General features: G+C 67.7%; 104 protein-coding genes, 3 tRNA genes and 1 other RNA gene (2 of these 108 running past the window's edge). 69 read left to right on the forward strand and 39 right to left on the reverse strand.

From position 1 onward, the window contains the following. The 5 genes from ACX1D1_RS08685 to ACX1D1_RS08705 all read left to right on the forward strand — a co-directional run. Positions 1-452, forward strand: the 3' portion of a protein-coding gene (locus ACX1D1_RS08685) for a carbohydrate ABC transporter permease (RefSeq protein WP_220490943.1). Its footprint begins 505 nt before the window's first position; the window shows 452 of its 957 coding nt (coding positions 506-957); its start codon lies beyond the left edge, outside the window; it ends in the stop codon at positions 450-452. Between the two features lie 3 nt (positions 453-455). Further along, on the forward strand, positions 456-1322 hold the full coding sequence (locus ACX1D1_RS08690) for a carbohydrate ABC transporter permease (protein ID WP_459054309.1): 867 nt from the start codon (positions 456-458) through the stop codon (positions 1320-1322). Between the two features lie 155 nt (positions 1323-1477). Then, positions 1478-3235 (forward strand): 2-isopropylmalate synthase, encoded by a 1758-nt coding sequence (gene leuA, locus ACX1D1_RS08695; RefSeq protein ID WP_182782935.1) that lies wholly within the window; start codon positions 1478-1480, stop codon positions 3233-3235. Beyond that, a complete protein-coding gene (locus ACX1D1_RS08700; protein ID WP_459054310.1) occupies positions 3214-5796 on the forward strand; it encodes a DEAD/DEAH box helicase in 2583 nt (860 codons plus the stop codon). Before leuA ends, ACX1D1_RS08700 begins: the two co-directional genes overlap by 22 nt. A 70-nt stretch (positions 5797-5866) precedes the next feature. Then, positions 5867-6826 carry an acyl-CoA thioesterase gene (locus ACX1D1_RS08705; protein WP_182782933.1) on the forward strand — a complete coding sequence of 320 codons (960 nt, stop codon included), beginning with the start codon at positions 5867-5869 and terminating at the stop codon, positions 6824-6826. A 5-nt stretch (positions 6827-6831) separates the two neighbouring features. Here the strand turns inward: ACX1D1_RS08705 and ACX1D1_RS08710 are convergent, their stop codons facing one another. Next, positions 6832-7500: an isoprenyl transferase gene (locus tag ACX1D1_RS08710; protein WP_459056564.1), complete on the reverse strand. Its 669-nt coding sequence runs from the start codon at positions 7498-7500 to the stop codon at positions 6832-6834. Positions 7501-7627: 127 nt separating this feature from the next. Here ACX1D1_RS08710 and recO point away from each other — a divergent pair, with 127 nt between their 5' ends. Continuing rightward, a complete protein-coding gene (gene recO / locus ACX1D1_RS08715) occupies positions 7628-8350 on the forward strand; it encodes a DNA repair protein RecO (RefSeq protein WP_182782932.1) in 723 nt (240 codons plus the stop codon). Here recO and ACX1D1_RS08720 read toward each other — a convergent pair. Genes ACX1D1_RS08720 through ACX1D1_RS08735 form a run of 4 tightly spaced genes read right to left on the reverse strand, consistent with a single transcriptional unit; the run spans position 8347 to position 11401 of the window. Further along, a complete protein-coding gene (locus tag ACX1D1_RS08720; RefSeq protein ID WP_182782931.1) occupies positions 8347-8748 on the reverse strand; it encodes a Fur family transcriptional regulator in 402 nt (133 codons plus the stop codon). The genes recO and ACX1D1_RS08720 overlap by 4 nt on opposite strands. Continuing rightward, entirely contained in the window at positions 8735-9721 is a 987-nt protein-coding gene (locus ACX1D1_RS08725) for a metal ABC transporter permease (RefSeq protein WP_182783112.1), read from the reverse strand. Before ACX1D1_RS08725 ends, ACX1D1_RS08720 begins: the two co-directional genes overlap by 14 nt. After that, positions 9721-10473: a metal ABC transporter ATP-binding protein gene (locus tag ACX1D1_RS08730; protein ID WP_459054311.1), complete on the reverse strand. Its 753-nt coding sequence runs from the start codon at positions 10471-10473 to the stop codon at positions 9721-9723. Before ACX1D1_RS08730 ends, ACX1D1_RS08725 begins: the two co-directional genes overlap by 1 nt. Next, positions 10460-11401 (reverse strand): metal ABC transporter substrate-binding protein, encoded by a 942-nt coding sequence (locus ACX1D1_RS08735; RefSeq protein ID WP_255422207.1) that lies wholly within the window; start codon positions 11399-11401, stop codon positions 10460-10462. The genes ACX1D1_RS08730 and ACX1D1_RS08735 overlap by 14 nt, the downstream gene beginning before the upstream one ends. Before the next feature lie 175 nt (positions 11402-11576). On the opposite strand from ACX1D1_RS08735, the gene ACX1D1_RS08740 reads away from it, so the two are divergent. The 13 genes from ACX1D1_RS08740 (at position 11577) to ACX1D1_RS08800 (ending at position 26377) form a co-directional block, all read left to right on the forward strand. Next, positions 11577-12893: an ABC transporter substrate-binding protein gene (locus tag ACX1D1_RS08740; protein WP_459054312.1), complete on the forward strand. Its 1317-nt coding sequence runs from the start codon at positions 11577-11579 to the stop codon at positions 12891-12893. Between the two features lie 81 nt (positions 12894-12974). After that, on the forward strand, positions 12975-13967 hold the full coding sequence (locus tag ACX1D1_RS08745; RefSeq protein ID WP_459054313.1) for a carbohydrate ABC transporter permease: 993 nt from the start codon (positions 12975-12977) through the stop codon (positions 13965-13967). Further along, a complete protein-coding gene (locus ACX1D1_RS08750) occupies positions 13964-14869 on the forward strand; it encodes a carbohydrate ABC transporter permease (protein WP_459054314.1) in 906 nt (301 codons plus the stop codon). Before ACX1D1_RS08745 ends, ACX1D1_RS08750 begins: the two co-directional genes overlap by 4 nt. Positions 14870-14922: 53 nt before the next feature. Further along, entirely contained in the window at positions 14923-15225 is a 303-nt protein-coding gene (locus ACX1D1_RS08755) for an antibiotic biosynthesis monooxygenase family protein (protein WP_459054315.1), read from the forward strand. 37 nt (positions 15226-15262) lie between these two features. After that, the gene (locus ACX1D1_RS08760; protein ID WP_182799672.1) at positions 15263-17407 is read left to right on the forward strand and encodes an alpha-galactosidase; all 2145 of its coding nucleotides are present in this window, start codon (positions 15263-15265) and stop codon (positions 17405-17407) included. A 1-nt stretch (position 17408) separates the two neighbouring features. After that, a complete protein-coding gene (locus tag ACX1D1_RS08765; protein ID WP_459054316.1) occupies positions 17409-18485 on the forward strand; it encodes an ROK family transcriptional regulator in 1077 nt (358 codons plus the stop codon). A gap of 46 nt (positions 18486-18531) precedes the next feature. Further along, positions 18532-19677, forward strand: coding sequence for a tRNA dihydrouridine synthase DusB (gene dusB / locus ACX1D1_RS08770; protein WP_459054317.1), 1146 nt, complete (start codon positions 18532-18534; stop codon positions 19675-19677). A 2-nt stretch (positions 19678-19679) separates the two neighbouring features. After that, on the forward strand, positions 19680-19919 hold the full coding sequence (locus tag ACX1D1_RS08775) for a hypothetical protein (protein WP_182782921.1): 240 nt from the start codon (positions 19680-19682) through the stop codon (positions 19917-19919). 85 nt (positions 19920-20004) lie between these two features. Continuing rightward, entirely contained in the window at positions 20005-21291 is a 1287-nt protein-coding gene (locus ACX1D1_RS08780; RefSeq protein ID WP_459054318.1) for a citrate synthase, read from the forward strand. A gap of 63 nt (positions 21292-21354) precedes the next feature. Then, complete coding sequence (locus ACX1D1_RS08785; protein WP_459056565.1) at positions 21355-22419, forward strand: HD domain-containing protein; 1065 nt, start codon at positions 21355-21357, stop codon at positions 22417-22419. A gap of 24 nt (positions 22420-22443) precedes the next feature. Further along, positions 22444-24276 carry a DNA primase gene (gene dnaG / locus ACX1D1_RS08790; protein WP_182782919.1) on the forward strand — a complete coding sequence of 611 codons (1833 nt, stop codon included), beginning with the start codon at positions 22444-22446 and terminating at the stop codon, positions 24274-24276. 116 nt (positions 24277-24392) lie between these two features. Beyond that, complete coding sequence (locus ACX1D1_RS08795) at positions 24393-24755, forward strand: DUF485 domain-containing protein (protein ID WP_182782918.1); 363 nt, start codon at positions 24393-24395, stop codon at positions 24753-24755. After that, positions 24752-26377 (forward strand): monocarboxylic acid transporter, encoded by a 1626-nt coding sequence (locus tag ACX1D1_RS08800; protein WP_220490941.1) that lies wholly within the window; start codon positions 24752-24754, stop codon positions 26375-26377. The genes ACX1D1_RS08795 and ACX1D1_RS08800 overlap by 4 nt, the downstream gene beginning before the upstream one ends. Here the strand turns inward: ACX1D1_RS08800 and ACX1D1_RS08805 are convergent. Continuing rightward, a complete protein-coding gene (locus ACX1D1_RS08805) occupies positions 26283-27182 on the reverse strand; it encodes a sigma-70 family RNA polymerase sigma factor (protein WP_182782917.1) in 900 nt (299 codons plus the stop codon). The two genes, ACX1D1_RS08800 and ACX1D1_RS08805, sit on opposite strands and share 95 nt — an antisense overlap. Positions 27183-27287: 105 nt before the next feature. Here ACX1D1_RS08805 and ACX1D1_RS08810 point away from each other — a divergent pair, with 105 nt between their 5' ends. Next, positions 27288-27779 carry a hypothetical protein gene (locus ACX1D1_RS08810; protein WP_459054319.1) on the forward strand — a complete coding sequence of 164 codons (492 nt, stop codon included), beginning with the start codon at positions 27288-27290 and terminating at the stop codon, positions 27777-27779. A gap of 83 nt (positions 27780-27862) precedes the next feature. Next, positions 27863-27938: transfer RNA gene (locus ACX1D1_RS08815), tRNA-Asn, on the forward strand. Between the two features lie 99 nt (positions 27939-28037). On the opposite strand, the gene ACX1D1_RS08820 is transcribed toward ACX1D1_RS08815, so the two are convergent. Beyond that, positions 28038-29432 carry an alpha,alpha-trehalose-phosphate synthase (UDP-forming) gene (locus tag ACX1D1_RS08820; RefSeq protein WP_459054320.1) on the reverse strand — a complete coding sequence of 465 codons (1395 nt, stop codon included), beginning with the start codon at positions 29430-29432 and terminating at the stop codon, positions 28038-28040. 68 nt (positions 29433-29500) lie between these two features. Here ACX1D1_RS08820 and otsB point away from each other — a divergent pair, with 68 nt between their 5' ends. Then, the gene (gene otsB / locus ACX1D1_RS08825) at positions 29501-30328 is read left to right on the forward strand and encodes a trehalose-phosphatase (RefSeq protein WP_459054321.1); all 828 of its coding nucleotides are present in this window, start codon (positions 29501-29503) and stop codon (positions 30326-30328) included. Between the two features lie 22 nt (positions 30329-30350). On the opposite strand, the gene ACX1D1_RS08830 is transcribed toward otsB, so the two are convergent. Beyond that, positions 30351-30424: transfer RNA gene (locus ACX1D1_RS08830), tRNA-Ile, on the reverse strand. Between the two features lie 39 nt (positions 30425-30463). Further along, complete coding sequence (locus tag ACX1D1_RS08835; RefSeq protein WP_459054322.1) at positions 30464-31342, reverse strand: hypothetical protein; 879 nt, start codon at positions 31340-31342, stop codon at positions 30464-30466. A 127-nt stretch (positions 31343-31469) separates the two neighbouring features. On the opposite strand from ACX1D1_RS08835, the gene ACX1D1_RS08840 reads away from it, so the two are divergent. From ACX1D1_RS08840 to ACX1D1_RS08860, 5 genes are read left to right on the forward strand one after another with little or no spacing between them, the layout of a single operon-like run. After that, positions 31470-32534 carry an AAA family ATPase gene (locus ACX1D1_RS08840; protein ID WP_182782912.1) on the forward strand — a complete coding sequence of 355 codons (1065 nt, stop codon included), beginning with the start codon at positions 31470-31472 and terminating at the stop codon, positions 32532-32534. Positions 32535-32543: 9 nt separating this feature from the next. Then, positions 32544-33623, forward strand: coding sequence for a DUF58 domain-containing protein (locus ACX1D1_RS08845; RefSeq protein ID WP_182782911.1), 1080 nt, complete (start codon positions 32544-32546; stop codon positions 33621-33623). Then, a complete protein-coding gene (locus tag ACX1D1_RS08850; RefSeq protein WP_182782910.1) occupies positions 33624-34583 on the forward strand; it encodes a VWA domain-containing protein in 960 nt (319 codons plus the stop codon). Then, positions 34580-35536 carry a VWA domain-containing protein gene (locus tag ACX1D1_RS08855; RefSeq protein WP_182782909.1) on the forward strand — a complete coding sequence of 319 codons (957 nt, stop codon included), beginning with the start codon at positions 34580-34582 and terminating at the stop codon, positions 35534-35536. Before ACX1D1_RS08850 ends, ACX1D1_RS08855 begins: the two co-directional genes overlap by 4 nt. Continuing rightward, the gene (locus ACX1D1_RS08860) at positions 35533-36219 is read left to right on the forward strand and encodes a YggS family pyridoxal phosphate-dependent enzyme (protein WP_182782908.1); all 687 of its coding nucleotides are present in this window, start codon (positions 35533-35535) and stop codon (positions 36217-36219) included. The genes ACX1D1_RS08855 and ACX1D1_RS08860 overlap by 4 nt, the downstream gene beginning before the upstream one ends. Here ACX1D1_RS08860 and ACX1D1_RS08865 read toward each other — a convergent pair. After that, positions 36213-38048: an alpha/beta hydrolase family protein gene (locus ACX1D1_RS08865; protein ID WP_459054323.1), complete on the reverse strand. Its 1836-nt coding sequence runs from the start codon at positions 38046-38048 to the stop codon at positions 36213-36215. The genes ACX1D1_RS08860 and ACX1D1_RS08865 overlap by 7 nt on opposite strands. 134 nt (positions 38049-38182) lie before the next feature. Here ACX1D1_RS08865 and ACX1D1_RS08870 point away from each other — a divergent pair, with 134 nt between their 5' ends. Beyond that, on the forward strand, positions 38183-38707 hold the full coding sequence (locus ACX1D1_RS08870) for a DUF3145 domain-containing protein (protein WP_182782906.1): 525 nt from the start codon (positions 38183-38185) through the stop codon (positions 38705-38707). Positions 38708-38720: 13 nt separating this feature from the next. On the opposite strand, the gene ACX1D1_RS08875 is transcribed toward ACX1D1_RS08870, so the two are convergent. The 5 genes from ACX1D1_RS08875 to ACX1D1_RS08895 form a co-directional block, all read right to left on the reverse strand. Next, positions 38721-39977, reverse strand: coding sequence for a beta-ketoacyl-[acyl-carrier-protein] synthase family protein (locus ACX1D1_RS08875; protein WP_182782905.1), 1257 nt, complete (start codon positions 39975-39977; stop codon positions 38721-38723). 70 nt (positions 39978-40047) lie between these two features. Beyond that, complete coding sequence (locus ACX1D1_RS08880) at positions 40048-40293, reverse strand: acyl carrier protein (protein ID WP_182782904.1); 246 nt, start codon at positions 40291-40293, stop codon at positions 40048-40050. Positions 40294-40337: 44 nt separating this feature from the next. Next, positions 40338-41327, reverse strand: a complete 990-nt coding sequence (locus ACX1D1_RS08885) for a beta-ketoacyl-ACP synthase III (RefSeq protein WP_182782903.1) — start codon at positions 41325-41327, stop codon at positions 40338-40340. Between the two features lie 7 nt (positions 41328-41334). Then, complete coding sequence (locus ACX1D1_RS08890; RefSeq protein ID WP_459054325.1) at positions 41335-42270, reverse strand: ACP S-malonyltransferase; 936 nt, start codon at positions 42268-42270, stop codon at positions 41335-41337. Between the two features lie 100 nt (positions 42271-42370). Beyond that, positions 42371-43462 (reverse strand): PucR family transcriptional regulator, encoded by a 1092-nt coding sequence (locus ACX1D1_RS08895; RefSeq protein ID WP_459056566.1) that lies wholly within the window; start codon positions 43460-43462, stop codon positions 42371-42373. A 147-nt stretch (positions 43463-43609) separates the two neighbouring features. Here ACX1D1_RS08895 and cobF point away from each other — a divergent pair, with 147 nt between their 5' ends. The 3 genes from cobF (at position 43610) to ACX1D1_RS08910 (ending at position 46866) form a co-directional block, all read left to right on the forward strand. After that, the gene (gene cobF / locus ACX1D1_RS08900) at positions 43610-44347 is read left to right on the forward strand and encodes a precorrin-6A synthase (deacetylating) (RefSeq protein ID WP_459054326.1); all 738 of its coding nucleotides are present in this window, start codon (positions 43610-43612) and stop codon (positions 44345-44347) included. 90 nt (positions 44348-44437) lie between these two features. Then, on the forward strand, positions 44438-45844 hold the full coding sequence (locus ACX1D1_RS08905; RefSeq protein ID WP_459054327.1) for an alanine/glycine:cation symporter family protein: 1407 nt from the start codon (positions 44438-44440) through the stop codon (positions 45842-45844). Positions 45845-45849: 5 nt separating this feature from the next. Next, on the forward strand, positions 45850-46866 hold the full coding sequence (locus tag ACX1D1_RS08910) for a PHP domain-containing protein (RefSeq protein WP_370585738.1): 1017 nt from the start codon (positions 45850-45852) through the stop codon (positions 46864-46866). A gap of 183 nt (positions 46867-47049) precedes the next feature. Here the strand turns inward: ACX1D1_RS08910 and ACX1D1_RS08915 are convergent, their stop codons facing one another. After that, positions 47050-49833 carry a helix-turn-helix transcriptional regulator gene (locus ACX1D1_RS08915; RefSeq protein WP_459056567.1) on the reverse strand — a complete coding sequence of 928 codons (2784 nt, stop codon included), beginning with the start codon at positions 49831-49833 and terminating at the stop codon, positions 47050-47052. Positions 49834-50022: 189 nt separating this feature from the next. Between ACX1D1_RS08915 and aceE the strand changes: the two genes are divergently transcribed. The 3 genes from aceE to ACX1D1_RS08930 all read left to right on the forward strand — a co-directional run bounded on the left by aceE (position 50023) and on the right by ACX1D1_RS08930 (position 55520). Next, a complete protein-coding gene (gene aceE, locus ACX1D1_RS08920) occupies positions 50023-52815 on the forward strand; it encodes a pyruvate dehydrogenase (acetyl-transferring), homodimeric type (protein WP_182799685.1) in 2793 nt (930 codons plus the stop codon). 102 nt (positions 52816-52917) lie between these two features. Next, positions 52918-53313 (forward strand): DUF3052 domain-containing protein, encoded by a 396-nt coding sequence (locus ACX1D1_RS08925; RefSeq protein WP_182783108.1) that lies wholly within the window; start codon positions 52918-52920, stop codon positions 53311-53313. Further along, the gene (locus ACX1D1_RS08930) at positions 53310-55520 is read left to right on the forward strand and encodes a 6-phosphofructokinase (RefSeq protein ID WP_182782896.1); all 2211 of its coding nucleotides are present in this window, start codon (positions 53310-53312) and stop codon (positions 55518-55520) included. Before ACX1D1_RS08925 ends, ACX1D1_RS08930 begins: the two co-directional genes overlap by 4 nt. 21 nt (positions 55521-55541) lie before the next feature. Here the strand turns inward: ACX1D1_RS08930 and ACX1D1_RS08935 are convergent, their stop codons facing one another. The 3 genes from ACX1D1_RS08935 to ACX1D1_RS08945 form a co-directional block, all read right to left on the reverse strand. Then, positions 55542-56240 carry a hypothetical protein gene (locus tag ACX1D1_RS08935; RefSeq protein WP_459054328.1) on the reverse strand — a complete coding sequence of 233 codons (699 nt, stop codon included), beginning with the start codon at positions 56238-56240 and terminating at the stop codon, positions 55542-55544. Between the two features lie 183 nt (positions 56241-56423). After that, positions 56424-56500, reverse strand: a tRNA-Val gene (locus tag ACX1D1_RS08940). A 78-nt stretch (positions 56501-56578) separates the two neighbouring features. Next, positions 56579-57034: a GatB/YqeY domain-containing protein gene (locus ACX1D1_RS08945; RefSeq protein WP_182782894.1), complete on the reverse strand. Its 456-nt coding sequence runs from the start codon at positions 57032-57034 to the stop codon at positions 56579-56581. A 73-nt stretch (positions 57035-57107) separates the two neighbouring features. Here ACX1D1_RS08945 and prfB point away from each other — a divergent pair, with 73 nt between their 5' ends. The 14 genes from prfB to secA all read left to right on the forward strand — a co-directional run bounded on the left by prfB (position 57108) and on the right by secA (position 72140). Further along, positions 57108-58220 carry a peptide chain release factor 2 gene (gene prfB, locus ACX1D1_RS08950; protein WP_182782893.1) on the forward strand — a complete coding sequence of 371 codons (1113 nt, stop codon included), beginning with the start codon at positions 57108-57110 and terminating at the stop codon, positions 58218-58220. A gap of 269 nt (positions 58221-58489) precedes the next feature. After that, the gene (gene ftsE / locus ACX1D1_RS08955) at positions 58490-59176 is read left to right on the forward strand and encodes a cell division ATP-binding protein FtsE (protein WP_182782892.1); all 687 of its coding nucleotides are present in this window, start codon (positions 58490-58492) and stop codon (positions 59174-59176) included. Between the two features lie 12 nt (positions 59177-59188). After that, entirely contained in the window at positions 59189-60091 is a 903-nt protein-coding gene (gene ftsX, locus ACX1D1_RS08960; RefSeq protein ID WP_220489258.1) for a permease-like cell division protein FtsX, read from the forward strand. Between the two features lie 21 nt (positions 60092-60112). Further along, entirely contained in the window at positions 60113-61555 is a 1443-nt protein-coding gene (locus ACX1D1_RS08965; RefSeq protein WP_459054329.1) for a M23 family metallopeptidase, read from the forward strand. 19 nt (positions 61556-61574) lie between these two features. Beyond that, entirely contained in the window at positions 61575-62057 is a 483-nt protein-coding gene (smpB, locus tag ACX1D1_RS08970) for an SsrA-binding protein SmpB (protein ID WP_182782890.1), read from the forward strand. A 64-nt stretch (positions 62058-62121) separates the two neighbouring features. Beyond that, positions 62122-62715: a DUF1707 and DUF4870 domain-containing protein gene (locus ACX1D1_RS08975; RefSeq protein WP_182782889.1), complete on the forward strand. Its 594-nt coding sequence runs from the start codon at positions 62122-62124 to the stop codon at positions 62713-62715. Between the two features lie 14 nt (positions 62716-62729). Next, positions 62730-63097: a transfer-messenger RNA gene (gene ssrA, locus ACX1D1_RS08980) on the forward strand. A 143-nt stretch (positions 63098-63240) separates the two neighbouring features. Further along, positions 63241-63801 (forward strand): YqgE/AlgH family protein, encoded by a 561-nt coding sequence (locus ACX1D1_RS08985; RefSeq protein WP_255422242.1) that lies wholly within the window; start codon positions 63241-63243, stop codon positions 63799-63801. Between the two features lie 109 nt (positions 63802-63910). Continuing rightward, positions 63911-64549 (forward strand): MtrAB system response regulator MtrA, encoded by a 639-nt coding sequence (mtrA, locus tag ACX1D1_RS08990; RefSeq protein WP_459056568.1) that lies wholly within the window; start codon positions 63911-63913, stop codon positions 64547-64549. Between the two features lie 85 nt (positions 64550-64634). Beyond that, positions 64635-66092: an MtrAB system histidine kinase MtrB gene (gene mtrB / locus ACX1D1_RS08995; protein WP_459056569.1), complete on the forward strand. Its 1458-nt coding sequence runs from the start codon at positions 64635-64637 to the stop codon at positions 66090-66092. Next, on the forward strand, positions 66089-67780 hold the full coding sequence (locus ACX1D1_RS09000; protein ID WP_459054330.1) for an LpqB family beta-propeller domain-containing protein: 1692 nt from the start codon (positions 66089-66091) through the stop codon (positions 67778-67780). Before mtrB ends, ACX1D1_RS09000 begins: the two co-directional genes overlap by 4 nt. Positions 67781-67841: 61 nt before the next feature. After that, positions 67842-68468, forward strand: coding sequence for a ComF family protein (locus tag ACX1D1_RS09005; protein ID WP_459054331.1), 627 nt, complete (start codon positions 67842-67844; stop codon positions 68466-68468). Between the two features lie 167 nt (positions 68469-68635). Further along, the gene (gene hpf / locus ACX1D1_RS09010; RefSeq protein ID WP_182782876.1) at positions 68636-69244 is read left to right on the forward strand and encodes a ribosome hibernation-promoting factor, HPF/YfiA family; all 609 of its coding nucleotides are present in this window, start codon (positions 68636-68638) and stop codon (positions 69242-69244) included. Between the two features lie 133 nt (positions 69245-69377). Beyond that, positions 69378-72140, forward strand: a complete 2763-nt coding sequence (gene secA, locus ACX1D1_RS09015) for a preprotein translocase subunit SecA (protein WP_459054332.1) — start codon at positions 69378-69380, stop codon at positions 72138-72140. A gap of 79 nt (positions 72141-72219) precedes the next feature. Here the strand turns inward: secA and ACX1D1_RS09020 are convergent, their stop codons facing one another. The 3 genes from ACX1D1_RS09020 to ACX1D1_RS09030 form a co-directional block, all read right to left on the reverse strand. Continuing rightward, on the reverse strand, positions 72220-72618 hold the full coding sequence (locus tag ACX1D1_RS09020; RefSeq protein WP_459054334.1) for an Rv3235 family protein: 399 nt from the start codon (positions 72616-72618) through the stop codon (positions 72220-72222). 148 nt (positions 72619-72766) lie between these two features. Next, entirely contained in the window at positions 72767-74035 is a 1269-nt protein-coding gene (locus tag ACX1D1_RS09025) for a hypothetical protein (protein WP_182799726.1), read from the reverse strand. Beyond that, the gene (locus ACX1D1_RS09030; protein WP_182782872.1) at positions 74032-74364 is read right to left on the reverse strand and encodes a hypothetical protein; all 333 of its coding nucleotides are present in this window, start codon (positions 74362-74364) and stop codon (positions 74032-74034) included. Before ACX1D1_RS09030 ends, ACX1D1_RS09025 begins: the two co-directional genes overlap by 4 nt. Before the next feature lie 52 nt (positions 74365-74416). Between ACX1D1_RS09030 and ACX1D1_RS09035 the strand changes: the two genes are divergently transcribed. Beyond that, positions 74417-74887 carry a DUF6912 family protein gene (locus tag ACX1D1_RS09035; RefSeq protein ID WP_459054335.1) on the forward strand — a complete coding sequence of 157 codons (471 nt, stop codon included), beginning with the start codon at positions 74417-74419 and terminating at the stop codon, positions 74885-74887. A gap of 18 nt (positions 74888-74905) precedes the next feature. Then, the gene (gene ku / locus ACX1D1_RS09040; RefSeq protein WP_459054336.1) at positions 74906-75703 is read left to right on the forward strand and encodes a non-homologous end joining protein Ku; all 798 of its coding nucleotides are present in this window, start codon (positions 74906-74908) and stop codon (positions 75701-75703) included. Between the two features lie 5 nt (positions 75704-75708). On the opposite strand, the gene ACX1D1_RS09045 is transcribed toward ku, so the two are convergent. Continuing rightward, complete coding sequence (locus tag ACX1D1_RS09045; RefSeq protein ID WP_459054337.1) at positions 75709-76179, reverse strand: DUF2505 domain-containing protein; 471 nt, start codon at positions 76177-76179, stop codon at positions 75709-75711. A gap of 105 nt (positions 76180-76284) precedes the next feature. On the opposite strand from ACX1D1_RS09045, the gene ACX1D1_RS09050 reads away from it, so the two are divergent. Further along, on the forward strand, positions 76285-77073 hold the full coding sequence (locus ACX1D1_RS09050; RefSeq protein ID WP_459056570.1) for a PHP domain-containing protein: 789 nt from the start codon (positions 76285-76287) through the stop codon (positions 77071-77073). Positions 77074-77128: 55 nt separating this feature from the next. After that, positions 77129-78223, forward strand: a complete 1095-nt coding sequence (trpS, locus tag ACX1D1_RS09055) for a tryptophan--tRNA ligase (RefSeq protein WP_459054338.1) — start codon at positions 77129-77131, stop codon at positions 78221-78223. A gap of 3 nt (positions 78224-78226) precedes the next feature. Here the strand turns inward: trpS and ACX1D1_RS09060 are convergent, their stop codons facing one another. From ACX1D1_RS09060 to ligD, 4 genes are all read right to left on the reverse strand, one after another. Beyond that, positions 78227-79657, reverse strand: a complete 1431-nt coding sequence (locus ACX1D1_RS09060; RefSeq protein WP_459056571.1) for a DEAD/DEAH box helicase — start codon at positions 79655-79657, stop codon at positions 78227-78229. Positions 79658-79749: 92 nt separating this feature from the next. Next, the gene (locus tag ACX1D1_RS09065; protein ID WP_182782866.1) at positions 79750-79974 is read right to left on the reverse strand and encodes a DUF3107 domain-containing protein; all 225 of its coding nucleotides are present in this window, start codon (positions 79972-79974) and stop codon (positions 79750-79752) included. A gap of 29 nt (positions 79975-80003) precedes the next feature. After that, a complete protein-coding gene (locus tag ACX1D1_RS09070) occupies positions 80004-80675 on the reverse strand; it encodes a PP2C family protein-serine/threonine phosphatase (RefSeq protein ID WP_459054339.1) in 672 nt (223 codons plus the stop codon). 154 nt (positions 80676-80829) lie between these two features. Next, positions 80830-81771, reverse strand: a complete 942-nt coding sequence (ligD, locus tag ACX1D1_RS09075) for a non-homologous end-joining DNA ligase (RefSeq protein WP_182782864.1) — start codon at positions 81769-81771, stop codon at positions 80830-80832. Between the two features lie 79 nt (positions 81772-81850). On the opposite strand from ligD, the gene ACX1D1_RS09080 reads away from it, so the two are divergent. The 3 genes from ACX1D1_RS09080 to nudC are packed head-to-tail and all read left to right on the forward strand — an operon-like array spanning position 81851 to position 88949. Next, positions 81851-84946: a PD-(D/E)XK nuclease family protein gene (locus tag ACX1D1_RS09080; protein ID WP_459054340.1), complete on the forward strand. Its 3096-nt coding sequence runs from the start codon at positions 81851-81853 to the stop codon at positions 84944-84946. Further along, complete coding sequence (locus ACX1D1_RS09085; RefSeq protein WP_459054341.1) at positions 84943-88122, forward strand: ATP-dependent DNA helicase; 3180 nt, start codon at positions 84943-84945, stop codon at positions 88120-88122. The genes ACX1D1_RS09080 and ACX1D1_RS09085 overlap by 4 nt, the downstream gene beginning before the upstream one ends. Then, complete coding sequence (gene nudC / locus ACX1D1_RS09090) at positions 88119-88949, forward strand: NAD(+) diphosphatase (RefSeq protein ID WP_459054342.1); 831 nt, start codon at positions 88119-88121, stop codon at positions 88947-88949. The genes ACX1D1_RS09085 and nudC overlap by 4 nt, the downstream gene beginning before the upstream one ends. Here nudC and ACX1D1_RS09095 read toward each other — a convergent pair. After that, positions 88936-89136, reverse strand: a complete 201-nt coding sequence (locus tag ACX1D1_RS09095; protein WP_182782860.1) for a DUF7455 domain-containing protein — start codon at positions 89134-89136, stop codon at positions 88936-88938. The genes nudC and ACX1D1_RS09095 overlap by 14 nt on opposite strands. 88 nt (positions 89137-89224) lie before the next feature. Here ACX1D1_RS09095 and ACX1D1_RS09100 point away from each other — a divergent pair, with 88 nt between their 5' ends. Further along, positions 89225-91303, forward strand: coding sequence for a DNA gyrase/topoisomerase IV subunit B (locus ACX1D1_RS09100; RefSeq protein WP_459054343.1), 2079 nt, complete (start codon positions 89225-89227; stop codon positions 91301-91303). A 30-nt stretch (positions 91304-91333) separates the two neighbouring features. Here ACX1D1_RS09100 and ACX1D1_RS09105 read toward each other — a convergent pair whose 3' ends face one another. The 4 genes from ACX1D1_RS09105 to ACX1D1_RS09120 are packed head-to-tail and all read right to left on the reverse strand — an operon-like array spanning position 91334 to position 95911. Further along, positions 91334-91984 (reverse strand): LutC/YkgG family protein, encoded by a 651-nt coding sequence (locus tag ACX1D1_RS09105; protein WP_459054344.1) that lies wholly within the window; start codon positions 91982-91984, stop codon positions 91334-91336. Beyond that, positions 91981-93453 carry a lactate utilization protein B gene (locus ACX1D1_RS09110; protein WP_459054345.1) on the reverse strand — a complete coding sequence of 491 codons (1473 nt, stop codon included), beginning with the start codon at positions 93451-93453 and terminating at the stop codon, positions 91981-91983. The genes ACX1D1_RS09105 and ACX1D1_RS09110 overlap by 4 nt, the downstream gene beginning before the upstream one ends. Then, positions 93450-94202, reverse strand: a complete 753-nt coding sequence (locus ACX1D1_RS09115; protein WP_182799735.1) for a (Fe-S)-binding protein — start codon at positions 94200-94202, stop codon at positions 93450-93452. The genes ACX1D1_RS09110 and ACX1D1_RS09115 overlap by 4 nt, the downstream gene beginning before the upstream one ends. A 14-nt stretch (positions 94203-94216) precedes the next feature. Next, positions 94217-95911 carry an L-lactate permease gene (locus ACX1D1_RS09120; protein ID WP_459054346.1) on the reverse strand — a complete coding sequence of 565 codons (1695 nt, stop codon included), beginning with the start codon at positions 95909-95911 and terminating at the stop codon, positions 94217-94219. A 106-nt stretch (positions 95912-96017) separates the two neighbouring features. On the opposite strand from ACX1D1_RS09120, the gene ACX1D1_RS09125 reads away from it, so the two are divergent. Next, the gene (locus ACX1D1_RS09125) at positions 96018-96710 is read left to right on the forward strand and encodes a FadR/GntR family transcriptional regulator (protein ID WP_459054347.1); all 693 of its coding nucleotides are present in this window, start codon (positions 96018-96020) and stop codon (positions 96708-96710) included. Position 96711: 1 nt separating this feature from the next. Here ACX1D1_RS09125 and ACX1D1_RS09130 read toward each other — a convergent pair whose 3' ends face one another. Genes ACX1D1_RS09130 through ACX1D1_RS09140 form a run of 3 tightly spaced genes read right to left on the reverse strand, consistent with a single transcriptional unit; the run spans position 96712 to position 100734 of the window. Next, positions 96712-97203, reverse strand: a complete 492-nt coding sequence (locus ACX1D1_RS09130; RefSeq protein ID WP_182799738.1) for a beta-class carbonic anhydrase — start codon at positions 97201-97203, stop codon at positions 96712-96714. 35 nt (positions 97204-97238) lie between these two features. Further along, on the reverse strand, positions 97239-99680 hold the full coding sequence (locus tag ACX1D1_RS09135) for a DNA gyrase/topoisomerase IV subunit A (RefSeq protein WP_459054348.1): 2442 nt from the start codon (positions 99678-99680) through the stop codon (positions 97239-97241). A gap of 25 nt (positions 99681-99705) precedes the next feature. Further along, on the reverse strand, positions 99706-100734 hold the full coding sequence (locus ACX1D1_RS09140; protein WP_459054349.1) for an App1 family protein phosphatidate phosphatase: 1029 nt from the start codon (positions 100732-100734) through the stop codon (positions 99706-99708). Between the two features lie 36 nt (positions 100735-100770). Between ACX1D1_RS09140 and ACX1D1_RS09145 the strand changes: the two genes are divergently transcribed. The 4 genes from ACX1D1_RS09145 to ACX1D1_RS09160 are packed head-to-tail and all read left to right on the forward strand — an operon-like array spanning position 100771 to position 104339. After that, on the forward strand, positions 100771-101334 hold the full coding sequence (locus ACX1D1_RS09145) for a DUF5998 family protein (protein ID WP_370586093.1): 564 nt from the start codon (positions 100771-100773) through the stop codon (positions 101332-101334). Beyond that, positions 101334-102455 carry an alkaline phosphatase family protein gene (locus ACX1D1_RS09150; protein WP_459054350.1) on the forward strand — a complete coding sequence of 374 codons (1122 nt, stop codon included), beginning with the start codon at positions 101334-101336 and terminating at the stop codon, positions 102453-102455. The genes ACX1D1_RS09145 and ACX1D1_RS09150 overlap by 1 nt, the downstream gene beginning before the upstream one ends. Then, positions 102452-103696, forward strand: coding sequence for a glycosyltransferase (locus ACX1D1_RS09155; protein WP_459054351.1), 1245 nt, complete (start codon positions 102452-102454; stop codon positions 103694-103696). Before ACX1D1_RS09150 ends, ACX1D1_RS09155 begins: the two co-directional genes overlap by 4 nt. Then, positions 103689-104339 carry a thymidine kinase gene (locus ACX1D1_RS09160; RefSeq protein ID WP_182782848.1) on the forward strand — a complete coding sequence of 217 codons (651 nt, stop codon included), beginning with the start codon at positions 103689-103691 and terminating at the stop codon, positions 104337-104339. The genes ACX1D1_RS09155 and ACX1D1_RS09160 overlap by 8 nt, the downstream gene beginning before the upstream one ends. 18 nt (positions 104340-104357) lie before the next feature. Here ACX1D1_RS09160 and sepH read toward each other — a convergent pair whose 3' ends face one another. After that, positions 104358-105269: a septation protein SepH gene (sepH, locus tag ACX1D1_RS09165; RefSeq protein ID WP_370586094.1), complete on the reverse strand. Its 912-nt coding sequence runs from the start codon at positions 105267-105269 to the stop codon at positions 104358-104360. Positions 105270-105417: 148 nt separating this feature from the next. On the opposite strand from sepH, the gene ACX1D1_RS09170 reads away from it, so the two are divergent. Next, positions 105418-105714, forward strand: a complete 297-nt coding sequence (locus tag ACX1D1_RS09170) for a DUF4193 domain-containing protein (protein WP_182782846.1) — start codon at positions 105418-105420, stop codon at positions 105712-105714. Positions 105715-105744: 30 nt separating this feature from the next. Here ACX1D1_RS09170 and ACX1D1_RS09175 read toward each other — a convergent pair whose 3' ends face one another. Then, positions 105745-106038: a DUF4235 domain-containing protein gene (locus ACX1D1_RS09175; RefSeq protein WP_182782845.1), complete on the reverse strand. Its 294-nt coding sequence runs from the start codon at positions 106036-106038 to the stop codon at positions 105745-105747. A gap of 60 nt (positions 106039-106098) precedes the next feature. Here ACX1D1_RS09175 and ACX1D1_RS09180 point away from each other — a divergent pair, with 60 nt between their 5' ends. Genes ACX1D1_RS09180 through ACX1D1_RS09195 form a run of 4 tightly spaced genes read left to right on the forward strand, consistent with a single transcriptional unit; the run spans position 106099 to position 108060 of the window. Next, entirely contained in the window at positions 106099-106548 is a 450-nt protein-coding gene (locus ACX1D1_RS09180; RefSeq protein ID WP_459054352.1) for a DUF3093 domain-containing protein, read from the forward strand. Between the two features lie 11 nt (positions 106549-106559). Beyond that, positions 106560-106988: a dUTP diphosphatase gene (dut, locus tag ACX1D1_RS09185; protein WP_182783101.1), complete on the forward strand. Its 429-nt coding sequence runs from the start codon at positions 106560-106562 to the stop codon at positions 106986-106988. Positions 106989-106997: 9 nt separating this feature from the next. Next, positions 106998-107690: a DUF3710 domain-containing protein gene (locus tag ACX1D1_RS09190; protein WP_370585734.1), complete on the forward strand. Its 693-nt coding sequence runs from the start codon at positions 106998-107000 to the stop codon at positions 107688-107690. 4 nt (positions 107691-107694) lie between these two features. Continuing rightward, a complete protein-coding gene (locus tag ACX1D1_RS09195; RefSeq protein WP_459054353.1) occupies positions 107695-108060 on the forward strand; it encodes an OB-fold nucleic acid binding domain-containing protein in 366 nt (121 codons plus the stop codon). Here the strand turns inward: ACX1D1_RS09195 and ACX1D1_RS09200 are convergent. Then, on the reverse strand, positions 108048-108719 hold the full coding sequence (locus ACX1D1_RS09200; RefSeq protein WP_182782842.1) for a potassium channel family protein: 672 nt from the start codon (positions 108717-108719) through the stop codon (positions 108048-108050). The genes ACX1D1_RS09195 and ACX1D1_RS09200 overlap by 13 nt on opposite strands. A gap of 7 nt (positions 108720-108726) precedes the next feature. Further along, positions 108727-109374: a potassium channel family protein gene (locus ACX1D1_RS09205; RefSeq protein ID WP_459056572.1), complete on the reverse strand. Its 648-nt coding sequence runs from the start codon at positions 109372-109374 to the stop codon at positions 108727-108729. A gap of 113 nt (positions 109375-109487) precedes the next feature. Between ACX1D1_RS09205 and ACX1D1_RS09210 the strand changes: the two genes are divergently transcribed. From ACX1D1_RS09210 to ACX1D1_RS09220, 3 genes are all read left to right on the forward strand, one after another. Beyond that, positions 109488-111479, forward strand: a complete 1992-nt coding sequence (locus ACX1D1_RS09210) for an APC family permease (RefSeq protein ID WP_459054354.1) — start codon at positions 109488-109490, stop codon at positions 111477-111479. Beyond that, complete coding sequence (locus ACX1D1_RS09215) at positions 111476-112630, forward strand: class I SAM-dependent RNA methyltransferase (protein WP_459054355.1); 1155 nt, start codon at positions 111476-111478, stop codon at positions 112628-112630. The genes ACX1D1_RS09210 and ACX1D1_RS09215 overlap by 4 nt, the downstream gene beginning before the upstream one ends. A gap of 86 nt (positions 112631-112716) precedes the next feature. Beyond that, on the forward strand, positions 112717-115343 hold the 5' portion of the coding sequence (locus tag ACX1D1_RS09220) for an aconitate hydratase (RefSeq protein ID WP_459054356.1). The gene runs 193 nt beyond the window's last position; only the first 2627 of its 2820 coding nucleotides appear in the window; its start codon is at positions 112717-112719; its stop codon lies off the right edge, out of view.

Raw genomic sequence — 115343 nt, forward strand, 5'->3', positions numbered from 1 at the left:
TCGAGACGGCCCGGGCCTGGACGAAGGACCCCACCAGCGCCTTCTGGGTCGCGGTGTTCGTGGCCATCTACGTGTCCCTCCCTTTCACGACCTACACGATCCTGGCCGGCCTCCAGGCCATCCCCGACGACGTGCTCGAGGCCGCGCACATGGACGGGACCAACAAGCTGCAGCGCTACGGGTTCATCGTGCTGCCCCTGCTGAGGCCCGCCATCGCGGTGGCGGCGCTGATCAACATCATCAACGTGTTCAACTCGCTGCCCATCCTTCGCCTGCTGCAGGAAACCCCCGGCTTCCATACCGGGCACATCACCACGACGCTCATGTTCGAGTACCAGCGCGCGCTCGGTCCAGGGGTGTCGTCGGCGCTGTCGGTGCTGAACTTCGTGTTCTGCCTCGTCATCATCGCCATCTACCTGATCGTCGTGCAGCCCACGAAGGAGGTGGCCTGAGCCATGGCCAACGTGAGAGAGCAACGCGCCGTCCGGGGCGGCATCAACAAGCCGCCAAGCCCCTGGTTCATCGCCGCCGGGTCACTGGTCATCGTGGCCTTCTTCGGCTTCCCCTACGCGCTGATGTTCATCAGCTCCCTGAAGACCCGCCTCGAGATCACCAACATCCCCCCTGACTACTTTCCGTCCACGCCACGCTGGGACAACTACCTCACCGTATGGGCCTCAGAGGTGGACCCGGCCTCATCGCTGCTGGCCACCGCGGTGATCTCGCTGGGCGCCACCCTGCTGGTGCTTCTGGTGGCCACCCCGGCCGCGTACTACGTGGCCCGGTTCCGGTTCCCGGGTCGCATGGTCTTCCTCCTCCTGGTGCTCTGCACCCAGATGCTGCAGCCGACGGTGCTGGCGGTGGGCCTGTTCCAGCAGTTCAAGGGGTGGCAGAGCTACGCGGTGTGGGCCGCGCTGATCCTCATCAACGCCGCCTTCAACCTGTCCTTCGCGATCTGGATCATGCAGGCGTTCTTCGCCTCGGTCCCGAAGCAGATCGACGAGGCCGCTCTGATCGACGGGCTTGGCCGCCTGCAGACGATGTTCCGCATCTCGCTTCCGCTCGTCTGGCCGGGCATCGTCACGGCGATCGTGTTCGTGTTCGTCAATACCTGGAACGAGTTCTCGGCCGCTTTCATCCTCGTCCAGCAGACGAACCTGCAGCCGCTGACGGTGTCGATGCCGCGGTTCCTGGGGCTCTACATCAAGGACTGGCAGTACCTGTTCACGGTGGCCATGATCGCGATCGTCCCGGTGGTGATTCTCTTCAGCTTCATCGAGAGGCGGCTCATCGGTGGACTCACGGCAGGTTCCGTCAAGTAGTGGCAAGCTTCGCCGACGGTGCTACAGTGGCCGACGTGGCACGGCATACCCTCCTCCTTGGCTGCCGCAGCGGGGCCCAGAATCTCTGAGCCAGATCCCCTCGCTGCGGTGCTTGTACGCGTCTGGCGCACCGATACAGCCCAGGAGATACTCAGATGAACGCTTTCACCACCCGCCCGCAGCCCACACCCGTGCAGCAGCCCACCCCGATGCCGGTGCACCGCTACACGCCCTTCATCCCCGTAGACGTGCCGGATCGCACGTGGCCCTCCAAGCGCATCGAGAAGGCACCTCGCTGGCTGTCCACTGATCTGCGTGACGGTAACCAGGCCCTGATCGACCCGATGACCCCGTCGCGGAAGATGCGCATGTTCGAGCTGCTGGTCGACATCGGTTACAAGGAGATCGAGGTGGGGTTCCCGTCCGCCTCCCAGACGGACTTCGACTTCGTGAGGCAGCTGATCGAGGGAAACAAGATCCCCGACGACGTCACGATCTCGGTCCTGACCCAGGCCCGCGAGGACCTGATCAGCCGCACGGCAGAGTCGCTGGTCGGCGCCCAGCGCGGCACGATCCACATGTACAACGCCACCGCCGAGCTGTTCCGCAAGGTGGTGTTCCGCATTTCCGAGCAGGAGTGCGTCCAGCTGGCCACCCGCGGCACCGAGCTGGTGATGAAGTACGCGGACAAGCATCTGCGCGATGTGGAGTTCGGCTACCAGTACTCGCCGGAGATCTTCACCCAGACGCCCACGGACTTCGCCATCGAGGTGTGCAACGCGGTCAGCGATGTGTGGCAGCCGGGGGAGGGGCGCGAGATCATCTTCAACCTGCCCGCCACCGTCGAGCGCTCCACGCCGAACACGTACGCAGACCAGATCGAGTACTTCATCCGCAACATCCGCGACCGTCAGCACGTGGCTGTCTCCCTGCACCCGCACAACGACCGCGGCACCGCTGTCGCGGCCTCCGAGCTGGGGCAGATGGCCGGGGCGGACCGGGTCGAGGGATGCCTGTTCGGGCACGGCGAGCGCACCGGCAACGTGGACCTGGTGACGCTGGCCCTCAACCTGTACACCCAGGGCGTGGACCCGCAGGTGGACATCTCGGACATCGATCACATCCGCCGCACGGTGGAGTACTGCACCGGCCTGCCGGTGCACCCCCGCCACCCCTACGCCGGTGATCTGGTCTACACGGCGTTCTCCGGATCGCACCAGGACGCCATCAAGAAGGGCCTGGAGCACCTGGAGGCCGAGGCCGCCCGCCAGGGCAAGCTGGTCGACGAGATCGACTGGGAGGCCCCGTACCTGCCGATCGACCCCCACGACGTGGGCCGCACCTACGAGGCAGTCATCCGGGTCAACTCGCAGTCCGGCAAGGGGGGCATGGCCTACCTGATGAAGAACGAGTACAAGATGGACCTGCCGCGCCGGCTGCAGATCGAGTTCTCGCGCGTGGTGCAGGCCCACACAGACACCTCCGGCGGTGAGGTCACCCCGGCCCAGATGTTTGCCATCTTTGAGCGCGAGTACCTGAGCGACGGTCCGTGGCGCTTGGACTCGGCCGGCTCCACCTCCAGCAACGGGCAGTTCCACGTCCGGGCCGTCATCGACGGCCCCACGCGCAAGAACGTCGAGGTCGACGGCGAGGGCAACGGTCCCGTCTCCGCGTTCGTCGACGCGCTGGTCCAGGCCGGCGCCCACGTGCGGGTGCTGGATTACACCGAGCATGCGCTTGATGCCGGCGGCGACGCCAAGGCCGCAGCCTACGTCGAGTGCGAGGTGGGTGAGGGCGACGACGCCACGGTCCTGTGGGGCGTGGGCGTGGACCCCAGCATCACCAGCGCCTCCATGAAGGCCATCCTGAGCGCCCTGAACCGCGCGGCGGCGTGGGTCATGGCCCCCGCCTGATCGGCGAGGGTTTGCTGAAGCTCACCGATCCCGTCGCCACCGATCCCGATTCCCTCTACGAGCGGTTCACGTCCTGGGCCGAAGGGCAGGGCCTCTCGCTCTACCCCCATCAGGACGAAGCCGCCATCGAGCTGTTCACCGGCAACAATCTGATCCTGTCCACGCCGACGGGTTCGGGGAAGTCGATGGTGGCGCTGGCGGGGCACTTCGCGGCGTTGGCGACGGATCGGGTGAGCTTCTACACCGCACCCATCAAGGCCCTGGTGAGTGAGAAGTTCTTCGCGCTGTGTCAGGTCTTCGGCGCGGACAACGTCGGCATGGTCACCGGTGACGCCTCAGTCAACGCGGACGCCCCCATCATCTGCTGCACGGCCGAGGTGCTGGCCAACATCGCGCTCCGCGAGGGGCGGGCCGCCGACGTCGGCCTCGTCATTGCCGACGAGTTCCACTTCTACTCCGAGCCGGACCGGGGCTGGGCGTGGCAGGTGCCGTTGCTGGAGCTCCCCCAGGCCCAGTTCCTCCTGATGAGCGCCACCCTGGGCGACCTCACCGCGCTCGCGGAGGACCTCACGCGCCGCACGGGCCGCGCCACGAGCCTGATCAGCGACGCGGAGCGGCCGGTGCCGCTGCTGTTCGAATGGTCCATGACCCCGCTCCAGGAGCGGGTTGTGGACCTCATCCAGGAGCAGAAGGCGCCGGTCTACGTCGTTCACTTCACGCAGGCCGACGCGCTGGAGCGCGCCCAGTCGCTGCTCTCGCTCAACCTGATTACCAAGCACGACGGCGCCCGGATCGCCGAGGAGATCGGGGCGTTCAGGTTCGGGCCCGGCTTCGGCAAGATCCTGTCCGGACTGGTGCGCCGCGGGATCGGCGTGCACCACGCGGGCATGCTGCCGAAGTACCGGCGCCTCGTCGAACAGCTGGCTCAGACCGGGCTGCTCAAGGTCATCTGCGGTACCGACACACTCGGCGTGGGCATCAACGTCCCCATCCGCACCGTGCTGTTCACCGGGCTCGCCAAGTACGACGGCACGCGGGTGCGGCGCCTGCGCTCGCGCGAGTTCCACCAGATCGCGGGCCGCGCGGGCCGCGCCGGCTTTGACACGGTGGGTTTCGTGGTGGTGCAGGCCCCGGAGCACGTGATCGAGAACGAGCGCGCGTTGGCCAAGGCCGGCGACGATCCCAAGGCCAGGCGCAAGGTGGTGCGCCGCAAGCCGCCCGAGGGATTCGTCGCCTGGAGCGAGGACACCTTCGACAAGATCGTGGTCGCCGAGCCGGAGCAGCTGGTGTCGCGGATGCAGGTCACCCATTCCACGGTGCTCAACATCGCGCAGCGACCAGGCAGCGGTGCACAGTCCATGCGTGCGCTGATCGAGGCGTCGCACGAGCCGTCCGGCCGGAAGCGCGAGCTCACGCGGCGAGCCCTGGCCCTGACCCAGGCGCTTCTGCGCTCGGGCGTGCTGGTGAAGCTCAGCGCCCCGGATCCGGATGGCCGGTGGTGCGCCATGTCCGAGGGCGTCGGGGACGATTTCGCTCTCAACCAGCCCCTCGCCCCGTTCGCGGTGGCGTCGCTGGCGCTGCTGGACCCGGACTCACCCACCCACCACCTCGACGTCGTCTCCATCATCGAGGCGGTGCTGGAGGACCCGTTCCAGGTGCTGCTGGCTCAGCGGTTCGTGGCCCGCGGCGAGGCGGTGGCGCAGATGAAGGCAGACGGGGTGGAGTACGACGAGCGGATGGAGCGCCTCGAGGAGATCACCTGGCCCAAGCCCCTCGACGAGCTCCTCCAGCACGCCATGGGCATCTACGCCCAGTCGCACCCCTGGGTGGAGGCCTCCAAGCTGTCACCCAAGACCGTCGTGCGCGACATGTGGGAGCGGGCGATGAGCTTCAACCAGGCCGTGTCCTTCTACAAGCTCCAGCGCAGCGAGGGCGGACTGCTGCGCTACCTGTCGGACGCGTACCGGGCGCTGCGCCACACCGTCCCGGACGAGCATCGCACCGAGCAGTTCGACGACCTGGTCGAGTGGCTGGGGGAGACGGTCCGCCAGACCGACTCGTCCCTGCTCGACGAGTGGGAGGCCCTGACGGATCCGGACAAGGTGGCTGCGGCCGTCGCAGCCGCGGCGCTGGGGGCACCCCCGCCGCCACCGAGGCCGGTGACCGGCAACGAGCGCGCCTTCACCGCCATGATCCGCACCGCGATGTTCCGTCGCGTCGAACTCGCGGCCCGCGACGACATCGCCGCCCTGGCTGCCATGGACGCCGAAGCCTCTGTCATGGTCGATCCGCCGCTCGGGATCCTGATGGACGCCGACGCCTGGGACGAGGCCCTGGGGGAGTACTGGGACGAGCATGAGGACCTGCTCACCGACGGCGACGCCCGCGGCCCGGGGCTCTTCCGGATCGAGAAGGGGCGCGAGCGCTGGACGGTGCTCCAGGTGATTCACGATCCTCAGGGCAACCATGACTGGATGATCCGCGCCGAGGCGGATCTGGTGGCCAGCGATGCTGCTGGGTCCGCAGTGGTCCGCGCGGTTGCGTTCCAGCGCCTGGACTGATCGCCGCCCCAATCCTTCCCCTCAGCTACGCTGCGCGCATCACCTCGCCCATCACGGAAGGCGTGTCTGCATGCCCGGCACTCAGCGCGGCGTCACACTGCGATTCCTCGCCGAACCCATGGACGCCAACGTCCGTGGGCTGATGAGCGCAGGCAAGGTGCTCGAGTGGATCGACAAGGCCGGCTACGCCGCAGCCGTCGGGTGGGCCGGCACCTATGCGGTGACCGGCTACGTCGGCAACATCCACTTCACGCGCCCCATCCACGTTGGCGACCTCGTGGTGGTCCAGGCCCGCGTCGTACTCACGGGCAGGACGTCGCTCCAGGTGGTCTGCACCGTCTCCAGCGGCGACCCGCGTTCGTCGGCGCGGGTGCTCAATACCCAGTGCGTCCTGCAGTTCGTCGCCATGGAGGACGGCAAACCGGTCCCTGTTCCCCCCTTCGAGCCGCGAGACGAGTGGGAGCGGGGCCAGCACGATCGGGCGCTGGAGATCAACGTGGCGCGCCGGGCCATCGAAGAGGAGATGGGGGGCCAGGAGTACGACGTCGAGACCGGGTCCTGCCGCGAGACCCTGCGCTTCCTGGCAGCGCCGACCGATGTCAACTGGGGCGGCAAGGTGCACGGCGGCTACGTCATGAACTGGATCGACCAGGCGGCCCAGGTGGTGGCCGAACGCTGGCACGCCGGACCGGTGGCCTCCGTCTTCGCCGGTGGCGTGCGGTTCTACCGCCCCATGTTCATCGGGGATCTCGTCGAAGTCACCGCGCGGCTGCTCCACACCGGCACCACCAGCATGCACATCTCCGTGCACGTCAGCTCGGGAGATCCCCGGACGAGGGACCTCAGGGAGACCACGCACTGCACCATCGTCTACTGCGGAGTCGATGAGAAGGGCCGGAAGCGACCCGTGCCTCCGTGGCAGCCGGTGCTGCCCGGCGACGTGGCCCTGGAGACCCATGCACGCGCCATGATCGACATCCGCCGGAAGCTGCTCCGGCCTGTGCCGAAGGAACTGCCGCCGGACCTCTGAGAGGCTCAGGCTGAGCCGAAGCGCCGCTCCCGGGATGAGTACTGCTCGACGGCGGCCCACAGGTCGCGGCGGTCGAAATCCGGCCACAGCCTGTCCAGGAAGATGAACTCCGCGTACGCGGACTGCCACAGCAGGAAGTTCGAGGTGCGCTGCTCGCCGGAGGAGCGCACGAAGAGGTCGACGTCGGGGATCTCGGGCTCGTCGAGGAACCGTGCGAACCGCTCCTCGGTGAGTCGGTCGGGGTCCAACTTGCCTGCCCGGGCCAGACGAGCGATCTCGCGGGCCGCGTCGACGATCTCGGCCCGGCCGCCGTAGTTGACGCAGAACTGCAGGGTCAGGGTGTCGTTGTGTCGGCTCATCTCCTCGGCCACTTCGAGTTCCTTGATCACCGATCCCCACAACCTCGGACGGCGGCCGGCCCAGCGGATACGCACCCCGAGGTCGTTGAGTTCGTCCCGGCGGCGGTTGATGACGTCGCGGTTGAAGCCCATCAGCCATCGCACCTCGTCAGGGGAGCGCTTCCAGTTCTCCGTGGAGAACGCGTACGCCGACAGGTAGGGGATGCCCAGTTCGACCGCGCCGTGGATGACATCCAGCAGCGAGGCCTCGCCGCGGGCGTGCCCCTCCGTGCGCTTGAGCCCCCGCTGCTTGGCCCACCTTCCGTTGCCGTCCATCACGATCGCGACGTGTCTGGGGAGGGCCGCCCGGGGGATCTCCGGAGCTCTCGCTCCGCTGGGGTGCGGGGTGGGGCGGCGGCGGGGCATGGGCACGCTCCGACACTACCCGCCTACACTCGATGCTGTGCCGACCTATCGCGACCAAGCGGTGGTGCTGCGGACGCATCAGCTGGGCGAGGCGGACCGCATCATCACGCTGCTGACCCGCACCCACGGCAAAGTCCGCGCCGTGGCCAAGGGGGTGCGCAAGACCTCCAGCAAGTTCGGCGGCCGGTTGGAGCCGTTCCATCACGTCGACATCCAGTTCGCGGAGGGGCGAGGCTCGCTGGAGGTGGTCACCCAGGTGGAGGCACTCCACTCGAGCAGGCTCGCCGCCGACTACTCGCGCTTTACCGCCGCGGAGGTGCTGGTCGAGACGGCGGACCGCCTCGTCGCGGAGGAGCACAGCCCCGCCCTTCAACAGTTCCGCCTCCTGCTCGGCGCGCTGCTCGCGCTCGAGGCGGGTGAGCGCCCCGCGCCGCTGGTGGTGGACTCCTACCTGCTGCGGGCGCTGGCGGTGGCCGGGTACGCCGTGTCGACGAGGAGCTGTGCCGGCTGCGGGAGCGTGGACGTGCGCTGGTTCTCACCCGTGGGCGGCGGGGCGGTCTGCACCGGATGCCGCGCCTCGGGGGCCGGCCAGCTGGACCAGGCGGCCGCCACGCACCTCGGCTCCCTGCTCAGCGGGGACTGGGCGGTGGCCCAGGCCACTGATCTCGCCACTGCCAAGCGGGTCGACGGCATGGTGGTCGCCTACGCCACGTGGCACCTGGACCAGGCGCTCCGATCGCTTCCCTACTTCGAACGCTAGCCCGCGGAACAGGTGCGGCAGAGACCGAAGACCTCCACGTCGTGCACCACCTCGGTGAAGCCATTGGCCTGCGCGACGCGCGCTGCCCACTCCTCCACCTCGCGGGCGGCGATCTCGATCGAATAACCGCAGGACCGGCACACGAGGTGGTGGTGGTGACCAGACGAACACCGTCGGTAGGTCGCCTCGCCATCCGGGGTCCGCAGCACATCCACCTCGCCGGCCTCGGCCATGGCCTGCAGTGCCCGGTACACGGTGGCCAGCCCCACCTTGGCGCCCACCTCCCGAAGTTGGTCGTGGAGTTGTTGGGCGGTGCGGAACTCCTCACCGCCCTCCAGGAGGTCCCGGACGGCGGCGCGCTGCCAGGTGTGGCGCGTGGTGGGTTTAGTGCTCGTCATAGTGATCCCCATGGAGGGCGTGACGGTGGCCGTCGTGGACGTAGTCCAGGTGGTCGCCGTGCTGGATCACCTTCACCCCAGGCGTGTGCGCGAACGAGTCGTCGTGCGCCTCGGCCTGGCGATAGGTGTGGGAGTGGCCGTGATCCTCGACGTAGGGGATGAACCTGGCGGAGCGACGGGTCCACCGGCCGAACACCCAGGACAACCCCAGCAGCAGAATGGCGGTGACGACGATGGTGGCGCCGGTTGCGGTGTCCAGGTAGAAGGAGCCGATGGTGCCGCCGACCGCGGCCACAACTCCAACACCCATGGCGCCGAAGAATGAGGTGGTGAAGCCGATGAAGATCTGCTGCGATGTGGCCACCGGGATCACCATGAGCGCACTGATCAGCAGCAGTCCCACCGTGCGCATGGAGACGGTCACCGTGATGGCAGCCAGGACCACCACGAGGAGGTTGAGGGCCTTGACCCTGATGCCCAGGACCCTCGAATAGTCCTCGTCGACGGAGACGGCGAACAGTCTCGGCGCGAGCCCGATGGTCAGGGCCAGAATGATCACGGCGAGGGCGACGATGAGGGCGATGTCACCCTCGCTCACCGAGGTCAGTGAGCCGAAGAGGAACGCAGACAGTCCTCCCGCGCCCTGGCCCGCGACACCGGCCATCAACACACCCGAGGCGAGGCCGCCGTAGAACAGGATGGCCAGGCCCAGGTCTCCCGAGGCCTTCCCATGCTGGCGCAACAACTCGACGGTGACAGCTCCCGCCACGGCGGTGACCACTGCGACGGGCAGTGGCGCCCACCCCGTCATGAGCGCCAGGCCGACACCCATGATCGCCACGTGCCCCAGGCCATCGCCGAGCAGGCTCATCCGCCGCTGGACGATGAAGGTCCCGATGGCGGGGGCGATCAGGCCGCTGAGCAGCGCGGCGAGGAGGGCGCGTTGCATGAACGGCAGGCTGAGGATCTCGATCACGTGAAAGCTCCTGCAATCGGGTCGGACAGACCCACGACGGACGGCATGGTCACGTCCGGGTCGCACTCATGGGCCCCGGTGGGCTCGGCTTCGACGACCAGACCGTCGCAGAGTGTGATCGAGCGGTGCAGGACCGTGCCCATCGGCCCGAGTTCGTGGAGCACCACCAGCAGGGCCAACCCCTCGTCGCCCAGGCGTGACAGCAGTTCTGCGATTCCCTGCTGGCTGTGCAGGTCGACTCCGGCAAGCGGCTCGTCCATCACAAGAAGGTCCGGGTGGGTGGCGAGGGCGCGGGCGATCAGCACCCGTTGCTTCTGCCCACCGGACAGGGCGCTGAAGGGCCAGCGGGCGCGAGCGCTCAACCCGACCAGGTCCAACGCTCGGTGCAGCGCGTCGCGGTCCTGCCTGCCCAGCCATTGGAACGGGCGACGGTGGGCCAGCCTCCCGGAGGCCGCCACTTCCCACACAGTCGCGTTTGCGACCGCCACGGAGGAATGTTGAGGCACGTACCCGATCCGGGACCAGTCACGGAACGTCTCCAGGGACTGCCCGAACAAGTCCACCGTGCCCTCCTGGTGGGGGACCAGGCCAAGCAATGCGCGGATCAGCGTCGACTTGCCTGAGCCGTTGCCACCCAACAGGGCAACGGCCTCGCCCGCCGCAACCGAGATCGACACGTCCCGGAGGACCGGCATGCCGCCCAGTGAGACGAAGAGTCCCTCGGCGTGGAGCGGATCAGCTGCAGTCATTGGCGGTGGAGAGTGCGGAGAGGTTGGCGCGCATGATCGAAGGGTAGTCCGTGCCGGGGGACTGGTCGGTGATCCCCTCCAGCGGATCGAGCACGGCTGTTTCGAGCCCGAGGTCCTCGGCAATTGAGGTCGCCACCGCGTCGGAGGTGAGCGTTTCGAAGAAGATCGTCGTGACGCCGTGGGCGCTGGCCTCGTCCTGGATCTCCTTGATCCGCGCCGGCGAGGGTTCATCGTCGGGGCTCACCCCGGAGATGCCGATCTCGGTCAGCTCGTAGCGGTTGGCCAGATAGTGGAATGCGGCGTGCGTGGTGATGAACTCGCGTCGGGCGCACTCATCGAGTCCGGCGGCGAGCTCGGTGTCCAGGACGCCGAGCGCAGACACGCTCTCGGCGGTACCGGCAGAATAGTCACCAGCGTGTTCGGGATCGATCTCGGCCAGCTGCGCGCCCAGCTCCTCCACGAGCGCGGCCATGCGGGTGGGATCCTGCCAGAAATGGGGATCGAACTCGCCATGGTCGTGTCCGTCATCGGCGGTGTGCTCCTCCTCCTCAGCGCCGTGGACATGCTCCTCGGCCACGGGAAGCAGATCGACCACCGTCGCCGCATCGAGGACCCGCTCAGCACCCGACTGCTCGATCGCATCGTCGACCGCGGGCTGGAACCCGGAGAGATACACCACGAGATCCGCATCGGCCAGGGAGGCGATCTGCTGCGGCGTGAGCTCGAGATCGTGCGCCTCCGCTCCCGGGGTGGCGAGTGTCGTCACTGATCCGTGTTCGCCCAGGACGGAGGAGGCCGCCCACTCGAGTGGGTAGAAGGCCGCTACCACGTGAGGCGCGGGCTGATCGGACGCGGGGGAGGATCCGCAGGCGGCGAGGAGCAGAACCGCAGCGGCGCTGACGCCGACGAGTCGAGACATGTGAGACATGAGAACCATTATCAATTAGACAAGCATGGGCGTCAAACCCGACGGTCACGATTTGATAACTCCCTGACGAAAGTAATGCGCTGCGGGTGTCGACGGTGGCAATATCTCGACAGGAGCGCGCTTGACAACGATCGTCAGGCGATGAGTCAACTCCCACGCAAAGGAGCGATCTGTCATGCGGAAAAAGATTTCCTTGATTTCCGGCCTCGCGGCCCTGAGTCTTCTCGCCACCGGATGCCTCGGCGGCGGATCCACCCCTGAGGCCTCGGAGGCCGAGGGTGAAGAGACCGCCAAGGAGACCATCCAGGTCATGTACGCCTTCTCGGGCGATCAGTCGACGGCCTTCCAGTCGGACATGGACACCTGGGGCGAAGAGAACGGCATCACGTTCGACTGGATCCAGTCCAACGAGTTCGAGGTGCAGATCAGCTCGAAGGTCCAGTCGGGCAACGCCCCAGACATCGCGATCTTCCCCCAGCCGGGCATCCTCAAGGCGTTGGCCGAGGAGGGGGAGTTGGCCGAGCTGAGCACCCAGGTGGATCTGGACAAGCTCGAGGCGGACATCATCCCTGGATTCCTGGACGCGGCCACCGTCGATGACGTCGTCTACGGCGCGCCGATGGCCATGAACGGCAAGTCCTTCTACTGGTACAACAAGCCGGCGTTCGAGGCAGCCGGGTACGCCGTTCCCGAGACCCACGACGACCTGCTGGCGCTGCTCGAGCAGATCAAGGCCGACGGCGTCGCCCCCCTCTGCTACGGCATGGAGTCCGGATCGGCCACCGGCTGGCCCGCCACCGACTGGATCGAGGACTACGTCCTCCAGACCGGCGGCACGGAGGTCTACGACAAGTGGGTCAGCGGCGAGATCAAGTTCGACAGCCCCGAGATCCGCGAGGCGTTCGCCGTCTACGAGGAGGTCCTCATGACCGAGGGCAACGTCTACGGCGGGATCCAGAACTCCTCGTCCAACGCATTCGCCACCGCGCTGAATCCCATGTTCGACCCGGAGCCGAAGTGCTACCTGGGCAAGCAGGGCAACTTCATCACGCAGCAGGGCTTCTTCCCCGATGAGATCTTCGCCCAGCTCGACACTGTGGTGGGCATGTTCGTGACCCCGAGCGTCTCGGGCGAGAGCCCCGTCCTGGGTGGCGGCGACCTTGCGGCCGCGTTCACCAAGAACGACGCCAATGTCAAGAAGGCCTTGGCCTTCATGACCACCGATCCCGAGTTCGGCGACGCGCAGGTCGGCACCGGCGCATGGCTGTCGCCGCTGAAGACCTTCGACGCGGAGAAGTACCCCAACCAGGTGCTCAAGGACGTGGCCGCCTCCGTTTCCGAGTCGTCCGTCTTCCGCTTCGACGGCTCGGATCAGATGCCCGGCGCCGTCGGCTCCGGCAGCTTCTGGACCGGCATGGTGGACTACACCAGTGGGCGCACAGACCTCGACGCCACGCTGCAGGCCATCGACGCGTCTTGGCCCGCGAGCTAGTCGGCGCCTCTTCCAATCCGCGTCGGCGGTGGCCCGAGGGCACTCGGGTCACCGCCGGCCTCACCACTCAGGAGCAACCCCATGTTTGAAAAGCTCGGCCTCGCGCTCGGCGCGGTCGTGGTGGGTGTGCTGGGTGCGGTGGCGCTCTTCTGGCTGTTGAATAAGGCGTGTGAGCTTCTCCCGAAGAAGTGGGAACTCCGCCTCAAGCCCTATGCGCTGCTGTTGCCGGCCTACGCCGCGATCGGTGTCTTCCTCCTCTACCCCGCCGTAGAGACAATTGCCTCCAGCTTCCGGCGCGGCCGCAACGGCCGGCTGCTGGAGTTCGTCGGCCTCGACAACTACGTCCGCCTCTTCAACGACCCGCGGTTCATCAACACGCTGATCAACAACGTGCTGTGGATCATCGTGGCCCCCGCCGCCATCGTCGCCTTCGGCCTGCTTGTCGCCGTGCTGGTCGACAAGCTCAAGCCCATGGCCGAGAAGTCCGCTAAGTCGATCATCTTCCTGCCGATGGCCATCTCCATGGTGGGCGCCTCGGCCATCTGGAACCTGGTCTACGCCTGGCGCCCCGAGGGATCCTCCCAGGTGGGGCTGCTCAACGCGATCATCGTAGGTCTGGGCGGCTCGCCCCAGACCTGGCTGCAGATAGACGCCTTCAGGTTCAACACCTTCCTGCTCATGGTGGTCTACGTCTGGACCCAGGTGGGCTATTCGATGGTCCTGCTTTCCGCCGCCCTGAAGGGCGTGCCGGAGGACACCATCGAGGCGGGCCGCATCGACGGCGCGTCCGAGGGTGCCATCTTCTGGCGGATCATCCTGCCGCAGGCCTGGCCCACCGTGATCACCGTCTTCATCACCGTGCTCATCGGCGTCATGAAGCTCTTCGACATCGTCTACGCCATGACCAACGGCAACTACAACACCAATGTGCTGGGCAACGCGTTCTACGCGGCGCTGTTCCGCAACGGTGATCCGGGCACCGCCTCGGCCATCGTCGTGATCCTCATCATCGCCATCATCCCGGTCCTGGTGTACCAGGTCCGCCAGTTCAGGCTCCAGGAGGCGAACTCATGACCGTCGCAGCCCCCCCGAAGAAGGTCAAGGTCAAGCGCGGCGAGGAGTCGGCCCGGTCGGTGGGCTCGGGGAAGTTCCTGTGGCTGGTCGAATCGGCCGTCGTGATCCTGTGTCTGCTGTGGCTCATCCCCACCATCGGACTGTTCCTGACGTCCCTGCGCCCGCGCTCCGAGGCCAACAACAGCGGGTGGTGGAACGTGTTCGCCAACCCCACGCAGCTCACGATCGAGAACTACGGCGAGGTCCTGACCACGGGCGCCACCCCGTTCGGTGTCGCGTTCATCAACTCGCTGACCGTAGCCATCCCGGCGACGATCATCCCCATCCTCATCGCCGCGTTCGCCGCTTACGTGTTCACGTTCATGGAGTTCAAGGGCCGTGACGTGCTCTTCATCGTCATCGTCGGCCTCCTCGTGGTGCCCAACTCGGTCTCGTTCGTTCCCTTGTCGATCATCTTCCAGCAGATGGGGATCAACGGTCAGTTCGCGACGGTGTGGCTCGCGCACACCGGCTTCGGCATGCCGCTGGCGGTCTACATCCTGCGCAACTACATGGCCTCCCTTCCGAAGTCGGTGGTGGAGTCGGCGGAGATCGACGGCGCGTCGCACTGGCAGACGTTCTGGCGCCTGATCATCCCGATGTCCACGCCTGCGCTGGCCTCGTTCGCGATCTTCCAGTTCCTCTGGGTCTGGAACGACCTGCTGGTGGCGCTGATCTTCCTCGGCCAGGGTGACAACGCGGTGCTCACCATCGCGCTGGCCGGCCTCCTGGGCACACGCGGCGAGAACTGGCACCTGCTCACCGCAGGCGCCTTCATCACGATGATCCTGCCGCTCGTGGTGTTCTTCGCCCTGCAGCGGTACTTCGTCCGGGGCCTCACCTCGGGCGCCGTCAAGGGCTGACGTCTACCGCGGGCCGGTGTCTCCGACGCCGGCCCGCGGTAGCGTTCACTACCGTGCTCGTCATCACCCGATTCTCCGCCCCAGGTCAGCACTTCGTCGCCGAAGCCCGAACCGTCGTCGACTGGTGGGCCGCGCGCCCCGGCTGCCTGACCATGGAACTGGTCCGCAACCTCGACGATCCAGACCTCTTCGCGCTCGTGAGCCGATGGGCCAGCGTGGGCGAGTACCGACGCTCATTCAACGGCTACGAGGCCAAGATGATCCTCACGCCGCTTCTCTCGCGCGCCGTCGATGAGCCGAGTGCCTACCTACCCGTCGACGAGGTGGGCGACAACCGTCCGCGCGGCACTTACTGAACGCCGCGCGGCACCAACTGAACCCAGGGAGTCCATGATGAACACCCGACTTCTTCTCACCGCCCAGGGTGTCTCGATTGCGGTGATGGTGGCCGAGTCGCGAATGCCCGAGGTCGTGCACTGGGGCCACGAGCTTCAACCCCTCACCACGGACCAGTTCGACTCTCTCGCCCTCGCCAACGTGGTCCAGGTGGGGCCGAACAACCCGGATCTCCCGCCCCGCTTCGGCATCCTGCTCGAGGGGCGCTACGGGTGGGCGGGCCGGCCCGGTCTGGTCGGGTCCCGGGAAGGCCGGGACTGGACCCCCGACTGGGCTGTCACCGACATCCTGGTTGATGGACGCCCTGCAGAGCCGCTGGAACACCTGGGGCCTGCCACCGTCGAGTTCCATGCGCACTCGGCCACGTCGCTGCTCAACCTGACGATCACGCTCGAACTCACACCTGAGGGTCTGGTCCGGTTGCGCGGGGAGTTGACCAACCTCGATGAGGCTCCGTTCGCCGTCGAGGAGCTCACCCTCGCGATGCCCGTGCCCAGCAGGGCATCGGAGCTGTTCGACTTCGCTGGACGCTGGGGCGTGGAGCGGTTCCCTCAGCGGCGAGAGTTCACCGTCGGCCAGCATCGGCGGGAGGGCCGGCACGGGCGGACCGGGGCCGATGCCGCCTACGTCCTGCACGCCGCGACACCCGGACTCGGCTTCCGCGCCGGCGAGGTGTGGTCCGTCCACACGGCCTGGAGCGGGAACCACCTCCACGTCGCGGAGCGGGACTTCATCGGTCATCAGGTCCTCTCCGGCGGGGAACTCCTCCTGCCCGGCGAGGTGGTTCTCGGTGCCGGTGAGAACTACCGGACGCCATGGCTGTTCTTCAACTACGCAGACGGGCTAGACGCCCAGGCCGATCGCTTCCACGCCTGGCTTCGGGCACTGCCCCACGCCCCGTCCGCTGAGAGGCCCGTGACGCTGAACGTCTGGGAGGCCGTCTACTTCGATCACCACGCCACCCGCCTCATCGATCTCGCCGAACGCGCGGCCGCCCTTGGCGTGGAGCGCTACGTGCTCGACGACGGCTGGTTCGGGGCCCGTCGCGACGACCATGCTGGCCTGGGAGACTGGGTGGTCTCGCCCGACGTGTGGCCGGATGGCCTCCACCCGCTCGTCGACCGGGTCAAGAACCTCGGGATGGAGTTCGGGCTGTGGTTCGAGCCCGAGATGATCAACTTGGACTCGGATCTGGCGCGGGCGCATCCCGACTGGATCATGCAGCCCGCCGGACGGCTGCCCGTCGAGGCCCGCCAGCAGCACGTCCTCAACCTGTCGATCGACGGTGCGTGGCGACACGTCTTCTCCCAGATGAGCGCCATCCTGACGGAGTACCGGATCGATTACGTCAAGTGGGACCACAACCGCGATCTCATCGACGCGGGGACGGCGCCGCACGGGGAGCCGGCCGTCCACGCCCACACCGTCGCCTACTACCGGCTGCTCGACACTCTCCGGCACCAGCACCCCGATGTGGAGTTCGAGTCGTGCAGCTCCGGAGGCGCGCGGGTGGACCTGGAAGTGATGCGCCGGGTTGAGCGGGTCTGGGTCTCCGATGTGATCGACCCCCACGAGCGCCAGCGGCTCCTGACATGGACGAGCCAACTGCTTCCTCCGGAGTTTCAGGGCAGTCACATAGCGTCCGGCCGTTCCCACAGCACGGCGCGCTGGCACGATATCGACTTCCGCGCCGCGACCGCCGTTTTCGGCCACCTCGGCATCGAATGGGACCTAGCACAGGCGACCGAGGAGGAGCTCGGGCAGCTGCGGTGGTGGATCGACTGGTACAAGGCCAACCGTGGGGTGCTGCTGGGGGGCCGCCAGGTGCGGGTGGACATGCGGGAGCCCGAGTGCTATTTCAAGGGTGTGGTGACACCCCGCAAGTCCATCTTCTCGTTGTCGGTGCTTGCGGCCAGCCCGGTGGTCAGCCTCGGTGTTCTACAGTTCCCCGGCCTCGACCCCGAGGCCACCTATCGCGTCACCGTCATCGACCGTCAGCTCGTGCCGGCGATCCACATCGTGCCCTGGGAGGCCGCCGAGGCGCCGCTGGTGCTTCCCGGGCATGCACTGATCCACGCCGGCATCCGGGCCCCACAGATGCAGCCGGACACCGCGGTGATATTCGAGCTCGACCGGCTCTGACATGGCGCCGTGGCCCCTCGACCCCACCACCCGCAGCGTCGCGCTGGCCGTCCTGCGGCACGGGCCGATCTCCCGGGCCGAGGTGGCGAGGCTACTGGGTCTGTCATCGGGGTCCCTGACCAGAATCACGAAGCCGCTGATCGAGACCGGTGTCCTTGAGCAGGGCGCTCCGTCGGCGTTCGAGATCGGCCGGCCGCCCCTGCCGCTCAGGATCGTCGATGAGTCGGCCAGATTCCTGGGCATCAAGATCGTCCCCGGTCATGCGTGGGTGGTGGGCACGGGCCTGGCGGGGGAGATGCACCACTCCGAGGAGGTTGACCTGGACACGGCCACTTTGGAGTCGACGGCCCAGGTGTTGGCCGGCGTGGTGCGGCGGTTCCCGGGTGTCTCGGCTGTGGGCGTGTGTCTGCCCGCCTCCGTCGAGCCACACGGGGTTCTCCACGCCACGCGGATGCTCGGCTGGCCCGGCGGCGGGAACCTGGCCGCACGGCTGATCCAGCTCACCGGAGTGGACTGCGCCACCATCAACGACATCGACGGATTGACCCTGTTCCAGCACTGGTTCGGGGCCGGGCGCGGGCTGACGCACTTCGCGGTCGTCACCTTCGGCATGGGCGTGGGATGCGGCGCGGTGGTCGACGACCAGCTGCTTCTCGGCAGGCAGGGGGCAGCCGGCATCCTCGGCCGGCTATGGCTGCCTGACGGGCGCGTGTTCGGTGACGTGTTGTCCGTCGACGCGGTGGCGCAGGCCGCCAGCGGCCTGGCAGGACGGGCCCTGACCTTTGAGGAGGCGCTGACCACGGCCTCCGCCCGGCCGGCCATCGCGGATGCGCGGCGCGCCATGGGGTGGCTGGTGCGCGGGGCGGCTATCGCGTTCGCACCCGAATCGATCCTCATCACGGGCGAGGGGATCGCCCTTCTGGGGGGATCACTGGATGTGGTGCGGGAGATTCTCACCGACGACTGGCGGGAAGACCTGCGCTTCCCGGAACTGGTCCTGTCCGCCCTGGACTTCCACGACTACGCGCGCGGTGCGGCCGTCGCTGCCATCCGGCAGAGGTTCACCTCGCCCGTCTGACGTAGGCTGGGGGGTCGCCGCACCCATCCCAGGAGTCCTGTTGCCCGTGATCCAGCCGCTGCGCCTGCACGCGCCCAGCCGCCACGACGCCGTCGTCGTGGACCTTCCGGTGGTCCTCGCGCCGATGGCCGGGGTGACGAACGCCGCCTACCGGCAGTTGTGCCGCGAACAGGGGGCAGGGCTCTACGTCTGCGAGATGATCACCTCCCGCGGCCTGGTGGTCGGAGACCCGAAGACCCACGCGATGCTTCAGTTCGACCCCGGCGAGACCACGCGGTCGGTCCAGCTCTACGGCGTCGACCCGGGCGTGATGGCGGACGCGGCCAGAATCCTGGCCAAGGATTTCGCCGTCGGCCACATCGACCTCAACTTCGGCTGCCCGGTACCGAAGGTCACCCGCAAGGGTGGCGGGGGCGTGCTCCCGTACAAGAGGGACAGGCTGCGCGCCATCGTGCGCCAGACGGTCCGCGCCGCCGACGAGTTCGGCGTCCCCGTCACCATCAAGACCCGGATCGGCATCGACGGCGAGCATGAGACCTTCCTCGACGCCGGGCGGATCGCCCAGGAAGAGGGGGCTGCCGCCATCGCCCTGCACGGGCGAACCGTGGCGCAGGCCTACTCCGGTGAGGCGGACTGGTCCCGGATCGCCGAGCTGGTGGCGGCCGTCGACATCCCGGTCCTCGGAAACGGGGACATCTGGGAGGCGGAGGACGCGCTGCGGATGATGGACGAGACGGGCTGCGCAGGGGTGGTGGTGGGCCGCGGCTGCCTGGGTCGGCCATGGCTGTTCGGCGACCTGGCCGCGGCCTTCGGCGGCGAGGAACTGCGGCACCGGCCCACGCTGGGTGAGGTGGGAAGGACGCTGACGCGCCACGCCGAGCTGCTCACAGGATACGTCGGCGAGCGGCACGCATTGACGGACCTGCGCAAGCACATGGCCTGGTACTTCAAGGGCTACCCCGTGGGGGAGCTGCGCCGCCGGTTCGCGATGGTCTCGACGCTCGACGAGCTTCGCGACCTCGTATCTCAGCTCGACCACGACGCGGGGTTCCCCGAGACGGAGCTGGGTACTGCCCGTGGGCGGCAAGGGTCGCCACGGGCTCGGGTGGTGGTGCCGTACGGTTGGTACGACGACACCTCCGGGTGTGAGCTGGATCTATCTGACGCCGAGATCGGCGTGAGCGGAGGATGACCGTGGCGGAGCCGCAGGACGAGACGACCAACGAGCCGCGCAAGAAGCTGCCGATCTGGGCGCAGATCGGGCGCGTCGTTGCGCTTCTCGGCGTCCTGGTTCTGTTCGTCAGCGCCTATTTCGTCTCGACCACCACCGGTGTCGAGGCCGGGGAATGGGAGCGGATCGGCAGCAGCGCCTTCGGCATCGCGGTGATGGGGGTCGCGATGCTGTTCCTCGGCCGCGCCCAATCGCGAAAGTAGACCCCAGCGGGGACGGCCGTGACCGCGTCGTTATTCTGAGGCAATCGCTGGCCCCCCCGGGCCGGCCCGGTCCCAGGAGGTCCCCATGGGCGAAACGGCAACGATCATCATCGACGGGGTGAGACACGAACTCCCCGTCGTCACCGGGACAGAGGGCGAGCGGGCGATCGACATCTCGTCGCTGCGCGCTTCCACCGGGCTCATCACGCTCGACGACGGCTACGGCAACACCGGCTCCTGCAAGTCGGCCATCACCTTCATCGACGGGGAGGCGGGGATCCTGCGCTACCGCGGCATCCCGATCGAAGACCTGGCGCAGCGCTCGAGCTTCATCGAGACCGCCGAGCTGTTGATCTTCGGCCGTCTGCCGGACGAGAATGAGCGGGCGGAGTTCCGTCATCTGCTCACCGAGAACGCCGCGCTGCACCGCGACATGCGCAAGCACTTCGACGGGTTTCCCGCCACGGCCCACCCGATGGCCATTCTGTCGGCGATGATCAATGCACTGCAGACCCATGAAGTGCATGAGGCGCAGTTCACGGACGCTCAGCGCTTCAAGTTGGCGGCGGCAGGGCTCATCGCCAAGACCCGCACCATCGCGGCGGCCTCGTACAAGTCCCACATCGGCCAACCCATCGCCTATCCCCGCTACGACATGAACTATGCGGAGAACTTCCTCCACATGATGTTCTCGGTGCCCTATCGGGACTACGAGGCCACGCCCGAGGTGGCGCACGCGCTCAACATGTTCCTCGTCCTCCATGCCGATCACGAGCAGAACTGTTCCACGTCGACGGTGCGCATGGTCGCGTCGGCGGGAGCGAGCATGTTCTCCTCGGTCTCCGCCGGGGTCAACGCCTTGTGGGGCCACCTGCACGGCGGGGCGAACATGGGCGTCATCGAGATGCTCGAGCACCTGCGAGACACCGGGATGAAGCCCCAGGACTACATCAACCGGGTCAAGGATCGCTCGTCCGGGGTCAAGCTGATGGGCTTCGGGCATCGCGTCTACCGCAACTTCGACCCCCGGGCCATCATCCTCAAGGCTGCCGCAGACGAACTGCTCGACAAGATGCACATCACCGATCCGCTGCTCGACATCGCACGCGAGGTTGAGCAGGCAGCGCTGGCCGACGACTACTTCGCCTCGCGTCGGCTGTACCCCAACGTCGACTTCTACTCGGGCATCATCCTGCGCGCCATCGGGATCCCGCTGGACATGTTCACGGTCATGTTCGCCATCGGCCGCACCCCCGGGTGGATCGCGCACTGGAAGGAAGTCTCCGAGAACCCTGCGCAGCGGATCTACCGGCCGCGTCAGGTCTACGTGGGCAACCAGGTCTCCGAGTGGGTGCCGCGGTCCGAGCGCTGAGGTAGGTACGGTTGGGAGACCATGGACACACCGCTACCGCGCACCAGGCTCTGGGCCTCGACCATGCAGGGTCACGGCGAAGGGGTGATCACGGCGCATGCCACGTCATCGGTACGCACGTCCGTCCGTGACCCCCGCCGTCGTGAGCGGCGCGAGGAGTTGGAGCGGCTCACGCTGGTACCCGAGGCGAGCTTCGCCGGTGGAGCCGGCAACCGGGCCCGTCCGGAGGAGCCGGATGAGCTCCGCACGTGCTTCGAACGCGACCGGGACCGCATCGTCCACTCGGCGGCCTTCCGGAGGTTGGCGGGCAAGACCCAGGTGGTGGTCTACCCCACGGATCATCAGCGCACCCGGCTGACCCACGCCCTTGAGGTGGCGCAGGCCGCCGTGGCGATGGCCCGCGGCATCGGGGCCAACGCGACACTTGCCGATGCCATCGCTCTGGGGCATGACTGCGGGCACGGCCCTGGTGGCCACGCGTCCGAGGACGCCTTCGACCAGTTCGTGCCAGGCGGCTACGACCACGGCCCTTGGGGCGCGGACGTGGTGCTGCGCCACCTCAACCTCACGGTGGAGACGTTGGACGGCATCCGCAACCACTCGTGGTCGCGTCCCGCACCGGCCACCCTTGAAGGCGAGATCGTCTCCTGGGCGGACCGGATCGCCTACTGTGCGCACGACCTGGAGGACGCAGTGTCGGCGGGGATTGTCACGCTCAGCGAGGTTCCGGAGGTGGTTCGCGAGGTGGCGGGTGTCACCCGGACCCGGCAGTTGGCCACCTTCATCAACGCCGTCATCGACACCACGGCCCGAACCGGGGTGGTCGGCATGGATCCGGCCAGCGCCGAGGCACTCGGTCAGCTGCGGCGTTTCAACTACGAGCGCATCTATACCCGCCCTGAGTCCGTGGCGCAGTCGCACACCGTGGTGCGGGTCCTGACGGACCTGGTGGAGTACTACCTCGCAGCGCCGTCGACGTTGCCCGAGGAGTTCCGTGGCGACGATCTGCTCCGTGGCGTGGTCACCTATGTGGGCGGTATGACCGACCGGTTCGCCTTCGAGCAGGCGCGCCTCCTCCTCGGCTGGAACCCCGCGCAACTGCCTCGCGGTATCGGCCGCGGGGCCTGAGCAGGCAGCGGGTACAGTGGCCCCGTGGCGGGCCGGATCAATGACGAGGACATCGCGGCCGTCCGTGAGCGCAGCCGGATCGACGACGTGGTGGGCGGCTACGTGGCCCTCCGTAACGCAGGCGGGGGATCGCTGAAGGGGCTGTGTCCCTTCCATGACGAGAAGACGCCCTCCTTCACAGTGACCCCGTCACGCGGCTTCTACTACTGCTTCGGCTGCGGTGAGGGTGGGGACGTGATCACGTTTCTGCAGAAGCAGCAGAACCTCTCCTTCACGGAGGCCATCCAGGTGCTCGCGGACCGGGCGGGGATCGTGCTGAGGATCGAGGACGACGGCGGCCCGGGGCAGGTTCCAGGGCTGAGGAAGCGGATCCTTGAGGCCAACGAGGCCGCGCAGGAGTTCTACGCCGCCCAACTCGAGTCCGCCGAGGCGATCGAGGCACGGCACTTCCTCCACGGCAGAGGGTTCGACCGCGCCGTGGCGCAGCGGTTCCGCATCGGCTACGCGCCCCGGCACGGCGGGGCGCTGCGGCAGACGCTGCACTCCCAGGGGTTCGCGGATGACGTCCTCCACGCTGCGGGGTTGACCAGGCAGGGGGGGAGGGACTTCTTCGTCGGCAGGGTGCTGTGGCCGATCCGGGACTCCGCCCAGGCCGTCCTGGGCTTCGGGGCTCGACGGATCTATGACGACGACCGACTGCCGGCCAAGTACATCAACACCCCGGAGTCGCCGGTCTACAAGAAGTCGCACGTGCTCTACGGGCTGGACCTGGCGCGGCGCGAGATCGGACGAAAGGCCCAGGCAGTCATTGTCGAGGGCTACACCGACGTCATGGCGGCCCACATGGCTGGCGTGGAGACGGCCGTCGCGTCGTGCGGCACCGCCTTCGGCGACGATCATGCGCGTCTTCTCCAGCGTCTGATGGGCACGCAGGACGGGTTGCACGGCGAGGTGATCTTCACCTTCGACGGTGACAAGGCCGGTCAGGCCGCAGCGCTGAAGGTGTTCAAGGGCGACCAGAATTTCATCACCCAGACCTACGTGGCCGTCGAGCCGACGGGTCTGGACCCCTGCGACCTGAGGCTGCAGCAGGGCGATGCCGCGGTGCGCGAGTTGGTGGCGCGCCGGATACCGCTCTACCGCTTCGTGATGTCCAACATCGCCAAGAGCTACGATCTGGACCGCGCCGACGGGCGCCTCGGGGCCGCACGAGAAGGTGCCGAGCTGATCGGTGCGATCCGGGACCAGTCCCTCGTCAACCAGTACCTGCGGGAGCTCGCCGGCGTGCTCGGCATGGATCTCGATGAGGTGCGCAGGGAGGCGTCCAGGGTCCGCCATCGGGGTGCCCCGGCCGAGCAGGTCGCGGCAGAGTCCCCCGAGAGGCGCGCTCCGGATCCGGAATGGCCGAGCCCGGACGACCCGGCGCTGCGCCTCGAGCGCGACACGCTGAAGCTGATGCTGCAGCACCCCACCACGTTCGATGCGGCGTGGAACGCGGTAGAAGCTGAGGACTTCACCCACCCCGGCTATGCGGCTGTGTTCCGGCTGCTCGCCTCGGTGGACTACGGCGATGCCTGGATCGACAGGCTCCGATCCCAGGCGCCCACTGATCTGGTCCGGCAACTGATCGTCGCGCTCATCGTCGAGCCGCTCCTCAGGGAGGCCGACGAGACGTATTCCCTCGCCCACACGGCGCGGCTCCGGCTGGCGCGGGTGAACCGCCAGATCGCCGATCTGAAGTCAAGACTCCAGCGCACCGACCCGGTGAAGGATCCCACTGGCCACCGCGCCCAGTTCGCCCACCTGACGGAGTTGGAGATGCGGCGCAAGGCGCTCCAAGCGGTTGGTTTGGGCTGAAGCGGCGCCACACCCCAGGGGGTACCTGACAAAGCCCGGATTGCATTGTCATGTCGCGTGTGCCTAAAGTCTCTTCATGTCGAGACACTGTTGTCTCATCGACCTTCAGGAGAAGCATGTCCCAAGGCCGCACCGTGGATCCGCTGGATCCAGTCGATTCCAGAGCCGTGTACGTCGAGGTGTCCACGAGCCCCGACTACCTGGAGCTACGTTCCAGTTTCCGTCGGTTCGCATTCCCCATGACCATCGCAGGTGTGGCGTCCTACTTCGTCTACGTCGTCGCGTCCATCTACGCCGTCGATTTCATGTCCTCGCCGTTCCTCGGGATGCGGGGTCTCAACACCGGCATCATGCTGGGGCTCTTCCAGTTCGTCGTGGTGTGGGTCTGGACCGCCATCTACGTCAACTACGCCAATCGCAGGTTGGATCCGCTGTCAGCCCGCATCAAGGAGCGCATTGTGAATGAGGGTGCGGCATGATGAGCCTGCTTGAGACCGCGCAGTACGGCAACCCGCTGATCAACATCGCCGTCTTCGCCATCTTCGTCGCCGCAACACTCGCGGTGGTCATCGTCGTAAGCCGCCAGAAGACCAAGGCGTCGGACTTCTACACCGGCGGGGCTCAGTTCTCCGGGCGCCAGAACGGGCTGGCCATCACTGGTGACTACCTGTCTGCCGCCGCATTCCTGGGCGTCACAGGCGCGATCGCCATCTATGGCTACGACGGACTCCTGTACTCGGTGGGCTTCTTCGTCGCTCTGCTGCTCGCGCTGTATCTGGTCGCGGAGCCGATGCGCAACACCGGCAAGTACACGATGGCAGATGTGCTCAGCTTCCGGATGAACCAGAAGCCGGTGCGCACCGCGGCCGCGACGTCCACCCTTGTGATCTCGTTCGTCTACCTGCTCGCGCAGATGGCTGGCGCCGGTGGCCTCGTCGCGCTGCTGCTGGGTGTGTCTGACAAGAACATGCAGGGCGTCGTGATCGCGCTCGTGGGCCTGCTCATGATCGTCTACGTCCTCATCGGCGGCATGAAGGGCACCACCTGGGTCCAGATGATCAAGGCCGTGCTGCTGGTCAGCGGCGCCGCGGTGATGACGTTCCTGGTGCTGATGGGAGAGGGCTTCAACCTTGATGCCCTGGCGCTCGGCGCTCAACAGGCGGCGCTGGACGCCACCACGGGCAATGGGATCGACCTTCTGCAACCCATGGCGCGCTACGGCGCCACTGAATGGACGAAGCTCTCCTTCCTGTCGCTGTCGATCGCCCTCATCGCCGGGCCGTCGGGGCTCCCACACGTGCTGATGCGCTTCTACACGGTCCCCACCGCGAAGGAGGCCCGCAAGTCCGCCGTGTGGGCCATCATCCTCGTGGGCGTGTTCTTCCTGTTCACGCTCGTTCTCGGCCTAGGCGCGGCCAAGCTCGTGGGACAGCAAGCCATCGTTGCGGCCCCAGGTGGCGCCAACTCCGCGGCGCCGCTACTGGCGCTGACCCTGGGCGGAGAGATCTTCATGGGCGTCATCTCCGGCATCGCCTTCGCCACCATCCTCGCGGTGGTGGCCGGGCTCACGATCACAGCCTCGGCATCGTTCGCCCACGACGTCTACAACTCGATCCTCAAGGACGGCAAGGCCGACCCGGCGCAGGAGGTCCGGGTGGCGCGCTACACGTCCGTTGTGGTGGGGGTGCTGGCCATCCTCGGAGGCATCGTCGCCAACGGGCAGAACATCGCGTTCCTCATCTCGCTGGCGTTCGCGGTGGCTGCCTCGGCCAACCTCCCGTCGATCCTCTACACGCTGTACTGGAAGAGGTTCAACACCCGCGGGTCCGTGTGGTCGATCTACACCGGCCTGATCTCGGCCGTGCTGCTGATCGTCTTCTCGCCCGCCATCTCCGGCTCACCCACCTCCATGTTCGGCGAGAGCGTGGACTTCTCCTGGTTCCCGCTGGACAACCCGGCGCTGGTCAGCGTCCCGATGGCCTTCCTTGCAGGGTGGCTCGGGACGGTCACGTCGAAGCAGCGAGGCGACGAGGAGTTCGCGATCGAGATGGAGGTGCGCTCGATGACCGGCGCCGGGGCTGGTGAGGCGATCTCTCACTGAGGCCGGTGGTGCGATCCCCGTCGAGGAGGGCGCGCGCCTGCTCGATGGCCTCATGCTCCCAGCGGTGGACTGTTGATTGTGAGGCGCCCAGCCTGCGGGCCGTGTCCGCCAGGGTGAGCGCCTCACCGACAACGCCGAACCGGAGCTCCAGCACCCGACGATGTCGCCGACCGAGAAGTCCGAGGAAGTCCAAACCCACCGACTCAACCCTGGCGAAGCTGGCCTCGGTGGCGGGGTCCGCCGCCATGACGTCGTCGAGGCTCACCATTTTCACCATCGCGCGATGCGCGGCCGTGAGCGAGACGCCTGCAGCCTCGGCGGCCGCCGTCATGCCGATGCTGTTGCCGATGGATGCCTGGGTGTCCCGCTCCACTCCCGCGAGCCGAGCGGCCCGGCGGTCCGCGCGGCTGGCGGCGGGGCGCCCGATCCGGTGCCGGGCCCCTTCGGACAGTGCCCTCACCACGAACTCGAAGACGTAGGTGGTGAAGCGCACGGTGCGCGTGTAGTCGTAGCGCTGAATCGCCTCGGCAACGGCGACGCACCCGTCCTGGAACAGATCCTCGGGCGGAAGGTCGTGGGTCGCGGCGATGCGCCTGGCCTGCTGCATGGAGATCTTCAGGCCGACGGCCCAGAACTGCTGCATGGCCTCCCTCCCCAGGCCGACGATCTGGCAGAGTTCGGCGTCTGGTCCGTGCAGCTCAAGAAGGTGCGCGGCATAGAGCCCCGCCTCCACCGCGCGTGCGCAGGCCAGGTCCTGCCCGGGGCCGAACCATGCATCGGGGAGTTGCAGTGCGTTGAAATCCATGGCCACAGCCTCGCTCCCTGGGGCTCCCGACTGCGGCCCCTGATCTGCGTTGTGGACAACTTCATACGGACAACACTTCTTATCCACACGGAGCACAATGGGGTCATGGAACTGTTCAACCGTCTCGACCCTGTCATCCTCGAGGGGCTCAACGAGGCCCTCGGGCACCGTGCCGACGTGCTGGCCCATGGGATGGGGGAGGGGGTGGTGCTGGTTGGCACACGGGCCCACCTTGCCCGACGCGTCGGTGACACGTGGCGGGTGTGGGGCTGGGAGGAGGTCGGCAGCGGCTCCTGGATCGGGGAGGCCGACATGTTCCGCTGGCGCACCGTCGAAGGTGAGAGGTTCGAAGCGCAGCTCACCGATCCGGGCAGGCTGCCTGAGCTGTTCCAGGAGCGCGTGCAGGCCTCCACCGTCGTGCAGAGCGTGGTGGACGGGACCAGGGGCCAGGTGCAGATCGTGGGGCGCAGGAGCCTGGGAGAGAATCCCAAGCTCCACTGGTACGCCGTGCCCGCCGGTGGTGCGGACCTGGAGGATCCCGCCACGCGGGCGGCCGTGGTCGCGGAGACAGACCGCCTTGCCACCGAGTACTTCTGAGGCGCGCGGCGAGCGGCGCGAGGCCGATTCGCACCACCTGGATCGATCTGCTAACGTACTTCAGGCGCGTGGGAAACCACCGTTCCCTGGTAGCTCAATTGGCAGAGCATTCGACTGTTAATCGAAGGGTTACTGGTTCGAGTCCAGTCCGGGGAGCCATGCGAAAGCCGCTCTGACTAGGTTAAACACTAGTCAGGGCGGCTTCTTCGTCGATAGGAGTGCGACATCCGGGCAACGTCCGTGGGCCAGGAAGGGTGCTCAGCTGAGCTCAGCCAGGTCCCCGAGGAATGCTTGGGCCCAATCGTCGATCGTGTGAGTCTCCACCTGCTTCTTCAAGGCGCGCATCCGCCGCTGGCGGGCACGCACCGTGTCCGTGGCCGCCTGCATCAGCGCGGACTTCATCCCGTTGAGGTCGTAGGGGTTGACCAGATAGGCCTGCTTCAGTTCCAGCGCGGCGCCCGCGAACTCGCTCAGCACCAGCGCGCCGCTGGTGTTGGGGTGGCAGGCCACGTACTCCTTCGCCACCAGGTTCATCCCGTCCCGAAGCGGCGTGACCACCATCACGTCAGCGATCCTGTACATGGCCGCCATGGTCGCCCGAGGGTAGCCGGCGTGCCTGTACACGATTGCGGGGCGCCCGACCCCTCCCACCTCCGAGTTGATCCGGCCCACCAGTTGGTCGATGTCGTCTCGCAGGCGCTTGTACTCCTCGACGCGTTCACGCGACGGTGTGGCCACCTGGACGAAGACGACATCCGACGGATCCAGCTTGCCCTCCGCGAACAGCTCGCCCATCGCGCGGACCCGCTGCCGGAGTCCCTTGGTGTAGTCCAACCGGTCCACTCCCAGGAAGACCAGCTTGGGGTGTCCGAGCTCGTCGAGCAGCGTTTCGGCCTCCGCGACCACCTCGGGCGAGGCGGCCAGGTCCGCGAAACCCTGGGTGTCGATCGAGATCGGATAGGCGCGCGCCACACAGCGATGGCCCGACGTCACGCGCACCGTGTCACGCTCAACCCTGTGTGTGGTGAGCCGCCGCACCAGCCGAAGGAAGTTGGCGGCGCCCCCGGGCACCTGGAAACCGATCAGATCAGCCCCGAGCAGTCCCTCGAGGATCTCCTTGCGCCACGGGAGCTGGGAGAAAATCTCCCCGGGCGGGAAGGGGATGTGCAGGAAGAAGCCGATCTTCAGGTCCGGCCGCAGCGCACGGAGCAGTTGCGGGACAAGTTGGAGCTGGTAGTCCTGCACCCACACCGTCGCCCCCTCGGCCGCAGCCTCTGCAGCGGCCTCCGCGAAGCGCTCGTTGACCGTCACATAGGCGTCCCACCACTCCCGGTGGAACTCGGGAAACGCGACGGTGTCGTGATACAGCGGCCACAGCGTGGCGTTGGAGAATCCCTCGTAGTACTCCTCGTGCTCCTCAGCGCTCAGCGGCACCGGCACGATGTCGTAGCCGTCATGGGCAAAGGGTTGAACGGTTTCGTCAGCCGCGCCATGCCACCCGACCCATGCGCCACCCTGTTGCCTCATGACCGGTTCGAGGGCCGTGACGAGACCACCCGGTGAGCTGCGCCAGTCGACGGACCCATCCTCGCCCGTGACCCGGTCCACAGGAAGCCTGTTCGCGACGACGACAAAGCTGGCACGTTCCATCATTGGTTCCTCCTCGACTCGCCCCCACCCTACCGATCCGACACCGCCTCGCCGCGTGGCAGAGTGGGCCCATGACCACCTGGCACGCGAGAACCTCCGCCGCTCACGACTTCCTGGCCGCCGCAGCAGCAGCCCCGGCCTCGGTCCTGGTGGCCCTGGACTTCGACGGCACACTTGCGCCCATCGTCGACGATCCTGAGACCTCGGCGATGCAGCCTGAGGCCGCGGATGCGCTGGCCGGCCTCGGGCCGAAGGTGGGGCAGGTGGCCATCATCACCGGGCGTCCCGTGGCCAAGGTCCGCCAGCTCGGACAGCTCGAGAGACGCGGCGGCCTGGGCGGGGTCATCGTGCTGGGGCAGTACGGGGCCGAACGGTGGGACGCGCGTACAGGCGTCGAGACCCCGCCCGAAACGCCCCAGAGCGTCGCCGTGGCCACGGTGCAGATCGAACGGGCGCTGGCGGATCTCGGACTGCCAGGCGTGCACCTCGAGGACAAGGGGCAGGCGATCGGGATCCACGTGCGTCGTTGCCCGGACCCCACGGCCGCCTTCGCGACGCTGAAGCCCGTCGCCGCGGAGATCGCAGAGGCCAACGGACTGACCCTCGAGCCGGGCAAGCACGTCCTTGAGTTGCGCTCGTCCTCGATGACCAAGGGCGATGCGCTACGCGCACTCATCGAGGAGACCGGAGCCACCGTCGTGGCGATGTGTGGCGACGACCTTGGTGACCTCCCTGCCTTCGATCTGCTGCGGGAGTTGCGCGATGACGGTGTGACCACCTGCATCGTCGTGAGCGGATCCCACGAACTCCCCGCGTTGATCGACCATGCCGACGTGCTGGCGGACGGTCCCGCAGGAGTCGCGGCCTGGCTGGCCGCGTTGTCGCGGCACCTACCCTGATCAGCTTGGCCTGATCCGAACGTGGGGCGAGCGGGGCTCGAACCCGCGACCCGCGGATTATGAGTCCGCTGCACTAACCGGCTGTGCTATCGCCCCTGGGTCGCCCGCCAGCATATCGCGTGCCCGAGGCGAGGTTCAGAGACGAGGGTTCGGCGACGGGTCGCCCGGCCCTGACTCGTTGCCGCTGGGCTGATTCATCGACGGGCTCTGCGTGTAGGGCCCCGGGTCGTTCCCCGGGCTGCCCGACGGGCTCCCACTGCCATCGCCCTGGGACGGCGAGGCGGACTGAGGGCTGCCTGAGCCCGATCCTGAACCTCCGCTGCCCTCACCCATCGACGGGATGGGCTGCGGCGCGTTGACCGGCGGCTGATTCTGGAACAGCAGGATGGCCAGCAGCAGCGCCAGCGCCGTCAGGAGCGCCATGAGCAGGAATGACACCAGCACCGTGATCCACCCCGCGCGATCGGTACGGCCGGGCCAGGGGAGTGGCCACATGCGGGTGGCGCCCCGCTCGGTCCGGCTGATCCAATGAAGCCGGTAGTCCGGCCCCGCCGGCTCGCTGAGCGGCGGGATGCGGGACAGATCGACGGCGCGCAGCACGCGGTCCGCCTCGTGGACCGCCGCCAACGAGCCGTCGAAGGCGAGCGCGACCCACGGGGCCAGCGGGGGGTGCTGCGAAAGCTGAGGGTCGCCGCCCTCTTCCCGGAACCGGACGGACATGCGCCCCTCATGCTGCCCCTCTCCGCCTCGCGCCACCACGGTGTCGATGTGCATGGCGTTGACCTCGCCGGAGAAGCGTGCGCGAGCGGCAGCATCCGTAGCGGCGCCCGCAGACAGCAGAATCAGCAGCACCGAGTCGCCGCCGTCCTCGTGAGCGGCGAAGGCCGTGCCTGCCGGCGTCGCAGTGAGGCACGAATCGAGCCAGAAATCGCCGACCCGGGCGGGATCGTCGTCCCGCAACGGATGATGGCCGGCCTTCGGGGCCGGCGCGGCGGGATCGTCGTGCGTGCTCATCGGTACCATCAAACCACGGTGCGCAAGAACGCTGCGCCACCCGATGCGCCTCCGTGAAGCCATGTGGGTGCTGTGACGGGGGCGCTATCGTTGAGCGCGGGTCACCCGAGCCAGAAGGAGTCACCGCGTGAGCACTACGCCGACGCAACACACGCAGCTGCCCCGCGATGTCGCGGACGCCGCGCGCCTGCTGGGTCAGGCGGTCAGCCAGGTGCAGCGCGTCATCGTCGGCCAGGAACACATGGTCCAGCAGCTGATGGTGGCCCTTCTTGCCAAGGGGCACTGCCTGCTCGAGGGTGTGCCCGGTGTGGCGAAGACACTGGCGGTGCGGTCGTTCGCCACGGTCGTGGGCGGAGACTTCGCCCGAGTTCAGTTCACCCCGGACCTGGTGCCCTCGGACATCGTCGGCACCCGGATCTACTCCGCCAAGTCCGAGAATTTCGAGATCGAGCTCGGTCCCGTGTTCGTCAACTTCGTGCTCGCCGATGAGATCAACCGCGCACCCGCGAAGGTCCAGTCGGCCATGCTCGAGCTGATGGCCGAGAAGCAGGTCTCGATCGGCGGAAAGACGTATCCGGCGCCCAAGCCCTTCATCGTGATCGCCACCCAGAACCCCATCGAGTCCGAAGGCGTCTACCCCCTGCCCGAGGCGCAGCGGGACCGCTTCCTCCTGAAGGTGGACGTGCCCTACCCGCGCGGCAACGAGGAACTGGAGATCCTCCGACGGATGAGCGTCAGCCCGCCTGAGGCGTCGCGTGTGTTGGATCCGAGCCTCGTCCGCCATCTCCAGGACATGGCGTCCAACGTCTTCGTCCACAATCTGGTGGCCGAGTACATCGTCCGTCTCGTCCTCGCCTCCCGCACCCCGGCCGAGTTCGGCATGCCGGACCTCACCGGCGTCATCCAGATCGGCTGCTCGCCGCGTGCCACGCTGGGCCTGGTCGCGGCCGCCCGCGCCCTGGCGCTCATCAACGGCCGCGACTATGTGCTTCCCACCGATGTCCAGGCCGTCGCCAAGGACGTGATGGCCCACCGCATCGTCCTCGGCTTCGACGCGGTCGCCGACAACATCAGCACAGCGGATGTGGTCGACCGGATCCTGGCGATGGTTCCCGCACCCACGCCCGTGTGGAGCGAGCAGCAACGGCAGGTGGCGCACGAGCAGCACGCGCACCAGCCCGGACGCAGCTAGGGAGGGCCCATGGCCCAACCCGGCTTCTCGTTCACCGGCCCACCCCCGCAGGGTCCTCCGCTGCCGCCTCCGGACAAGACCGGCGCTGAGTGGTCCGTCCTCAGGCCACCGGCAGGCCCGACCATCCCGTTGAGCAAGCTCGCCCCGGAGGCTGCGCTGCGCAGACTCGAGCTGACGATCGTGCGCCGGTTGGAGGGGTTCCTGCACGGCGACCACCTTGGGCTCCTGCCGGGCGCCGGGTCGGACACCAACGATGCGCGTGTCTACCAGCCGGGTCAGGACGACGTCCGCAAGATGGACTGGGCCGTGACCGCACGCACCACCGTCCCGCACGTCCGCGACACGATGGCGGACCGTGAGCTCGAGGTGTGGGCGCTCCTCGACGTGACGCCGTCGATGAACTGGGGCACCGAGGGGGTCACCAAACGGGACCTCGGGATCGCGGCCATCGCCACCATCGGCTTCCTCAGCCAGCGGATGGGGGACCGGTTCGGCGGCATGATGATGCTCCCGGACCGGGTCAAGCGGCTGCCCGCCCGCTCCGGCCGCACCGCGCTCTACGGGCTCCTGCGCAAGATGTTGACCGAGCCGATTGTGCCGGACCATGCACCCGGACAGCTTGAGCTGGCCGACGGCATCGAGCAGATGACCCGGTCGCAGCGCCGCCGCGGTATGAGGGTGATCGTCTCCGACTTCCTCACCCCCGGAGACGCCGAGCTAGACCCGGCCGTGCCGCCGCCGTGGGAGCGGGCCGTGCGGCGTCTCGCGGTGCGCAACCAGGTGCTGTGCGTCGAGGTGATCGACAGGCACGAGATGGAGTTCCCGGACGTGGGCGAGATGCTCATCCACGACCCCGAGACCTCGTTCTCCCGCTACGTCAATACCTCCGACGACGCGGCCAGGCGGCGAATGGACGCCGCGACAAAGGCGCAGCGTGAGCGCATCAAGGTGTCGCTGCGCCGCGCCGGAGCCGGCCACATCCAGCTGCGGACCGATCGCGACTGGGTGGCCGACATCGCCCGCTTCGTGCTCAACTACCGCCGGGTGGCAGGCATGCTGCATCAGCCACCCCAGGGGGTGAGCAAGTAGGTGATCCCGGACTTCCAGAACCCCGAGCGGTTGTGGACGCTGGCCCTGCTGCCGGTGCTCATCGTCGTGTACCTCATCCTGCTCCGCCTCAAGGGCCGGATCGCCCTGCGGTTCACCAACACCGGTGTCCTTGCCAGGGTCGTCGGGCATCAGCGCCGGTGGACACGGCACCTGGCAGTCGCAATGTCGCTGGCCTCGCTGGTGGCCCTCGGGCTTGCCTACGCCAACCCGTTGGGCACCGAGCGCCAGCCCCGCGAGCGCGCCACCGTGGTGATGGTCATCGACACGTCCTTATCGATGTCTGCTGAGGACGTGCCGCCGGACAGGCTCACCGCCGCGAAGGAGGCGGCCGTCAGCTTCATCCAGGAGATCCCGGACGCCTACAACGTGGCCGTCGTCGCGATGGACGCCAACCCCTCCATCGTCGTGCCGCCCACCACGGACCGGGGCGTCACCGAGCGTGCGATCAACTCGTTGGAGCTCGCGGATGGAACCGCGATCGGGGAGTCGATCACCTCCGCGCTCCGCGCCGTCGATCAGGCGCCCCCGGGCGACGCCGAGGACGAGCCCGCTCCCGCCATGATCGTGCTGCTCTCGGATGGCACCAACACCGAAGGGCCCCCGGCCGAAGGACCCACCGCCGAGGCGCAGGAACGGGGAGTCCCCATCTTCACCATTGCCTACGGCACGCAGAATGGGTTTGTGGACCTGGACGGGCAGCGAGAGAACGTGGCACCCGACACGGCTGCCCTGAAGGCGATCGCTGACGCGACGGGAGGGCGGGCCGTGGACGCAGACGACGCCGCGTCGCTGGTGGAGGCCTACCGTGACATCGGCTCGGTGGTGGGGTTTGAGGACGTGAAGAAGCCGATCACGGCCCAGTATGCGTTCTTCGCGCTGGGGTTCGCCGTCGTGGCTGCACTCGGCGCGGTCATGATGGCGGCACGGTGGCCACGATGATTCCCCTGGCGCTCGAGTTCATGCTGCCGCAGCGCCTGTGGGCGCTCCTGGTGATCCCCCTGATCGCGGTGCTCTATGTCGTGCTGTCGGGGCGGACCACCCACCGCCCCATGAGCAGCCGGCTGCGTCTGGTCGTGCCCAAGGACGCCGCCTGGAAGCGCCACGGGGCCGTGCTTCTCGCCCTCCTCAGCCTGGGAGCGCTCATCATCGCCTGGGCGGTCCCGAAGGATTATGTGGACAAGCCGCGGGACCGCGCCACCGTGGTGGTCGCCCTTGACGTGTCGTGGTCCATGGAAGCCGAGGACGTCGATCCCAACAGACTTGCCGCCGCTCAGGCTGGGGCCAAGGCGTTCATCGGCTCCCTGCCAGAGCGGTTCAATGTGGCACTTGTGACCTTCGCCGGCACCCCGAATGTCGCGGTGCCGCCCACGATCGACCGCGGCGTGATCGACCGAGCCATCGACGCTGTGGAGCTGGCCCCCTCCACCGCCGTCGGTGAGGGGGTGTACGCGAGCCTCGATGCGCTGAAGCTGGTGCCCCCGGACCCCGATGATCCAGAGGCGGTTGCGCCCGCTGCGATCGTGCTCCTCTCAGATGGTGCCACCAACATCGGCCGCTCCTCCTCGGGCGCCGCGGCGGCGGCAAGCGAGGCCGGGGTGCCCGTCCACACCATCGCGTACGGCACTGACAACGGCTTCGTCGAGCAGGATGGCCAACGCCAACGGGTGGCGGTGGACCACTACGAGCTCTCCGAGATCGCGAGGCTCTCAGGCGGAAAGAAGTACGCGGCTGAGAGCAGCAGCCAGCTGCGCGAGGTGTACGAGGCCATCCGCCAGTCCGTGGGCACCGAGAAGGTCCCCGCGGAGGTTACCGACCGCTACGCCGGATTGGCGATCATCTTCGCCGTCCTCGCGGCCCTGGGCGTCATCTCGTTGGGGGCGCGCTGGCCATGAGCATCGCGGAGCGGCTTGCCTCGGTACGCGCGGAGATCGACGACGCGTGCCGCGCCGCCGGCCGAGATCCAGCCGCCGTGCGGCTGCTTCCCGTGTCGAAGTACCACGGCCCGGATCAGATCCGCGAGGCCCACGCCGTGGGCTACAGCCTGTTCGGGGAGAACAAGGTGCAGGAGTTGGCGGCCAAACACGCGGAGCTGGCGGGTGAGGGAATCGGGTTCGCGGTGATCGGACACGTCCAGACCAACAAGGCCAGGGCCGTGGCGGAACTCGCCGCCGAACTGCATTCGCTCGACTCACTGCGGCTCGCGGAGGCCCTGCAGCGGCGCCTCGAGCAGCTGGGCCACCGCCTCCCGGTGTTGATTCAGGTCAACACCTCCCAGGAGGAGGCGAAGTTCGGCATCGCGTCCGAGGACGCCGTGAACTTCGCGCGTGAGCTGGCCGCATTCGACGCTCTTGAGGCGCGGGGACTGATGACGATGGCGGTCAACAGCCCGGACGTCTCGGCCGTGGCCGCCTGCTTCTCCAGCCTGGTGGAGGCGCAGTCCCGCATCCGTGACGCCGTGGGGGGAGGCTGGGACGAGCTGAGCATGGGCATGTCCAGCGACTTCCGCATCGCCATCGCCCACGGAGCCACCACTGTGCGTCTCGGAACCGCAGTTTTCGGTCCGCGCGGCTACTGAGGCAGGTTCTCGATCTCCAGGCGGGGGACATCCGGGCTCGCGGGCATGCCGAAGATCTGTTCGAGGAACGAGACCTGGGCCTCCAGGGACCGGCGCCTCGCAGCCAAGGTGCGGAATCCGTGGCCCTCACCGTCGAAGACAAGCAGCGCCACCGGTTGCCCGGCGGAGCGCACGGCCTCCGCCATCTCCCTCGCCTGTGTCGGTGGCACCACCTTGTCCTCCGAGCCCTGGAGGATCAGCATGGGGGTGCGCAGGTTCTCAAGGTGGTTGATGGGGGAGCGGTCCTCGTAGACGGACCGTCCCTCAGGCCAGGGGGCCACCAGCCCGTCGAGGTACCGCGACTCGGCCTTGTGCGTGTCGGTGGCCAGCGTTGGGAGGTACCCGATGCCGTAGCGGCTGATCCCGGCGGCGTAGATGTCCGTCGAGACAAGAGACTTCAAGGTGGTGAAACCGCCCGCGCTGCCGCCGGTGATGGCCACGCGATCCGGATCGACGTGTCCCGCCTCCACGAGGGCAAGCACCACCGCCTCCGCATCGGCCACGTCGAGCTCTCCCCATCGTCCACGGAGCCTGTCGCGGTAGACCCTCCCGAAACCCGTCGAGCCCGAATAGTTGACGTCAACGACGGCAAAGCCGCGCGAGACCCAGAAGGCGATGCCCGCGTCGTAGGCGCAGGTGGCCATCGACGTGGGGCCGCCATGGGTGTACACGATCAGCGGTGCCCTCTCGGCCTCCGGCAGGTACAGCCAGGAGTGCACCGGCCCCGCGGGGCCGTCGGCCCAGAACGCGATGGGGGACACGGCAGCAGGCTCGGGACTCGCCGCCCCCGCCACGTGGCTGATCGTTCCGTCGCGCAGGATGGAGACGAGGGTCGCAGGGCGATCCGTCCACTGGGCCACCACGTAGAGCGTCCCGTCCTGGGAGGCCACTGACTCGATGGCGGCCGTGCCCGGAAGCGGGTGGCTGACTTCTCCGGTGACGCTGTCCCACAGGGCCAGCTCGCCGCGGCCCTCGCGGAACACTACCGAGGCGACGACCCGATCCTCCACGACGGCTGCCGGCGGGGGAGTGAGCACCCAGGTGGGACCATCGCAGTCGTGGGCCACGCGCCATGCGGGTCCGCCCACCACCCGCCAGTTCCAGAACCCGGACGTGTCCTCACTGACGGCCAGCACCCCGTCGTCCAGCCACAGGGGGTGCTGCGTCGAGACCCCCGCGCGGCCGGCGACCGGGGCGGCGGCTGCGGTCTGCGTCAGAGGAGCCGACCACACCTCAGAGGTGTCCCAGCTCATGTCGGGATGGTTCCACTGATACCACGCCAGCAGCCCCGAGCGAAGAACCGGCCCGGCGTAGAAGTCTGCCCCCGTCGCGAGCACCCTGCCACCGTCGGGGTCGATTGAGGAGAGGGGGAGTGCGACGATCTCGGTGCGGGGCTCGGGTGAGGCCGAGTGGTCCTCACGCACGGCTACGGCGACGCCGTCCGCGAGGCTCAGGTGGAGGCCCCCGTAGACGAATGCGGTGCCCTGCTCCGTCAGCGGGCGGCGGCCGTCCCCGTCGTCGAACCAGATCTGCCCGGTGCGGTCGTCGCAGTACACCAGTGCGGCGCCGTCGGCCGCGTACGCTCCTCCGCCGTACTCCATCACCCGTGAACGGACCACGGAGTCAGGTGTGAGGTCCGTGACGACGCCCGCCGCCCAGCGACGCACCGTCACCCGGCCGTCCTCGGCGGCGATGGTCGCCAGCCAGTAGATGCCTGCGGCGGTGGCCTGCACCTGCGAGATGGCGTCGGGGACATTCAGCACGGCCTCAAGCGGCATGGGATCACGCATGGGGCCTTGTCTACCATGCCCCCCGCAGCAACCGGGCGTTGCGCGCAGCCTCCATTCGTGGGCACAATAGGCCCACACCTGGGCGGGCCTGATCGCAGGGGAAGGCAATCCGGCCCAACCAGGAGGTACCGACCATGTCTGCTCGTTTCGACACGATCAGTCAGCCCGTCGCGCGGGGGATGGTGTTCATCCACTCCGCGTTGGCTGCGCTGTGCCCGCATGTCGAGTGGGCCGGAGGTGCTGTCCTGGGCACTCGCATGGACCTCGAATGGTCGGAGCAGCCAGCCGAGCCGGGAAGCCGCCGTGCGGAGCTGTCCTGGACAGGTCCAGTCGGCACCGGAGCGGCTCTCGCCAGCGCATTGAGCCGGCTCACCCGGATCAGGTTCGAGGTGACGGAGGAACCCACGCCCGGCAGCGACGGTCAGCGATACTGCTTCACGCCCACCCTGGGCGCCTTCAGTGCCGTGGTGGGCGTACACGGGGACATCCTGGTGCCGGAGGATCGTCTCCGGCACGCCGTGGCCACGGAGGCACTCGGGGGCGAGCCCTTGCTCAAGGCACTCGAATCACTGCTGGGCGTCCCGTGGGACGAGGAACTCGACGTGTTCCGGCACGCCGGCGAGGACGCTCCCGTGCGGTGGCTCCACCAGGTGGTATAGCCACCGCCCAGGATCAGTCGGTGACGTTCTCGTTGGTGACGAGCACGGCCACGTTGTGGCCTCCGAAGCCGAAGCTGTTGTTGATAGCCGCAAGCGGGCCGGAGGGCAGCGCTCGGTTCGAGGTGGCCACGTCGATGCCCAGGTCTGGTTCGATGTTCTCCACATTGATCGTGCCCGGAACCATCCGGTCCCGTAGCGCCAACACGGATGCCACCGTCTCGAGTGCTCCCGCGCCACCGAGCAGATGCCCGGTCATGGACTTGGTGGAGGTCACCACCACGTGGTCCGCCTCAGCACCCAGCGCGGTTCGGATGGAGCCGGCCTCGGTGACGTCACCTTGGGGCGTCGAGGTTCCGTGCGCGTTGACGTGCACGATGTCACGGGCGGTGAGACCCGCTTCCCGAAGCGCCTTGATCATCGCCTGGGACTGACCGTAGCCGTCCGGGTCCGGCTGGACGAGGTCGTGGCTGTCGGCCGTGATGCCGGCGCCGGCGAGGGTGCCGTAGATCCGGGCGCCACGGGCCTTGGCGTGCTCCAGAGTCTCGATCACCATGAGGGCGGCGCCCTCGGCGAGCACGAATCCGTCGCGGTCCACGTCCCACGGGCGCGAGGCGCGCTCCGGCTCGTCGTTGCGCCGAGACAGCGCCTGCATCTGACCGAAGGCTCCGATGGGGAGCGGGTGCACGACGGCCTCTCCGCCCCCGACCAGGACCACATCGGCGCGGCCGAGGCGGATCATGTCGAGACCCAGCGAGATCGCCTCATTGGAGGAAGCGCAGGCCGAGACAGGGGTGTGCACGCCCGCACGGGCGTGGATTTTGAGGCCGAGGTTGGCCGCGGGGGCATTGGCCATCAGCATCGGGATGGTGAACGGCGAGACGCGGCGGACGCCCTTGTCCTTCATCACGTCCCACTGGGAGAGCAGGGAGTGCAGCCCACCGATGCCGGTGGCGGACACGACGCCCAGCCTGTCGGGGTCGACGGGATTATCCTCGCCGAGGCCGAAGCCGGCGTCCGCCCAGGCGGCCAGGCCGGCGATCTGCATGAGTTGGGTGGAGCGGTCGAGTTTGCGCGCCTCGACGCGGTCCAGAACCTCGCTCGGGTCCACGGCCGCCTTGGCAGCGATGCGAGTGGGAAGCTGCTGAGCCCACTCCTCGGTCAGCGCCACCACGCCGGAACGTCCGGCGAGCATCGCAGTCCAGGTGCTGGCGACGTCTCCGCCGAGTGGTGTGGTCGCACCGAGACCGGTGATCACGACTGTGGTGGACATGGGGATCTCCTCGTCACTGCATGGGGGGTCGATGGGGGGCGGCCGGGTGTGCGGCCGCCCCTCGCATGCGTCAGTTGGACGCGCGCTCGATGTAGGCGACAGCGTCGCCGACGGTCTTGAGGTTCTTGGCGTCCTCGTCGGGGATCGAAACGCCGAACTTGTCCTCGCAGGCGTAGATGATCTCGACCATCGACAGCGAGTCGACGCCCAGGTCGTCGACGAAGGACTTGTCCAGCTGGACATCCTCGACTGCGACGCCGGCGATGTCGTTGACGATCTCGGAGAGATCTGAGCGGATTTCTTCAGTGCTAGCCATGGTGTGGCTCCTTCCTAGGTTCTTCTCTTTGGACACTCGTGGGGTCAGGGCAGGATCACGGTCTGGCCGGCGAACACGAGGCCCGCTCCGAAGCCGATGATCAGTGCACTGTCACCACTTTTGGCCTGCCCGGATTCGAGCAGCGCCTCCATCGCCAGCGGAACCGATGCCGCCGACGAATTGCCCATCTGGATGATGTCGCGGGCGACCACGACATCCTCGGGCAGCTTGAGGTGGCGCAACATCGAATCCGTGATCCGGTTGTTGGCCTGGTGGGGGATGAAGCAGTCCAGCTCATCGGCGGTGAGGCCGGAAGCCTCAAGCGTCTCGACGGCCTTCTCGACGATGGCCGTGGTGGCCCACTTGAACACCTCGCGACCCTCCATGTGGATGTAGGGACCTCCGGCGCCGGGCTCGACCCCGCGCCAGTCGTCGACCTCGATCACCTCGTGAGCCTCGGGCTTGGACCCCCAGACGGTGGGGCCGATCGCGGGCACGTCGCTGGGGCCGACGATGACGGCCCCAGCGCCGTCGGAGAAGAGGAAGGCGGTGGAGCGGTCGGTGGTATCGGTGTAGCTGGAGAGCACCTCCACGCCCAGCACCAGTACGTGTCTGGCGGAGCCGGTGCGGACCATGGACTCGGCCAGGCTGACGCCGTAACAGAAGCCGGCGCAAGCCGCCGAGATGTCGAAGGCGGCCGGGGCCGGGAGACCGAGGTCCTTGGCGAGGATCGCGGCAAGCGCCGGGGTCTGCATGAAGTGCGAGATGGTAGCCACGATGACGGCGTCGACGTCCGCGGGCTGCAGCCCGGCGCGCTCGATCGCCTTTCGGGACGCCTCCAGGCCGAGGGTCTCAGCGTCCTCGCCGTCGGCGACCCAGCGACGCTCCTTGATGCCCGTGCGCTGAGTGATCCACTCATCGGTGGAGTCGATCATGGTGCACAACTCGTCGTTGGTCACGACACGACTGCCGCGGGCACCTCCGACGGACATGATGCGGGCATACTCGGCGCCGGTTGAGGACTTGAGGGGCATGTCTGACCTACTCGGACTCGGGGGTGGGCTGGCTGTGGGTGCGGCAGAACTCGCGGGCCTCGTCGAGCTGATCGGGGGTGTTGAGGGCGAACAGCTCAACCCCCTTGAGGTTGCGCTTGGCAATGCCCGTGAGAGTACCGGACGGGGGCAGCTCGAGGAGGCCCGTGACGCCCATGTCGCGCATCGTGTCCATGCACAGGTCCCACCGCACCGGGTTGGCAACCTGCCGGATGATCCGGTCCAACGCTTCACTGCCGCTGGAGACGGCCGCCCCGTCGGCGTTGCTGAGCAGCGGCGTGACGGGGTCGCTGGCGCGCATTCCCTCTGCTTTGGCACGCAGCCGGTCCACCGCGGGAGCCATGTGGACGGTGTGGAACGCCCCGGCCACGCTGAGCGGGATCAGGCGGGCCCGCCGCGGCGGGTTCTCGGACAGGACCTCGAGCTCTTCGACGGTGCCGGCTGCGACGATCTGCCCGGATCCGTTGTTGTTGGCCGGGGTCAGGCCCGCGGCCTCAATCGCCGCGAGGACCTCGTCGCGGTCCCCGCCGATCACGGCGGTCATCGACGTGGGCCGGGCCGCGGACGCCTCCGCCATGGCCAGGCCGCGTTCGCGGACGAGGGCGAGCGCCTCCGTCGGGGAGATCACACCGGCGAGAGCAACGGCGGCCAACTCGCCCACCGAGTGCCCCGCAACCATGCCGACGCCCTCGAAAGAGGGGAGCAGCTCCGCCGCGACAGCCAGGGCGGAGGCCACCAGGAGCGGCTGCGCGACGGCGGTGTCGCGGATGGTCTCGGCATCCGCCTCGGTGCCGTAGTGCGCCAGGTCCAGACCCACCGCCGTCGAGTAGAGGGCAAGGCGCTCCGCGAACGCGGGCTCCGCCAACCAGGGAAGGAGAAAACCGGGGGTCTGGGCACCTTGGCCAGGAGCAACAATCACGAGCACGACAACCACTGTGCCCGTGCGGAGAGTCGGCTGCGGGCGTGAGACTCACGAATTTGCCCACCCGGCCTTTGTGGGAACCCCACAAGCCGGCGATCCGCGCTCAGCCGTTGAGCCTGCCCAACGTGATGGCCATCCGCAGCACATAGGCCTCGCGGGCGTCGGTGGGGTTGTAGCCGGTGGCCTCCTGGATCCGCTTCAGGCGATAGCGCACCGTGTTGGGGTGCACGAACAGGGCCCGTGCGGTGGCCTCCATCGAGGAGCCGCAGTCCAGGAACCCGACGCAGGTCTCCAGGAGCTCCTTGTTGGCGGCCAGCGCCGGGAAGATCTCCGACGCGAGGGTGCGCCGCGCATGCCCGTCGCCGGCGAGGGCGCGCTCGGGGAGGAGGTCCACCGACAACAGCGTCTGTGGCCCCTCCGGCCAGGCCTTCGCAGCCCTGAAACCGGACGCGGCAGCGCGCGCGGACTTCGGAGCCCCCGCCAGTCCGTCCACCGTCGGCCCCACGACCACGGGACCAGCGGCGAAGAAGTCCCGCAGCTTGGAGATCCGCTCGCAGGTGTCGACGGGGTCGCCGACTCCTGCCCCGCCCGCGATAACCACGAGCCGATCGCCCTGCGGGGCCGCCAGCACGTCGAGCGACAACTTCGACGCGGCGCGACGCAGCCCGTCGAGCACGGACGCCTCCTGCGGGGCTCCGCCGATGGCCACCGCCACCTTCGACTCGGTGTTCCAGCCCAGAGTCGAGGCCCGCGACAGCACGGACTCGTCGGTCTCCGCGCGGACCACGGCGTCGACGATGGTGGCCTCGATCCGCGAATCCCAGGCGCCGCGGGCCTCCGCGGCACGGGCGTAGATGGCGGCCGCGGCGAACGCGATCTCGCGGGAGTAGTGCACGATGCCCAGTTGAAGTGCCTGCCGGTCACCCCTGGGGAGAAGGTGCTGGATCTGCTCCTCCACCACCTCGGTGGTGGTGCGGACGAGGTCCACGGTCTGCTGGAGGCTGATCCGGCGCGCCATGGCCCGCGGGGCGGCGTCGAAGATCGACTCCGGGGTGAAAGGCTCGCCCGCGAACCAGGTGACGAAGCCGTCGATGCCGGAGCGGGCCAGGATGCCGATCCAGGAGCGTGACTCGGCGTCCAGCTGGCTGAACCACTCGTGCCGGGCGACGAGGGCGGCCAGTGTCGCGGTGTTCATCTCCGAGGTGGAGGCCTGAAGCCGCTTGATGAGGCCGGCGCGAGCGCGGGCCGACGAGATGAGCGCGGGCGCCGTCCCTGGCCGAAAGTCCATCCCGCCAGCCTAGTGGTGTCCTCCGTCGCTTCACCGGGGCTACGCTGGACAGCCATGGGACGCAAGGTATTCGTGATCGGCATCGGCCCCGGCGGGCTGGGGCAGCTGACGCTGGACGCCGTCGACGCCATGAACCAGGTGGACGTCTTTCTCGTCGGGGATCACAGTGAAGACCAGCCCGAGCTCGTCTGGCTCCGCAGCGAGCTGCTGCGCCGGCATGTGAACAGGCCGCACCGCGTGATCACGGTGCTGGACCCCAAGCGGGAGCACCCGGGGGCGGTGGATACGGGACGGCTCGCCACCTACAGCCACATCCTCTCCGGCCTGCCGACCGACGACGCGGTGGGGTTTCTCGCCTGGGGCGATCCGGGTCTCTACGACTCGATCCTGCGTGTCGTCGACGCACTCCGCGACAGATTGGCGCTCGAAGTCACCGTCATCCCTGGAGTGAGTGCCCTGCAGGTGCTGGCCGCCGCGCATCAGATCGCCCTGAACGCGGGCGCCTCCGTGCACATCACCACGGGGGCCAGGTTGCTCGCGGAGTACCGGCCCGAGCTCGGCGACGTGGTCGTGATGAATGACCCCGCGTTGGCCTGCCGAGGACTGATCGGGGAATTCCCGGACACCGAAGTGTTCTGGGGTGCCTACCTGGGCACCCCAGATCAGGTTCTGGCCAACGGGCCCCTGCGCACCATCGCCGGAGACCTGGCCGAACTGAGGCAGCGGCTCCAGGCCCACCATGGCTGGATCCACGACACGTATCTCCTCCGGCCTTTTCCTGACGCACGTTAACAATGCGTAACAAACGCCGGGCCGGGTCTCACCGTCGACCCCCATCGTTGCTAGGTTGACGCCGTTCGCCGAGATTGAAGGGCTACCGCCATGGAAGAACTGACCACAGTGCTCGAAACAATCGCGGGATTCGTGTGGGGGCCGTTCCTGCTCATTCCGCTGCTCCTGCTCACCGGCCTGTGGCTGACCATCAAGCTGCGCGGCATCCAGTTCCGCACGCTTGGGTCCGCCCTGCGGTTGGCGCTGTGGGAGCGCAAGGACGCTGACGCAGAGGGTGGCGACATCTCCCAGTTCCAGGCCCTCACCACGGCCCTCGCGGCCACTGTCGGGGTCGGAAACATCGTCGGCGTGGCCACCGCCATCTCGATCGGCGGCCCAGGAGCTCTGTTCTGGATGTGGGTCACCGGCCTGGTGGGCATGGCGTCGAAGTACTCGGAGGCCTTCCTGGCGGTGCGCTTCCGCACCGTCGACGCCAAGGGCGAGGCCTCCGGCGGCCCCCAGTACTACCTGAAGAAAGCGCTGCCGGGAACGTGGGGGGTGGCCCTCAGCATCATCTTTGCAGTGTTCGCCGTCCTCGCAAGCTTTGGCATCGGCAACATGACGCAGGGCAATGCTGTCGCGGCCAACGCCCAGAATGCGTTCGGAGTGGACCCGCAGATCACCGCGATCCTGATGGCGATCTTCGTGGGCGTGGTGATCGTCGGTGGTATCAAGAGCATCGGCAACGTGACGGCGGCCCTCGTTCCCTTCATGATCGTCTTCTACATCCTGGGCGCCCTCTACATCCTGATCGTCAACATCGTCGATCTGCCGGGGGCGTTGGCGCTGATCTTCGGACAGGCGTTCACTGGCCAAGGCGTGGCTGGCGGCATGTTCGGCAGCCTCCTGCTCACCGTGCAGATGGGCGTGGCGCGAGGCATCTTCTCCAACGAGTCCGGCATGGGTTCGGCGGCCATCGCCGCTGCCGCCGCCCAGACCACCCACCCCGTGCGTCAGGGTCTGGTGTCCATGACCCAGACCTTCATCGACACGCTCGTGGTCGTGTCGTTCACCGGCCTGGTGCTGGTCACCACGGGTGTGTGGAACGCCGACGCCAGTCCCGCGGTGCTCACCTCGATGGCCTTCAGCCACGGGCTGCCCGGAGAGTGGGGCGGCTACATCGTGGCCATCGGCGTCATCCTCTTCGCCCTCTCCACCATCATCGGCTGGTCCTACTACGGCGACCGCTGCGTCGAGCGGCTGTTCGGAGCACGGGCCACCATGGCCTACCGCATCACCTTCACCATCGTGGTCTACATCGGCGCCACCGTTCCGCTGGGCGTGGTCTGGGCGTTCGCAGACGTGATGAACGGTCTCATGGCACTGCCCAACCTCATCGGCCTGCTCCTGCTCTCCGGCCTCATCGCGCGCGAGACCAGCCATTACCTCAAGAACGATCCGAAGCTCCGGGCGGGTCGCAAGGAAGTCGACGAGTTCATGGTGGATCAGCCCCGCTGATCTCGGTGCCAGTGGACCCGGTCGCGGTGCTGCGCGAGTGCGCGTTCTGGCTGGAGCGTGCACTCGCGGACACGTACCGCATCCGCGCCTACCGTGAGGCCGCCGACGTCGCGGAGGCGATCGACCCCCGCGACCGCCCGGTGACGGAGGCAGGCTGGCGGGAGTTGCCGGGATTCGGTCCCAGGACGGCCTCTGTCGCGGCTGCCGCCCTGTCCGGTCATCTGCCGGAGGCCCTCGCGCGGCTCCGGGAGGAGGGGAGGGCCTCCCTGGATCCGGCAGGTGACACTCTCCGTGCAGTACTTCAGGGCGACCTCCACACACACACCTCCTGGTCCGACGGTGGCTCCCCGCTCGCCGAGATGGCGGCGGTTGCTGAGTCACTGGGTCACGCCTACTTTGCTGTCACCGACCATTCCCCGCGGCTGAGGGTCGCCAACGGACTGAGCCGGGAACGGCTGCTGGCCCAGTGGGACGAGATCGAGCGGGTGCAGAGGCAGCTGTCGATGCGACTCCTGCGTGGGATCGAAGTCGACGTTCTCAAGGACGGCTCGCTTGATCAGGCGGACGACCTGCTGGGTGGGCTGGACATCGTCGTGGCCTCTGTTCATTCCGACCTCCGGGCGGATCCGGCCAGTATGACGATGCGGATGATCGGTGCGATCTCCAATCCGCACACCACAGTGCTGGGGCACTGCACCGGCCGGAAGTTGCGCGCCGATGGGACGTGGCGCGAGCAGTCACGATTTGACGCGGAACTTGTGTTCGCGGCCTGCGCCATGTTCGGAGTGGCCGTCGAGATCAACTCGAGGCCGGAACGCCAGGACCCGCCCGTGGAGCTCCTGGAGATGGCTGTCGAAGCTGGGTGCCTGTTCAGCATCGACTCGGATGCGCACGCCCCGGGCCAACTGGACTTCCTCACCTACGGGGCGGCGAAGGCAGCCGCTGTAGCGATCGATCCGGATCGGATTATCACGACGTGGCCGGTCGACCGGCTGCTGGCACATGCGCGGCGCCACCGCTGACGATGCGGCCGGGACAAGGCTATGGCCCCGTCGTGACTGGTCCCCCCAACCTACCCATCACGACGTGGCCATCTGCTGATAGCAATTCTGCGGCTGCTGAGGGTCGGAATTCCCCAGTGTCCGGTACTGGTCTGACTGATGACGGTACTGGCATTCCTACGGGTTCCACGTGCGTTGGTCGCGTCAGGACCGGGCAGAGTGCAGGAGCGCACGCAGCTCGACACGCGACCCTGCCCCAAGTTTGGCCAGCGTGTTGCGGACGTGGAACTCGACGGTGCGGACCGAGACGAACAGCTCCTGTGCGATCTCCTTGTTGGTCCGGCCGCTCAGAACCAGGCCGGTGATCTCGCGCTCCCTCGCTGTGAGTCTGGCGAGGAGGGCAGAGGTCTCGGATGCGGTCACCGGGGCGGCGCGGGGAGGGGGGCTCAGTGAGGAGAGACGCATCTGGAGCGCCTCCAGTCGCTCAGCCCACGACCGCGCACCCGCCTGCACCAGAAGAGCGGTGGCGGCGCCCAGCTCACCCAGGCATACGCCCGCGTCGTCAGCCCACTCGCCGGTGCCGACGAGGAACTGGGCCCAGTCCTCAGCCAGGACGGCACCCAGCAACTGGAGCCCGCGAGGCGTATCTTCCTCCCGTCGCCGCTGCAACGCCGCATGGGCCAGAGCGAACGACGCCGACGCAGAGGCATGGTCTCGCGACCCTACGGCGAGCAACGCGTCCATGTGGTGATGGAGATACGCCAATGCACCCGGGGCGACGTCGAGCGCAGACACCTGGTCCCTCGCCATCTTCGCCGCTGCGAGATCGTCGATCGCAACGTGGGAACGGACCCGCAGGACTGAGGTGGCCGCCCCCGGGAACTGACCGGTGAGTGGACTGCTCCAGAGCTGGCCGAGGGTCTCGGCCACGGTCCAAGGGTCGCCCTCGGCTGTGGCGGCGAATGCACGCACGACCATCACCGCGCCCATGGCGGAGTTGAAGCCGCGGGGGCCAGCCACTTCGGCCACATGAGCGAGCATCCGTGATCCTTGCTCTTCGCCGCGACAGACAGGGATCAGCGCGGCAATCGCCTGCGCATGGAGAGCGCCCACGTCTCGGAGGTCTTCGAGGGCAATCGTCAGTCCCGGCTCGATGGAGGACTGAGCGGCATCCCACTCGCCACTGAGAAAGCCCAGCCGATGCCGTACCAAGGAGGGCCACAGTTCGTAGCCGGGAGGTGCCGTCGCCATCCGGAGCAGTCGATCAAGCTGGTTCTGAGCAGCCAGGTTGCGCATCGCGCTGAGATCCAGGGAGGCGGCCACCGACAGGGCAGCCGTGTGGGCTGCCGAGTCCGCTGCCAGGTCGGTCAGCGAGGGAGCCTGCAGACCCGGCACCTGCTCCGTCCCAACGGGTGTGGCCCATTTCGCGGCGAACGACAGCCACATCGTCAGCAGCCCGTGGAGGTCGGCCGCCTCCGATGGGTCGGCGTCCGACAGCCCCCTCCGACCACGACCCGCCTCGATCCGGCGCCCCAGTTCGTCGCGCACGGAAGCCATTGCCGCGGGCATGTCGCGCGCGCCGATGGAGGCGCGGCTGCGGCCCAGGAGCTCGAACGAGTGGGCGAGCAGCAGCAGCAGGGTGTCGTCCAGGTCTGCGAGGGGGAGTCCATCGGCCAGGGGTAGCCTCCGCACGCCCACAGCGGTGGCGTCTACTGCGCACTGGAGAACCGAGCGCGCCACTCCTGGGAGCATTGCCCTGATCCGGGGTTCGAGTTGGTTGATGACCCCCGCACGGCGTGCGCGCAGCGCGTAGAGGCACGCCAACGGGAGCTGGGCGTCATCGAGACTGCAGGCCCACATCATGAGCTGCGAAGCGAGTTCGAAGTCACGGACCTGGGCTGCTGCGCGGGCGCTGGCCAGCAACTCGGTGAGCAGGGCGTCATCGCGTGCACCGTCGAGGGCCAACACGCGGTGACGGAGTCCTTCGACGCCGGGCAGCGCATCCGCGAGAGCCCGATGGGTGGCCAGGATGGTGGCTGGCGCCGCGTACGACGCGACGGCGGCGGGCACCTTGGGTCGTTGATCATCGCCGGCCAGCACGCGGGCAGCACGTAGGGCCTGGAGATCTGCGCGTCCGTGGCCAAGATCGCGCATGACCCGGTCCAGCTGGGCTGGGGGGAGCGGACCGCCGAGGGCCAGGGCGAGCACCGCGGCAACGTCGTGCGGGCTCGGGTCCTCTCGCAGCCACCGGGAAATCCTCATCACAACCTCGGCGCTGTCTCTGTCTCCCAGCTCGGCGATGGCAGAGGCAAGGGTGGCGCCTCCGCGGCGGAGGCGAGCCGTCAGTTCGTCCACCAGCCCGGGGTTTCCCCCCGTGGCCTCCATGACGATCCGGAGCTGGCGCGGGTTGAGGGGCGCGAAGAGGATGCTGCGGAAGAAGGCCTGCACCCCGTCCTCGTTGAGCGGCCCAAGCTCGAGATGGCGCCCCCTCTTTCCGACGGTGACGTGTTGGATCATGCGCTCCGCGAACCACCCCGTCGTGGTCCTGCTGGTGGCGACGAAGAGCGCCGGCACCGTGTCCAGCCTCCTGATCACGTGCCAGAACGCCTCCTGGGACGGCTCGTCGAGGTGATGCAGGTCGTCGATGATCATCGCGAAGGGACCGTCGAGCCGCTCGATGAGGTTCACCACACCGATGGCGAAGGTGGGGACCCCTGCGCGGTTGCGCAGATCAATGAGCTCGGGGGCGGTCTCAGGGAGTTGCTCGTCGATCAGCCGGTCGATCGCACCGAAAGGCACATCGCGTTCGGCCTCGAGTAGGAGATGGGTGTAGGTGGGCATTTCAGAGGCGATGGTGCCCGCGAGGCGGGACTTGCCGATCCCCGGCGGGCCCGTGAGGAAGAGAACCTGCGTGCGGCCCTCGCGGACAGCGGCCACCAGGGCGGCGATCTGACGCTGCTCCTCGACGCGACCCACCAGTGGCCCCATCACTCACCCCCTGACTCGCGTTCTACGTTGCGTGTGACTGTCCACGATTCTCCCGCACGCGAGGCTTACGGCGCGGACAAACCCCGGCAATGGCAGCATCAACAGATTGCGAGCCGGGATGGCCGGAGCCGAGAAATGCGTGCAATTGTCGCGCTAGGGTTGGGCATCCGGCATTGGGCCCATCAGCGCATGCCGTCGACTCTTTCATCGAGAGGAACATTCGTGAGCCAGAACGAGGCCGGGCCGATCCTCAACGGTCTACCCACCAATCTGCCAGACATCGACCCCGCAGAGACTGCGGAGTGGCTCGAGTCCCTGGACGGGGTGATCGACGCCGGAGGCCGGAACCGCGCCCGCTACGTGATGCTCAAGTTGCTTGAACGGGCGCGTGAGCGTCACATTGGAGTGCCGTCACTGACGGGCACCGATTACGTCAACACCATCCCGGCCGTGAGCGAACCGGCCTTTCCTGGGGACGAGACGCTGGAACGAGGCATCCGTCGGCTCCTGCGTTGGAACGCTGCCGTGATGGTGCACAGGGCCCAACGCCCCGGGGTGGGCGTTGGCGGTCACATCGCGTCTTACGCCTCGTCCGCGACACTCTACGAAGTGGGCTTCAACCACTTCTTCCGAGGCAAGGACCATCCGGGCGGCGGAGACCAGATCTTCTTCCAGGGCCACGCGTCTCCCGGCATGTATGCCCGCGCATTCCTCGAGGGCCGCCTGGACGAGAACGACATGGACGGCTTCCGCCAGGAACGCTCACACTACGTCGACGGTGAGCTCAGGGCGTTGCCCAGTTATCCGCACCCGCGTCAGTTCGACAGCTTCTGGGAGTTCCCCACGGTGTCGATGGGGCTCGGCCCGCTCAACGCCGTCTATCAGGCCCAGTTCAACAGGTACCTCCATAACCGCGGCATCAAGGACACCTCCCAGCAGAGGGTGTGGGCGTTCCTCGGTGACGGCGAGATGGACGAGGTCGAGTCGCGCGGTGTTCTTCAGTTGGCCGCCAACGACGAGCTGGACAATCTCACCTTCGTCGTCAACTGCAACCTGCAGCGCCTGGACGGGCCGGTGCGTGGCAACGGCAAGATCATGCAGGAGCTGGAGGCGTTCTTCCGCGGGGCCGGCTGGAACGTGATCAAGGTCGTGTGGGGCAGGGGCTGGGACCCGCTGCTGTCCAACGACTCGGAGGGCGCGCTCGTCAACCTGATGAACGCCACCACCGACGGCGACTTCCAGACCTTCAAGGCCAATGACGGCGCATATGTGCGCAAGCACTTCTTCGGCCGGGATCCGCGCACCGCGGCCATGGTCAAGGACTGGTCGGACGAGGAGATCTGGCGCCTCACCCGCGGCGGTCACGACTTCACGAAGGTGTACTCGGCCTACAAGTCGGCTGCTGAGTTCACCGGCGCACCCACCGTGATCCTGGCGCACACCATCAAGGGCTACTTCCTGGGCAAGCACTTCGCGGGTCGCAACGCGACGCACCAGATGAAGAAGCTGGCCCTCGATGACCTCAAGGCCTTCCGCGACCGTGTGGACGTGCCGGTCACCGACGAGCAGCTCGAGGCGGACCCCTACCGCCCGCCCTACATCCATCCCGGGCAGGAGGATCCCCGGATCAAGTACCTGCAGGACCGCCGCCGTGAGCTCGGCGGCTATCTGCCGGACCGCCGTGGGGACAAGAAGTTCATCTCGCTGCCGGCGGAGAAGGCGTACGTCTCGTCGCGCAAGGGCTCCGGCAACCAGCAGGTGGCCACCACCATGGCCTTCGTGAGACTGCTCAAGGACCTCATGCGGGACAAGGAGTTCGCTCCACGGGTGGTCCCGATCATCCCCGACGAGGCACGCACCTTCGGCATGGACGCCTTCTTCCCCACCATCAAGATCTACAACCCGCACGGCCAGAACTACACTCCCGTGGACAATGAGCTGTTCCTCAGCTACCGCGAGTCCAAGACCGGACAGATCCTGCACACGGGCATCAACGAGGCGGGTTCGCTCGGTGCGTTCACGGCTGCCGGTTCGGCGTACTCCACCCATGGTGAGCCGATGGTGCCCATCTACGTGTTCTATTCGATGTTCGGGTTCCAGCGCACCGGCGACGCGATCTGGGCGGCGGCTGATCAGCTGGCCCGCGGCTTCCTGATCGGCGCGACGGCGGGGCGGACAACGCTCACTGGCGAGGGCACCCAGCACATGGACGGACATTCGCCCATCCTGGCGTCCACCAACACTGCGGTGGTCTCCTATGACCCGGCCTACGGCTACGAGATCGCGCACATCGTCAAGGATGGTCTGCGGAGGATGTACGGGGATGATCCGGAGAACATCATCTACTACATGACCGTGTACAACGAGCCCATCGTCCAGCCGGCCGAGCCGGAGGGCGTCGAGGTTGAGGGCATTCTGCGCGGGATGTACCTGTACCGGACCGGTAGCTTCGACGGGTTGGGAGAGGATGCGCGCCGCGCGCAGATCCTCGCCTCGGGGGTGGCTCTGCCATGGGCGCTCGAGGCTCAGGACCTTCTCAAGGCTGACTACGGCATCGTCGCGGACGTGTGGAGTGTCACCTCCTGGGGAGAGCTGCGTCGCGAGGGTCTGCAGCTGGACGAGGAGAGGTTCTCCGATCCCTTCGGCGAGCACGGCCCCACCTGGGTGGAGCAGAAGCTCGGTGGGACCGCCGGTCCGGTGGTGGCCGTCTCCGATTACATGCGCGCCGTCCCTGATCAGATCCGGCAATGGGTCCCTCGCGACTACATGACGCTCGGCGCTGATGGCTTCGGATTCTCGGACACTCGGGCGGCGGCGCGGCGCTATTTCAACATCGACGGACCGTCGATCGCAGTGGCCGTCCTCCAGCGTCTCGCCGTTGCAGGCGAGGTCCCGACGGAGTGGGCCACCGAGGCCGCGGCCAAGTACAGGCTGGACGACGTCACCGCCGGGTCCTCAGGCAACGCTGGTGGAGACGCCTGATCTCAGCTATCGAGGGGGTGTGATGCGAGAACCCTGGTCTTCTGGCAGGCTTGCCCTGTGGACAACGCAGAAGTCAAGGGCCTCGCATCGACCAACGAAGGAGTGACCGGAGCGGAGCTCCTGGGGCTGGAGCCAGGCTTGGTGGTGCAGGAGTTGGGATGGGACGAGGACGTCGACGCGACACTTCGCGACGGCGTGATGGACATCATCGACGGGGAGATGATCGATGAGCCCCTCGAGGCCGTGGACGTCGTGCTGCTCTGGTGGCGTGACGAGGACGGCGACGTCGTCGACGGACTTGTGGACGCGCTCACGGACCTGACCGACTCGGGATACATCTGGCTGCTCACCCCGAAGGTCGGGAGGCCGGGATTCATCGGCCCCAGCTCGGTGGCGGAGGCAGTCACGATTGCGGGCCTGTCTCTGACGAAGACGGCCAACGTGGCGGCCGACTGGCAGGCGACGAAGGTCGTCCGACCCAAGGGCTCACGCAGATGACCGCGCGCATCGGCGTCATGACGTCCGGCGGTGACGCGCAGGGCATGAACGCCGCGGTGCGCGCCATCGTGAGGACCGGCATCCACGAGGGCGCCGAGGTGTTCGCCATCCGCGAAGGATGGCAGGGAGCCATTGAGGGTGGTGCGCAGATCGCGCAACTGGGGTGGAGCGATGTCTCCGGGATCCTGAACAAGGGTGGCACGGTGATCGGCACCGCGCGATCCATGGAGTTCAGGACCCGTGAAGGCCAGCTGACGGCCGCGCAGAACCTCGTCGAGCGGGGAATCGACAGGCTCATCGTCATCGGCGGAGATGGGTCGCTGACCGGGGCGCGCAACCTGTGCGTCGCCTGGCCGACCTACATGGCCGAACTCACCGAGGCGGGCCGGATCAGCCCGGAACAGGCTGAGGCGCATCCCAGACTTCACATCGCGGGCCTCGTGGGATCCATCGACAACGACATGGTCGGCACGGACATGACCATCGGTACGGACTCCGCGCTGCACCGCATCACCGAGGCGATCGACGCGATCAGCTCCACCGCGGAGTCGCACCGCCGCACCTTCATCGTCGAGGTCATGGGTCGGCACTGCGGCTACCTCGCCCTGATGAGCGCGATCGCGGGCGGGGCCGACTACACGTTCCTACCGGAGTCTCCGCCCAGACCGGGGTGGGAGGACAGAATGGTGGAGGTGCTGGCCCGCGGACGCGCCGCCGGACGTCGCGATTCCATCCTGGTGGTCGCGGAGGGGGCGGCGGATCGCGAAGGCGCCCCGATCACGGCGGACCGGATCCAGGCGGTGCTGCGCGAGCGTGCCGGCGAGGAGGCCAGGATCACGATCCTCGGTCACGTGCAGCGCGGGGGTACTCCCTCCGCCTACGACCGCTGGATGGCGACGGCGTGCGGCGTCGAGGCGGTCCGGCGAGTGCTCGAGGCCGATGATGAGAGCGAACCCGTGCTCGTGGGCGTCCGCCGGGACAGCGTCGACGGCACGCCACTTCTCGGCGCCGTTGAAGCCACCCACCGGATCAGCAACTTCATCGCCGAGGGTCAGTACGAATCGGCGGTGACGGCCCGGGGCCACGGCTTCACCACGATGATCGACATCTACCGGATGCTCTCTGAGGCCAGGCCCAGCGTCGCGCCGTCGTCGGAGCCGAAGCGCATCGCCATCATGCACGCCGGCGCCCTCGCGCCCGGCATGAACCAGCTCGCGCGCGTCGCGGTCAGGTCCGGCCTCGATCTCGGCCATGAGATGTTCGCCGTCCAAGGCGGCGTGCCGGGCCTCGTCGGCGGAGACCTCCGCGAGGTGAACTGGTCGGACGTCGAGGGCATGGCGCACACAGGTGGGGCCTCCTTCGGGACGCGGCGCTACGTGGCCCAGGAGCACGAGCTCTACCAGATGGCGCGATCACTGGAGGAGCATCGGATCGACGCGCTCCTGGTGATGGGCGGGTTCCATGCCTACGCGACGGTGGACCTGATGGAGCGTGAGCGTCGTCGCTACCCCGCCTTCAACATCCCGGTCGCCATCCTGCCCGCCAGCATCGACAACAACCTGCCCGGGTGGCCGATGGCCGTCGGCGCCGACACTGCGCTCAACACCGTGGTGAACTCGATCGACATGGTGCGCATGTCCGCCTCGGCGAGCAAGCGGGCCTTCGTCGTTGAGACCATGGGCCGCACGTGCGGCTTTCTCCCTCTGCTCGGTGGCATCGCCGGCGGCGCGGAGAAGGCCTACCTCCCCGAGACCGGGATTTCCCTGGAAGAGCTGTCGACAGACGTGGAAGCGTTGGTCGACGCATTCGAGACGGGGCGCAGCTTCTACCTTGCTGTGATGGGGGAGGAGACGAGTGAGCACTACACCTCGGATGTCCTGGCCAAGGTGTTCGAGGCCGAAGGCCACGGTATGTATTCCGTCCGCAAGGCGGTGATCGGCCACATCCAGCAGGGGGGCAACCCCTCGCCGTTCGATCGCATCAACGCCACCCGTCTCGCCTACCAGGCCCTGGTGAACCTGGATCAGCAGCTGAGGGAGGGCACCTCCACCTATGTGGCGGCGCACAGCCCCACTCCTGGGCTGATGGCGCCGCTCCGGCAGGTGACCGACGCGATGGACTGGGACCTGCAACGGCCCAGCGAGCAGTGGTGGATGAGCCTCCGGCCGGTGTTCGACAAGCTGAGCCGACGCCCCGGTCAGGAGTAGACCTCTGAAATCGGTGCTTCACTAACAGGTGCCGACGACCACGCCGAAGGTCTCCGTGGCCGCGCACTCCATGTCTGCGAGCTGAGCCAGGACGGGTGAGCCCTCGGCGACACTGTCGGGCACGGTGTCGCGGAAGACCAGTGATTGAGCGTCCGCGTCGCGCCGGATGATCGTGAACTCCACCTTCGCCGCAACCGTGTCGCTGGTGCGGGTTCCCGTGAAGGCGCACGAGACACCGCTGGCACCTCCGGTGAGGGGCACATCGACGACCACCGACTCGGCGACACCGGTGAACGCCTGCTGCTGGTCGGTCACGAGATCGCGGCAGGCCTGGGTGAGATCCTCCCCGACGGTGGTCAGGGTGACAGCCTGCACGCGGACGTCTGTGGCCGGCTCGCGCAGGCGCACCAGCCTGCGATCATCCTGCACCACCTCGTCGGCGTACACCTCCCATCCATCCGGGACGGTGAGGCGCACATCGCCCAGGTCCAGTTCAGCGGGGGGAGAGGGGCCCGGGGACGACTCGTCCAGGGAGGGTGACGGCTCCGTCGACGGGCTGGATCCGCCGTCGGAGGACTCCGTGGACGAGGTCGACGCTTCGACCCTGCTCGACGACGGGGAGGGTGCCGGGGACGTGGTGCCGGTGCTCCGGGGGCCGAGAATGAGATAGAGGCCACCGATCAGCACTGTCATCGCGACGCCCAGCGCAGCCAGCGACATCCATGCGAGTCTGGCCCCCTCGTCCTCCGGCGGGGTGGCGACGGCGCGTCGGGCACGGCCGGGATGCGGGTGGCTCCTCGGCGGGTCGGGGAGAGGGCCTCTTCTGGGGGTGGGGGGCGGAGATGGCATCCCTTCGGGGGGCAGGGCGCGCCGACCGGTGTCCATGGTGCCTCCCTCCGGCGGTGGTGGGCGCAGAGGGACTCGAACCCCCGACTCCCTGCTTGTAAGGCAGGTGCTCTAACCAACTGAGCTATGCGCCCGGCGTGGACCAACCCTAGCCAATGGCGGCGAGGCCAGCCACCGTGGAAGTGGGACGCCGACGAAGTGGGTCTCCGCCGTCAGACCAAACGGCTGCGGATGAGGGCAGCGATGGCCTTTCCCTCGGCGCGACCCTCCGCGCGTGACGTGACCGCCTTCACCAGCGCGCCCATCTGCTTGATCGTGGGCGGCTCCGCGAGACGCCCGATCTCCTCGTCCACCAAAGCCGCCAAATCCTGCTCGCTGAGCGGCGCGGGGAGATATCCGGCGATGAATTCAGCCTCCGACTGCTCCCTGGCGGCCAAGTCCGAGCGTCCCGCAGCAGCGTAGGTCTCCGCCGATTCGCGGCGCTTGCGCATCTCCTTGGATACCACCGCCAGTTCTTCCGCATCGCTGAGCTGACGTGCGGTTTCCCCCGCCACCTCCTCGACGCCGATGGCGGCCATCACCATCCGGATGGTGGTCTTGGCCGCCTCATCCTTTGCGCGCAGCGCTGCCGCGAGGTCCTGCTTCAATTGGTCTTTCGTCGCACCCATTCGTCATCCTCTTCTCTGTTGCGCCCCATTGTGTCAGGGCCAGGGAGGCCAACTGCCGGTAGGATGATCGATTGTGGCTCACGATGACCTCTCCCAGCAGCTCTCAGACCTCGGTCGGTCCCTAGCGTCGATCGAGGCGGTCGCGGACATCGAGAAGATCCGTTCCGAGATCGCCTCGCTTGAGGAGGAGGTGGCCGCACCGGACCTGTGGGACGACCAGAGCAACGCACAGCGCGTCACGTCACAGCTCTCATTCAAGCAGGGTGAGGTGGATCGGCTCCTGCGGCTGCGCTCGCGGCTCGACGACGCGGAGATGATGCTCGAACTCGCCGACGAAGAGGGCGACGCCGAGGCCCGGGCAGACCTCGTCACGGAGGTTCGCAAGCTCGCCCTGGACATTTCGTCGCTTGAGGTACGCACCCTGCTCTCCGGTGAGTACGACCCCCGGGATGCGCTCATCACGATCAGGGCTGAGGCCGGGGGAGTCGACGCGGCCGACTTCGCGGAGATGCTCATGCGCATGTACCTGCGCTGGGCGGACCGGCACGGATACCCCACCGAGGTCTACGACACCTCCTACGCGGAGGAGGCCGGACTGAAGTCTGCGACCTTCGCGGTGAAGGCCCCCTACGCGTACGGCACCCTTTCCGTCGAGCAGGGTACCCACCGCCTCGTTCGCATCTCCCCGTTCGACAACCAGGGGCGCCGGCAGACGTCCTTCGCCGGTGTGGAGGTCCTTCCGGTCACGGAGGAGACCGATCACATCGATATTCCCGAGGCCGAACTCCGCATCGACGTCTTCCGGTCATCTGGCCCGGGTGGGCAGTCGGTCAACACCACAGACTCCGCTGTGCGGATCACCCACCTGCCCACTGGCATCGTGGTGAGCTGTCAGAACGAGAAGTCCCAGCTCCAGAACAAGGCCGCGGCCCTGAGGGTGCTGCAGTCGAGGCTGTTGGAGCGGGTCCGGCAGGACCGGGAGAAGGAACTCAACGCGCTCAAGAGCGACGGCGGGAACTCCTGGGGTGCTCAGATGCGCTCCTATGTGATGAACCCTTATCAGATGGTCAAGGACCTTCGCACCGAGCACGAGGTGGGCAACCCGGAGGCTGTCTTCGACGGTGACATCGACGGGTTCATCGACGCCGGTATCCGCTGGCGCAAACGGTCCGAGGTCGAGGCCTAGGAGCCTGCTGAGCAATCATGCCTCGGCTGCGGCGCACCGGATCGGGCGATCTGGCACCCCTCCAGCTGGATATGGACGTCAAGTACACGCACCAGATGTAGTGGTGCCACCTCATCCCGCCCGGCACGTCCTCGCCGGAGACAGCATTGTTCAGCACACTCCTAGCGCCAGCCGCCTGCGTGTCGGGTTAGGCCGACTTGTCCGCGTGATCTAAACTCGCCTTGCGACTGAGAGTTTCTCAGGATCTTCCCCAACCGTCGGAGTGCCGCGTGATCACGTTCGAGGACGTCACCAAGTTCTACCCAGGGCAGGACAGGGCTGCCCTGCGCAACATCAACCTCGAGGTAGGCCGGGGCGAGTTCGTGTTCCTCGTCGGGCAGTCCGGCTCGGGCAAGACCACATTCATCCGTCTGATCCTGCGGGAGTACCGGCCCACCAAGGGCACTCTCTATGTGGCCGGCAAGAATCTCACCACGATGAACCAGTGGAAGGTGCCCGCGCTACGGCGCCAGATCGGGACCGTGTTCCAGGACTTCCGGCTGCTTCCGGGCAAGACGGTCTACGAGAACGTCGCGTTCGCACTGCAGGTGATCGGGAAGCCCGCCCGGGAGATCCGCAGCATCGTGCCAGACACCCTTGAGTTGGTGGGGTTGGCCGGCAAGGCTGACCGGCCCTCCGAGGAACTCTCCGGTGGTGAGCAGCAGCGTGTCGCGATCGCCAGGGCTTTCGTGAACCGGCCCAAGATCCTCATCGCCGACGAGCCCACGGGCAATCTCGATCCCGAGACGTCGGTGGGCATCATGAAGCTCCTCGACCGGATCAACAAGGCCGACACCACCGTGATCATGGCCACCCACGACTCGTCCATCGTCGATCAGATGCGCCGCCGGGTCCTTGAGTTGCGCGACGGTGAGCTCGTGCGTGACCAGGCCAAGGGCGTCTACGGTTCGGCCTAGGCAGGAGAGACAATGCGGCATTCACTACGGGAAACCTGGTCCGGACTCAAGCGCAACCTGGCGATGACCATCGCGGTCATCGTGACAATGGGCGTCTCGCTGTCCCTTCTCGGCGCTGGCGTGTTGACCTCGATGGAGGTGGACCTGGCCAAGCGGAGCCTCTACGACAAGATCGAGATCTCCGTGTTTCTCTGCACCGAGAACACGCAGGGCGGCCGGTGCGAGCCGGGCAAGGGCACCACAGAGGCACAGCGGGAGGAGATTCGTGCCACGCTCGAGGCCAACCCTGAGGTCGGCGCTGTGGTCTACGAGTCCAAGGAGGCCGCGTTCGAGGAGTTCCAGGAGGTCTTCAAGGACTCGCCCGTGGTAGCGTCGCGCACCGCAGAAGACATGCAGGACTCCTTCCGGGTCAGCCTGGTCAACCCGGAGAACTACGCCGGTGTGGTCAGCGAGGCGCAGGGACTTCAGGGCGTGCAGAACGTACAGGATCTCCACACCGTGCTGGAGCCGATGTTCAAGTGGCTCGGCGCCCTCCAATGGGGAACCATCACCATGAGCGTGCTTCTGTTGTTGGCCGCTTCCCTGCAGATCGCCAACACCATCCGGATGGCGGCGTTCACCCGACGGCGCGAGATCGGGATCATGCGCCTTGTCGGGGCATCCAACCTCTACATCCTGCTGCCTTTTCTCTTGGAGTCGTTGGTGGCAGGAGTGATCGGGATCATCCTGGCTGCCGGAGCGTTGACGCTGGGCTACTGGGTGGTCATTGTGCAGAACGCGCAAACCTCAATCACGGCTTTACCCTGGATTGGCTGGGGTGACCTGGTCACTGCCATTCTTGCCATCGCGGCTGTGGGAATAGCCTTGTCTGTCATTCCCACGCTGTTGGCCACCAGAAAGTACCTGCGCGTTTAGCAGCCCAAAGGAGGGACCAGCGTGACCCGGGAACTTCCCGACCTGCCCCACGTCCGACGCCCATTCACCAGGATCACGCGCGGTTTCGCAGCCGCGGTTCTCGCACTGGCGCTCACCGCATCATTGGCGATGCACTCGGCAGCAGACGAGCTCGATGATCGGCAGGCGCAGCTTCGTCAGCAGATGGCCGAGCAGGCCGCTGTGGTGGAGGGCGCCAACGCCCAGCTGGCCTCGGCGGTCCAGGCCCACGAGGCTGCACGCAATGAGTTGTCCTACGCCGAGGCGCAGCTGGCCGAGGCCGAGGCCGCCGAGCGTGCCGCCGCGGAGCTGGACCAGCAGCGCGCAGCCGAACTGAGTGAGGCGGAGGCCGAGCTGGCCCAGGCCAAGGCAGATGTGGCGGCCGCCGTGGCCGCTCTGGAAGCGGTCAACGGCAGGCTGAACGAGGAGATCCTCGTCACGACTCAGACGAGCCACGGCCTCCTCAATCTGGCGATGCTGTTCTCCGACGTAACGGTCGCCAACCTCAACCAGCGCGCCCAACTCGCTGAGACGCTGTTCGACTCATCGGCTCTTGAGCTGGACGAGCTCGAGATGCGCAAGCTGATGCTTGAGGACGCGCAGGCGGCCGCCGACGTCGCTGAGCAGGCCGCGCAGGCTGCCCGGGAGGCGGCCGCGGAACAGCTGGCGGCCAGCGAAGCTGCGGCCGAATCAGCAGCCTCACTACGCGGACAGGTGGCTCGACTGGTCGCCCAGACGAGCACCGCGGAGGCCAACGCCACCTCTCAGCTGGCCGCCGAGGAAGGGCGACAGGCCGCGCTCGCCCAGGAGAACGCCGCTGTGGAGCAGCGGATCAAGGATCGGATCGCCGCGCAGAAGGCGGCCGCGGAGAAGGCCGACAAGCAGGCCGCCGAGAAGGCTGCGGCGGAGAAGGCCGCCCGTGAAGCGGCTGCCCGAGAGGCGGCGGCTAAGCAACAGGCAGCGTCGCGCAGTGCGACCAAGACCACGGCACCCGCCCCCGCCGCAGCCCCGGCACCGGCGCCCGCGAAGACCAGCACCTCCACCGGGTCCGGGTTCATGTTCCCGGTGGCCGCCCGCATCACGTCGAGTTACGGGATGCGGCTGCATCCCGTGCTCGGATACTGGAAGCTGCACGACGGCACAGACTTCGGCGCCTCGTGCGGCACCCCCATCCGCGCCGCTGCCTCCGGGGTGGTCTCGGAGCGCTACTACAACGCCGGCTACGGTAACCGCCTGATGATCGATCACGGGCGGGTGGACGGATACTACGTGACCACCGGGTACAACCACGCGTCGCGCTACATCGTCGGCGTGGGCCAGCGGGTCTCGCGTGGACAGGTGATCGGCTACATCGGCAGCACCGGATACTCCACCGGTTGCCACCTCCACCTCATGGTCTGGCAGAACGGTTCGGTGGTCAATCCGATGGCCCGGTGGTTCGGCTGACCCGTGCCATACTGGTCGAATGCCCAGGGAGATCGGGCGCAAGCTGATTGCGCAGAACAAGAAGGCTCGGCACGATTACCACATCGGTGACGTGTTCGAGGCCGGCCTGGTGCTGACCGGCACCGAGGTCAAGACGCTGCGCGCCGGCCGTGCCACCCTCCTCGATGCGTACGCCACCGTCGATGACAACGGCGAGGCCTGGCTGATCAACGCACACATCCCCGAGTACGAATTCGGCACGTGGCGCAACCACTCGGCGCGGCGGACCCGCAAACTGTTGCTGCACCGCAAGGAGATCGCCAAGATCTCTCGAGAACTCGACGGGTCCGGGAAGACTCTTGTTCCGCTGTCCATCTACTTCAACGACGGGTACGCCAAGGTGGAGATCGCCATCGGCACCGGCAAGAAGGACTGGGACAAGAGGCACACCCTCGCCGAGCGTGACGCCAAGCGTGAGGCCGAGCGGGCGCTGGCCAGCAGGAACCGGTACAACCGGGGGTGAGTCGGGGTCCGGTCAGGGGCCTTCCGGGTGTGCTGAACCCCCACTGGGCACCACACTTGATCCCATGACCGCTTACCCCCAGCACCCCACCACCCACGTCACTGAGGCGGCCCGGGACCGTGCCATCGCCCACCTGCAGGCGTGCTACGCGCAGGGTCAGCTCAACGAGACGGATCTCGACCGGCGGCTCGATCAGGCGTTGGGTGCTCGGGACCGGGCGGAGCTCAACCGATCCCTGGCGGGGCTGGCCCGCATCGCGCCTGCGGCGCTCCGCGCTCCCGCACCTGGAATTCCGGCCCCCGCCGACAACGTCGGTGCCGGGCTTGCGCAACTGTCCGGCCTCTTCACCTCGTTCGTCGGCCCCGCCGTCGTCAAGGCCGTGGCCACGCCGGGCTCGCGGGTGTGGTGGGAGGCGGCGAGGGCACTGAGCCTGCAGGTGACCATGATGGTGGCAGGATTCGCCGCCCTGGTGATCGGCCTGGTCCTCGGGTTCGAGGGCCTGATGGGCCTGGTGTGGCTGGCCTGGTTCGCCGCCACCCTCGCCGCGAGCGTCCGCGCGTTCAACGGGCAGTCCGGCACCGGCCGGTTCGAGAAGGTCCTGTTGGCCCGTCCCCAGCCGCCGCGTGGTCAGCTTCAGCAGACGCGCTATCATGGGTGAGTACAACTCAACAGGGGGGTGACTGGTTTCGACTTGGGACGGTAGTTCCAGGGGAAGCGGGTCGAGGATCCATGCTTATCTCGTAAACGATGCATGGAAACCAATAAGTGCCGAAAACAAGAGCACTCACTTCGTTCTCGCTGCCTGATCAGCGACCGAAGGGTCAGCCCGGACGTGCCTTCCGTCCGGTTCCTGGCCTCATCTAGAAGGCTTGCTGAGCTTCCTGTGTGTCAGGGGTAGCTCGGGACTTTACTGCCACTGGGCTCGTTTGCGACATGCTGACGTGAGTGCAAGAGCCGAGTAAAACGCCTTGTCAGCTGCACCCGGAGAAGCCCTGGTTCATCTCTCGAGGACGCGGGTTCAATTCCCGCCACCTCCACCCCCGTGGGGCCGTCAGTTCGCTGGCGGCCCCTTTCTCCTTGTCAGGGGAGACTCCCGCACCTCCACCCTTCAGGCAATGACGTGCCCTGTTGCGTAGCGCAGGCGGGCACGTCGACGTCTGGCCCCGATAGAGTGGGGCCCGTGATGCACACGGGAGCAGTCGGCGTCGGGCAGCTGCTCATCGCCACGCAGCCTGGTCGAGGTGGCTACTTCGATCGCTCCGTCGTGCTGCTCCTGGAGCACACCGCGGAAGGCAGCCTCGGCGTGTGCCTCAACCGCCTCTCCGAACTTCCGGCAGACAGTATCCAGGAGAGCTTCCGGGACCACCTGACCCCTCCGGCCCGCGTCTTCGAGGGTGGGCCCGTCAACCCCAATGTCGCGATCGTGCTGGGCGAGCCGGCCACAGCTGAAGCCCCACCGCCGGGCTGGGAACGGGTCATCGATGAGATCGGCGTGGTGGATCTCAACTTCCCGCCCGAGCTCATGGAGTCCTCATTCAGTCAGTTGCGCCTCTTCGTGGGCCTGTCCGGATGGGCCGCCGGGCAGTTGGAGAGCGAGTTGATCCGCGGATCCTGGTTCAGGGCCCCGGCGAGACCCGAGGATGTCTTCGGTCACCCGGCTGGGCTCTGGCGTCGGGTCTTGCGCCGGTTGGGCGGGGCCACCGGCCGGTGGTCCACGTGGACGGAAGAGCCGAGCCTCAACTAGTGATGTGCGCGGCTACCATGGACAACCGGCAAGCAAGGAGGCCTGGGTGACCGATGCCAAGGGCAAAGCCCGCATTCTCGTCATCGATGACGACGCGGCGCTTTCGGAGATGCTGCAGATCGTCCTGCGGCAGGAAGGCTTCGACACGGTTCGCTGCAGCACCGGGGAGGTTGCCCTCCAGGAGTTCCGGCAGTCCCGCCCGGACCTGGTACTCCTCGATCTGATGCTGCCCGGTCGCGACGGGGTCGCCGTCTGCCGCGACATCCGCGCCGAATCGGGTGTTCCGATCATCATGTTGACCGCGAAATCAGACACCGCTGACGTGGTCGGTGGGCTTGAGGCCGGCGCAGATGACTACGTGGCGAAACCGTTCAAGTCCAAGGAGCTGATCGCCAGGATCCGCACACGGCTGCGCCGCACCAGCGGCGATGCGGGTGACGACACACTGATGGTCGGAGACCTCACGATTTCGGTGTCGTCCCACGTGGTCCGTCGCGGCGGCACCCCCCTGCCTTTGACGCCGCTGGAGTTCGATCTCCTGCTCGCATTGGCGAAGCGGCCGACGCACGTCTTCACGCGGGAGGCGCTCCTCGACGAGGTATGGGGGTACCGCAACTCGGCAGACACCCGGCTGGTCAACGTGCACGTTCAGCGCCTCCGTGCGAAGGTCGAGCGGGATCCCGAGCGTCCGGAGATCGTCATCACGGTAAGAGGAATCGGATACAGGGCCGGTGAACCGACGCAGTAAGCCCGCGGTGGGAGTCCGCAGGCTCTGGTGGGGGTCGCTGCCGCTCCGAGTGCTCATCTCAACGCTCGGGCTGTCCATCGTCCTCATGTTGCTGGCGGGCATGGTGCTCCTCCAGCAGGCCACCGCCGGGGTCGTAGCAGCGAAGAAGGCGTCCTCGCTGAACGAGGCGGCGGGCGTGTTCGCCTTCATGCAGGCGCAGCTGCGCGGTCCGGAGAATCGCGGCGTGGCCGTTCACGAGTCCCTGAACCGGTTGGCAGATCTCGCAGACGCGCAGGCAGCCCAGTACCGGGTGGTGATCCAGGGGCCCGCCTCGCGCCTGGTCTCCGCTGGAATCCGCCCGGAGTCCGTGCCGGAGCCCCTCATCGCGCAGGTCGAGAACAGCGAGGGGATGTTCGTCACGCCCACCGAGGTGATCTTCACCGATCCAACGGCCGAATCGGAGCCAGGGTGGGCCATCGGAACGGTGCTGCTCGGGGCCAACGGCGAACGCTACCCGGTGTACTACATCTTCCCCATGACCACCGAGACGCAGACACTCAGCGCACTCCAGAGCGCCGTGTCCGGAACGGGCATTGCTCTGGTGGCTGCCCTCGCACTGGTGGCCTACCTCGTCACCAACCAGGTCGTTCGCCCCGTCCGACGCGCGAGTCAGACAGCGCTACGGCTGGCCTCCGGGCAACTGGGGGAGCGGATGGCGGTGCGGGGGACCGACGACCTGGCCAGCCTGGCAAAGTCCATGAACCGTATGGCGGCCCAGTTGCAGCAGCGCATCCGTGAGCTGGAGACGCTCTCAACCCTCCAGCAACGTTTCGTCAGTGACGTCTCGCACGAGCTGCGCACACCCATGACCACCATCAAGATGGCCTCGGACATGATCTACGACTCCCGCTACGCGCTGGACCCGCTGACTGCACGTTCGGCCGAGTTGATGAGTCTCGAGATCGACCGGTTCGACGGCATGCTGGCTGACCTGTTGGAGATTTCCAGGTTCGACGCCGGAGCGGCGGTCCTGACCCTTGACGAAACGGACGTGGGCTCGCTCGTCGAAGCTGAGCTCGCAGCGGCCCGTCGGATGGCCGAGAAAGTGGGTGTCGAACTGGTCTTGGAGCGGCGCAGCGCCGACACCACGGCTTCGGTGGACTCACGCAGAATCCGGCGCATCCTCCGCAATCTCATCACCAACGCCATCGAGCACGCGGAGCAGCAACCAGTTGAGGTGGTGGTGGCCTCGAACGACCAGGCTGTCGCTGTGACGGTGCGGGACCATGGCGTCGGGTTTGCCGCGGAGGACGCGGCGCGGGTGTTCGACCGCTTCTGGCGTGCGGACCCGAGCCGGACGCGCATCGTGGGAGGTTCGGGGTTGGGCCTGGCCATTTCAATGGAGGACGCACGGCTCCACCGTGGATGGCTGACGGCGTGGGGCCGTCCCCACCGCGGGGCCCAGTTCCGCCTGACCCTTCCCCGGGCGCCCGGTCATGAGCTCACGATCTCACCGCTGTCGGTCATCCCCGTCGACGACAAGCCGAAGGAGGTGCACCGGTGAGACTGCTGCTGGCAGCCCTGCTGAGCGTGATTCTCGCCACCGGGTGCACCCACATCCCCACCGCGGGGCCCGTCGAGGAGGTGCCGGTGTCCGCCGAACCCAGGGGGATCGACATCGCGCCGCAACCCCCCGTCGCGGGCATGCTCCCCTCCCGCCTCGTCGACGGCTTCCTCCAGGCGATGGCGTCCCCCGAGGGGGATTACTCGATCGCCAGGCAGTACCTGACCGAGGACGCGGCACAGCGGTGGGAGCCCACCGATGCCGTGGTCTTCGATGGCCTGGTGGTGGGTGGACCCGCCACCGCGACCCTGGACGCCACCCAGCTGGGCACTATCGACGAGCACGGCCGCTATTCCTCTGAGCCCGGCGACCTTGAGCACGACTTCGGGGTGGTCAGCCAGGGCGGGGAGTGGCGCATCGACTCGCCGTTGCCTTCGCTGATGGTGTCGCGCTACATCTTCGAGCGTTACTACGAGCGGGTGCCCCTCTACTTCATGAGCCGCTCCGGAACCCATGTGGTACCAGACCCCATCCACCTGCCCGAGATGCTCGTCACACCCACGGCGGTGGTCGAGGCCCTACTCAACGGGCCGTCGGAGGCTGTTGACCAGGCTGTTACCGACGCCATGCCCAGTGGAATCAGCCTCGCAGATGAGGGCGCCACCATCGAGCAGTCCGGCGTGGTCACGGTCAACCTGGAGGGCCTCTTCGACCGGCTGGGCGACGATGCGCGCAGGAGGCTGGGAGCGCAGCTGTTGTGGTCATTGACTGCCATTCCCCGCGTGACGGGGCTCGTAGTGACAAGCGACGGTGTCCCGTTCACGTTGCCGGGGGCCCGCGCCGACGGGGCTCTCGAGCTGGCCAGCCAGCAGGGGTATCAGATCCTTTCGCGCGCCGCCACCGTCGACCTTTTCGGCATCAGGGAAGGAACACCGGGACGCGTGACCGGCGACAGCCGGTTTGAGCCGTGGGGCACCACGGTCGCCGACGCGGCCGACCTGGCGGTGTCCCTGGACGGCGACACCGCTGCGCTCATCGACGCCACCCGCAGCACACTCTTGATGGGCAGCATGCGCGGCGAGTTCGGGGAGGTTGCGGTGCCCGTCACCAACCTCAGATCGCCACAATTCGTTCTGGGGACTCTCTGGCTGATGGGCGACGACACGGAGGGCGTGCCCAGGCTGTTGACGGTGGACCGCATGGGCTCGGTGACGGAGGTCAAGCTGTCTCTCCCCGTTGGGCGAGAGCTCGAGGACTTCGCGGTGTCGCCCGCCCAGGCCAGGGCGGCCCTCCTGCTGTCCGGGGAGGGGAGCCGGACGATGGGAATCGCCACCGTCGTGCCTGTCGGCGAGGTGGAGGTCGTGGACTGGCGCGCCCTACCGATGATGGCGGCCTCGGGAGACATGGTCGGCGACGTGATGGCGCTCGCCTGGCACGCCGAGACGTCGATCGCGGTGGCCGGCTCCGCCGGGGGAGTGAGGTCGGTGTTCGCGGTCGAGGTCGACGGTTCGCTGGTCGAGGAACTGGGACCCTTCACCGGAGCTGTGGAGGAGCTCACCGCCATGGCCCGCCTCGGTGGTGGTTCGATCGCGCTGCGCACCGACGTCGGGGTCACGTGGCGTTACGAGGCGCGGACCCGATGGACAAGGCTTGCCGAAGGGATCACGGCCATCGCCTACGCGAGCTGAGTGCTCCGTCGACCAGCTGTGGATAACGGGAAATCGGGCGTGTTCGCTCCCATCATGGACCATGACCTCTCTCCTCCACACCGCCGCCGACCTGTTCCTGGGCGCTTCCTGCCCGGGCTGTGGAGGAGCCTGGTTCGGACTCTGCGCCGAATGCCGTACCGCTCTGGAGATTCCGGTCCGCCTGGTGCACCGCGATCTCCCGGTGCCCCTGTATGCCGCGTGCCCCTACCGGCCGATCCTCGCCCATGTGGTGCCCCGATACAAGGATGACGGAGCGCTGCACCTGGACCGTGTGCTTGGGCACCTGCTGGCCCGGGCGGTCAGGGCTGTGGACCCGGAGCCGGGCACCGTCGTGGTGCCGGTGCCGTCGATGTCATCCTCCACCCGGGCACGGGGATACGACCACGCGTACCGCCTGGCGAGGATCGCCGCCCGGGAAATGGGGCTGCCAGCGAAGCGGGTGGCGCGTCGCCTGGCCAGTGGCTCAGACCAGGAGGGGCTGACCCGTCAGGAGCGGGCCGAGAACCTCCACTCCAGCATGGAGGCGCGGCCGATGAACGGAAGCGCCCTTGTCGTCGACGACGTGGTGACCACGGGGGCCTCACTGCGGGAGACCATCCGTTGCCTGAGGGCGGCCGGGGTGCCCGTGGTGGGAGCTGCGGTGGTGGCGGATGCCGACTATCGCTGAATGGTCGGGCAAGTCCATGACAGCGTTGCCCCGGAGGGGTAGCGTTGATTCATGGACGAGCCGCAGGGGAGAGATCACCTGCGGCTCTGTGCATCAGCTTCAGGGACGCTCCCTGGGGTGGTGTTCGAGTCGGGTTCGTCGAGAGCCCCACGACAGACGGAGGAAGCATGGATATCGTCGTCACCGGTCGGCATTGCACGATCAATCCCGAGCTGAAGGAACTGGTCAACGAGCGTTTGGCCGCCGTGGAGCGATTGCAGGATCGAGTGATCCGCGTCGAGGTCGAGTTCCACGCCTCGGAGGGCACGAAGGATCCTTCGGACGCCGTCGTCGTGCAACTGACCCTGCGCAGCAGTCGTGGGCCCGTGATCCGTGCCGAGGCGCGTTCCAACGACAAGACGGCCGCCTTCGACATGGCCCTCGAGCGGCTCATGAGCCAGCTCCGCAAGGCGGCAGACCGCAGGAAGACCCATCGCGGGCTCCGCGCAGGCAACATCGCCGAGATCGTCCGTCCGGTGGCTGAGGTCAACGGGCACGGGTCCGACGATGTCGAGACGCGCGAGGTGGCCGGGCTTGTGGTCACGGGCGATGGGCCCCTCGTGGTTCGCGAAAAGGAGTTCAGCACGGCGCCGCTCACCCTCGCTCAGGCCCTCGATGAGATGGAGCTGGTGGGGCATGACTTCTTCCTCTACCAGGATGCTGACAGCGGCCGCCCCTCGGTGGTCTACCGGCGCAAGGCGTACAACTATGGCGTGATCCACCTCAACCTCACCTGAGGCCCGAACCACGGCGGCGTCCCGGAGCTGTCCGGGCGCCGCCGTGTGCCGTGCGTTGGTGGCGGGCGTTAGGATGGCTGGCGGTACCGTCGCGAGCTGTCGCGGTGTTTTCGAGATGAAGAGGAACCGACCTGTGGGTGTCATGGATTTTCTGAGCGGCATAGGCTCCGGGGCCCAGCTCCGCAAGCTGCAGAAAGTGGCCGATCAGGTCAACTCCATCGAGGAGGAGTTCCAAGCCATGTCGGACGCCGAGTTGCGTGCCGAGACGGACACCTTCCGCGCCCGCATCGAGGACGGCGAGTCGTTGGACCGCATCATGCCTGAGGCGTTCGCCACCGTGCGGGAGGCGTCGGTACGGGTACTCGGCAAGCGCCACTTCGACGTCCAGCTGATGGGTGGCGCCGCGCTGCACTGGGGAAACATCGCTGAGATGAAGACCGGTGAGGGCAAGACGCTCGTCGGCACGCTCCCCGCGTACCTCAACGGGCTCACCGGCAAGGGCGTCCACATCGTCACCACCAACGACTACCTGGCCAAGTACCAGTCCGAACAGATGGGGCGCATCCACCACTTCCTGGGGCTGGAGGTGGGCGCGATCCTGGCCTCCATGACGCCCGAGGAGCGCCGGGTCGCCTACGCCTCAGACATCACCTACGGTACCAATAACGAGTTCGGGTTCGATTACCTCCGCGACAACATGGCGCTCCGCAGGGAGGACCTGGTGCAGCGGGGACATCACTTCGCACTCGTCGATGAGGTGGACTCCATCCTCGTCGACGAAGCCCGCACCCCGCTGATCATCTCCGGTCCCGCAGAGGACACCCATGAGTGGTATCCCGTTTTCGCCAAGCTTGTCCGGACCCTGCGCCGCGACGTGGACTACGAGGTCGACGAGAAGAAGCGCACCATCGCCGTGCTGGCGCCCGGGATCGAGAAGGTCGAGGACCGGCTGGGCATCGAGAACCTCTACGAGTCGGCCAACACGCCTCTGATCTCCTACCTCAACAACGCCATCAAGGCCCAGGAGCTGTTCAAGCGAGACAAGGATTACGTCCTTGCCGGTGACGAGGTGCTCATCGTCGATGAGCACACCGGCCGCACACTCGCCGGTCGACGCTACAACGAGGGCCTCCACCAGGCGCTGGAGGCCAAGGAGGGCGTCCGGATCAAGGACGAGTACCAGACCCTGGCCACCATCACGCTGCAGAACTACTTCCGCATGTACGACAAGTTGGCCGGGATGACGGGCACCGCGAAGACGGAGGAGTCCGAGTTCCAGAAGATCTACGGGCTGGGGGTGATCCCGATCCCCACCAACCGCCCCATGATCCGGCTCGATCAGCCGGACCTGATCTACCGCACCGAGGAGGCCAAGTACGAGGCCATCGTCAAGGACGTCGTGGAACGCCACGCTCAGGGCCAGCCGATCCTCCTGGGCACGGCGTCCGTGGCGAAATCCGAGCTGCTCTCGGGGCTGCTCAAGCGAGCCAACGTCCCTCATGAGGTGCTCAACGCCAAGCACCACGAGCGCGAAGCCTCGATCGTCGCGGAGGCCGGACGCAAGGCGGCGGTGACCGTCTCCACGAACATGGCCGGCCGAGGCACGGACATCATGCTCGGGGGCAACCCCGAGTTTCTCGCGGACCTGCAGCTCCGCAAGGCCGGGCTGGACCCACACGAGACGCCCGAGGAGTACGAGGCGCAGTGGTCCGAGACCTTGGCCTCGCTTGAGGCGCAGGTGAAGTCTGAGCACGACGAGGTGGTTGAGGCCGGCGGCCTCTATGTGATCGGCTCGGAGCGCCACGAGTCACGCCGCATTGACAACCAGTTGCGTGGCCGCTCGGGCCGCCAGGGTGATCCTGGGGAGAGCCGGTTCTATCTCTCGCTGAGCGACGACCTGATGCGGCTCTTCCGCCCCGAGCTTCTGGAGCGGGCGCTGCTCATGATGAAGGTGCCCGACGACGTCCCCATCGACATGAAATCCGTGTCGCGGTCCATTGAGGGGGCGCAGAAGCAGGTCGAGGGTCAGAACTTCGAAATGCGCAAGAACGTGCTGAAGTACGACGATGTCCTCAACAGGCAACGCCACGCGATCTACGGCGATCGTCGGCGGGTCCTGGACGGGGCGGATGTCTCCGAGCAGCTGAAGAACAGCGTCAGCCGCGTCGTCACGGATGTGGTCCGCGCGCACACCTCCGGCATTCCGGAGGACTGGGACCTGGACACCATGCTCACCGAGCTGCGGACCCTCTACCCGGTCACCATCACGATGGAGGCGCTCGAGGAGGAGCTTCCCGAGCAGAACGAGTTGGTCGAGATGTTCACCGACGACGCGCTGCGGGCCTACGCGGCACGGGAGGAGCAGCTCGGCGAAACCACCATGCGCGAGCTGGAGCGCCAGGTGTTGTTGACCGTCCTGGATCGCAAGTGGCGTGAGCACCTCTACGAGATGGATTACCTCCGCGAGGGAATCGGGTTGCGGGCCATGGCCCAGCGTGACCCACTTGTGGAGTATCAGCGCGAAGGTGGCGACATGTTCGCCGCGATGATGGATGCCTTCATGGAAGAGGTGGTGGGCTTCCTGTTCAACCTGGAGGTGACGGTCCGTCCCGCTGAGCCGAAGCTGAGCGTCGGCCTGATCACCGATGAGACCGGAGCGCCCGTCCAGGTGCCCACAGTCGGGGCGAGCACGCCGGCGCCCGACGCGCCGCTCGCGAAGGGTCTGGAACGGCGCTCGGACACCAACCTCACCTATTCGGCGCCGGACGAAACCGGTGAGGTCACCCAGACTGGCGCAGCTCCGGCCACCGCCACGGACAAGGTGGGCCGTAACCAGCCCTGCCCCTGTGGGTCTGGGAAGAAGTACAAAATGTGCCACGGACGGCCTGGGGCCTAGGAGCCTGCTGAACAATCATGCCTCGGCTGCGGCGCACCGGATCGGGCGATCTGGCACCCCTCCATCTGGATATGGACGTCTAGGCCGCCAGCTGGTCCAGCACCCCGACGGGGGCCAGCACGATCAGTTCCGTGCACCGCCAGGAGTTCCGCCTCGCGTCGAGACGAAGCACGCAGCTGATAGACCGGCCGTTGACATCTACGCAGACGGTGGCCTCGACGGCCCTGACCGTAGGCATCTGGGAGCGCACCCGGCCCACCTTGATGCGCTTGAAGACGCCACTGTCCACGTAGCGTGACAGATTCTCGAACGCAGCATGCCCCAGGTGGGGACGGACCTGATGGAGCGGCCTGCGACCCATCAGGGCCTCCACCACCACGCGGATGAGGTTCATGGCCTGCGGAGGAGCTGGTTGGTGAGCCGGTGCGGGGACCAGGACAGGCCTGGTGAGGACGGTGATCGGCATCGGGAAGTTCATGGCCCTGACGCTAGGCCGGGGCCTGCCGACGGGGCCAGGCTCGACGGGCGGGCGGACAACACCTCCGTTCCTGCGGACAACACCTCGGGAAACTCGGACAACACCTCGGGCGATCCGGACAACACCTCGGGAGGTTCGGGAACGGGCCTCAGCCGCCGCCGAACATCAGGACAAGGCCGCCGACCGTGAACGCCACCATCATCGACAGCAGCGGCACATGCGCCCAGACCCGACCCGGATGGGTGCGCAACGCAATGTCGTGGGTGACCAGCACCCCGGCCACATGCCCCCCGACAATGAGGAGGACCTGCACGACGGCGATCACGGTGGGGTAGCCGAACAGACCGGTGCCCGGTGCGGCCTCCGCCAGTCCGAACACGTTCCAGCCGAGACCCATCGGGTCGCTGAAGCGGATCACGGTGCGCTGACCCTCCAGGTAGAGCATCGTCGAGTAGTGGGCGAGGGCGTAGCCGGCCACCAGCGGGATCAGGCCCGGCGCAAGCGCGTCCACGCGGCCCCGGCCGTACGCCCGGGCGCCGAGCCAGAACAACGCGTAGATCGCTCCGACGCTGCCGAGCAGACCCGCCAGTGCAGCGGGCCAGGCCCACACATCCAGGTCCTGAGTGGCGCGCACCCACCACGCGGTGTTCGACAGTGCGTCGAACAGGGTGCCCCCCAGCAGGACGCTGGCCAACACCGTCAGGTGTGCCGGTGCGCGCCAGGAAGCCAGATTCCGTAGGGGATTCATCCAGAGCAGGATTCCTCTGGCGTTCCGACCCCAGGGGGAGAGCCGCGCAACAGAGGAGGCGTAGGCCTCAAAGGGATCCGCCTGGGCTATCCACCGCTGTCCGCGCACCATCACCCCGACGACGACCCAGGCGACCCAGGCCGCGGCGAACCCACGCAGCACAGGCAGCGTCGCCCCATCGGGCTGCACGAGTTCGAGGTACAGGAAGGCCATCAACGCCCCGGCGGCCGGCAGCCGCGACCCCTGAGCCCCACCGGGGGTGGCTGCCGCGGTGGCGCCGGTGAACCTCAGCAGAAGGCGGAGCGGATTGGTCCGACGGTAGACGCCGCCGAAGATCAGAGAGATCGGAACCAGACCCACCCACAACAGAACGTAGACGAATCCGAAGACGGGGTTGTCGATGCGGTCCACGCCGAAGGTGAGCGCCATCGCGGCCAGCAGCCACACCAGGCCCACCGCGATCCGAAGGGGACGCGAGAACCAGGGCGAATCCACCACCCGGGTGAGCCGGGGCAACTCGATACCGGTGTGGTCGCGGTAGCGCGGAGTCCTCCACGCATAGAGCGCCACCCAGAAGGTCACAATCAGGACCACCGCGGCCCCGCCCAGCACGAGTTCGAACGGAAGCGGAAGGTCGCCTCTGGAGGCGATCCCGTGCAGCAGGATCACTTCACCACCAGATCAAGCCAGATGGCGTCGGTGACGTGGGACTCCACCTCGTAGGTGCCCGCCATGGTGGCATCGAACACGATCTCGGTGGGGACCCCCGCCACCAGATCCTGTTCGATCTCGTAGCCGTGGACGTGGGCGCGATCCTCGGAGGGAACAGTGATCCGCAGCGTCACTTCGGCACCCAGCGGGACGTCCACCCGACGGGTAGCGGCCGGAGGGTCTGTGACCTCCAGCTCGATCGTCAGCGGTGCCGCGGCGGGAGCCGCGCAGGCGGAGAGGCCGCTGAGCACGGCCCACGTGAGGAGAATAAGGATCTTGCGCACCATGTCGTCGTCGAACCTACTCCGATCACGCGCCACCTGCATCTAGGCTGGCCACGTGAAGCGTCAGCTGGTGTTCATCCCGATCGCGGAAGGCGAGTTGGGCGTCCTCGCGGGCGACCCGCCCGTCGTCAACAGGCCCGCCTACACGGTGACTCCTGAGCTGCTCGCCGAGCTGGGTTATCTCGAGGCGGAGTCCGAGGATGCCGAGTACGCGGCCTTGATCCTGGCTTCGCTGGCGGGGCTGACAACCCACGGCGTGCGGTTGGTGGTGGTGGCTGAGGTGACCACGGACCTGATCGGGCCGGCCGAGGACCCCTTCAACGGTGAGGTGCGCCTGAGCAGCTGCCCCGTGTCGGCGATGACAGCATGGTTCGCCGAGGAGGAGGGCGTGGACTATGCCGACGCGGCCGTGATCGCCCGCGGCCTCACCATCGACCAGGCGTGGGATCTGCCAGAGGTGCAGGAGTTGCTGCAATCCCACGATCTCCTGTGGAACGACCGCGTCGAATACCGGCGAGGAACCTGAGGAAGGGAAGGCGCGATCATGCCACGATCCATCTGGAAGGGCGCGGTGTCCTTCGGACTGGTGTCCATCCCGGTCAAGTTGTACGGGGCCACCGAGGACAAGGACGTGTCATTTCGACAGGTCCACTCCAGTGACGGCGGCCGGGTCCGTCAGCAACGCGTCTGTGAGAAGTGCGGCGAGGTGGTGGCCTACGCGGACATCGCCAAAGGCTACGAATCGGCCGACGGCAGGGTCGCGGTCCTGACGGACGAGGACTTCGCCAATCTGCCGCTGAGCACCCTGAAGACTGTGGAGGTGGTGCAGTTCGTCGACCAGAACGAAGTGGACCCAGGGTTCTTCCAGCGCACCTACTTCCTGGAGGCTGAGGCGGCCGGGCAGAAGCCCTACGTGTTGCTGCGGGAGGCGCTCGCCAAGGAGGACAAGGTGGCGGTGGTGAAGGTGGCCCTCCGCAGCCGCGAGTCGCTTGCCCTGATTCGGCCCAAGGGCGATCTGCTGCTCCTGCACACCATGTACTGGCCGGATGAGCTGCGCGACGGTGAGTTCGCGGCCCCGTCTGCGGAGGTGAAGATCTCGGACGCGGAGATGGAGATGGCCAAGCTGCTCATCGCCCAGTTGGAGGGCACGTTCGAGCCGGAGGCTTATCAGGACTCCTACCGGGAGGCCTTGCTGGAGGTGGTCGAAGCGAAGCTCGCCGGGACGTCGGCCCCGGCCTCGTCGGACACCTCAGCCCCGTCGGGCGATGTCGTGGACCTCATGGCGGCGCTGAAGGCCTCAGTGGAGGCCGCGAAGAAGCGGCGTGAGGCGGCCGCGGGCTGACGCTGTCAGCGTGCCAGCCACACGGCGGCACGCCGCTCCAGCCCAGCGAACGCGTCCCTGATGAACGGCTCGATGAGTCCTTCGACCTTCTTGCCCACCAACGGAATCCGCACCGCCAGGTCTCCTGTGTAGCGACCCCGCGTGCCCTCGCCCTCGGGGCTCAACAGTGTCGCGGCGTTGACGGCGATCGGCATGCCCGGCACCTCCACGTCCACCACGCCGCGGACGCTGCCGTCCGCCTCCGCGGGCTGGAATCGGAAGATCTGCGTCAGCGATACCGTCTGCCCTACGAACTTGGACAGGTTTCCCGGAACCGGCAGCTTCATCTCGAGCCGCGTGGCCTCCTGTCCGATGGAGACGTTGTGCTCGAGCGCCCCGGCGTGCCTGGCCACGTCAGCGATGAACTCCTCGTTGCGCATCAGCGCAACCACCGAGGACGGGGCCGCAGCGTACTGGTGGGTGTAATCCAAATCCATACCGCCAGCCTAGTGGGCATCCCTGATCCGTAGGATTGCCCCATGAAGATAGACCTGCACACGCATTCCCGGGTCAGCGACGGGACGGACACCCCGACCAGCCTGGTGATGAAGGCCTTCGAGGCAGGGCTGGACGTCATCGCCCTCACGGATCACGACACGTTCGGCGGCGTCGGGGAGGCGCAGGAGGCAGGCAAGCGCATCGGGGTCAAGGTGGTGGGCGGGATCGAGATGTCCACCGAGCACTCCGGCAGCTCGGTCCATCTGCTCGGTTACGGATGTGACCCGTTCGACAGGGAGCTCAATGCAGAGCTCGCCCGGATCCGATTCGGGCGCACCCAGAGGCTCCCGGCCATGGTGGCCAAGCTCAACGAGGCCGGGCTCGCCATCACGCTCGAGGACGTGATGGCCGCGGCCAACGGCGCGCCCGTGTTGGGCCGTCCCCACGTGGCGGACGCGTTGGTGGCGAAGGGCTACGTGGTCGACCGGGACGAGGCCTTCGCGCTGTGGATCGGCGACGACAGGCCGGGCTACGTGCACCGCTACGCGTGCCCACTGGAGCGCGCCATCGATCTGGTCCACGCAGCCAGGGGTGTGGCAGTCATCGCCCATCCATGGGGCCGTGGGGGGCAGGCCGTGCTGCCCGCTCCGTACCTGGAGTCCCTTGCCCGGGAGCATGGTCTTGAGGGAATCGAGGTGGAGCATCCCGACCATGATGAGGAGACCCGCTCCCTGCTGTTCGAGATGGGTGCCCGGGTGGGACTGGTGCGTACCGGCTCGAGCGATTACCACGGTCTCGGGAAGAAGCGGAACCCGCTGGGGGCCAATCTGACCCGACCCTCCGCCTACCGCGACCTTCTGGCTCGGATCCGGCGCCGGGGAGGCGTCGTCTAGGACGCTATTCTTGGGCCTCGCATCCCATCGCTTCCCGTTTAGGCAGGTTAGGCCCATGTCGCTCTCCCTCGATGACACGTTCGATCCCGAGGCCTCGCTGGCCCGCTCGACTCAGCGCAGCGTCGAGATCGAGCAGAAGATCACTCAGGATCCCAGCGGCTTCAGGATCCTGACGGGGGACCGCCCCACCGGAAACCTGCACATCGGGCACTACTTCGGCTCGCTTCAGAACCGGGTCCGCCTGGCCGCTCTCGGGGTGGAGACCTTCGTGGTGATCGCCGACTATCAGGTGATCACTGACCGCGACGGCGTGGGGCCGATCAGGGAGCGCGTCTACTCGCTGCTGGCGGACTACCTCGCCGTCGGTCTCGACCCGGATCAGGTGACGATCTTCACCCACTCCCAGATCCCAGCCCTCAATCAGCTGATGCTCCCGTTCCTCTCCGTGGTCACCGACGCCGAGCTACGACGGAACCCCACGGTGAAGACCGAACTCGACGACACTGGGGACCGCCCCATGTCCGGGCTCATGCTCACCTATCCGGTGCATCAGGCCGCGGACATCCTCTTCTGCAAGGCGAACCTCGTGCCGGTCGGCAAGGACCAGCTGCCGCACCTGGAACAGGCCCGGGTGATCGCCCGTCGCTTCGACGAGCGGTACGGCCGCGTGGACCCGACGAGGCCCGTCTTCCCCGCGCCCGAGGCGCTGCTGAGCAAGTCCGGGACCGTGCTCGGCCTCGACGGCACCAAGATGTCGAAATCGAAGGGCAACACCATCGAGCTCGGCATGACGGCCGACGAGACGGCGAGGCTCCTCAAGCGGGCCGTGACGGATTCGGACCGTCAGATCACCTACGATCCCGTTGCCCGCCCGGAGGTGTCCAACCTCGTCAATCTCGCCGCGCTCTGCCTCGACCGCGACCCCGCCGAGGTGGCCGACGAGATCGGCGACGGAGGCGGAGGCGGGCTGAAGAAGCTCGTCACCGCGGCCGTCAACGACTACTTCGCGCCCATCCGCGCGCGCCGAGCCGAGTTGGTGGGGGAACCCGGCTATCTGGAGCAGGTCCTGGCCAACGGGAACAGCCGCGCCACCGACGTCGCCGAACAGACCCTCAACGAGGTCCGTCAGGCAATGCAGATGGTGTACTGAGCCTCACTCGGCAGCGGGCGTCTCCGCCGCGACCTCGACCCCACCGCGGGTGCGGCGACGGCGACGGCGGGGCTTCCGCTCGGCCTCGGCGTGCTTGTCCTGTGCCGGGTGGTCGCCGGCGGGCTCCGTCGAGCGCCGTGACCGGTGCTTGGGCGCCTCCACGGGGGAGTGCCGCGCGTCGACTGCCTTCGCCCGCGACGCCACGTGGCCCGGCATCCGCCCCTTCGTGCCTTCGGGGATGTCGAGATCCGTGTAGAAGTGCGGCGACGACGAATAGGTCTCCGCCGGCTCCGCCAACTCGAGGCTGAGGGACTGGTTGATCAGCTTCCAGCGGTGGAGGTCTGCCCAGTCCACGAACGTGACCGCGACACCGGAGTTCCCAGCGCGACCGGTGCGCCCGATGCGGTGGACGTAGGTGGCGTCCGTGTCCGGGCACTCGTAGTTGATGACGTGGCTGACGCCGACGATGTCGATGCCGCGCGCCGCGACATCCGTGGCCACCAGGACCGAGATGGTGTTGGCGCGGAACTTCTTCAGTGACCGTTCGCGGGCCTCCTGGTTGAGGTCGCCGTGGATTGCGGCCGCGGCGAACCCGCGATCCACCAGCTCGTCCGTGAGCCGCTGCGCTGCGCGCTTGGTGCGGCAGAAGATCATGACCTTCGTCGTCTGATTGCCCTGCAGCAGGCGCCCGACCATCTCGGGCTTGTCCAGGTCGTGGGCCTGGTAGACGTACTGGTCGATGTCCGGCACGGTCATCTTCGCGTCGTGCCCCTCGGCGCGGATGTTGACCGGCCGGTTGAGCGTGGCGCGGGCCAGGGTCAGAATCGGTGCGGGCATCGTGGCCGAGAACAGCATCGTCTGGCGGTCCTTGGGCGCCTTGCGCTGGAGGCGCTCGATGTCCGGGAGGAAGCCGAGGTCCAGCATCTCGTCGGCCTCGTCGAGGACCAGCACCTGCACGCGGCTGAGGTCCAGTGCGCCGCGGTCTGCGAGGTCGAGCAGGCGGCCGGGGGTGCCCACCGCGATGTCGATTCCCGACTCCAGCGCACCGAGCTGTTCGTCGTAGCCGGTGCCACCGTAGATGGTGAGGACCCGCATCTTCAGGTGCTTCCCGGCGATGTCGAGGTCTCGCCCGACCTGGAGGGCCAACTCTCGGGTGGGACACACCACAAGAGCGCGCGGCTTGCCGTGCGTGGGCTTCTCACCGCCGGACGTGGTGACCATAAGGTGGAGAAGGCTGACGCCGAAAGCCAGCGTCTTTCCGGTTCCGGTGCGGGCCTGACCGATCAGGTCCGTGCCGCTGATGGCCAGGGGGATGGCCAACGTCTGGATGGCGAAGGGGTGGACGATCCCCACCTCGGCCAGAGCCGAGGTGATGGATTCGTGGATGCCGAGGTCGGCGAAGGTCTCGTCGACCGGAGTCTCGTTGTCGCTCAGGGCTCAAACCAATCTGGAAGAACTCACGGCACGGTTGGCGCACCGGAGGCGGAGCGTTGCTGCCCGCAGGCCCTCAGTCTAACGCAGGCCGGCTACACCGCGCCGAAGCCCACCCTGCCAGAGCTGGGGGAGCCCAGGTCGAGGTAGGCGATCCGCTGGCCCGGGATGAGCACGCGGCGCCCCTTGTCGTCGGTGAGCTCCAGCAGCGTGGAGTGCTCGACGGCCTCACGGAGCTGTGTGATCAGCTCATCCGGGGACGCGGTGGCGTCGATGGTGACCTCACGGGGGATGTCGGTGATGCCGATCTTGACTTCCATAGTGGCCACTCTAGCGAGAGCTGCCAAGCTCAGGGTTCCAGGCGCACGAGGATGACCGTCACATTGTCCTTGCCGCCCTGACTGTTGGCCCACAGCGCGAGTTCCTCAGCCAGGGACCCCGCCCCTTCGGCCCCCGTGCGCCCGGCCACCAGCCTTGCCATCGCCTCGGGTGAGCTGGCGTAGTTCCACAGCCCGTCGGTGCACAGAAGGAGCCATCCCCCGCAGGTGGGGCGCAGCGTCACCACCGAGGGGGTCACGTCGGAGGCCTGGCGCCCCAGCCACTTGGTGATGGCGTGGGCCTGGATGGACTGCTCCGCCTCCGCCCGGGTCATCCCGAGCAGGATCCGGGCCTGCGCCAGGGAGTCGTCCGTCGACAGCTGACTCGCCATGGCGTCGTCGCCCAGCCAGTAGGCACGGGAGTCCCCGACGTTGGCGACGGTGATCAGCCCATCCTCGACCGTGGCCGCGATCAGGGTGCACGCCGAGGGGTCGTCGTGCGCAGCGACCACCGCGCGGTTGGCCTCCTCGAACGCCTCGACGAAGGCGTCCGCCTCGCTGCTGCCCGCAGCACGCCGCCTGATCAGGACCTCTACCGCGGTCTCAGCGGCGACGAGCGAGGCCAGCTCGGAGCCCCGTGCTGTGCTCACACCATCGGCAACCGCCACCACCGCCGCGGGGCTGGGCTCGGAACGCACGGCCATGGACATGGCGTCCTGGTTGGTGTGGTGTCTGAGCCCCGTGTCGCTGCACCCGCCCACCCACAAGGCCGGCTCGCGTACATAGTGAGCTCTGGAGGAGGGGTTCGGCTCAGACTTCATGCGTCCTCCGTCCGGTGCGGGTGCTGGCTCCATCCTGTCAGAACTCGGGGGGCGGCAGGACCGGCGAGTCCGCAGTCGGGAGGGTGCCCACCCAGAGATCACCGTGGGCGGCGACCCGTTCGAGCATCTGCGCCGGAGTAACCCGGACCGGGGCGTCAGGGCTGAGTGCGGCGACCTCCTCCCAGGTAAGCGGAGTGGCGACCGACGGTGAGTCAAGCCCGCGCACCGAGTAGGCGGTGACGGTATTGCGAGCGGCCAGGTTCTGCCCGTAGTCGACGAAGATGAGATCCGCCCGTGCCTGTTTGCTCATGACGGCGACGAACTGCCGGGGATACCGCTGCGCGAGGTGCTGGGCCAGCGCCATCGCGAAGGCGTGGACGTGCGAGGCGGGGGTCGGCCGGATCGGAACGCTCAGCTGGAGCCCCTTGTTGCCGGAGCTCTTCGCGAAGGCCTCGAGGCCCATCTGCGCGAGCACCGTGGCGGCGAGGATCGCCCCCTTGGCCGAGTCGGCGGGGGTGATGCCCGGGCCTGGATCGAGATCGACGATGAGCGTCGTGGAGCGCGGCTCGTCCGGGCCGCTGAGCAGGATCCCATCGGGTGAACCGGTGGCGTCACGGACCCGCCACTGGGGTGTGTGGAGCTCGACGGCGGCCAGGTTGGCCAACCAGGCCAGGTCCGCGCGGCGGGAGGCCGTGACGTAGGTGACGGTGCCTGCGGAGGTGGCAACATCAACCGACGAGACCCAGGCTGGGGCCCCCGGCGGGACGTTCTTCTCGTAGAACGACTCGCCTGATGTCCCGTTGGGGAACCGGACCCGGGTGAGTGCGCGATCGTGGAGGTGGGGGAGCATCGTGTCCGCGATCTCCACGTAGTAGGCGATCAGCTCACCCTTGGTGAACCCGGAGGGGAACAGCGGCTTGTCCAGGTTGCTCAACGCGAGTGGAAGCCCGTCGATCTCGGTTGCTATGCGCTCACTCATGGCCTCTGCCCTCCGCTCGAGGCCAAGCCTGCCACGGGGCGGTGTGGAAATGTCGGGGGTTGCTGGTTGCATAGGACCCATGCAGTTTCGGGTCCTTCCGCCACCTCCCGTCGAGGCGCACATCCTCACCGGCGAGCAGTTGGCGGCCACGGAGCCAGTCCGCGGAGTCACAGTTGTGGTCGGGGGACCGGGTACCGGAAAGACCACGCTCCTGGCCGCGGCCGCGGCGCGGCGCGTCCGTGAGGGGGGCAGCCTCGAGCGGCTGATCGTGCTGTCGCACTCACGCTCGGCCGCGCAGCAGCTGCGCAGGGAGATCAGCCGACAGATCACGGCGGCTCAGGTGAACCCGCAGGTCACCACCATCCACGGCCTCGCGTTGGGCCTCCTGCGGCGCTACTGGCCCCACGAGGACGCCCCCTGGCGTCTCCTCCGTGCGCCGGAGCAGGAGCAGCGGATCCGCGAGCTGATCCCCGGCATGGGCCCGGACGCGTGGCCCGAGTCGGTCAGGGCGGCACTGGGCACCAGGGCCTTCGCCCGTCAGCTGCGCGAGGTCCTGGCCAGAGCCAGGCAGCTGTCTCTGGATCCTGAGCGCCTGGCCGGGCTCGCCGTCGCCGCGGGGGATGAGACGTTCGCCGCCGCGGCACGATTCATGGAGGACTACCTCACGGTGGGGGACTTCTCCGGCACGCTGGATTACACCGAACTCGTCTACCGCACCCGCCTGCTGCTCACCGAGCCGGGTGTCGCGTCGGGCGTCGGGGCGTCGTTCGACGCCCTCCTCATCGACGACGTCCAGGAGGCGGACCCCGCCCAGGTGGGCCTCCTGGCAGACCTTGCGGGGCTGGGTCTCCCCCTGCTGGCGGTGGGGGACCCCCGGCAACGGATCGGCGGCTACCGGGGCGCCAGCCCCACCGCACTGGCGGATATCGCGGAACTTCCGGGTGCGCGGCTGCTGACGCTGGGGCAAGGCCATCGGGCCACCGCCCGGGTTGCCGGGGCGCTGGATGCGCTCAGCGTCCGGATCGGTCCTCGGCTCGCGCCCCCGTCGCCCACGCCGGTGGCGGGCGTGGGGGAGGCGCACGCCCGTGTCTTCGATGACGAGTCGGCGGAGCTGGCCCATGTCGCGGCGGAGTTGCGGCACTGCGTGGCGGTCGATGGGCTGGCCTGGTCGGACCTCGCCGTGGTGACCCGGGCGGGGCGCACGCAGCTGAGCGCCGTCGCCAGAGAGCTGCTGCGGCTCGGGGTACCGGTGGATGTCTCGGGAGACGAGATCGCGTTGTCCGAGCAGCCGGCCGTCTCCACCCTGCTGCTCGCGCTGACGGTCGCGGCGAGGACCTCGGGGCCCGAGGCGGATGAGGCCCGGCTGCTGGTCTCGTCTCCCCTGTGCGGCCTCGACGGGGTGGCGCAGCGTCGGCTGGGGCGCCAGCTCCTCGCGAGGCACCGCCAGCTCGGCCACTCCCAGGCCCTACTGGCGAAGAGCCTCGCTGACCCCTTGCTCCTCGAGGGACTCGAGTCCGCGGAGGCCGAAGCGCTGCGTGCCCTCGCCGCGCTGTTGGCGGAAGCGTCGGCGATGATGGCGGGCGGCGCGGAGGTGCAGGAGGCGCTCTGGCACCTGTGGGACGGCACCGGGTGGGCGGACCGGCTGCGCGAGCAGGCGCTGAGGGGCTCGCGCCGCGCCAATGCGGATCTCGACGCCATCGTGGAACTGTTCGACCTCGCCTCGAGGCAGGAGGACCTGCGTGGCGCCGCCGGCGCGCAGACGTTCCTGGGTGAGATCTCGGGCCAGGAGATCCCGGCGGATACCGGCCGTGAGCTGACCGCGGCGGGCAGGGGCGTGCGCGTCGTCACCGCGCACCGCACCCGGGGCCTGGGCTGGGAGCGGGTGTGGGTGGTCGGCGTGCAGGAGGGCCTCTGGCCGAGGCTGACCAGGGCCGGCCTCCTGCTCGATTCTGATCGGCTCGGCCCCGAGGAGCTGGCATCCCCCGGAGCGGTGCCGCAGCTCGGCAATGAGCGTCAGCTGTTCTACGTCGCGTGCAGCCGCGCCCGCTCAGCGCTGCATGTCAGCGGCGTCCAGGGTGTCGACGGCGAGGGCGGCCGGCCGTCAAGGTTCCTGGCCGAGCTGGGGGTCGAGGTGGAGCGCATCCACGGCAGGCCGGACAAGCTGCTCTCAGCTTCCGCCCTCGTAGGCGACCTTCGTCGTGCGGCGGTCGACGAATCGTCCTCGCCCGGCCTGCGCCGGGCCGCCGCCCTCAGACTGGCGGGCCTGGCGGCGGCAGCCACCCAGGACGGCAGCCGGGCCTTCCCGGGGGCTGATCCCGATCAGTGGTGGGGGACGGCCGGGCCTACGTCGTCGTCGGCCGAACACAGCGGCCCGGTGGTCATCACAGGATCATCCCTGGAGACCCTGCTGGAGTGTCCGCGCCGCTGGTTCCTCTCGCGGCGGGCCAAGGCTGAGGCTGGCCGCAAGTCCCGGGCCTCCGTGGGAGACGTGGTGCACCTGCTGGCCAAGCATGCCGCCACCGACAACCTCTCGGCTGACCAGATGCGCGCGAAACTGGATGAGGTGTGGCTGCGTATCCCCTTCGAGACGGAATGGTTGTCGGTCACTGAGCGCTCTGAGATCGATCAGGCCATCGAGAGGTTCTCGCGATACCACCACCACAATCCCAACACCCTCCTGGCGGTCGAGCGTCGGTTCAGGGTGCCGCTGACAGTTGCGGGCACGGAGGTTGTGCTGGACGGGACAGTGGACAGGTTGGAGAGGCAGCCGGACGGGCGGCTGCGGGTCGTCGACATGAAGACGGGACGGCGGGTGTTGAAGGAGGCGGACGTGGCGGATCACGCCCAGCTGGGCATCTACCAACTTGCGGCATCGCTAGGCGCCTTCGACGACCTGGCGCCCGGAGAGCGCTCAGTGGCTCCGCCCGCTTTGTTGTTCCTCCGCAGCGGTGATGCCCTGCCGACGCTGGTGGCGCAACCCTCCATCGACGAGGTACCGCGGCTGGCCGGCGTGGAGCCCGGGCCCGGACCCACCTGGGTCCACGATCGGATCGCGGAAGGCGTGGACATCATCCGGGAGGCCCGGTTTGACGCGGTGGAGTGCGACGCCTGCCGCTACTGTGCGTTCGCCGCGTCCTGCCCGGCCAAGGGGCCCAGGACGGGGGTTGCGCGGTGACCATCCATCCCCTCCGCAGGCGACCGTTCTCCTCCCCGGAGCAGCTGATCGACGCCCTGCAGATCCCCTTCTCCCAGGAGCAGCTCGACGCCATCACCGCACCCCTGGAGCCTGCGGTCATCATCGCCGGCGCGGGCAGCGGGAAGACCACCGTCATGGCCGCCCGCGTGGTCTGGTTGGTGGGCACCGGGCAGGTGCGCCCGGAAGAGGTTCTCGGATTGACGTTCACGCGTAAGGCGGCGGCAGAACTGGCCGCGCGGGTGTCCTCCGCCCTGGACCGGGCCGGGGTCCTGACGGGGATCGACGGCGAGGGCGCGGAACTGGTCATGACCTACGACTCGTTCGCGGCCAGGCTGGTGAGCGAGTTCGGGCTGCGGATCGGCATCGACAGGGACCCCGTCATGGTCACCGGGGCGAGTCGATTCCGGCTGGCCACCCGGGTGGTGGCCGACGCGCCCGGCCCCTTCCACAGCATCAGCCGGCTGAGCCACCACAGCATCCCGGAGCGCGTCCTGGCGCTCGACGCGGAGATGCAGTCGCACCTGGTCACTTCGGCGGACGTCGAAGAGGAGTGCGCCCGAGCCGAGCAGCGCTTCGCCGAGGCACCGCTGTACCGGGGCCGGACCATGCGTGACGTCGCCAGGGCCCTGGACGCGACCGCCGAGCGCCGCGAGCTGCTGCACCTCGTCGGCCAGTATCAGGCTATGAAGCAGAGCCTCGGCGTGGTCGAGTTCGCTGACCAGCTCCGCGAGGCGGTGCGGCTGGTCACCCAGGTGCCAGCCGTCGGCGAGGAGCTGCGCCGCCGCTTCCGGGTGGTTCTGCTGGACGAATACCAGGACACGTCCTCGGCTCAGGCGCGCCTCCTCCGCGAGCTGTTCACCGGACCGCCGTCCGGAGACGCCATGGGGTTCCCCGTCACGGCCGTCGGTGATCCCTACCAGGCCATCTACGGGTGGAGGGGGGCGGCGTCGGGCAACATCCTCGACTTCCCGATGCAGTTCCGGCGCGGCGACGGTACCCCTGCATCGCGCCACACCCTCAGCATCAACCGTCGCAGCGGGCAGCAGATCCTCGACGTCGGCAATGCGCTGGCGCGGGGACTCGCCTCAGCCCCGGGCGAGGCTGGCGTCTCCCTCGTGGCCCCCCCAGACGCGCCCAGCGCCATGGTGGCAGCGGCCACCTTCGACACCTTCGCCGACGAGGTGGAATGGATCGCCGAGAGCGTGGTGGCTCGCCACGAGACCGGCACCAGCTGGCTGGATCAGGCCATCCTGGTGCGCCGCAACGCACTGCTGGCGCCGCTGTTCGAGGCGCTGCGGACGCGGGACGTTCCGGTCGAGATCGTGGGCCTCGGCGGGCTGCTGGCACTTCCGGAGGTGGCCCCCATCGTGTCCACGCTGCGGGTGATGGACGACGTGACGGCCAACCCTGCCGTCGTCTCACTGCTCTCCGGCCCGCGCTGGCAGCTCGGCCTCGGGGATCTGGAGCTGCTCGGCGAACGGGCAAGGCAGGTGGCCAGCGCTCCGCAGGCGCCCAGCGGACTCGACGAGGCCCTCGCCAACGCGGTCACGCAGGCCGACCCCGGCGAAGTCGTCTGCCTGCTGGACGCCGTCGCAGACCCGGGTGAGCTCCCCTTCAGCGCTGCCGCGCGGGACAGGCTGCGCAGGTTCGGCCTGGAGATCGAGGAACTGCGGCGGCACGCTTCAGAGCCTGTGGCGGAGTTGGTCACCCGGGTCATCGCCACCCTGGGATTGGAGGCCGAACTCCTCGCAGGCGGCTCCGAGACCAGCCAGGTGGCCCGGTTCGTCGCCGAGGTGGCGAGCTACACGGACGTCGACGGCGACGGGAGCCTGACCGGTCTCCTCGCCTACCTGGACGCGGAAGAAGACTTCGGGGAGGGGCTGCAGCAGTCCGTGCCCACCGAGGCTGACTCGGTCAAGCTGATGACCGTTCACCGCGCCAAGGGCCTCGAGTGGGACACCGTGTTCCTTCCAGGCCTCGTGGACAAGGTGTTCCCCTCCGAGTCCCGATCGGGAACCTGGCCCAGCCGCGCGGAGAGCCTCCCCGCCCCCCTTCGCGGCGACGCCTCGAGCATTCCGCAGCTGGGCCACTACACCAAGGACGGGCTGAGCGCCTACCGTGAGGCCACGAAAGCCGACCACCGACTGTCAGAGGACCGGCTGGCGTACGTGGCGGTCACCAGGGCCAAACGGCTGCTCGTCGCCTCCAGCCACGTCTGGACCCCAGGCAACGTGCGGCCCCGGAGCGAGTCGCCCTACTTCAGCGTAGTGCGGGAGGCAGCTGATGCTGCCCAGTGCTATCTCGACGTGGCCACGCGGGGAGCCGACACCAACCCCGTGCCAGCGACGCCGACCCGGGCGGCCTGGCCGGCCGCGCTCGACGCGGATGTCGTGGCCGCTCGACGGACGGCCTCGGACCTGGTGCGGGAGGCGGCAGGCATGGTGGGCGCGACGGAGTCGGAGCGCGCGGCTTGGACGTGGCTGTCCGGCACGCTGTCTGCCGAGGAGGAGGCCCGGGTGGCGGCGTGGGACGAGAGCGCCCGGCACCTGGCTGCTCTCGCCAACCGCAGAAACGACCGCGGCGTCGTCCTGCCGGAGGGGCTCTCAGCCACGGCCCTCATGGCGCTGCGCACAGATCCGTCCGCGTTCGCCGCCTCACTCCTGCGACGGATGCCCAGGCCCCCGTCGCAGGAGGCCCGGGTGGGAGACCGGTTCCACGCCTGGCTCCAGGATCGCTTCGAGCTGCCCGCCCCGTTGGAGGAGATGGAGGGGGGACCTTCGGCGGAGCCGGGTGAGCTCACGCGGCTGGTGGCGGCGTTCGAGGCCGGCCGGTTCGCTCACCTCACACCGCTGGGGGTGGAGGTGCCGTTCGTGATGTCGCGGGGGTCCCACGTGCTCCGCGGCAGGATCGACGCCGTCTACGAGTGGGACCGCGACGGATACCAGTACCTGGTGGTGGACTGGAAGACCTCAACGCGTCGCGCGGATCCACTGCAGCTGGCGGTGTACCGGCAGGCCTGGGCGGAAGCACGCGGGCTGGACCCCGCACGGGTGGGCGCGGCGTTCTACCATGTCCTGGCAGACCAATTGCGCTTCGTCGAGGCCCCCGCATCACTCATCGATGCGGCGCTGAAGGCGGGAATGGAACCACGATGAACCACTGGAGCGTGCCGTCCGGCCTGGATCGGGCACCCGGCCTGCGCGTCGCGGGTGATATCGACGCATCGTGGCGGGCCGCCGTCGTCCTTGAGGTGGATGCCCAGGGAAACGTCGCCTCGCTGGGCGGCCGCCCGAAGCCGCTCGAGGGAGCGGGCGATCGCCGCCCCGAGGACATTCTGCTCGGCCTGTTCGACGGCAGGCCCTGGTTCGCCAGACCGGTGGCTTCCCTGCACGGCGAAACCCTGGGATGGAGGGACGTGGATCCTTCCGAGCACCACCCCCTGGCGGCAGCGGTAGCGCTGACCCGCTGGCATCTGCAGGCGCCCGTCTGCGAGCGATGCGCCGCCCCCACCGTGCCGGACCTCGCCGGCGCCAGGAGGATCTGTCCGGCGTGTGGCGCCCTGGCCTTCCCGCGGATCGATCCGTGCGTCATCGTCGCCATCACGGACCACGAGGATCGGCTCCTGCTGGCCCGCCAGAGCCAGTGGCAGGCCACCCGGGTCTCCATCGTGGCCGGATTCATCGAAGCGGGGGAGTCTGCCGAACAGGCGTGCCACCGTGAGGTCGCGGAGGAGGTGGGTGTTGTCCTCGAGACGCTGGAGTACGTCTCCAGCCAGCCATGGCCGATGCCACGCTCCCTCATGCTGGGGTTCACGGGGCGTGCGGTGGATTCCCGGATCAACGTCGACGGCGACGAGATCGCCGAAGGTGCTTACTACACCCGCGGAGACCTCGCCGCCGCCGTCGAGTCCGGTGCTGTCACGCTGCCAGGTAGGGCGTCTATCGCGCGCCACCTGATCGAGCGTTGGATCACTGCCGGCTGAGTCTGTCCGTCTCGTCCTGGATCCTGGCTGCCACCTCGGTGAGCTTCTCGCGGTGCTGTGTCGCGTGGTGCGAGCAGAACAGCAGTTCGCCGCCGTTGCGCAGGAACACGCGGAGATATGCCTGCGCACCGCATCGATCACAGCGATCGATAGCGGTGAGCGTCGGGTCGATGGCTACTTCAGTCATTGTGGGCTCCTCACCTCTGGTGCTTCTTGGTAATCAAACGTAGCTGGCCTCCACAATGTTCCCTGTCTGACGTGGGTAATCTGGGCCGGTGCAGAGCCCGAAGAGCAACCAACCACACTCCAGAGACTACGAAGCCAAGAATCTGCTGGTTCTTGAAGGCTTGGAGGCGGTCCGGAAGCGGCCGGCCATGTACATCGGATCCACGGACACCCGCGGCCTCATGCACTGCCTCTGGGAGATCATCGACAACTCCGTTGACGAGGCACTCTCCGGCTACGGCGGCGAGATTGAGGTCACACTCGGCGCCGACGGGTCGGTTGGGGTGGTCGACCATGCCCGCGGCATCCCCGTGGACACCGAGCCCCGCACCGGGCTCTCCGGCGTCGAGGTCGTGTTCACCAAGCTGCATGCAGGAGGCAAGTTCGGCAACTCCTCCTACAACGCCACCGGTGGCCTGCACGGCGTCGGAGCTTCGGTGGTCAACGCCCTCAGCTCGCGGTTGGACGTGGAGGTGGACCGGAACGGTGCCACCTGGGCGATGAGCTTCCGTCGGGGGGTACCCGGCGTCTTCGCCGGCGATGGCCCCTCCGCGCCGTTCACGCCCCAGGGCGGCCTCCGGAAGACGGGCCGCGTGGCGAAGGCCACCACCGGCACGCGGGTCCGCTACTGGCCGGACCGTCAGATCTTCCTCGCGGACGCCGAGCTGTCCCTCAGCCACCTGCACGACCGCGCGCGCCAGACCTCCTTCCTCGTGCCGGGCCTGCGGATCCAGGTCGACGACGCGCGGACCGGGGAGTCGGTCACGGAGTCGTTCGTCCACCTGGGCGGCATCACGGAGTTCGCGGACTTCCTCGCCTCGGACGCGCCGCTGACGGACGTCATCCGCCTGCAGGGAACGGACTCCTTCGTCGAGACGGTTCCGATGCTCGACGAGACGGGCGCGATGACCCCGACTGACGTCGAGCGCGAGCTGGAGGTCGATGTCGCGGTGCGCTGGGGCACCGGCTACGACGCGGCGGTGAAGTCCTTCGTCAACATCATCGCCACACCCAAGGGCGGGACGCATGTCTCGGGCTTCGAGCGCGGACTGACCCGGGCGTTCGTCAAGTCCCTGGAAGGCACACGCCTGCTCAAGGCGGGCGAGGAGGTGCTCAAGGACGACTGCATGGAGGGGCTCACCGCCGTGGTGACCGTTCGGCTGGCGGAGCCCCAGTTCGAGGGACAGACCAAGGAGGTCCTCGGCACGCCGCCGGTTCAGAAGCTGGTGGCCGGCATCATCGAGCGCGAGATGGGGGAGTTCCTCACCAGCTCCAAGGCTGCGATCCGTCCCGTGGCCCGCACGCTCATGGAGAAGGTGGTGAGCGCCTCCCGCACCCGTGTGCAGGCCAGGGCGCACAAGGACAACCAGCGGCGCAAGAACGCGCTCGAGTCCTCCACTCTCCCACCCAAGCTGAAGGACTGCCGCTCCAACGACGTGTACGCCACCGAGCTGTTCATCGTCGAGGGCGATTCGGCCCTGGGTACCGCGAACGTGGCGCGCAACTCCGAGTTCCAGGCACTGCTGCCCATCAGGGGGAAGATCCTCAACGTCCAAAAGGCGTCGGTGGGCGACATGCTGAAGAATCTCGAGTGCGCCTCGATCATCCAGGTGGTGGGCGCCGGGTCGGGACGCACGTTCGACGTGGAGGCCGCCCGCTACGGCAAGGTGATCTTCATGGCGGATGCGGACTCCGACGGCGCCCACATCCGTTGCCTCCTGGCGACCCTGTTCTTCCGCTACATGCGTCCGCTCGTCGAGGCCGGCCGCGTGTTCTCGGCCGTGCCGCCGCTGCACCGGTTCGAGCTGATCAACCCGAAGAAGGGCTACGACAAGTACATCTACACCTACTCGGACGCGGAGTACCAGAGGAAGGCTGCCGAACTGACCAAGCGCGGCCAGAACTTCAAGGAGCCCCAGCGCTACAAAGGGCTGGGTGAGATGGACGCGGACCAGTTGGCCGACACCACGATGAGCCCGAAGCACCGCACCCTCCGCCGGCTCACCGTCGACGACGCGGCAGACGCTGAGCGGGTCTTCGAGATGCTGATGGGCAATGACGTCGCCCCGCGCAAGGAGTTCATCATCGAGGGCGCCTACGCGCTGGAGGCCGACCGCATCGATGCGTGACGCGGCCGGCCTCCGCCGGACAGGGGTGGGTCAGTCGACCAGGACCACCGACAGGTGGCGGGGTCCGTGGACGCCTTCGACCCGGCTGAGCTCGATGTCGCTCGTGGCGGACCCCCCGCTCAACCAGGTCACCGGTCGATGCCCCCTCAGGGCGGGTGCCAGCCGCGCGATCCCTTCGGGCACGTCGCTGACCACCTGATCCGAGCGCACGACGCAGATGTGTCGATCCGGAAGCAGCGAGAGGGCTCGGCGTCCCTGCCCCTCCGAATGGTCCAGCGCGATGGTGCCGGAGTCGGCCATGGCGACGGCGCAGGTCGACACCATGGCGTCGATCACGTTGAGCTGAGCGTGGGTGAGCGTCGGCTCGTCGGAGTGCAGGACCATGCCGGCCGCGCTCAGCGCGTCGGTCCACTCCGCCGGGAACCCGCCCGGCACCACGACGCTGGTGGCCCCCAGGTTCTGGAGGGCGGAGACCAGGGCCTGGCCCACCTCCTGCCGGCTGCACCGGGTCACTGTCGCCTTGTAGTCCTCGACCTTCTCGACGAAGTCCGCCAGGACATCGGCGGTGGCCAGGGGACGCCCGTAGGTCCAGTCGACGGGCACGTCGACCTCCGGGCGGGTCTCGGTGACGTCCTTCGTGGCCTCCCGCACGCGGCGAAGCACTTCATCTCGCGCGTTCACTTCGCGCCCCCTTCGTGGTTCTTCTTCCACCACTGGCGGAAGGTCTGGGTGGGTGGAGCTTCGGTGTCCCGCGCGTTGAGCCATCGGGATGCGATCGGGATGGGCATCGGGCCCAGCCACTTGCCCTTGAACATCCGCCCCGCGAGCCGACTCCCCACCTGGACGGTCTCGAGGTGCGAGCCGTCGGCCATCACCCATCCGGCGCCCTTCATGATGGCCTGCTCGCCGGTGGGATGCTTGGCGGTCTTGTACTCGACCGCCTTGTGACGCAGGTGCACGAGGATGTCGGTGAACGGGATCCGGACGGGGCACACGTCGTTGCAGGCGCCGCACAGCGTGGACGCGAACGGCAGGGCCCTGTCGTTGGGCGCCTCCATCCCGCGCAGCTGCGGCCCGAGGATCGCGCCGATCGGCCCCGGGTAGGGGGAGCCGTAGGCGTGGCCGCCGACCCGTTCATACACGGGACAGATGTTGAGGCAGGCCGAGCAGCGGATGCAGCGCAGCGCTGCCCGCCCCACAGGGTCGGCGAGTGCGTTGGTGCGCCCGTTGTCCAACAGAATCACGTGGAGATCCTGGGGGCCGTCACCGGGGGTGACACCCGTCCAGAACGAGGTGTAGGGGTTCATCCGCTCGCCGGTGGAGGACCGGGGGAGGAGCTTGAGGAAGACCTCGAGGTCCGCCAGGGTGGGGAGGACCTTCTCGATGCCGACGATGGAGACGAAGGTCTCGGGAAGAGTGAGGCACATGCGGCCGTTGCCTTCGGACTCGACGATCACCAGAGTGCCGGTCTCGGCTACGATGAAGTTGCCGCCCGAGACGCCCATCTTCGCCCGGAGGAACTTCTCCCGCAGGTGGGCCCTGGCCGCGTTGGTCAGCTCGGTGGGGTCATCGGAGATTCCCTCGGGCGCAGCGACGCCGTAGCGCCCCATCTCCTCGGTGAAGATCTCGCGCACCTCGGACCTGTTGCGGTGGATGGCCGGCACCAGGATGTGGCTGGGCAGGTCGTGTCCGAGCTGCACGATGAGCTCGGCAAGGTCTGTCTCCCACGCCGCGATGCCCTCCGCCTCGAGGTGCTCGTTGAGGTCGATCTCCTGGGTGACCATGGACTTGATCTTGACCACCTCGTCGACGCCCTTGGCCTTGGCGATGTCGGAGACGATGCGGTTGGCGTCAGCTCCGTCGCGGGCCCAGTGCACGGTGATGCCCGCGGCCGTCATGGATGCCTCCGCCTCGAGGAGGTACTGCTCGAGGTGACGCGCGACGCGGTCCTTGATCTGGGCGCCGGCGGTGCGCAGCTCTTCCCAGTTCTCGACCTCGGCGGCGCGCACGACGCGCTTGCCGCGGATGGTCCCCGTGGCGTGGCGCAGGTTCTTGCGCTGCTCGGCGTTCTCCAGGGCCCCCTTTGACGCCTCCGGGAACGGGGGGATGCCCAACCAGGAGCCGGGCTCCGGTGTGCGCCGCGTGTTCATCGCTGTGCCTCCTCGGTGGTGGCCAGGATCTCGGCCAGGTGGATGGTCTTGATGCCGGCGCGTTGACGGTGCAGCACGCCGCCGATGTTCATGAGGCAGGCATGATCGCCGGCCACCAGGTATTCAGCGTCCGTCGAGCGGACGTGACGGGCCTTGTCGGAGGCCATGGCCACTGAGACCGCGGGGTTCTTCACCGAGAAGGTGCCGCCGAAGCCGCAGCACTGGTCGGCGTTGGGCAGATCCACCAGATCGATCCCGCGGACCTCCTGAAGGAGGCGCAGCGGCCGGTCCCCGACCTTCGCGATGCGTATCGAGTGGCAGGTGGGGTGGTAGGTGACGCGGTGGGGGAAGTAGGCGCCGACATCGGTGACGCCGAGGACGTCGACGATGAACTCGGTGAGCTCGTAGGTGCGGGCGGCCACGGCCGAGGCCTCGGCCTCCAGCCCGGAGTCACCTGCGTGGCGGGCGAGCATCGCGTGCTGTTCCCGCACTGAGCCGACGCAGGATCCGGAGGGGGCGACGATGTAGTCGTAGGCGCCGAAGCTGGCCGCGTAGTTGCGGACGGTGGGCAGCGCCTCCTTCCAGTAGCCCGTGTTGGTCATGATCTGTCCGCAGCAGGTCTGCTTCTCGGGGTAGGAGACGCGGCAGCCGAGGCGTTCCAGGAGCTTGACGGTGGCGATCGGGATGGAGGGCTTCATCGTGTCTGTGATGCAGGTCGCGAAGAGCGCGACGTGGGGTGCGGTGGTCATCGTTGGCCTTTCGATCAGGGGAGCAGCCAGCTGAGCACTGGCGTGGACATCAGGCCTGAGATCAGGCACAGGAGGGCGAGGAGGATGATGCTCCACTTGATGATGCGCCGCAGGATGACGGATTCGGCTCCGGCGATGCCGATGGCAGTGGCGGCGACTGTGAGGGACTGCGGTGAGATCATCTTGCCCACCACGCCGCCGGCGGCGCTGGAACCGACCAGGAGTGCCCGCATGTCCTCGGTTCCGAGATGGCTGCCGGGGCCGATCTCGGCGCCGACACTGGATTGCAGGCCGGAGAAGAGGATGTTGGCCGAGGTGTCGGAGCCGGTGACGTAGACGCCGATCCAGCCGAGCACCGGAGCCACGAACGGGTAGACCATCCCGGCGCCGGCGAAGAACAGGCCCAGGGCGAGGGTCTGTCCGGAGTCGCCCATCACGTAGGCGAGTGCCACGACGGAGCCGATGGTCAGCATGGCGAACCTCAGCTTCTTCACATTGGCCCACAGCACCCGGAAGATGTGACCGAGCGACATGCCATAGATCAGGCCGGTGACAACGGCCACGAGGGCCAGCAGGATGCCGGGGGTGGAGGCCCAGGCGAGGGTGTAGGTCTGGTGAGTGGCTGGGTCCCCGGCCACGTTGAGCATCTCTGAGAGTCCCGGCCAGCTGATCTTGATGTCGGTGCTGACGAGGGCCGCCTTGACCGGCGGGAGGGCGGCGAGGCCGAAGACGATGATCACGAGGATGTAGGGCACCAGGGACATCACGATCCGGCGGCCGGTCAGTGCTGCGGCGCCTACATCGGAGGTCATCGTGTGCCGTTCGTGGCCTTCGACGGTGGTGTCGAGAGGGATTCCGATCCGCTCGGTGGCGGCTTCTCCGCCGGTGGGGTGCCACACCTTGAGGAAGACGATGGCCACACCCACGCTGGCGACGGCGGCGAACACCTCGGTGAGGTTCCAGAGGGGGCTGGCGGAGGCGATCCACTTGGTCACCCCGAAGCTGAGTCCCACCACGAGGCCGAACGGCCACACCTCCTTGAGGCCGCGCCTGCCGTCCATGACATGGAGCAGAAGGAACGGCACGACGAGGCACAGCATCGCCGTGATGCGACCGGTGATGGGAGAGATGGCGAGGACATCGTCGAAGCCGCCAGTCTTGGCGGCCATCAGAACGGGGAGGCCGACCGCACCGAAGGCCACAGGGACGGTGTTGGCGAGCAGCGCGATCATCGCCGAGCGCAGGGGGGAGAACCCGATGGCCACGAGCATGGCGGCGGTGATCGCCACTGGCGCCCCGAATCCGGCGAGGGCCTCGAGCAACCCGCCGAAGCTGAAGGCGATGAGCAGGGCCAGCACGCGGGGATCGTCGCTGATGAGGAAGAACGTGCGGCGAAGGTCCTCGAAGCGGCCCGAGGCCACCGTCACCTCGTACATCCAGATGGCGGTCAGCAGGATCCACACGATGGGGAAGATGCCGTAGACGAAGCCGTGCGCGCTGGTGGCCAGGGCGGTTGTGACCGGCATGCCGAACGCGGTGACCGCCACCACGAGGGCCAGGGCCCAGGAGAAGGGGCCGGCGTGGTGTGCCTTCCAGCGGAGGAGCCCGAGCGTGATCAACATGGCGACGACCGGAATCACCGCCACGAGGGCTGACAGCCACTGGGCACCAAGGGGATTGGTGACTGGTTGGAAGGTTTCCAAGAGCATTTGCTGAACTCCGTCGTTCATATGGTCAGACCAAAATATTCTGGTCTGACCATACGGTGGCGATGGCACCCATGTCAAGACTTTCCCTGTGCGCCACAATGGGTCAATGACCGCCGGCGGATTCGACACAGCCCTGGACTTCCTGACAAGTGAGATCCTGGCAGGGAGGGTCAGCAAGGACGCGAGGCTCCCGAACGAGCGGGAGCTGGCCACGCAGCTGGGGACCAGCCGCAGCGCGGTGAGGGAGGCGATCAAGGTCCTGCAGGCGCAGGGGGTGATCACCTCCCACACCGGTCCAGGGCGGGGAACCCGCGTGGCCGCGAGTCAAGGTCCGGCGCTGGGGCGGATGCTCAAGCTGCACGTCGCCTTGGACGCGATCTCCTTCGACGAACTCACCGAGACGCGCGTGGTGCTGGAGCGAGCTGCTGCGGAGGCGGCTGCGGTCCACGCGGACGACGCGTCGCTGGCGGACCTGGGCAGGCTGGCCGAGTCCATGGTCGCGGTCTCGGACACCGCGCGGTTCAACGAGCTCGACACGGCATTTCACGTCGCGATCGCCGGCCTGGGCGCCAACCGGCTGATCCGCGACATGACCATCGCGATCCGTGAAGCCGTTGCACGGCCCATCCTCGGGGCCGAGGAGCGGATCCCGAACTGGGAGGCGCTGCGGCTGCGGCTACTGGCGGAGCATGCGGGCATCCACCGCGCGCTCAGCGCCCGCGACGGCGCCAACGCGGCCAACCTCTGTGAGGCACACATCCGAGGAGCACACCGGGTGTTGCTGCCCGGCTCACGGTGACTCAGATCACCTGCGTGAGCAGACCCGTGTCCACGTCGTACATGAAGCCGCCGACCTCTGCCTGACCCTTGATCAGCGGATGGTTGTTCACCATGTCGACGTCGGCCCGCAGCCGTGCCTGCTGGTCGGGGCTGGCGCCGAACGAGATCCAGGAGGTGTCGATCCCGGTCTTGGCGGCGATCACCCTGCGAATGTCATCGTCCGTGCCCGAGGCCATCGCGCAGCGAGTGTGCGGCACGATCATGATCCGGTCCACATGCAGCAGCTGAACGCTCAGGACACAGCCGGTGAGGACCGAGGAGGAGACGCGGCCTCCGGGCGAGCGCAGGATCTTCGCATCGCCCAGCCGGAGTCCAAGCATGGCGAGCGGCTCGATCCGGGAATCCATGCAGGTCACCATGGCGACGCCGGCCTTGGCGATGCCGTCGAAACCGCCGTCGGTGAACCCGTCGGCATAGGCCAGGTTGCTGGTGAGCAGATCCTCGAAGCTCATGATGGGCCTCCCTTCCGTCCGTGATGCTACCGGTCCTACCCCCTCGCAGAGCCGCGTCCTGCGAGTGAAGCCACCGGCTGGGACAGTGGTGCGCCAGAGCCGTCGCGGCGACCGTGAGCGGTCGGCAGCTCTACGGGAGAGCCGCTCGCAGCGGCCGCGACCACCGGTGCTGCGCCGATGGCGGCGATGAGAAGAGTGTCTTCGCCCCTGAGGAAGCGGTGAGCACGCACGCCCGCGGTGGCCCTCCCCTTGGCCGGGAACTCGCTCATCGGGGAGACCTTCGCCATACCCGACTCGGTGCCGGGCAGCGAGGAGGACGATCCCGAGATGGTCACCGCCTCGTCCGCGGCCGGGTCTGTCGCACCGAACCAGATGACGCGGGCCTCCGGCGCCAGCTTGATGCCTGCCATCCCGGCGCCGGAGCGGCCCTGGGGGCGCACAGACGAGGCGGGGAAGTGGAGCAGTTGCGCGTCGGAGGTGATGAAGGCGAGGTGGGCCTGCTCGTCGGCCAGTTCGACGGCGCCGATCAGTTCATCGCCGTCCTTGAGCGCGATGACGTCCCAGGCGTCCCTGGTCAGGACCTCCGTCGTGACGCGCTTGACGACGCCACGGGCGGTGCCCACGGCCAGGCCAGCGGTTTCCCCTCCGAGCGTGGTCAGACCAAGTGGGCGCTCGCCGGCCGCCAACGGCCAGAGCTCGTGCGCTGGGCTACCGCCCTGGAGGCTCGGGGCCGACGCGGTCAGGGGCACGGTCGGCAGCTCGATCGAACGGCAGCGGATCAACCGACCTCTGTTGGTCACCACCGCGAACTCGCCGTGGGCCGTGGTCTTCACGCGGGAGACGATGACGTCGTGCGGGGCCCGCCCATCGGGGGAGAGGTCGTGTTGTGCGTCCGTTCGCGCCACCAGGCCGGATCCGCTGAGCAGCACCCAGCACGGGTCGTCTGCCACCTCCAGAGGGGCGGCCGCCGTCGGGGCGCCACCAGAGGAGGCGAGCAGCACGGTCCGGCGAGGGGTCCCGAACTGCTTGGCCACGTCTGCCAGCTCGCTGCTGACGACGCGACGCAGCACTGTGTCGTCGTCGACGATGTCGCGGAGTCCGGCGATGAGGTCGGACAGCTCGGCAGCCTCCTTCTCAAGCTCGATCGTGGAGAAACGCGTCAGCCTGCGCAACTGCATGTCCAGGATGTAGTTGGCCTGCGTCTCGGTCAGGTCGAAGGCCACCGTGAGCCTGCCGCGTGCCTCGGCCGCGTCGGCGGACGAGCGGATGATGGCGATGACGTCGTCGATATCGGCGATGGCGACCATCAGCCCCCGCACCAGATGGAGGCGGTCCTCGGCCTTCCTGAGCTGGAACTGGGTGCGCCGAAGCGTCACCTCCAGTCTGTGCGCCAGGAAGACCTCGAGCATCTCCTTCAGGCTCAGTGTGCGGGGCTGTCCCTCGACCAGCGCCACCGCGTTGATGGCGAAGGTGTCTTCCAGCTTGGTCACCTTGAACAGTTGCTCCAGCAGCGCCTCGGGGTTGATCCCGTTCTTCACCTCGATCACCAGGCGGGTGCCGTTGGCCAGATCTGTGAGGTCCTTGACGTCGGCGATGCCGGTCAATCTCTTGTCGTCGACTGCCTTCTTGATCTGCTCAATGATCTTCTCGGGGCCCACCATGTAGGGCAGCTCGGTGGCGATGATTCCCATCCGTCGGGCCGAGACCTTCTCGATGCGTGTGGTCGCCCGGTGTTTCAGCGTGCCGCGGCCGGTGGCGTAGGCATCACGGATCCCGTCGAGCCCCACGATCTTTCCACCGGTGGGGAAGTCCGGTCCGGGAATGTGGCGCATCAGGTCCTCGAGCCCGATGTCCGGGTTGCGGATCAGTTGCTGCAGCGCCGCCACCACCTCGATGAGGTTGTGGGGGGCGATGTTGGTGGCCATCCCGACGGCGATCCCGGTGGCGCCGTTGACGAGCAGGTTCGGGAAGGCCGCCGGCAGTACGACGGGCTCCGACTCCTTGCCGTCGTAGTTGGCCTTGAAGTCGACGGTGTCCTCGTCGAGTCCGCGGGTCATGGCCACGGCGGGGGTGGCCATCCGGCACTCGGTGTAGCGCATCGCGGCGGGGCCGGCGTCCAGCGAGCCGAAGTTGCCATGGCCGTCGATCAACGGCAGGCGCATGGACCACGGCTGGGCCACCCGCACCAACGCGTCGTAGATCGCCCCGTCTCCGTGCGGGTGCAGAAGGCCCATCACCTGACCCACCACGCGGGCGCACTTGACGTGCCCGCGATCCGGGCGGATGCCCATGTCGTCCATGGCGAAGAGAATCCGTCGCTGCACAGGCTTCAGCCCGTCCCGCGCATCTGGAAGAGCGCGGGAGTAGATGACCGAGTAGGCGTACTCCAGGAAGCTGGTCTCCATCTCCTCGGTGACGTTGACGTCGAGGATGTGCTCGTCCTCGAAGGTCTCGTCGTCGATCGTCGGCTTGGCCATGGGGCCGCCTCCTCGCCTGGGTCCGCTACAGCAATCCGCGCAGCCTATCGCCCAATCCGTCGCCGTCCGGGGCGCGCACCTCCGGCGCCATGTCCGGCTCCCAGCGCTCCTCGGTGGCGGGGACCTTCATCGGGAGGCCATGGGCCAGTGTGTGCTCGCCGGGCGTGAGCTGACGGATGGCGCGGGCCCGTACGTGCTCCGGCTGCAGCGCGGCGAACTCGGCGTAGAGGTCCGGATCGTGCTGCCCGTCGTCTCCCACCAGCAACCACCTGATCTGGGGAAGGTCGCGGGCCAGCTCCCGCAGGCATCGGCGCTTGTGATCCGGGCCGCTGCGGAACCAGCCAGTGTTGGTGGGCCCCCAGTCCGTGAGGAGCATCGCTCCTTGGGGGATCCCGTGGCGGGCGGTGAACCGTTGGATCATCGGGTAGGTGTTCCACGCGCCGGTGGAGACGAAGATGATGGGGGAGCCAGGATGGGCGGCGAGGAGCTGCTGGTAGAGCCTGGCCATGCCCGGAACTGCCTGACGAGCCTGTTCGGTGACGACGAACGAATTCCATGCGGCCACCATCGGACGAGGGAGCCAGGTGGACAAGATGGTGTCGTCGATGTCGCTCACGATCCCGAAATCGACGTCGTCGGCGATCACCTGCAGGCTGGCCAGGGCCGAGGATCCGCCCGCGCCCTCGAGCGTGACCGAGTGCCAACCCGGTGGCAGCCCGGGGTTGCGGACCCGCACGTCGATGTACCCGCCCCGGTCGGCATGGACCGGGATCCGGACATCGCCGATCACCACGGTGATCCTGGCCCCGACTTTCGCTGAGCCCAGGAAGTTGCGCCAACCCCGGCGATAGATCAGCGCAGAGGCAGCCTGGACGATCCCGAGGTCAGCCGACGGGCGCAGCACCACTCGACCGAGGATGCGCAACTGCTCCGAGGTGCCGTAGCCGGTGAAGGCGAGGATCGACTCCTCCCACCCTCGCTTGTTGAGGGCGCGATTGACCAGAGAGTTGATCCGATCCTCGATCCGGGCGGCGATGAAGGGGCGGGAAGCCATGACCCCAAACCTAGTGCAACGTGCCAGAATGGGCGGGTGCCTGAGTCCGTCGAGATCGTCAATGCCCTGCCGCCGCAGCTCCTGGCCGAGATCGCAGAGTGTGGGTTCTACCCCAGTCTGGTGGCAGAGACGGTGGCGCTGGGGCTGGGCCAGCGGGAGCTGCTCGATTTCCTCGTCCAGCACGAGGCCACCTTTGCCGGGCACGAGCTCCACCGCCACATGACTGTGCTGGTGCGCACCGCGCGGCAGCTGCTGATCTGCCACATCGACGAGGGTGAGGGCGCTCAGACCGAGGCGGTGGCCACTGCCGAGGTGGTGGCGTTGCGGGCGGTCGATTCCGTCGTGGTGACGCGCGCACTGCAGGATCCGGAGAACCGCTCCGGGCTCAGCGAGGCGTGGCTGACGATCGTGTGGGGAGCTGCGAGGCGCGTGGACCTCGGCCCCGCGGCCTGCGAGGATCCAGCCTGTGAGGCGGACCACGGGTACACGGGCGTGATCCAGCCCGACGACATCACGGTCCGGATGAGCCCCCAGGCCGACGGAGACAACGCGCGTCGGCTCGTCGCCTTCGGCGTTCGTCTGCAGGCGGTGGTCGGCTGATGCGCTCAGACTTCGTGGAGCCCCGCTACGAGGATCTGGCGCTGGCCAACCTGCTGCCCAGCGTTATGGCCACGTTGGACGCGACAACGCCGATCATCGCGCTTCCGCGGGCGCGCAGGTACGTGCTGCTGCTGGTTGACGGACTTGGCTGGCATCAGCTGCTGGAGTTCGGCGATCACGCTGAGACGATGTCGCGCCTCGCGCGTGACGCGCCGAGGCTCACCTGCTCGGTGCCCTCCACGACGGCCACGTCGCTGACCTCGCTGGGTTGCGGGGTGCCCACTGGCGAGCACGGCATCGTGGGGTACACCTTCTTCGAACCCAGCGTCTCGCGCGTCATCAACGCGCTCACCTGGGAAGGTGGGCCGGAGGATCTGGGTACCTTCGCCCAGACCCCCACGCTCTTCCAACGCCTCGCTTCGTCGGGTCGTGGCTCCGCGGCAGTGACCCTCGGACGCTTTGCGGGAAGCGCTCTGACCCGCCTCGCGTTCGGCGGCAGCAGGCTCTTCCCTGTCGCCGTGGAGGGAGCCGCCGAGGAGTTCTCCGGACTCGTGCTCGAGGCCCTCGAGACTGCCGAGGTGGTCTACGGCTACGAGCGGATGCTGGATCACGACGGCCACGGCCACGGCGTGGGCTCCTGGCAATGGCTGGAACGCCTGGCGATGGTCGACGATCTGGTGACGCACCTGGTCGAGGCGCTCCCAGCAGATGTCTGCCTGCTCATCACGGGTGACCACGGCATGGTCAACGTGCCGTCGGGGTCCCGTGTGGTGGCGGAGGACGAGCCGAGGCTCGCGGGCTATTCGTTCCTCGGCGGCGAGCCGCGGTTCCGGCACATCCATGGCGAGGACCCGCGCGCACTCGCCTGGGCCTGGGAGAGCGTACTGGGCGAGCGGGCACATGTGCTGCGGCGGGAGGAGGCCATCGAAGCGGGGTGGTTCGGACCGCAGGTGACGGGGTTGAGCGCGGCCAGGATCGGTGACGTCGTGGCTGCGATGACGTCGGACTACGCGGTCATGAGCAGGCAGAGTCCGGGGGAATTCAGCCTCGTCGGCATGCACGGGTCGCTCACCGCCGCCGAGATGGAGGTCCCGCTTCTCATGCACGGCGGTGGCCGGTGAGGTTGCGCATAGCCATCCTCATCGACGACTTCTATCCCTCATCCGGGGGAATCGGACGTTCAGTCGAGACCCAGTTGGAGGAGCTGACGGCACTGGGTCACGAGGTCACCCTGATCGCGCCGGACCGGCACCTGCAGAAGCCGCGGATCGGGCGCGTCATCGAGTGCCCCACCCTGTACGTGGAGGGACTGCCCGCGCATCTCAGCATCCTCCACTGGTCGAAGAGACGCGCGCGCCTCATCAGCGAGGTGGCGACCTTCGATGTGGTGCACACCCAGACCGAGCGGGGGGCCCTCGGACTCGGCGCCCGGATCGCACAGCTTCAAGGCATCCCGCATCTGCACACCTTCCACGCCAACATCGCAGGCACCCACCAGACCGTCTACGGGGCAACCTTCGGCACCCTCGGATACCAGGCACTGATTCTGCCCGGCCTCCGCATTGCGCGCGGCGGTGGTCCTGCCCCGTCGACGAGGCTGCCAGCCTCCACCAGTGAGAGGGGTGGCCTGGCCGCCCGCACCGACTGGAGATCATTCGCCACGATCGCGCAGCTGGCCGACGCCTACACGGTGCCGTCGCCATTCATGCGCGACCTGATCGATGAGGCCGCGGGAAGGCGCCTGCCTGGCTACGTGGTGCCGACGGGATACAACCGCCGGATGAAGCGGGCGATCGACGAGGCCCCCCGCGAACGTGGCGACGACGCGGTCCGGTTCCTCTCGGTGGGCAGGCTGGCGAAGGAGAAGCGGCTCGATGTGATGATCAAGGCGTTCCGGCGTGCCGCGCTTCCCCGCGCCGAGCTCGTGATCGTCGGTGACGGCGACCAGCGCGACAGACTGAAGGCGCTCGCGAGGGGATGCGACTCGATCGACTTCCGGTGGCACCTGTCATCCACATCCGCCCTGGCCTACGAGTTCCGCAACGCGGACGCCCTGGTGCTCAGCTCCTACCGCTTCGATTCGCAGGCGCTGGTCATCGCAGAGGCCGTCTCCGCGTCACTGCCGGTGATGTACTGCGACGATCGGCTGACGGTGGGGGTTTCGCCGCGGACCGCGCTCCTCACCGGTCCCGACGTGACCTCCATGGCCCAGGGATTCCGTACCTTGGCGGACGGCCCCTTGAGGGCATCCATGGCGTCTGCCTCGGCTGAGCTGATGCCCGATCTGGCTCCGGCGAGGATGGCCGAGCGGTACGTCGAGGCCTACACGGACCTCATCGAGCGAAAGGCGACGCGTGGCTGAGCTCGTGTTCCACACCGGACCCATGGACAGCGGCAAGTCCACGTTGGCGTTGCAGTTGGACTACACGCGGTCGTCCCACGGTCGCCAAGGCCGGGTTTTCACCTCGCAGGACCGCGCGGGGGAGGGAGTGATCGCCTCCAGGCTGGGCCTCAGCGCTCCGGCCCTGGAGGTGCACGACGGCTTCGATTTCTGGCGCTACGTCATCTCTGAGCTGACCACCGGCAAGCGCGTGGACTACCTCGTCTGCGACGAGGCGCAGTTCTACAGTCCCGAGCACATCGATCAGCTGGCGCGGATCGTCGACGAACTCCAGCTCGACGTCTACGCCTTCGGGATCCTGTCAGACTTCAGGACCAGGCTGTTCCCAGGCGCTCAGCGCCTCATCGAACTAGCCGACAGGGTGGAGACGCTGCCCCTGGGGCCCCTGTGCTGGTGCGGGTCTCGGGGCACCCACAACGCGCGCACGGTGGGCGGGCTGATGGTGACGGAGGGATCCCAGGTGGTGGTCGGCGACACCGGCGACGGGGCCGAAGTGCGCTACGAGGTGCTGTGCCGGGCACACCATCGTCGTCGGATGACCTCCACCCGAGCCAAGGCGACCCTGACGGCGGAACCACTGCCCTTCGATCCCGACGACTTCTAGTGTCCTGACAATGGACTTCTACGAGGGTGTGGGCCCGCCGAACATGATCTCGTCCCAGGTGGGGATCTTGGCTCTCCGCCGGCGTGGCCGGGGCTTCTGGGGCTCTTCTCCGGCGTCCACCAGCGGCTCCTGAGCAGGCTCCGCGTCCTCGGCGACGGGCGGGGACGCCTCGGATGCGTCGTCGGAATCTGGCAGGGCTGCGTCCTCGAGCTCCTCCTCCGCGGACTCGCTGAGCCGTGCCTCGCGGGGCGCCTCATCATCCAGGATGCCGGTGTAGATGCGCACCGAATCTTCGCTGATGCCGCTGAGCATGTCGTAGAGGCGATCGAGCTGGGACGTGTCCTCGTTCCCGTCGTGCATCAGTTCTGAGGCCGGCACGTCGTCCCCAGGCGCCCCCGACTCGGAGACGGAGATGGCCCGGACCAGCGCCATCTCGTCAGTGAAATCGACGGTGTTCTCTTCGCCAGTCAGTGCGTCCGCGGACTCCTCGCCGATCATCCAGCGTGCATCCGAATTGTGGGCCACGCAGATGCGGGCCTTGGTGTCGAAGATGAACTCGGCCGAGCGGGACTCCACATCCAGTGCGAGCCGGCCCAACAGTCGCCACTTGAGATCCGGCTGCCTCCAGGCGTCCCACTCGATGGCATCGGCGTCGATGCCCCTGGACCTCAACCGCTGCCCGATCAGATCCCCCAACCGCCTGTGCGTCCCTGCCTCGCCACGCCGTCGGACGGTGGCCGTCTGCGCAGACTGGGCCACATGCTCGCGCTCCGCCAGCACAGGGCCCGCGAAGGCCTCGATGCGCTCGATCTCCATGCCCGTATCCTCGGCGACCTCAGCCACTGAGGCGCCCGAGCGAATCCGCAGCTGGATTTCGCGGGGGGTCAGAGCATTCACTATTGTTCCTCGTCCGGTCAGGTTATTTCCCACAACTTACCAGCGCCCCACCCGCCCGGGCGTCATCTGCTTGCGTGGCCGCGCACAATGGTGTCGAGGCGAGGGCCGGGCCGGGATACCACGAGGGCTCCCGATGTGATACACATAGCCCCGTTCGCGGCACAGGAAGGAATTCTGACGGATGGCAACCGATTACGACGCACCCCGCAAGACCGATGAGGAAATGAGCGAGGACTCCATCGAGGAGCTCAAGACCCGTCGCAACGACAAGAACTCGGGCAAGGTTGACGAGGACGAGGTCGAGGCTGCCGAATCGTTCGAGCTTCCAGGTGCGGATCTCTCCCACGAAGAGCTCACAGTTCGCGTTCTCCCGCGCCAGGCCAACGAGTTCACGTGTGCGTCATGCTTTCTCGTGAAGTCCCAGAGCCAGCTCGCGGAGGTCCGCGGAGGGCAGAGCTACTGCGTCGACTGCGTCTGAGCGGCTCCACCTGTCCTCAGGGGGTGGGCGTCACAGGTCCAGTTTGTTGCGCAGCTTGCTTGGGCCCTGGTGGGCGAATGTGGTCACCCAGCGCCGTTGAATGAAGCGGTTGATGACGATCTGGGACATGCCCACTCCAAGTCCGCTGGCCGCCGCCCAGATGAACGCCCTCGCCATCGGGGTCTCGGGATCGTTGATGTCCGGGACCGGCTCGCCCGTGGACGCCTCCCACACCTTGGTGACCAGCTTCTGGGCGACCAGGGTAGTGAGCGCGCCGAGGACTCCGGCGTAGAGCTTCCACATGAGCTTCTCAGTCAGGGCCATGGGGTTCCTTTCGATCGGACCAACACTGCCACCTTAAGTGCTTCGAGGTACTGTGGAAAGGTGACCTACCGCGAACGTCTGCACGTGCCTTGGTGGTGGGCGGTGATCGCCCTTCTCTTCTGGCTCAGCCTCGCCGTGGCGGTTGTGGCCTATGTCCCGCTGCAGCCGGCCGTAGCCTTCTCCGTCCTGGCCGCCGTCGGCCTCCTGCTCGCGCTGGTGGCGTACAGCCGTACGCTCGTCGCCGTCGACCACGACGCTCTCATTGCCGGACGGCACCGGCTGACGCGCGAGTACATCGCCGGCGTGGTGCCGTTGAGTGGCTCGTCGGCCCGCACTGCCTACGGTCCCGAGGCTGATCATCGCGCCTTCCTGTTCACCCGCCCGTTCATCACCGATCTGGTACGCGTGGACCTGGCGGATCCGGCGGATCCGCATCCGTACTGGCTGGTGAGCACTCGTCACCCCGAGGAGTTGGCGGCAGCCCTCGAAGCAGTCAGGGGGAATCCGTGATCGTCGAAGCGATGGTGAGCCCCGGGCAGTTGCCGACCTACGCGCATCCAGGCGACGCCGGGGCTGATCTGAGGGCCGCAGAAGACGTGGTGCTCCGTCCCGGGGAGCGGTCACTGGTCGGCACGGGAGTTCGTGTCGCGCTGCCGTCCGGGTATGTCGGCCTCGTCACACCAAGGTCGGGTCTGGCCGCCCGGCACGGCCTCAGCATCGTCAATGCACCAGGAGTCGTCGACTCCGGGTATCGCGGCGAGATCAAGGTCTGCCTCATCAACCTGGACCCCGAGAAGCCCATCAGCCTCAGCGCGGGGGACCGCATCGCCCAACTTGTGGTGATCCCGTTCGTCGGCGCCTCGTTCACCGCCGTCGACACCCTCGATGACACCCCCAGAGGCACGGGTGGCTATGGTTCTACGGGCGGATTCTCCACCTCCACCGAGTAAGGGACAGCAGTGATTTTCGGACGCAAGAAGCGCAGCGAAGACCTCGACGACGACATCGAGCAGATGACCGACGTCGAAGCGGAGCAGGAGGACGACGAACTCCCGCTAGGAGACTCCGAGCGCTGGGACGCCGAGTTCACCCGTGCGGAAGGCCCTTTCGACATCTCGGAGGTGGACCTGGAAGCCGACGCGGACGAGGTCAGGCGCCTGGACATGGGACCCCTGATTCTTACGCCCTTCCAGGACATGACGCTGCAGCTGCAGGTCAACCGCGAGACCAATCAGGTGCAGTCGTTGCTCGTCGGGGATGGTCGATCCGCGCTGGAGGTGGCAGTGTTCGCCGGACCGGCCAAGTCGTCGATGACCGGCGAGATCCGCGACGAGGTGATCGAGTCCACCCGTCAGCAGGGGGGCCGCTGTCAGGCTGTGAAGGGACCGTTCGGCACCGAGCTGCGGCGCGCGCTTCCGGTCAAGGACCAGAACGGGAATCCCGCGATGCATCTGTCGCGGACATGGCTGGTGCCTGGACCCGGCTGGGTCCTGAGGGGGGTCCTCCTCGGCAAGGCCACCTTCGAACCCGACGACGAGGAGATCGCGCTCCATCTGTTCGAGTTCTTCAGCAACCTGGTGGTGCGTCGCGGCAACACCCCGGCCGCGCCGGGCAGTCTGCTGCCGATGCGGGTGCCTGAGGCGAAGGGCTGATCCCGTGGGCAAGCATTCGGTGGCTGATCGACTGCGGCGCTACTTTCTCTCCCACGAGGAATTGGAGGCCCGTGAGCTGCTGGAGCAGGCCGAGGACAGCGGAGCCCAACCGCTGACCTCGTGCCAGATGCGCTCACGCGTCGTTCTCCAGGGAACCATCACCGCCGTCACGTCGGATGCGCAACACGGATGGCTCGAGGCCGAAGTCAGCGACGGCTCAGGCACAGTGAAGCTCGTCTGGATGGGACGCAGCAGGCTGGAGTGTCTGCTCCCGGGCAAACACATCCGGGTCGACGGCCGCCTGGCCCAGGCAGATGGGGTTTGCGTGATGTACAACCCCGACTTCGAGATCGTGCCTCAGTCGTCGTAGACGTCGGTGGCGAACATCGCCGCCAGATCCGCCTCGGACTCCTGCGTGACCAGGAACAGCAGCTCGTCGCCGCCCTCGAAGGCGCGATCGCGCTCGGGGGTCAGGGGAGCGCCGTCCCGGATGACGGCCACCAGGACTGTGTCGCCCGGTAGCTCAACGTCTCTGAGTCTGCGGCCGGCCAGATGCGACGACTGCGGGAGCGTCACTTCGGACAAATGGGTGGTCGACTTGTTGAAGGTCAACAGCCGAACCAGATCCCCCGTGGAGACAGCCTCCTCCACCAACGCCGACATCAGGCGCGGGGTCGACACGGAGACGTCCACCCCCCACTGCGCGTCGAACAGCCATTCGTTGCCGGGATGGTTGACCCGCCCCACCGTGCGTGGCACCCCGAATTCGGTCTTGGCCAGGAGCGAGTGGACGAGATTCACCTTGTCGTCTCCTGTGGCGGCGATGGCCACGTCGCAGTTCTCAAGCTCGGCCTCCTCCAAGGACTGCAACTCGCAGGCATCGGCCTGGAACCAGTCCGCCCCCGGCACCGAGTCCGGCTTGATGGCCGCCGGATCGCGCTCGATGAGGAGGACCTGATGCCCGTTGGCGATGAGTTCCCGGGCGATGGACCGGCCCACGTTTCCGGCCCCGGTGATGGCGACGCGCATGACTCTCCTAGTGCTTGGCCGGGGGATAGGCGAAGAGCGTCTCCAGCTCATCGGTGCGGTCCGTGTGACACGCGATGTAGATCAGATCGCCGTCCTGGAAGATGGTGTCGCGGTCCGGCACCAGCCCGCGACCCACGCGCTGCACGAAGGGGATCGGAGACCCGGCCGCTGACTGCAACTCGCTGATCCGTCGTCCCACCCATCCACTGTGGACGTGGATCTGGAGCAGGCGGGCGGTCCCTGTGGGGTCCCGCCAGACGGGCTCGCTTCCCTCGGGCAGGAGCCGACGCAGCACCTGCGTGACGGTCCACTTCACCGTGGCCACCGTCGGAATGCCCAGACGCTCGTAGACGGCTGCCCGACCCTGGTCGTAGATGCGCGCCACAACGTTGTCGATGTGGTAGTTCTCCCGAACCACGCGGGCGGCGAGGATGTTTGAGTTGTCGCCGGAGGACACCGCCGCGAATGCGTCGGCCTTGCGGATCCCCGCGGCTTCGAGGACCTCGCGGTCGAACCCGACGCCCTTGATGGTCAGGCCCTTGAAGTCCTGACCCAGGCGGCGGAACGCATCCACGCTGACGTCGATGATGGCGACGCTGTGGCCACGCTTCTCGAGGCCGGTGGCAAGCATTGAGCCCACCCGGCCGCAGCCCATGATGACGATGTGCACCCTATGACTCCTTCGGCGGCTTCTCGCAACAGAACCTACACCCCAGGGGAGGAGGGCTGCGCAATGACTTTGGAGGACAAGAGGTCTACCGTAACCCCGTGAACGTGATGTCGGCGCTCAAGCGCATGGTGGTGGGGCGGCGTCTCACCAACGCCCAGATGGGGGAGACGCTCCTGCCCAAGAGGCTGGCCCTCCCCGTTTTCGCCTCCGATGCGCTCAGCTCTGTGGCCTATGCCCCGGATGAGATCCTGATCACGCTGTCCCTGGCGGGGATGGCCGGGTTCATGTTCTCCTGGCAGATCGGCGTGGCTGTGGCGGTCGTCGTGGCCATTGTGGTGATGTCCTACCGGCAGACGGTTCACGCCTACCCCAATGGAGGCGGTGACTACGAGGTCGCCACCGTGAATCTGGGCAGGTACGCGGGCCTGACTGTCGCGGCCTCGCTGCTGGTCGACTACGTGCTGACGGTCGCGGTGTCCGTGTCCGCCGGTGTCATCAACGCCAAGGCCATGGCTCCGTTCCTTGACGGCTACGAGGCGTGGACCGCTGTCGGAGTCATCTTCTTCCTGACCTTGATGAACCTCCGGGGGGTGCGAGAGTCCGGCGCCATGTTCGCCATCCCGAGCTACGTCTTCATGGGCTCCATGTTGCTCATGATCGGGATCGGGCTGTTCCGGATCCTGGTATCAGGGGAGGAGCTGGTGAGTGAGACCGGAGACCTCATCGTCGTAGCCCCCGAGGGTAGCGCGGAGTTCGCCGGGTGGGCCATGGTCGCCATCCTGGCGCGCTCGTTCTCGTCAGGTGCCGCGGCGCTGACCGGCGTGGAGGCCATCGCCAACGGTGTCCCGGCCTTCCGCAAGCCCAAGAGCACGAACGCCGCCAGTGTGCTCACCATGCTGGGGGTGTTGGCCATCACGATGCTCCTCGGCATCATCGTGCTCGCCAACCTCACGAGGGTGCACCTGATCGACGAACTGTCGGGCACCCACTACGTCAACGCCGCCGGCGAGACCATCCACAGCGCGGCGCACACCGTGACCGGCCAGTTGGCCCGTGTCGTGTTCATGGACTGGTTCGAGCCCGGGTTCTACATCGTGATCACCGCGACCATGCTGATTCTCTTCCTGGCCGCCAACACCGCTTTCAACGGCTTTCCGTCGCTGGCGTCGATCCTCGCCCGGGACGGCTTCCTCCCGCGCCAGCTGCACACCCGCGGGGACCGGCTGGCCTATTCCAACGGCATCGTCATGCTCGCTGTCGCGGCCGCAGTGCTCGTCCTCGCCTTCGACGCGTCGGTCACCGCGCTGATCCAGCTGTACGTGGTAGGTGTCTTCCTGTCCTTCACCGTCGGTCAGACGGGCCTGATCATCCACTGGACCCGCGCCCTCCGTGGGGAGCAGGACGTGAGCGCACGCAAGCGGATGGTCCGGGCTCGCATCATCAACACGGTCGGCGCCGCCGCCACTGGGATCGTCCTCATCATCGTGCTGATCTCCAAGTTCACGCACGGGGCGTACCTGGCGGTCGTCGCGATGGCCGTCCTGTTCGCACTCATGCTGACGATCTCCAACCACTACCGGGCTGTCGAGCAGGAGGTCGCGCTCAGGCCGGACTCGGATCGCGCCCTGCCGAGCCGGGTGCGTGGAGTGGTCCTGGTGCAGAGGGTCAACCTCCCGACCCTGCGTGCCATCGCCTTCGCCCGTGCTGCCCGCTCCACGACGCTGACGGCCGTCACCGTCGCCGTGGACGACGACGAGGTGGAACGGATCCTCGACGAGTGGGAGGCGGAGGACTTCGGCACCCCACTCAAGGTGATCGCCTCGCCGTACCGCGAGATCACCGGGCCGTTCATCAAGTACGTGAACGAGTTGCGCAGCGAGAACCCGCGCGACGTGGTCATCGTCTACATCCCCGAGTTCGTCGTGGGCCACTGGTGGGAGCAGTTGCTTCACAACCAGACGGCGCTGCTGATCCGTACCCGCCTGCACTTCATGCCTGGTGTCATGGTCACGAGCGTGCCGTATCAGTTGAAGTCGTCCGGCAAGGCGAAGGCGGCCGCCAACAAGGCCTCCGAGCCACGCAGGCGATGAGCGTTGAGGTGCGGCTCGAGCGGGTCGCGCACGGCGGGTACGTCGTCGGCCGCGCCGAGGGCAAGGTGTTGTTCGTCACCGGGGGGCTTCCGGGGGAGCGGGTAGTCGCGGAGATCACTGAGACGGGAAGACGGTTTGACCGGGCGCGAGTGACCCGGGTGCTTGAGGCCTCCGACGGCCGGGTTGAGCCGCCGTGCCCCATCGCCGAGCGATGCGGGGGGTGCGACTGGCAACACGCTGACCAACCCACCCAGTTGAAGCTGAAGACCGCCGTCGTGGCCGAACAGCTTCAGCGGCTGGCTGGAGTCGACTGGAACGGAACGGTCGAGGCGGTCCCCGGGGGGCTCACCGGCTGGCGCACGCGGGTGCGCTACGCCGTCGACGAGGCAGGCCGGGTGGGTTTCCGGGCACGGCGTTCGCATGAGATCGTCGCGCTGCCCGAGGGCGGCTGCCTGATAGCGGCGCCCGGGCCGACGGTGGCCGAACTCACGCTCCAGGCCCGCCCCGGAGGAGAGCTCGAGGTCACGGTAGGCGAGGATCGCACCGTCGTGACCGCCGTTGCCGGGGGGAGACGTGAGGCCACTGTGCGGCAACGCGTGCGGGGCCGAACCTACGAGGTGGCCCCCGGCGGATTCTGGCAGGTCCATCCACACAGCGCGGACACTCTCACTGGCGCGGTGCTGGAGGGTCTACGGCCGGAACCAGGAGATCGCGTGCTCGATCTCTACTGCGGGGTCGGGCTGTTCGCCGGCGCCCTCGTGGACGCCGGATGCATGGTGCTGGGGGCTGAGCTGTCACGCGAGGCGGTGCGTCTGGCCCGCCGCAACGTGCCGGAGGCCGACTTCGTCGCCGGCGCCCTTGAGCGGGGGCACCGCGACCTGCCCGAGTGGGCCGACCTCGTGGTGCTCGACCCGCCTCGAAAGGGGGCCGGCGCTGATGTGGTCCGCGCGATCGTCGATCGGGGACCACGAGCGGTGGCCTACGTCGCGTGCGACCCTGCCGCGCTCGCCAGGGACCTCGCCACTTTTGCCCAGCTCGGCTACGGATCGGTTGATATCAGGGCCTTCGACCTGTTCCCCATGACCCACCATGTGGAGTGCGTGGCGATCCTGCGCCCCCGGCCTGACGCCCCTGACCAACCCCTAGACTGACGGGGACCGGCGATGGCGCCGCGCATGCGTGAACCATGGTATCTTGATATCAAGACAGTTTGGCGAGTGCCAAGTTAAGGAGAAGGATGAGCGTCAACAGTTTCGGGGCCAAGGCGAGCCTCGACGTCAACGGCACCTCGTACGAGATCTTCCGGGTCGATGCGGTCCCGGGCTCGGAGAAGTTGCCCTTCAGCCTCAAGGTCCTCCTGGAGAATCTGTTGCGCACCGAGGACGGCGCCAACATCACCCGCGACGACATCGCGTTCCTGGGCGCCTGGGACCCGGCCGCTCAGCCCGATCATGAGATCCAGTTCACGCCCGCCCGCGTCATCATGCAGGACTTCACCGGCGTGCCATGCGTGGTGGACCTGGCCACCATGCGCGAGGCGGTCGCGGGGCTCGGTGGGGACCCGTCGAAGGTCAACCCCCTCTCGCCCGCAGAAATGGTCATCGACCACTCCGTCATCGCGGAGGTGTTCGGCATCGCCGGCGCCTTCGAGGCGAACGTGGACATCGAGTATCAGCGCAACCGCGAGCGCTACCAGTTCCTCCGGTGGGGCCAGAAGGCGTTCGACGACTTCAAGGTCGTGCCGCCTGGCACCGGCATTGTGCATCAGGTCAACATCGAGCACCTCGCGCGTGTGGTCTTCCCTCGCGTCGTGAACGGCGTCCTGCAGGCATACCCCGACACCTGCGTGGGCACGGACTCGCACACCACCATGGTCAACGGCCTGGGCGTCGTCGGGTGGGGCGTCGGCGGAATCGAGGCTGAGGCGGCCATGCTCGGGCAGAGCGTCTCGATGCTCCTCCCGCGGGTCGTGGGCTTCAAGCTCACCGGCAAGCTGAACGAGGGCACCACCGCGACAGACCTCGTCCTCACCATCACCGAAATGCTGCGTGAGCACAAGGTGGTGGGCAAGTTCGTCGAGTTCTACGGCGACGGCGTGGCGGCGGTGCCGCTGGCCAACCGCGCCACGATCGGCAACATGAGCCCCGAGTACGGCTCCACCATCGCCATCTTCCCGATCGACGAGCAGACGATCGCATACCTGAGGCTCACCGGACGCGACGAGCAGCAGATCGCCCTCGTGGAGTCCTACGCGAAGGCGCAGGGGCTGTGGCACGACCCGAGCGTCGAGCCGCAGTACTCCGAGTACATCGAGCTGGACCTCGCCACCGTTGTCCCCTCCATCGCAGGTCCGAAGCGTCCGCAGGACCGGATCCGCCTCGACGAGTCGAAGGCGGCCTTCCGCGAAGCGGTCGCAGGGTTCGTTGGAGCCCCGCATGGCGCGGACGCCTACTCCGGCTACGACCGGGCCGTCGCGGCGACGATGGAGGCTTCCGACCCCACCGGAGTGAATCCGAGCAGCGTGGACGATTCGCCGGCCCCGTCGGACCCGGCACACCACACGATGCGCCCCCGCGTGCATGCCGCGGCACCGGTGACCCTGGCCGACGGGACCTCCTTCGAGCTGGATCACGGCGCCGTGACGATCGCCTCGATCACCTCCTGCACCAACACCTCCAACCCGAGCGTCATGATCGGCGCGGGCCTGGTGGCGAAGAAGGCGGTCGAACGCGGTCTCACCCGCAAGCCCTGGGTCAAGACGTCGCTGGCCCCCGGCTCGCAGGTGGTCACCGACTACTACGACCGCTCCGGGCTCACCAGCTACCTCGACGCCATCGGATTCAATCTGGTCGGCTACGGGTGCGTTACCTGCATCGGCAACTCCGGTCCGCTGATCCCGGAGGTCACCGACGCCGTCAATGCCCACGACCTGGCGGTCTCGGCGGTCCTCTCCGGAAACCGCAACTTCGAGGGCCGGATCAATCCCGACGTCAAGATGAACTACCTCGCCTCGCCGATGCTTGTCATCGTCTACGCGCTGGCAGGAACCATGGACATCGACCTGTTCAACGATCCGATCGGGCAGGATCCGGAGGGCAACGACGTCTTCATGCGCGACATCTGGCCCACCGAGGCCGAGATCGACGAAGTCATCAACGACTCGATCAGCGCGGAGATGTTCGTCACCCGCTACGCCGACGTGTTCGCCGGCGATGAGCGCTGGCGGTCGCTCCCCACCCCGGACGGCGAGACCTTCGAGTGGGATGCGGACTCCACCTATGTGCGGAAGGCGCCCTACTTCGACGACATGCCCGCAGAACCCACACCGGTCGAGGACGTGTCCGACGCCAGGGTGCTGCTCAAGCTGGGGGACTCTGTCACCACGGACCACATTTCGCCCGCGGGGAGCATCAAGGCGGACTCGCCGGCCGGCCGGTACCTGACCGAGCATGGGGTTGAGCGGAAAGACTTCAACTCCTATGGATCGCGCCGCGGCAATCACGAGGTCATGATTCGAGGCACGTTCGCCAACATCCGGCTGCGCAATCAGATTGCGCCGGACACCGAGGGCGGCTTCACGCGCGACTTCACGGTCGACGGGGGCCCGGTGACCACCGTCTACGACGCGTCGGTCAACTACGCCGCAGCGGGCATTCCGTTGGTGGTGCTGGCGGGCAAGGAGTATGGGTCCGGCTCGTCGCGTGACTGGGCGGCCAAGGGCACCGCACTGCTGGGCGTCCGGGTGGTGATTGCCGAGAGCTACGAGCGGATCCACCGCTCCAACCTGATCGGCATGGGCGTCCTCCCGCTCCAGTATCCGGAGGGCCAGACCGCCCAGACGCTGGGGTTGACGGGTGAGGAGTC

The organism is Tessaracoccus luoxuelianae, from assembly GCF_054483915.1.

Excerpts from the sequence above, each read along its gene's own strand:
- ACX1D1_RS08705 (WP_182782933.1), top strand. The coding sequence starts at position 5,867 with ATGCCCGGCACTCAGCGCGGCGTCACACTGCGATTCCTCGCCGAACCC.
- ACX1D1_RS08760 (WP_182799672.1), top strand. The coding sequence starts at position 15,263 with ATGAACACCCGACTTCTTCTCACCGCCCAGGGTGTCTCGATTGCGGTG.
- ACX1D1_RS09080 (WP_459054340.1), top strand. The coding sequence starts at position 81,851 with ATGCAGTTTCGGGTCCTTCCGCCACCTCCCGTCGAGGCGCACATCCTC.
- aceE (WP_182799685.1), top strand. The coding sequence starts at position 50,023 with ATGCCGTCGACTCTTTCATCGAGAGGAACATTCGTGAGCCAGAACGAG.
- ACX1D1_RS08985 (WP_255422242.1), top strand. The coding sequence starts at position 63,241 with ATGCACACGGGAGCAGTCGGCGTCGGGCAGCTGCTCATCGCCACGCAG.
- ACX1D1_RS09065 (WP_182782866.1), bottom strand. The coding sequence starts at position 79,974 with ATGGAAGTCAAGATCGGCATCACCGACATCCCCCGTGAGGTCACCATC.
- ACX1D1_RS08750 (WP_459054314.1), top strand. The coding sequence starts at position 13,964 with ATGACCGTCGCAGCCCCCCCGAAGAAGGTCAAGGTCAAGCGCGGCGAG.
- ACX1D1_RS09125 (WP_459054347.1), top strand. The coding sequence starts at position 96,018 with ATGACCGCCGGCGGATTCGACACAGCCCTGGACTTCCTGACAAGTGAG.
- ACX1D1_RS09005 (WP_459054331.1), top strand. The coding sequence starts at position 67,842 with ATGACCTCTCTCCTCCACACCGCCGCCGACCTGTTCCTGGGCGCTTCC.
- trpS (WP_459054338.1), top strand. The coding sequence starts at position 77,129 with ATGTCGCTCTCCCTCGATGACACGTTCGATCCCGAGGCCTCGCTGGCC.
- ACX1D1_RS08805 (WP_182782917.1), bottom strand. The coding sequence starts at position 27,182 with ATGGATTTCAACGCACTGCAACTCCCCGATGCATGGTTCGGCCCCGGG.
- ftsX (WP_220489258.1), top strand. The coding sequence starts at position 59,189 with ATGCGGCATTCACTACGGGAAACCTGGTCCGGACTCAAGCGCAACCTG.
- ACX1D1_RS08810 (WP_459054319.1), top strand. The coding sequence starts at position 27,288 with ATGGAACTGTTCAACCGTCTCGACCCTGTCATCCTCGAGGGGCTCAAC.
- ACX1D1_RS08845 (WP_182782911.1), top strand. The coding sequence starts at position 32,544 with ATGGCCCAACCCGGCTTCTCGTTCACCGGCCCACCCCCGCAGGGTCCT.
- mtrA (WP_459056568.1), top strand. The coding sequence starts at position 63,911 with ATGCTGCAGATCGTCCTGCGGCAGGAAGGCTTCGACACGGTTCGCTGC.
- ACX1D1_RS09095 (WP_182782860.1), bottom strand. The coding sequence starts at position 89,136 with ATGACTGAAGTAGCCATCGACCCGACGCTCACCGCTATCGATCGCTGT.
- ACX1D1_RS08745 (WP_459054313.1), top strand. The coding sequence starts at position 12,975 with ATGTTTGAAAAGCTCGGCCTCGCGCTCGGCGCGGTCGTGGTGGGTGTG.
- ACX1D1_RS08780 (WP_459054318.1), top strand. The coding sequence starts at position 20,005 with ATGGGCGAAACGGCAACGATCATCATCGACGGGGTGAGACACGAACTC.
- ACX1D1_RS09130 (WP_182799738.1), bottom strand. The coding sequence starts at position 97,203 with ATGAGCTTCGAGGATCTGCTCACCAGCAACCTGGCCTATGCCGACGGG.
- ACX1D1_RS09020 (WP_459054334.1), bottom strand. The coding sequence starts at position 72,618 with ATGAACTTCCCGATGCCGATCACCGTCCTCACCAGGCCTGTCCTGGTC.
- ACX1D1_RS08800 (WP_220490941.1), top strand. The coding sequence starts at position 24,752 with ATGATGAGCCTGCTTGAGACCGCGCAGTACGGCAACCCGCTGATCAAC.
- ACX1D1_RS08945 (WP_182782894.1), bottom strand. The coding sequence starts at position 57,034 with ATGGGTGCGACGAAAGACCAATTGAAGCAGGACCTCGCGGCAGCGCTG.
- ACX1D1_RS08690 (WP_459054309.1), top strand. The coding sequence starts at position 456 with ATGGCCAACGTGAGAGAGCAACGCGCCGTCCGGGGCGGCATCAACAAG.
- ACX1D1_RS08860 (WP_182782908.1), top strand. The coding sequence starts at position 35,533 with ATGAGCATCGCGGAGCGGCTTGCCTCGGTACGCGCGGAGATCGACGAC.
- ACX1D1_RS08795 (WP_182782918.1), top strand. The coding sequence starts at position 24,393 with ATGTCCCAAGGCCGCACCGTGGATCCGCTGGATCCAGTCGATTCCAGA.
- ACX1D1_RS08820 (WP_459054320.1), bottom strand. The coding sequence starts at position 29,432 with ATGATGGAACGTGCCAGCTTTGTCGTCGTCGCGAACAGGCTTCCTGTG.
- ACX1D1_RS09070 (WP_459054339.1), bottom strand. The coding sequence starts at position 80,675 with ATGGCCGTGCGTTCCGAGCCCAGCCCCGCGGCGGTGGTGGCGGTTGCC.
- otsB (WP_459054321.1), top strand. The coding sequence starts at position 29,501 with ATGACCACCTGGCACGCGAGAACCTCCGCCGCTCACGACTTCCTGGCC.
- nudC (WP_459054342.1), top strand. The coding sequence starts at position 88,119 with ATGAACCACTGGAGCGTGCCGTCCGGCCTGGATCGGGCACCCGGCCTG.
- ACX1D1_RS08880 (WP_182782904.1), bottom strand. The coding sequence starts at position 40,293 with ATGGCTAGCACTGAAGAAATCCGCTCAGATCTCTCCGAGATCGTCAAC.
- ACX1D1_RS08930 (WP_182782896.1), top strand. The coding sequence starts at position 53,310 with ATGACCGCGCGCATCGGCGTCATGACGTCCGGCGGTGACGCGCAGGGC.
- ACX1D1_RS08710 (WP_459056564.1), bottom strand. The coding sequence starts at position 7,500 with ATGGACGGCAACGGAAGGTGGGCCAAGCAGCGGGGGCTCAAGCGCACG.
- dut (WP_182783101.1), top strand. The coding sequence starts at position 106,560 with ATGGTGAGCCCCGGGCAGTTGCCGACCTACGCGCATCCAGGCGACGCC.
- ACX1D1_RS08870 (WP_182782906.1), top strand. The coding sequence starts at position 38,183 with ATGTCTGCTCGTTTCGACACGATCAGTCAGCCCGTCGCGCGGGGGATG.
- ACX1D1_RS09150 (WP_459054350.1), top strand. The coding sequence starts at position 101,334 with ATGCGCTCAGACTTCGTGGAGCCCCGCTACGAGGATCTGGCGCTGGCC.
- ACX1D1_RS08765 (WP_459054316.1), top strand. The coding sequence starts at position 17,409 with ATGGCGCCGTGGCCCCTCGACCCCACCACCCGCAGCGTCGCGCTGGCC.
- ACX1D1_RS09175 (WP_182782845.1), bottom strand. The coding sequence starts at position 106,038 with ATGGCCCTGACTGAGAAGCTCATGTGGAAGCTCTACGCCGGAGTCCTC.
- smpB (WP_182782890.1), top strand. The coding sequence starts at position 61,575 with ATGCCCAGGGAGATCGGGCGCAAGCTGATTGCGCAGAACAAGAAGGCT.
- ACX1D1_RS08785 (WP_459056565.1), top strand. The coding sequence starts at position 21,355 with ATGCAGGGTCACGGCGAAGGGGTGATCACGGCGCATGCCACGTCATCG.
- ACX1D1_RS08720 (WP_182782931.1), bottom strand. The coding sequence starts at position 8,748 with ATGACGAGCACTAAACCCACCACGCGCCACACCTGGCAGCGCGCCGCC.
- ku (WP_459054336.1), top strand. The coding sequence starts at position 74,906 with ATGCCACGATCCATCTGGAAGGGCGCGGTGTCCTTCGGACTGGTGTCC.
- ACX1D1_RS09205 (WP_459056572.1), bottom strand. The coding sequence starts at position 109,374 with ATGGGCTGCGGCCGGGTGGGCTCAATGCTTGCCACCGGCCTCGAGAAG.
- ACX1D1_RS08730 (WP_459054311.1), bottom strand. The coding sequence starts at position 10,473 with ATGACTGCAGCTGATCCGCTCCACGCCGAGGGACTCTTCGTCTCACTG.
- ACX1D1_RS09200 (WP_182782842.1), bottom strand. The coding sequence starts at position 108,719 with ATGCGCGTCGCCATCACCGGGGCCGGAAACGTGGGCCGGTCCATCGCC.
- ACX1D1_RS08875 (WP_182782905.1), bottom strand. The coding sequence starts at position 39,977 with ATGTCCACCACAGTCGTGATCACCGGTCTCGGTGCGACCACACCACTC.
- mtrB (WP_459056569.1), top strand. The coding sequence starts at position 64,635 with ATGTTGCTGGCGGGCATGGTGCTCCTCCAGCAGGCCACCGCCGGGGTC.
- cobF (WP_459054326.1), top strand. The coding sequence starts at position 43,610 with ATGGGACGCAAGGTATTCGTGATCGGCATCGGCCCCGGCGGGCTGGGG.
- ACX1D1_RS08855 (WP_182782909.1), top strand. The coding sequence starts at position 34,580 with ATGATTCCCCTGGCGCTCGAGTTCATGCTGCCGCAGCGCCTGTGGGCG.
- ACX1D1_RS09215 (WP_459054355.1), top strand. The coding sequence starts at position 111,476 with ATGAGCGTTGAGGTGCGGCTCGAGCGGGTCGCGCACGGCGGGTACGTC.
- ACX1D1_RS08975 (WP_182782889.1), top strand. The coding sequence starts at position 62,122 with ATGACCGCTTACCCCCAGCACCCCACCACCCACGTCACTGAGGCGGCC.
- ACX1D1_RS08895 (WP_459056566.1), bottom strand. The coding sequence starts at position 43,462 with ATGAACACCGCGACACTGGCCGCCCTCGTCGCCCGGCACGAGTGGTTC.
- ACX1D1_RS09135 (WP_459054348.1), bottom strand. The coding sequence starts at position 99,680 with ATGGCCAAGCCGACGATCGACGACGAGACCTTCGAGGACGAGCACATC.
- ACX1D1_RS09170 (WP_182782846.1), top strand. The coding sequence starts at position 105,418 with ATGGCAACCGATTACGACGCACCCCGCAAGACCGATGAGGAAATGAGC.
- leuA (WP_182782935.1), top strand. The coding sequence starts at position 1,478 with ATGAACGCTTTCACCACCCGCCCGCAGCCCACACCCGTGCAGCAGCCC.
- ACX1D1_RS08915 (WP_459056567.1), bottom strand. The coding sequence starts at position 49,833 with ATGGGGCCACTGGTGGGTCGCGTCGAGGAGCAGCGTCAGATCGCCGCC.
- hpf (WP_182782876.1), top strand. The coding sequence starts at position 68,636 with ATGGATATCGTCGTCACCGGTCGGCATTGCACGATCAATCCCGAGCTG.
- ACX1D1_RS09110 (WP_459054345.1), bottom strand. The coding sequence starts at position 93,453 with ATGAACACGCGGCGCACACCGGAGCCCGGCTCCTGGTTGGGCATCCCC.
- ACX1D1_RS08865 (WP_459054323.1), bottom strand. The coding sequence starts at position 38,048 with ATGCGTGATCCCATGCCGCTTGAGGCCGTGCTGAATGTCCCCGACGCC.
- ACX1D1_RS09120 (WP_459054346.1), bottom strand. The coding sequence starts at position 95,911 with ATGCTCTTGGAAACCTTCCAACCAGTCACCAATCCCCTTGGTGCCCAG.
- ACX1D1_RS08740 (WP_459054312.1), top strand. The coding sequence starts at position 11,577 with ATGCGGAAAAAGATTTCCTTGATTTCCGGCCTCGCGGCCCTGAGTCTT.
- ligD (WP_182782864.1), bottom strand. The coding sequence starts at position 81,771 with ATGAGTGAGCGCATAGCAACCGAGATCGACGGGCTTCCACTCGCGTTG.
- ACX1D1_RS09115 (WP_182799735.1), bottom strand. The coding sequence starts at position 94,202 with ATGACCACCGCACCCCACGTCGCGCTCTTCGCGACCTGCATCACAGAC.
- ACX1D1_RS08935 (WP_459054328.1), bottom strand. The coding sequence starts at position 56,240 with ATGTCGCTGGCTGCGCTGGGCGTCGCGATGACAGTGCTGATCGGTGGC.
- ACX1D1_RS08735 (WP_255422207.1), bottom strand. The coding sequence starts at position 11,401 with ATGTCTCACATGTCTCGACTCGTCGGCGTCAGCGCCGCTGCGGTTCTG.
- ACX1D1_RS09045 (WP_459054337.1), bottom strand. The coding sequence starts at position 76,179 with ATGGATTTGGATTACACCCACCAGTACGCTGCGGCCCCGTCCTCGGTG.
- ACX1D1_RS08885 (WP_182782903.1), bottom strand. The coding sequence starts at position 41,327 with ATGCCCCTCAAGTCCTCAACCGGCGCCGAGTATGCCCGCATCATGTCC.
- ACX1D1_RS09140 (WP_459054349.1), bottom strand. The coding sequence starts at position 100,734 with ATGGCTTCCCGCCCCTTCATCGCCGCCCGGATCGAGGATCGGATCAAC.
- ACX1D1_RS08905 (WP_459054327.1), top strand. The coding sequence starts at position 44,438 with ATGGAAGAACTGACCACAGTGCTCGAAACAATCGCGGGATTCGTGTGG.
- ACX1D1_RS09030 (WP_182782872.1), bottom strand. The coding sequence starts at position 74,364 with ATGGTGCGCAAGATCCTTATTCTCCTCACGTGGGCCGTGCTCAGCGGC.
- ACX1D1_RS08835 (WP_459054322.1), bottom strand. The coding sequence starts at position 31,342 with ATGAGCACGCACGACGATCCCGCCGCGCCGGCCCCGAAGGCCGGCCAT.